General features: G+C 52.0%; 87 protein-coding genes and 1 pseudogene (2 of these 88 running past the window's edge). 44 read left to right on the top strand and 44 right to left on the bottom strand.

Annotated elements, in window-relative coordinates; all coding sequences use genetic code 11:
* Window positions 1-291: the 5' portion of a TetR/AcrR family transcriptional regulator gene (locus ACYVC2_RS06755; protein ID WP_461102302.1), read on the bottom strand. The gene continues 330 nt to the left of window position 1, outside the view; the window shows 291 of its 621 coding nt (coding positions 1-291); its start codon is at window positions 289-291; its stop codon lies off the left edge, out of view.
* A 393-nt stretch (window positions 292-684) separates the two neighbouring features.
* The gene (locus ACYVC2_RS06750) at window positions 685-1,125 is read right to left on the bottom strand and encodes a WapI family immunity protein (RefSeq protein ID WP_461101542.1); all 441 of its coding nucleotides are present in this window, start codon (window positions 1,123-1,125) and stop codon (window positions 685-687) included.
* A gap of 194 nt (window positions 1,126-1,319) precedes the next feature.
* Here ACYVC2_RS06750 and ACYVC2_RS06745 point away from each other — a divergent pair, with 194 nt between their 5' ends.
* The 4 genes from ACYVC2_RS06745 (at window position 1,320) to nspC (ending at window position 5,466) form a co-directional block, all read left to right on the top strand.
* Window positions 1,320-2,534, top strand: coding sequence for a saccharopine dehydrogenase family protein (locus tag ACYVC2_RS06745; RefSeq protein ID WP_461101541.1), 1,215 nt, complete (start codon window positions 1,320-1,322; stop codon window positions 2,532-2,534).
* A gap of 89 nt (window positions 2,535-2,623) precedes the next feature.
* The gene (locus ACYVC2_RS06740; RefSeq protein ID WP_461101540.1) at window positions 2,624-3,409 is read left to right on the top strand and encodes a hypothetical protein; all 786 of its coding nucleotides are present in this window, start codon (window positions 2,624-2,626) and stop codon (window positions 3,407-3,409) included.
* Window positions 3,410-3,460: 51 nt separating this feature from the next.
* The gene (locus ACYVC2_RS06735) at window positions 3,461-4,294 is read left to right on the top strand and encodes an energy transducer TonB (protein ID WP_461101539.1); all 834 of its coding nucleotides are present in this window, start codon (window positions 3,461-3,463) and stop codon (window positions 4,292-4,294) included.
* Window positions 4,295-4,308: 14 nt separating this feature from the next.
* A complete protein-coding gene (nspC, locus tag ACYVC2_RS06730; protein ID WP_461101538.1) occupies window positions 4,309-5,466 on the top strand; it encodes a carboxynorspermidine decarboxylase in 1,158 nt (385 codons plus the stop codon).
* 232 nt (window positions 5,467-5,698) lie between these two features.
* Here the strand turns inward: nspC and ACYVC2_RS06725 are convergent, their stop codons facing one another.
* Both ACYVC2_RS06725 and ACYVC2_RS06720 read right to left on the bottom strand, forming a co-directional pair.
* Entirely contained in the window at window positions 5,699-6,679 is a 981-nt protein-coding gene (locus ACYVC2_RS06725) for a UDP-glucuronic acid decarboxylase family protein (RefSeq protein WP_461101537.1), read from the bottom strand.
* A 115-nt stretch (window positions 6,680-6,794) separates the two neighbouring features.
* Window positions 6,795-8,129, bottom strand: coding sequence for a UDP-glucose dehydrogenase family protein (locus ACYVC2_RS06720; RefSeq protein ID WP_461101536.1), 1,335 nt, complete (start codon window positions 8,127-8,129; stop codon window positions 6,795-6,797).
* A 347-nt stretch (window positions 8,130-8,476) separates the two neighbouring features.
* On the opposite strand from ACYVC2_RS06720, the gene ACYVC2_RS06715 reads away from it, so the two are divergent.
* Window positions 8,477-9,646, top strand: a complete 1,170-nt coding sequence (locus ACYVC2_RS06715; protein WP_461101535.1) for an acyl-CoA dehydrogenase family protein — start codon at window positions 8,477-8,479, stop codon at window positions 9,644-9,646.
* A gap of 41 nt (window positions 9,647-9,687) precedes the next feature.
* Here the strand turns inward: ACYVC2_RS06715 and ACYVC2_RS06710 are convergent, their stop codons facing one another.
* Together ACYVC2_RS06710 and pgeF are read right to left on the bottom strand one after the other, a co-directional pair.
* Window positions 9,688-9,930 (bottom strand): GlsB/YeaQ/YmgE family stress response membrane protein, encoded by a 243-nt coding sequence (locus ACYVC2_RS06710; protein WP_461101534.1) that lies wholly within the window; start codon window positions 9,928-9,930, stop codon window positions 9,688-9,690.
* A 68-nt stretch (window positions 9,931-9,998) separates the two neighbouring features.
* The gene (pgeF, locus tag ACYVC2_RS06705; protein WP_461101533.1) at window positions 9,999-10,772 is read right to left on the bottom strand and encodes a peptidoglycan editing factor PgeF; all 774 of its coding nucleotides are present in this window, start codon (window positions 10,770-10,772) and stop codon (window positions 9,999-10,001) included.
* Window positions 10,773-11,055: 283 nt separating this feature from the next.
* On the opposite strand from pgeF, the gene ACYVC2_RS06700 reads away from it, so the two are divergent.
* The 6 genes from ACYVC2_RS06700 (at window position 11,056) to ACYVC2_RS06675 (ending at window position 18,439) form a co-directional block, all read left to right on the top strand.
* Complete coding sequence (locus ACYVC2_RS06700) at window positions 11,056-11,454, top strand: T9SS type A sorting domain-containing protein (protein WP_461101532.1); 399 nt, start codon at window positions 11,056-11,058, stop codon at window positions 11,452-11,454.
* Between the two features lie 204 nt (window positions 11,455-11,658).
* Window positions 11,659-13,152 carry a S8 family peptidase gene (locus ACYVC2_RS06695; RefSeq protein WP_461101531.1) on the top strand — a complete coding sequence of 498 codons (1,494 nt, stop codon included), beginning with the start codon at window positions 11,659-11,661 and terminating at the stop codon, window positions 13,150-13,152.
* Window positions 13,153-13,173: 21 nt separating this feature from the next.
* A complete protein-coding gene (locus ACYVC2_RS06690) occupies window positions 13,174-13,419 on the top strand; it encodes a hypothetical protein (RefSeq protein WP_461101530.1) in 246 nt (81 codons plus the stop codon).
* Between the two features lie 151 nt (window positions 13,420-13,570).
* Window positions 13,571-15,229 carry a putative maltokinase gene (locus tag ACYVC2_RS06685; RefSeq protein ID WP_461101529.1) on the top strand — a complete coding sequence of 553 codons (1,659 nt, stop codon included), beginning with the start codon at window positions 13,571-13,573 and terminating at the stop codon, window positions 15,227-15,229.
* Between the two features lie 340 nt (window positions 15,230-15,569).
* Window positions 15,570-17,522 (top strand): 1,4-alpha-glucan branching protein GlgB, encoded by a 1,953-nt coding sequence (glgB, locus tag ACYVC2_RS06680; protein WP_461101528.1) that lies wholly within the window; start codon window positions 15,570-15,572, stop codon window positions 17,520-17,522.
* Window positions 17,523-17,683: 161 nt separating this feature from the next.
* The gene (locus ACYVC2_RS06675) at window positions 17,684-18,439 is read left to right on the top strand and encodes a hypothetical protein (RefSeq protein ID WP_461101527.1); all 756 of its coding nucleotides are present in this window, start codon (window positions 17,684-17,686) and stop codon (window positions 18,437-18,439) included.
* A gap of 460 nt (window positions 18,440-18,899) precedes the next feature.
* Here the strand turns inward: ACYVC2_RS06675 and ACYVC2_RS06670 are convergent, their stop codons facing one another.
* Entirely contained in the window at window positions 18,900-19,250 is a 351-nt protein-coding gene (locus ACYVC2_RS06670; protein ID WP_461101526.1) for a winged helix-turn-helix transcriptional regulator, read from the bottom strand.
* A gap of 126 nt (window positions 19,251-19,376) precedes the next feature.
* Between ACYVC2_RS06670 and ACYVC2_RS06665 the strand changes: the two genes are divergently transcribed.
* Window positions 19,377-20,147 (top strand): type 1 glutamine amidotransferase domain-containing protein, encoded by a 771-nt coding sequence (locus ACYVC2_RS06665; RefSeq protein ID WP_461101525.1) that lies wholly within the window; start codon window positions 19,377-19,379, stop codon window positions 20,145-20,147.
* A 134-nt stretch (window positions 20,148-20,281) separates the two neighbouring features.
* On the top strand, window positions 20,282-20,644 hold the full coding sequence (locus ACYVC2_RS06660; protein WP_461101524.1) for a SnoaL-like domain-containing protein: 363 nt from the start codon (window positions 20,282-20,284) through the stop codon (window positions 20,642-20,644).
* A gap of 290 nt (window positions 20,645-20,934) precedes the next feature.
* Here the strand turns inward: ACYVC2_RS06660 and ACYVC2_RS06655 are convergent, their stop codons facing one another.
* A complete protein-coding gene (locus ACYVC2_RS06655) occupies window positions 20,935-21,897 on the bottom strand; it encodes an alpha-E domain-containing protein (RefSeq protein WP_461101523.1) in 963 nt (320 codons plus the stop codon).
* A 176-nt stretch (window positions 21,898-22,073) separates the two neighbouring features.
* Between ACYVC2_RS06655 and ACYVC2_RS06650 the strand changes: the two genes are divergently transcribed.
* Window positions 22,074-22,814 (top strand): NIPSNAP family protein, encoded by a 741-nt coding sequence (locus tag ACYVC2_RS06650; protein WP_461101522.1) that lies wholly within the window; start codon window positions 22,074-22,076, stop codon window positions 22,812-22,814.
* A gap of 62 nt (window positions 22,815-22,876) precedes the next feature.
* On the opposite strand, the gene ACYVC2_RS06645 is transcribed toward ACYVC2_RS06650, so the two are convergent.
* Together ACYVC2_RS06645 and ACYVC2_RS06640 are read right to left on the bottom strand one after the other, a co-directional pair.
* Window positions 22,877-23,377, bottom strand: a complete 501-nt coding sequence (locus ACYVC2_RS06645; protein ID WP_461101521.1) for a Rad52/Rad22 family DNA repair protein — start codon at window positions 23,375-23,377, stop codon at window positions 22,877-22,879.
* A 488-nt stretch (window positions 23,378-23,865) separates the two neighbouring features.
* Window positions 23,866-24,528 carry an ABC transporter ATP-binding protein gene (locus ACYVC2_RS06640; RefSeq protein ID WP_461101520.1) on the bottom strand — a complete coding sequence of 221 codons (663 nt, stop codon included), beginning with the start codon at window positions 24,526-24,528 and terminating at the stop codon, window positions 23,866-23,868.
* A 149-nt stretch (window positions 24,529-24,677) separates the two neighbouring features.
* Here ACYVC2_RS06640 and sucC point away from each other — a divergent pair, with 149 nt between their 5' ends.
* Entirely contained in the window at window positions 24,678-25,895 is a 1,218-nt protein-coding gene (gene sucC / locus ACYVC2_RS06635) for an ADP-forming succinate--CoA ligase subunit beta (protein ID WP_461101519.1), read from the top strand.
* Between the two features lie 73 nt (window positions 25,896-25,968).
* Here sucC and ACYVC2_RS06630 read toward each other — a convergent pair whose 3' ends face one another.
* Window positions 25,969-26,790 (bottom strand): M48 family metallopeptidase, encoded by an 822-nt coding sequence (locus ACYVC2_RS06630; RefSeq protein WP_461101518.1) that lies wholly within the window; start codon window positions 26,788-26,790, stop codon window positions 25,969-25,971.
* A gap of 210 nt (window positions 26,791-27,000) precedes the next feature.
* On the opposite strand from ACYVC2_RS06630, the gene ACYVC2_RS06625 reads away from it, so the two are divergent.
* The 9 genes from ACYVC2_RS06625 to ACYVC2_RS06585 all read left to right on the top strand — a co-directional run bounded on the left by ACYVC2_RS06625 (window position 27,001) and on the right by ACYVC2_RS06585 (window position 34,496).
* A complete protein-coding gene (locus tag ACYVC2_RS06625; RefSeq protein ID WP_461101517.1) occupies window positions 27,001-27,612 on the top strand; it encodes a fumarylacetoacetate hydrolase family protein in 612 nt (203 codons plus the stop codon).
* Between the two features lie 166 nt (window positions 27,613-27,778).
* Complete coding sequence (locus tag ACYVC2_RS06620) at window positions 27,779-29,743, top strand: M23 family metallopeptidase (RefSeq protein ID WP_461102300.1); 1,965 nt, start codon at window positions 27,779-27,781, stop codon at window positions 29,741-29,743.
* A gap of 21 nt (window positions 29,744-29,764) precedes the next feature.
* The gene (bcp, locus tag ACYVC2_RS06615; RefSeq protein WP_461101516.1) at window positions 29,765-30,223 is read left to right on the top strand and encodes a thioredoxin-dependent thiol peroxidase; all 459 of its coding nucleotides are present in this window, start codon (window positions 29,765-29,767) and stop codon (window positions 30,221-30,223) included.
* Between the two features lie 78 nt (window positions 30,224-30,301).
* Complete coding sequence (locus ACYVC2_RS06610) at window positions 30,302-31,165, top strand: transketolase (RefSeq protein ID WP_461101515.1); 864 nt, start codon at window positions 30,302-30,304, stop codon at window positions 31,163-31,165.
* Window positions 31,155-31,433, top strand: coding sequence for an AAA family ATPase (locus ACYVC2_RS06605; RefSeq protein WP_461101514.1), 279 nt, complete (start codon window positions 31,155-31,157; stop codon window positions 31,431-31,433). Before ACYVC2_RS06610 ends, ACYVC2_RS06605 begins: the two co-directional genes overlap by 11 nt.
* A 422-nt stretch (window positions 31,434-31,855) precedes the next feature.
* On the top strand, window positions 31,856-32,809 hold the full coding sequence (locus ACYVC2_RS06600) for a transketolase family protein (RefSeq protein ID WP_461101513.1): 954 nt from the start codon (window positions 31,856-31,858) through the stop codon (window positions 32,807-32,809).
* Window positions 32,810-32,918: 109 nt separating this feature from the next.
* Window positions 32,919-33,491, top strand: a complete 573-nt coding sequence (locus ACYVC2_RS06595; protein WP_461101512.1) for an RNA polymerase sigma factor — start codon at window positions 32,919-32,921, stop codon at window positions 33,489-33,491.
* An 81-nt stretch (window positions 33,492-33,572) separates the two neighbouring features.
* Window positions 33,573-34,037, top strand: a complete 465-nt coding sequence (locus tag ACYVC2_RS06590; protein ID WP_461101511.1) for a hypothetical protein — start codon at window positions 33,573-33,575, stop codon at window positions 34,035-34,037.
* 6 nt (window positions 34,038-34,043) lie between these two features.
* Entirely contained in the window at window positions 34,044-34,496 is a 453-nt protein-coding gene (locus tag ACYVC2_RS06585; protein ID WP_461101510.1) for a Spy/CpxP family protein refolding chaperone, read from the top strand.
* 326 nt (window positions 34,497-34,822) lie between these two features.
* On the opposite strand, the gene ACYVC2_RS06580 is transcribed toward ACYVC2_RS06585, so the two are convergent.
* The 13 genes from ACYVC2_RS06580 to ACYVC2_RS06520 form a co-directional block, all read right to left on the bottom strand.
* Complete coding sequence (locus ACYVC2_RS06580; protein WP_461101509.1) at window positions 34,823-35,986, bottom strand: Gfo/Idh/MocA family protein; 1,164 nt, start codon at window positions 35,984-35,986, stop codon at window positions 34,823-34,825.
* A 30-nt stretch (window positions 35,987-36,016) separates the two neighbouring features.
* The gene (locus ACYVC2_RS06575; protein WP_461101508.1) at window positions 36,017-37,051 is read right to left on the bottom strand and encodes a sugar phosphate isomerase/epimerase family protein; all 1,035 of its coding nucleotides are present in this window, start codon (window positions 37,049-37,051) and stop codon (window positions 36,017-36,019) included.
* A gap of 38 nt (window positions 37,052-37,089) precedes the next feature.
* The gene (locus ACYVC2_RS06570) at window positions 37,090-38,310 is read right to left on the bottom strand and encodes a hypothetical protein (protein ID WP_461101507.1); all 1,221 of its coding nucleotides are present in this window, start codon (window positions 38,308-38,310) and stop codon (window positions 37,090-37,092) included.
* Window positions 38,311-38,421: 111 nt separating this feature from the next.
* Complete coding sequence (locus ACYVC2_RS06565; RefSeq protein ID WP_461102298.1) at window positions 38,422-39,477, bottom strand: aldose 1-epimerase family protein; 1,056 nt, start codon at window positions 39,475-39,477, stop codon at window positions 38,422-38,424.
* A gap of 95 nt (window positions 39,478-39,572) precedes the next feature.
* The gene (locus ACYVC2_RS06560) at window positions 39,573-40,352 is read right to left on the bottom strand and encodes a 3-keto-disaccharide hydrolase (RefSeq protein WP_461101506.1); all 780 of its coding nucleotides are present in this window, start codon (window positions 40,350-40,352) and stop codon (window positions 39,573-39,575) included.
* Between the two features lie 123 nt (window positions 40,353-40,475).
* Window positions 40,476-43,151: a c-type cytochrome gene (locus ACYVC2_RS06555; protein WP_461101505.1), complete on the bottom strand. Its 2,676-nt coding sequence runs from the start codon at window positions 43,149-43,151 to the stop codon at window positions 40,476-40,478.
* 381 nt (window positions 43,152-43,532) lie between these two features.
* Window positions 43,533-45,050, bottom strand: a complete 1,518-nt coding sequence (locus ACYVC2_RS06550) for a RagB/SusD family nutrient uptake outer membrane protein (protein ID WP_461101504.1) — start codon at window positions 45,048-45,050, stop codon at window positions 43,533-43,535.
* Between the two features lie 99 nt (window positions 45,051-45,149).
* The gene (locus ACYVC2_RS06545; protein ID WP_461101503.1) at window positions 45,150-48,395 is read right to left on the bottom strand and encodes a SusC/RagA family TonB-linked outer membrane protein; all 3,246 of its coding nucleotides are present in this window, start codon (window positions 48,393-48,395) and stop codon (window positions 45,150-45,152) included.
* Between the two features lie 197 nt (window positions 48,396-48,592).
* Window positions 48,593-50,767, bottom strand: a complete 2,175-nt coding sequence (locus ACYVC2_RS06540) for a c-type cytochrome domain-containing protein (protein WP_461101502.1) — start codon at window positions 50,765-50,767, stop codon at window positions 48,593-48,595.
* Between the two features lie 92 nt (window positions 50,768-50,859).
* Complete coding sequence (locus ACYVC2_RS06535) at window positions 50,860-52,314, bottom strand: DUF1501 domain-containing protein (RefSeq protein ID WP_461101501.1); 1,455 nt, start codon at window positions 52,312-52,314, stop codon at window positions 50,860-50,862.
* A 42-nt stretch (window positions 52,315-52,356) separates the two neighbouring features.
* Complete coding sequence (locus ACYVC2_RS06530; protein WP_461101500.1) at window positions 52,357-54,711, bottom strand: PSD1 and planctomycete cytochrome C domain-containing protein; 2,355 nt, start codon at window positions 54,709-54,711, stop codon at window positions 52,357-52,359.
* Between the two features lie 111 nt (window positions 54,712-54,822).
* Window positions 54,823-56,265: a DUF1501 domain-containing protein gene (locus ACYVC2_RS06525; protein ID WP_461101499.1), complete on the bottom strand. Its 1,443-nt coding sequence runs from the start codon at window positions 56,263-56,265 to the stop codon at window positions 54,823-54,825.
* Window positions 56,266-56,350: 85 nt separating this feature from the next.
* Window positions 56,351-58,711 (bottom strand): DUF1549 domain-containing protein, encoded by a 2,361-nt coding sequence (locus ACYVC2_RS06520; RefSeq protein ID WP_461101498.1) that lies wholly within the window; start codon window positions 58,709-58,711, stop codon window positions 56,351-56,353.
* 348 nt (window positions 58,712-59,059) lie between these two features.
* Between ACYVC2_RS06520 and ACYVC2_RS06515 the strand changes: the two genes are divergently transcribed.
* Window positions 59,060-60,076 carry a GntR family transcriptional regulator gene (locus ACYVC2_RS06515; RefSeq protein WP_461101497.1) on the top strand — a complete coding sequence of 339 codons (1,017 nt, stop codon included), beginning with the start codon at window positions 59,060-59,062 and terminating at the stop codon, window positions 60,074-60,076.
* 81 nt (window positions 60,077-60,157) lie between these two features.
* On the opposite strand, the gene ACYVC2_RS06510 is transcribed toward ACYVC2_RS06515, so the two are convergent.
* From ACYVC2_RS06510 to trpF, 4 genes are all read right to left on the bottom strand, one after another.
* On the bottom strand, window positions 60,158-61,207 hold the full coding sequence (locus ACYVC2_RS06510; RefSeq protein WP_461101496.1) for a LiaI-LiaF-like domain-containing protein: 1,050 nt from the start codon (window positions 61,205-61,207) through the stop codon (window positions 60,158-60,160).
* A 107-nt stretch (window positions 61,208-61,314) separates the two neighbouring features.
* Window positions 61,315-61,794, bottom strand: coding sequence for a PspC domain-containing protein (locus tag ACYVC2_RS06505; RefSeq protein ID WP_461101495.1), 480 nt, complete (start codon window positions 61,792-61,794; stop codon window positions 61,315-61,317).
* Window positions 61,795-61,990: 196 nt separating this feature from the next.
* The gene (locus ACYVC2_RS06500) at window positions 61,991-63,508 is read right to left on the bottom strand and encodes a DUF4832 domain-containing protein (RefSeq protein WP_461101494.1); all 1,518 of its coding nucleotides are present in this window, start codon (window positions 63,506-63,508) and stop codon (window positions 61,991-61,993) included.
* 265 nt (window positions 63,509-63,773) lie between these two features.
* Complete coding sequence (gene trpF, locus ACYVC2_RS06495) at window positions 63,774-64,394, bottom strand: phosphoribosylanthranilate isomerase (RefSeq protein WP_461101493.1); 621 nt, start codon at window positions 64,392-64,394, stop codon at window positions 63,774-63,776.
* Window positions 64,395-64,610: 216 nt separating this feature from the next.
* Here trpF and ACYVC2_RS06490 point away from each other — a divergent pair, with 216 nt between their 5' ends.
* From ACYVC2_RS06490 to ACYVC2_RS06480, 3 genes are all read left to right on the top strand, one after another.
* Window positions 64,611-64,949 carry a PadR family transcriptional regulator gene (locus ACYVC2_RS06490; RefSeq protein WP_461101492.1) on the top strand — a complete coding sequence of 113 codons (339 nt, stop codon included), beginning with the start codon at window positions 64,611-64,613 and terminating at the stop codon, window positions 64,947-64,949.
* Between the two features lie 82 nt (window positions 64,950-65,031).
* Entirely contained in the window at window positions 65,032-67,668 is a 2,637-nt protein-coding gene (locus ACYVC2_RS06485; protein ID WP_461101491.1) for an ABC transporter permease, read from the top strand.
* A gap of 77 nt (window positions 67,669-67,745) precedes the next feature.
* On the top strand, window positions 67,746-70,424 hold the full coding sequence (locus ACYVC2_RS06480; protein ID WP_461101490.1) for a permease prefix domain 2-containing transporter: 2,679 nt from the start codon (window positions 67,746-67,748) through the stop codon (window positions 70,422-70,424).
* A gap of 85 nt (window positions 70,425-70,509) precedes the next feature.
* Here the strand turns inward: ACYVC2_RS06480 and ACYVC2_RS06475 are convergent, their stop codons facing one another.
* Entirely contained in the window at window positions 70,510-73,578 is a 3,069-nt protein-coding gene (locus tag ACYVC2_RS06475; protein WP_461101489.1) for a T9SS type A sorting domain-containing protein, read from the bottom strand.
* A gap of 235 nt (window positions 73,579-73,813) precedes the next feature.
* The gene (locus tag ACYVC2_RS06470) at window positions 73,814-74,575 is read right to left on the bottom strand and encodes a methyltransferase domain-containing protein (RefSeq protein WP_461101488.1); all 762 of its coding nucleotides are present in this window, start codon (window positions 74,573-74,575) and stop codon (window positions 73,814-73,816) included.
* A 388-nt stretch (window positions 74,576-74,963) separates the two neighbouring features.
* On the opposite strand from ACYVC2_RS06470, the gene ACYVC2_RS06465 reads away from it, so the two are divergent.
* The gene (locus ACYVC2_RS06465) at window positions 74,964-75,404 is read left to right on the top strand and encodes an RNA polymerase sigma factor (RefSeq protein WP_461101487.1); all 441 of its coding nucleotides are present in this window, start codon (window positions 74,964-74,966) and stop codon (window positions 75,402-75,404) included.
* Here ACYVC2_RS06465 and ACYVC2_RS06460 read toward each other — a convergent pair.
* From ACYVC2_RS06460 to ACYVC2_RS06445, 4 genes are all read right to left on the bottom strand, one after another.
* Window positions 75,401-79,480 (bottom strand): hybrid sensor histidine kinase/response regulator transcription factor, encoded by a 4,080-nt coding sequence (locus tag ACYVC2_RS06460; protein WP_461101486.1) that lies wholly within the window; start codon window positions 79,478-79,480, stop codon window positions 75,401-75,403. The two genes, ACYVC2_RS06465 and ACYVC2_RS06460, sit on opposite strands and share 4 nt — an antisense overlap.
* A gap of 313 nt (window positions 79,481-79,793) precedes the next feature.
* A complete protein-coding gene (locus ACYVC2_RS06455; RefSeq protein ID WP_461101485.1) occupies window positions 79,794-80,648 on the bottom strand; it encodes a sugar phosphate isomerase/epimerase family protein in 855 nt (284 codons plus the stop codon).
* A gap of 108 nt (window positions 80,649-80,756) precedes the next feature.
* Window positions 80,757-81,725 (bottom strand): pentapeptide repeat-containing protein, encoded by a 969-nt coding sequence (locus ACYVC2_RS06450; protein ID WP_461101484.1) that lies wholly within the window; start codon window positions 81,723-81,725, stop codon window positions 80,757-80,759.
* Complete coding sequence (locus tag ACYVC2_RS06445) at window positions 81,676-83,355, bottom strand: C1 family peptidase (protein ID WP_461101483.1); 1,680 nt, start codon at window positions 83,353-83,355, stop codon at window positions 81,676-81,678. Before ACYVC2_RS06445 ends, ACYVC2_RS06450 begins: the two co-directional genes overlap by 50 nt.
* 318 nt (window positions 83,356-83,673) lie before the next feature.
* Between ACYVC2_RS06445 and ACYVC2_RS06440 the strand changes: the two genes are divergently transcribed.
* The 6 genes from ACYVC2_RS06440 to ACYVC2_RS06415 all read left to right on the top strand — a co-directional run bounded on the left by ACYVC2_RS06440 (window position 83,674) and on the right by ACYVC2_RS06415 (window position 97,615).
* Complete coding sequence (locus ACYVC2_RS06440) at window positions 83,674-84,012, top strand: PadR family transcriptional regulator (protein ID WP_461101482.1); 339 nt, start codon at window positions 83,674-83,676, stop codon at window positions 84,010-84,012.
* Window positions 84,013-84,107: 95 nt separating this feature from the next.
* Window positions 84,108-86,765 (top strand): ABC transporter permease, encoded by a 2,658-nt coding sequence (locus tag ACYVC2_RS06435; RefSeq protein WP_461101481.1) that lies wholly within the window; start codon window positions 84,108-84,110, stop codon window positions 86,763-86,765.
* A gap of 89 nt (window positions 86,766-86,854) precedes the next feature.
* Window positions 86,855-89,485 carry an ABC transporter permease gene (locus tag ACYVC2_RS06430; RefSeq protein ID WP_461101480.1) on the top strand — a complete coding sequence of 877 codons (2,631 nt, stop codon included), beginning with the start codon at window positions 86,855-86,857 and terminating at the stop codon, window positions 89,483-89,485.
* An 86-nt stretch (window positions 89,486-89,571) separates the two neighbouring features.
* Window positions 89,572-92,190, top strand: a complete 2,619-nt coding sequence (locus ACYVC2_RS06425) for an ABC transporter permease (RefSeq protein ID WP_461101479.1) — start codon at window positions 89,572-89,574, stop codon at window positions 92,188-92,190.
* A gap of 84 nt (window positions 92,191-92,274) precedes the next feature.
* Entirely contained in the window at window positions 92,275-94,908 is a 2,634-nt protein-coding gene (locus tag ACYVC2_RS06420; protein ID WP_461101478.1) for an ABC transporter permease, read from the top strand.
* 94 nt (window positions 94,909-95,002) lie between these two features.
* Window positions 95,003-97,615 carry a permease prefix domain 2-containing transporter gene (locus ACYVC2_RS06415; protein ID WP_461101477.1) on the top strand — a complete coding sequence of 871 codons (2,613 nt, stop codon included), beginning with the start codon at window positions 95,003-95,005 and terminating at the stop codon, window positions 97,613-97,615.
* A gap of 75 nt (window positions 97,616-97,690) precedes the next feature.
* Here the strand turns inward: ACYVC2_RS06415 and ACYVC2_RS06410 are convergent, their stop codons facing one another.
* The gene (locus tag ACYVC2_RS06410) at window positions 97,691-98,047 is read right to left on the bottom strand and encodes a DoxX family protein (RefSeq protein ID WP_461101475.1); all 357 of its coding nucleotides are present in this window, start codon (window positions 98,045-98,047) and stop codon (window positions 97,691-97,693) included.
* Window positions 98,048-98,199: 152 nt separating this feature from the next.
* Between ACYVC2_RS06410 and ACYVC2_RS06405 the strand changes: the two genes are divergently transcribed.
* From ACYVC2_RS06405 to ACYVC2_RS06395, 3 genes are all read left to right on the top strand, one after another.
* Window positions 98,200-98,601 (top strand): winged helix-turn-helix transcriptional regulator, encoded by a 402-nt coding sequence (locus tag ACYVC2_RS06405; protein WP_461101474.1) that lies wholly within the window; start codon window positions 98,200-98,202, stop codon window positions 98,599-98,601.
* A gap of 370 nt (window positions 98,602-98,971) precedes the next feature.
* Complete coding sequence (locus tag ACYVC2_RS06400; protein WP_461101473.1) at window positions 98,972-99,574, top strand: TetR/AcrR family transcriptional regulator; 603 nt, start codon at window positions 98,972-98,974, stop codon at window positions 99,572-99,574.
* A 61-nt stretch (window positions 99,575-99,635) separates the two neighbouring features.
* Window positions 99,636-100,778, top strand: coding sequence for an FAD-dependent oxidoreductase (locus tag ACYVC2_RS06395; RefSeq protein WP_461101472.1), 1,143 nt, complete (start codon window positions 99,636-99,638; stop codon window positions 100,776-100,778).
* Window positions 100,779-101,046: 268 nt separating this feature from the next.
* On the opposite strand, the gene ACYVC2_RS06390 is transcribed toward ACYVC2_RS06395, so the two are convergent.
* A complete protein-coding gene (locus tag ACYVC2_RS06390; protein WP_461101471.1) occupies window positions 101,047-102,360 on the bottom strand; it encodes a sensor histidine kinase in 1,314 nt (437 codons plus the stop codon).
* A gap of 672 nt (window positions 102,361-103,032) precedes the next feature.
* Here ACYVC2_RS06390 and kaiC point away from each other — a divergent pair.
* The 4 genes from kaiC to ACYVC2_RS06370 are packed head-to-tail and all read left to right on the top strand — an operon-like array spanning window position 103,033 to window position 106,667.
* Window positions 103,033-104,745, top strand: coding sequence for a circadian clock protein KaiC (gene kaiC, locus ACYVC2_RS06385; protein WP_461101470.1), 1,713 nt, complete (start codon window positions 103,033-103,035; stop codon window positions 104,743-104,745).
* A gap of 29 nt (window positions 104,746-104,774) precedes the next feature.
* Complete coding sequence (locus ACYVC2_RS06380) at window positions 104,775-105,068, top strand: circadian clock KaiB family protein (RefSeq protein ID WP_461101469.1); 294 nt, start codon at window positions 104,775-104,777, stop codon at window positions 105,066-105,068.
* 1 nt (window position 105,069) lies between these two features.
* Window positions 105,070-105,387, top strand: a complete 318-nt coding sequence (locus tag ACYVC2_RS06375) for a circadian clock KaiB family protein (protein ID WP_461101468.1) — start codon at window positions 105,070-105,072, stop codon at window positions 105,385-105,387.
* Window positions 105,387-106,667, top strand: a complete 1,281-nt coding sequence (locus ACYVC2_RS06370; RefSeq protein WP_461101467.1) for a sensor histidine kinase — start codon at window positions 105,387-105,389, stop codon at window positions 106,665-106,667. The genes ACYVC2_RS06375 and ACYVC2_RS06370 overlap by 1 nt, the downstream gene beginning before the upstream one ends.
* A 181-nt stretch (window positions 106,668-106,848) precedes the next feature.
* Here ACYVC2_RS06370 and ACYVC2_RS06365 read toward each other — a convergent pair whose 3' ends face one another.
* Entirely contained in the window at window positions 106,849-107,214 is a 366-nt protein-coding gene (locus ACYVC2_RS06365; RefSeq protein ID WP_461101466.1) for a winged helix-turn-helix transcriptional regulator, read from the bottom strand.
* An 89-nt stretch (window positions 107,215-107,303) separates the two neighbouring features.
* Between ACYVC2_RS06365 and ACYVC2_RS06360 the strand changes: the two are divergent.
* Window positions 107,304-108,269, top strand: a pseudogene (locus tag ACYVC2_RS06360) (aldo/keto reductase).
* 91 nt (window positions 108,270-108,360) lie between these two features.
* Here ACYVC2_RS06360 and ACYVC2_RS06355 read toward each other — a convergent pair.
* Both ACYVC2_RS06355 and ACYVC2_RS06350 read right to left on the bottom strand, forming a co-directional pair.
* A complete protein-coding gene (locus tag ACYVC2_RS06355; RefSeq protein WP_461101465.1) occupies window positions 108,361-110,208 on the bottom strand; it encodes a MutS-related protein in 1,848 nt (615 codons plus the stop codon).
* A 104-nt stretch (window positions 110,209-110,312) separates the two neighbouring features.
* On the bottom strand, window positions 110,313-110,696 hold the full coding sequence (locus ACYVC2_RS06350) for a J domain-containing protein (protein WP_461101464.1): 384 nt from the start codon (window positions 110,694-110,696) through the stop codon (window positions 110,313-110,315).
* 437 nt (window positions 110,697-111,133) lie between these two features.
* Between ACYVC2_RS06350 and ACYVC2_RS06345 the strand changes: the two genes are divergently transcribed.
* Entirely contained in the window at window positions 111,134-111,625 is a 492-nt protein-coding gene (locus tag ACYVC2_RS06345) for a DUF983 domain-containing protein (protein WP_461101463.1), read from the top strand.
* 321 nt (window positions 111,626-111,946) lie between these two features.
* Here ACYVC2_RS06345 and ACYVC2_RS06340 read toward each other — a convergent pair whose 3' ends face one another.
* The 5 genes from ACYVC2_RS06340 to ACYVC2_RS06320 all read right to left on the bottom strand — a co-directional run.
* Window positions 111,947-112,219, bottom strand: a complete 273-nt coding sequence (locus tag ACYVC2_RS06340; RefSeq protein ID WP_461101462.1) for a hypothetical protein — start codon at window positions 112,217-112,219, stop codon at window positions 111,947-111,949.
* A gap of 380 nt (window positions 112,220-112,599) precedes the next feature.
* Window positions 112,600-112,782: a hypothetical protein gene (locus ACYVC2_RS06335; protein ID WP_461101461.1), complete on the bottom strand. Its 183-nt coding sequence runs from the start codon at window positions 112,780-112,782 to the stop codon at window positions 112,600-112,602.
* Window positions 112,783-112,865: 83 nt separating this feature from the next.
* Window positions 112,866-113,111: a hypothetical protein gene (locus ACYVC2_RS06330; protein ID WP_461101460.1), complete on the bottom strand. Its 246-nt coding sequence runs from the start codon at window positions 113,109-113,111 to the stop codon at window positions 112,866-112,868.
* A gap of 75 nt (window positions 113,112-113,186) precedes the next feature.
* A complete protein-coding gene (locus tag ACYVC2_RS06325) occupies window positions 113,187-115,049 on the bottom strand; it encodes a proton-conducting transporter transmembrane domain-containing protein (protein ID WP_461101459.1) in 1,863 nt (620 codons plus the stop codon).
* Window positions 115,050-115,053: 4 nt separating this feature from the next.
* Window positions 115,054-115,343, bottom strand: the 3' portion of a protein-coding gene (locus ACYVC2_RS06320; RefSeq protein WP_461101458.1) for a YbcC family protein. The gene runs 2,254 nt beyond the window's last position; the window shows 290 of its 2,544 coding nt (coding positions 2,255-2,544); its start codon lies beyond the right edge, outside the window; it ends in the stop codon at window positions 115,054-115,056.

Genomic DNA, 115,343 nt, shown 5'->3' with positions numbered 1-115,343 from the left:
GCGGGTGCGAAACTCACGCATAAACTGGATGGTATATTCCGACCAAACCTTACTCCGATTTTCGGCGGGTAGGGTATTGGGTACTGAATCCAGGAATTTTTCGCTGAACATCGACAGGAAGAAGCCGCGTTGTACGTACGCTTCCAGCAGGCCATTCCACCCACCGAAATAGCGATAAATCAGCACTTTATTGACGCCGGCGCGTTCGGCAACGGCGTTGATGCCCGCTTTTTCAGTACCGCGTTCGGCCATTACGTCGCCCATAGCCCGCAAAATGCGTTCCATGGTCATCTGGCGATTTCTACGCTTGACAACTTTCATGCTGTTGGTTGTTTTTGTTTAAGAGGAATCAGTAACTTTTTTTACCGCAGGCTAGCCATACAAGTCGCCTATCTGATTACTGTAGATACAAATATGGTAATAACAGATGATGATATCAAACAAGGCTGGGAATAATATATAAAAAAAAATGAAAAAATGAGCGAGCGATTCTTTGACTGTTAACAATCGCAATCGCCGGTCGAATCAATAAACACATCAAAGTATGTACAAAGGGTTTATAAGCCGCTATTCCTGAGTAAGTCGCTGACCTACAGATAAATGATTTGGCCTTTCATAGTCCAGAGAATTTGACCGGTCAAATTCTCTGGACTATGAAAGGCCAGCTTGTGTTTTTATATCAATCTACCGTTCAGGGTACGTTTCCACCTCGCCCGACAGGGTCTGAATGGCCTCCTGCAACTGAGTCCGGTTCAGCAGAATATCCATCTCCATCGGAAAGTCAGGGTAGGTATGCCAGGCGGGGGTCAGCGAATGATCCAGTTGAATCTGTAAGCGGTATTTGCCGTCGGGCAGGGCTTTAGCTTCCATGCTTAGGCCGGGTTCCGAAAATGTCAGCGCTACGTGGTTCGTTGCTTTGGCCCACAACGAACGCAGGCCACTCAGCAGACGCTTCACTTCCCAGGTTTGCAACGGTGCCGACTGCGTGTCTGCTTTTTGCCGCCAGAAGGTCGAAAACCGACATTGCAGCCGATTTCGGTCGCGCCAGGTCGAGGCCGACTTGCTGTATCCTACAATGGCCAGTTCGAATGAGTCAAGTGATTCAGAAGAAGAGATAAGTTTCATAACAGGGATTACGTATAGGCGAGTGTATAACCTACTTAACAAATATAATAATCGATTGTTAAAAAACCAGTGACAAAGTTCATCATTTCCTGATCTGACCACGCGGCTCCGGTTATTAACTTTGCCCGCCTGCTGATTGACTTTCCTTATCTTTGCGACCGAAAAAAATTAGTTAACCGATTAAATTCAGATAAATGGCAAACGTGCTCATTATCGGAGCCGGGGGTGTTGGCAGTGTTGTCGCCCACAAATGCGCGCTGAACAGCGATGTGTTTACGACCATCCTGCTCGCCAGTCGTACCAAAGCCAAGTGCGATCGCATTGCGGCCGAAATTCAGGAAATGCACGGCGTCACGATTCAGACGGCGCAGGTCGATGCCGATGTTGTTGCCGAAACGGTAGCCCTCATCCGGGCGTTTCAGCCGGCACTGGTGATCAACGTAGCCCTACCTTACCAGGACCTGCCCATCATGGATGCCTGCCTCGAAGCGGGTGTGCATTACATGGACACGGCCAACTACGAGCCGAAAGATGTGGCCAAATTCGAATACAGCTGGCAATGGGCCTACAAGGAGCGCTTTGAGCAGGCGGGACTGATGGCGCTGCTGGGCTGCGGCTTCGATCCGGGTGCCACGCAGGTCTTTACGGCCTACGCCAACAAGCACTATTTCGATCGGATGGATTACCTGGACATCGTCGACTGCAACGCCGGCAACCACGGTAAAGCGTTTGCTACGAATTTCAACCCGGAAATCAACATTCGGGAGATTACCCAGCCGGGCCGCTATTGGGAAAATGGCGAATGGGTCGAGATTCCGGCCATGAGTATCCACAAACCGATCGAATACCCTGGTATCGGACCGCGCGAATCGTACGTGCTATACCACGAAGAGCTTGAATCGCTGGTGAAGAACTTTCCGACATTGAAGCGGGCACGGTTCTGGATGACCTTTGGGCAGGCTTATTTAACCCATCTGGAAGTACTCCAGAACGTGGGCATGACCCGCATCGATCCCATTAAATTCCAGGGCATGGATATTATACCCCTTGAATTTCTGAAAGCCGTGTTGCCCGCTCCCGAGACACTCGGCGAAAACTATACGGGTCAGACAAGTATCGGTTGTCAGATCAAAGGCGTGAAAGACGGTGCGGAGCGTACGTATTTCATCTGGAATAACTGCGACCACGCCGAAACATACCGCGAAGTCCGGGGGCAGGCCGTCAGTTATACTACCGGGGTGCCCGCCATGATCGGGGCCATGTTGATGCTGAAAGGGATCTGGATGAAACCGGGCGTCTGGAACTGCGAAGAGCTGGACCCCGATCCTTTTATCGAGCAGATGAACAAACAGGGTCTACCTGTCAATGAGCGCATCGATATTCCGCTGCCACACGAGTATCCGGCCTGATCGGAATCGCAATAAAATCAAAATCCCGCTACTTGACATGGCGGGATTTTTTCGTTACTTCGCTGACTCCCCAGCCAGACCGTGTCCGCATGAAAATACTATTCGTAGCCGCCTTATTCTCCTTTCTGTTTGTGGGTGCGTATGCCCAAAAACCCGATTCGGCCACAACCCGCAAACCCGCCCGTGAGCAGACTTCCGATCCGAATGCCGGCCGTAGTGGCTACGAAACCTACCAGTCGACCAGCCAGATCGTAGGGGCAGGCCCCTACACCATGATCAATACCATCGATCAGCGGTACGAAGGTTTGCGCGGCAGTCCGTACTTTTTACCGGAGTGGAACAAAGGGCAGATTGAAATAACCACAGGTCAGCATTACAAAGATGTGCCAATCAAATTCGATGCGTACCGCCAGCAGTTGATTTTACTCCGGCCCCGGATGGGCAACGACTCGATTATCGTGAATGCCAGTCAGGTGAAATCATTTCAATTTCAGAATAAAGACGGGCAGTTCTTTGTATTCCGACGCTACCCGACGGTCAAAACCGACGATGCAGCGCTGAAGGAAGGCTATTTCCTGGTTTTGTACCAGGATAAGACGGCCCTGCTGAAGCGGATCACGAAGACGTTGATCAAGGCCGATTACAAAAATCCTTATGCAAACGGGGCCCGATACGACGAATACAAGCCCGTAACGTCGTATTACCTGCTCAAACCCGACCAGACGCTGGTGAAAGTCAAATTGTCGGACAAAGCGCTCGTCGAAGCCCTCGCTGATCACAAAGACGAACTAAAAGCGTTTGCCAAACAGGAAAACCTGAGTTTCAAGGACGAAGCCGACGCGATCAAACTGGTAAAAAAATACGATAGTTTCTGAGCGATTTGTGGAATTCGGTATGCATCCCCATCCAAGGGAAAACATACCTCTATGCCCAGCTCTTTACACTCCGAACCGGTCGTCCTGACCTACGACGACATTATTTTTCAGGACCGCAATCTCGCTTACGGCGCTTTTATGCTACGCCGACAGTATCGCCCCACGCTTACCCGCGCGCTGGTGTTAGGCACCGGTCTATTTGTGGGTGCGCTGGTTGCTCCTACGCTCTACGCCCGCTTCTGGCCCACCCATGCCCTTGATTCGAATTTATCGATGAAGGAGGTGAAACTCGAAAAGATCGTTGAGCCCCCAACGGAACAGCCGGTTCCCATACCGCCGGTCGAGCAGGCACCGGCTGTCAATACGGTCCGGAATCTGCCGCTGGAAGTTCTGCCCGAAGCTGAGGTTATTGAAGAAACCCTGCCCCCAACTACCGATGAACTGAAGGACGCCACGTCAGGGACTGAAACGGCCCAGGGAACTGGTGAAGAAGAGGTCATCCTGGCTCCCGAAGCCGCCACCGCTCCCACGATTCAGGAAAAAGCCGTCGAAGTGACCCAAAAACCCGACGAACCATTCGTCAGCGTCGAGCAGCAGCCTGAATACCCGGGGGGTGTAGAAGCCCTGCGGACTTTTCTGAGCAACAACCTGAAATACCCAAGAGCAGCCGCTTCGGCGGGTGTCTCGGGCCGGGTGTACGTTAGCTTTATCGTCAATGCCGATGGGAGCCTGACGGATATACAGGTGCTGAAAGGCATCGGGTTTGGTTGCGACGAAGAGGCCGTCCGGGTGATGCAGAAGATGCCCCGCTGGCGTCCGGGCAAGCAATCGGGTCGCGCCGTTCGGGTGAAGTTCAATATCCCAATCGCCTTTACGCTGGAGTGATGTACCTTTGCGGCATGAATACGACTCTGCTGCAACAACTGACCAAAGGTTCGTCCATTCCGTCGCCCTGCTTTATTCTGGAAGAAGCGAAACTGCGCCGAAACCTCGAATTAATCGATTCGGTACAGAAGGCCGCTGGTGTTACCATCATTTTGGCGCTCAAAGGCTTTTCAATGTATAGCGCTTTTCCGCTGGTGCGCGAGTACCTAAGCGGGGCCACAGCCAGTTCCCTCAACGAAATCAAACTGGTCAACGACTACATGGGCGTGCAGGCGCATACGTACATTCCGGCCTACCGCGACGATGAGTTCGACGAAATTGTCGAGTGCAGCAGCCACCTGACCTTCAACTCCTGGACACAGTGGGAACGTTTTAAAGACCGGGTTGCGGGCAACACTGTTTCCTGCGGCATTCGTGTGAATCCGCAATATTCCGAAGTGGCCACAGATATGTACAATCCCTGCGTACCGGGTTCGCGACTGGGTGCCACGCGCGATCAATTGCCCGACCAACTGCCGGAAGGGCTGGAAGGCATTCATTTTCATACGCTTTGTGAGAACGACTCCTTCACGCTCGAACGGACCCTGGAAGCGCTCGAAAGCCGCTTTGGCGACCTGCTCCACCAAGCCAAATGGGTTAATTTCGGGGGTGGTCATCTGATGACGCGCATCGGCTACGATACCGATCATATGGTTGGCTTGCTGACCGCTTTCCGGCAAAAATACAATGTCGATGTCATCCTGGAACCCGGCTCTGCCATCGCCTGGCAAACGGGGGTTCTGGCGTCGACCGTACTGGATGTGCTCGATAGTCAGGGAATTCAGGTAGCGATTCTCGATACGTCCTTTGCCGCTCACATGCCCGACACGCTCGAAATGCCCTACAAACCCCGCATCCTGGATTCGTACCACGAGCCGGTTGCCGACAAACCCACCTATCGATTGGGCGGCATGACCTGCCTCGCCGGTGATTTTATCGGCGATTATTCGTTCGACAAACCGCTCCAGATCGGCGATAAACTCGTTTTCGACGATATGATTCACTACACCATGGTGAAAACGACGACGTTTAACGGGGTGAACCTACCGGCTATCGGCATCTGGAAAGAAGACAATTCGTTTCAGTTGGTGAGAACCTACGGGTACGAAAGCTTCAAAGACCGCTTGAGCTGATTATTTCTGTAGAGACGCGATCCTTCGCGTCTCATATCCGGATGGTTTTATCGACTGAAGATTTTAGTGCTGACGAACAGGAGACCCCAGAGATGTCGTCACCACAAATACAAAAAAACCTGCATGCATCACGGCCCGCAGGTTTTTTATAGACAGCTAAAGGTTACTGCGCAAGGCAGTTACGAAAGTAAAATTATACAATTTTTCAGGAATCACAATACGGTCGAGCCGATTACTGCTTCACGAACTCGCGGTGATAAGCTGCCCGGTAAAGCTCTTCCTCGGGCAGGCTCTTGAAGTATTCGTACGTCACCCGCAATCCCTCGGCCCGCGACACTTTAGGCTCCCAGCCCAGAATTGCTTTTGCCTTGGTAATGTCGGGTTGGCGCTGCTTCGGATCGTCTTTAGGCAGGTCTTTGAAGATCAGCTTCTGGCTGGTACCGGTGAGCTTGATAATTTCTTCGCCGAATTCCTTGATGGTGATTTCCGAGGGGTTGCCGATGTTGACCGGGTAGGCGTAATCGCTCAATAGCAGCCGGTAAATACCGTCTACCAGATCATCGACATAACAGAACGAACGGGTTTGGCTGCCATCACCGAAAACGGTCAGGTCTTCGCCCCGAAGCGCCTGCCCGATGAAAGCGGGCAATACACGCCCGTCGTTCAGCCGCATTCGTGGCCCGTAGGTATTAAAAATCCGGACAATGCGCGTTTCCAGACCGTGGTAGGTATGGTAAGCCATCGTCATGGCTTCCTGAAAACGCTTGGCTTCGTCGTAGACACCACGCGGGCCGACCGGGTTTACGTTCCCCCAGTACTCTTCATTTTGGGGGTGAACCGTCGGGTCGCCATATACTTCAGAGGTCGAGGCAATGAGCACCCGAGCGCCTTTTACCCGCGCCAGGCCCAGGCAGTTATGGATACCCAGCGAGCCCACTTTTAGGGTCTGGATGGGTATCTTCAGATAATCGATGGGGCTGGCCGGCGAAGCAAAATGCAGGATGTAATCTAGTTCGCCTGGTACGTGGATGAACTTGGAAACGTCGTGGTGATAAAATTCGAAATTGGGCAGTTTGAACAGGTGCTCGATATTACGGATGTCGCCCGTAATCAGATTATCCATCGCTATCACATGATAGCCTTCCCTGATAAATCGATCGCAGAGGTGCGACCCCAGAAATCCGGCTCCGCCGGTAATAAGAACTCGCTTCATTTTCTTGAATGTAAAAGATAAATGGATAATGGTTAATAAATAATGAATAATGCGTTCTGAGGTTCATTATCCATTATTCATTAACCATTATCCATTCATCACCGTGCCTTGATCATTATTTAACGGTTTGTTCGACAGGGGCCAGAATCGCTTCGCGGCCAATGCTGTAGTACGTATAGTTCATTTCCCGCATCTGGTCCATCTCATATACGTTACGACCATCGAAAATCACTTTCCCTTTCAGCAACAGATTCATTTTGTCGAAATCGGGCGTCCGGAACAGTGGCCATTCGGTAATGATCACCAGCGCGTCGGCATCGTCCAGAGCGGCATACTGCGTGTGGGCGTACGTAACCATGTTACCAATCTGCTCCCGTACGTTATCCATCGCTTCGGGGTCATACACGGTAACCTTAGCGCCCGCTTCAACCAGCGCCCGGATGTTGTCGAGCGCGGGGGCCTCGCGGATATCATCGGTATACGGTTTGAAAGCCAAGCCCCAGACCGCGATGGTTCTTCCTTTCAGGCTGCCACCAAAGTGCTGCAGAATCATCGGCATCAACCGGGTTTTCTGCTTGTAGTTGACGTCCATCACCGATTTCAGCACTTTAAAGTCGTAGTCGAAATCCTGTGCGGTTTTGGCCAGCGCCTGCACATCTTTCGGGAAGCAGCTTCCGCCATAGCCGATACCGGCAAAGAGGAACCGCTTACCGATCCGGCTATCCGTACCGATGCCCCGACGGATATCGTCTACGTTCGCACCCGCCCGCTCGCACAGGTTAGCAATTTCGTTCATGAACGTAATTTTGGTAGCCAGAAATGCATTAGCGGCATATTTGGTCATCTCGGCCGAGCGCTCATCCATAAAGATGACGGGATTACCCTGCCGAACCAGGGGCGCATACAGTTTATTCATAACCGACTTGGCGCGCTCGGATTTGGTACCGATCACCACCCGATCAGGCTTCATAAAATCTTCAACGGCGACTCCTTCGCGCAAAAATTCGGGGTTCGACACCACGTCGAAATCGACCTTGGCATTGTCGGCAATGTGCGCGTGGACTTTCTCGGCGGTTCCAACCGGTACGGTACTTTTGTCAACGATAACGGCGTACTGGTTCAGAATCGGCCCGAGATCGCTGGCTACTTTCAGGATGTACTTCAGATCCGCCGACCCATCTTCACCCGGCGGGGTGGGCAACGCCAGAAAAATTACCTCGGCGCCTTTGATACCTTCTTCCAGGTCTGTCGTAAATGATAACCGGCCTTCTTCGACGTTCCGGTGAAACAGGGTTTCAAGCCCTGGTTCATAAATGGGAACGATGCCGTTATTTAATTTTTCTACTTTTCGTATGTCAATGTCTACGCACGTAACCTGGTTGCCGGTTTCAGCAAAGCACGTACCAGTGACAAGACCCACATATCCGGTTCCAACAACTGCTAATTTCATACGTTAACGGGTAAATAGATTGTGATGTATAGCTATTTAGGTCGAACCGGTGTGATAGCCGGTTCACGCAAAAATAGGAGTTTTTTAATAACCTCCTATGGTTGAGACGCGAATAGTGATTGATCGGTTTAAAAGTATAAAATGTTATATTAATATGAATAAATAAACAATATAATTACTTAAATAATTTAATAGTAACTTCCCTGAACCTTCGACCTAGGATTTTCAGTTTCAGGGCCTCAACTTTCACGACTTTATCAACCGTTTTACGTTTAATATAGGTAACTAAGTGACTGAAATAGCCACAGGCGTCAAGAGTTTGACGGTCCACTCAACAAACTGGATTTATGAATACTGAAATTGGAGAAAACCAAGTAAGCACATCCGGCCGATCAGCGCTCACGCAGCTGATCGTTCAGTCGGTGCACGACCTAAGCGAACGTTTTATTCGCCCAAACATTCGTCGTTGGGATGAGGAGCAGCATCTGCCGCTCGATCTTTTCGGTCAGCTGGGTGAACAAGGCCTGATGGGTATGCTGGTGCCTGTAGAATACGGCGGAGCGGGACTTGGCTACGAAGAATACGTGGCTGCTCTGGTTGAATTATCCCGTGTGGACGGTGCCATTGGTTTATCCGTAGCTGCGCACAACTCGCTTTGTACAAATCATATTCTCCTGTTCGGCACCGAAACGCAGAAGCAGTTGTATCTGCCCCGTCTGGCAACGGGAGAATGGCTGGGCGCGTGGGGGTTGACCGAGCCGAACACAGGCTCGGACGCGGGCAATATGCGGACCACCGCCGTACGCGATGGCGACGACTGGGTGCTGAATGGGGCGAAAAATTTCATTACCCACGGGCGAAGCGGCAATGTAGCGGTGGTAATTGCCCGAACGGGCGAAGCCAACACGCAACACAACGCAACAGCTTTTGTGGTCGAACGGGGTACCCCTGGCTTTTCCGGAGGCCGTAAAGAGGATAAGTTAGGTATGCGAGCCTCCGAAACCGCCGAAATGTTGTTTCAGGACTGTCGTATTCCCGACAGCCAGCGGTTGGGTACGGTCGGTGACGGATTTATCCAGTCGTTGCGAGTGCTCGACGGCGGTCGGATTTCGATTGCTGCGCTGAGCCTGGGAATTGCCTACGGTGCCTACGATGCCGCTTTAGCCTATGCGAAGGAACGGGAGCAGTTTGGCCAACCTATTGCTAATTTTCAGGGTATCAGCTTCAAACTGGCCGATATGGCTACCGACATCGAAGCGGCTAAGTTACTGACGTATCAGGCTGCCAGCCTGAAAGATGAAGGAAAGACAGTAACCAAAGAATCAGCGATGGCCAAGCTCTTTGCGTCCGAAACGGCCGTTCGGGTTGCCAATGAAGCCGTGCAGATATTTGGTGGCTATGGCTATATAAAAGATTTCCCGGTCGAAAAATTCTACCGGGATGCCAAACTGTGTACGATTGGAGAAGGAACCAGCGAAATTCAGAAGCTGGTGATTTCGCGACAGATACTTAAATAAATCAGAACCGATCCGGCGGCCCGCCGGATCGGTTCTGATAGTTATACTGTACGGCTACGTCCCTTGATCAGGGCGGCAATACCCAGAATAATGACGGCCCCAACAAACGAGGTCAGAATTTGATCGACCATACCACCGGCGCGGCCAAAAATCCAGCCGCCAACGAATCCACCGGCGATACCCAGCAGAATTTCGGCAAATAGCGAAAATGAAAACCGTTTAAAAACGAGATCGGCCAGCCAGCCGGCGACCGCACCTACTAGAATGGATACCAGGATTCCCATGATGATTAAGCGTTGAGTGAATTAAAGTTGTGAAAACTGCAATATAAACTGCTGTCAGGCAATTTTGTTTACGCTTTCACGCCAATAACGGCCAGCATACGGCCCGTGTTTCCGTCTTCAGCGCGGTACGAAAAATAATCGTCATTGTTCAACACAGTCGAAAAAGGAGATACACTGATCTGCTTATCCGGAATCCCAAAATCAGTCAGAAACTGCTTGTTGGCAGCCTGCAAGTCCACATAACACGTATCGGTATCCGAATCGGTTCGTTTGAAAGCCTGTGCAAACAATTCGGCCACTTCTGGTCCTACTTCAAAGGAACAGGCATCGATGCAGGTTCCCACATACGCGTAACAACTCTGGGGCGATGTACCAAATCGCTGCTGCATCTCCGCGAGGGTTTTCCCGACAATTCCGCCTACGGTTCCTCGCCAGCCCGCATGAATGGCCGCTACCGCCTGGTTGGCCGCGTCGTATACCAGCACAGGAACACAGTCGGCAACGGTTACACCAATGAGTAACCCAGGCTGATCGGTGATAAGAGCATCGTAGCCTTCAAAACGGCCCGAATTGGTGGTATACAGTACCTCCGTACCATGCACCTGATGCGATGATGCAAACGGGGCGGATGGATCAGCGCCAAGAGCGGTGAAAAATCGCCGGCGGTTTTCATCGACGTTGGTCTGCTCATCGTCGGTATTGATTCCCAGATTAAGCGATTCGAACGGAGCCGGACTAATCCCCCCATGCCGGGTGCTTTCGGCAGCAAGCAGGCTGTTTATATTGGCAAAAACGGCCGGAGTACGATAAGAGGCCCGTGCAGAGAGGGTTATGATAGACATGTGATGGCTTGATTACAGGGATTTACGGATCCTTCCGAAACCGGATCAGGGTTTGACAAACAAACGAACTGAATTGAACAGTGCATAGTTAGGCAAAGTTGCAATTTAGCGCCTATCAATCCTACAGGTGTGGCCTTAATTACGAGGCTTCTTGACCACTCATCCAGCCAGTCGACCGCTCCAGTAGTTTGCAATGCATAGTACTATCTAAGGCCTATATCTTTGTTTCACCAATCGGCAATCATCCGACAACATTCATAAACCGAACATAAACATACAGATCATGAAAGCGCTCATCAAATCACTCGCCATCGCCCTTTCGCTGGGCTTTATTACTACCGCTGCTTCGTTTGCCGAACCCAATCCGGGGGGACGTTCTACATCGGTAGCCACCTACAAAACCGGTATCTATTCGACAACTACCGGAAAATTGCAGATTGCTCTTGACAAAGAAAAAGGCGGGCCCGTCGATATTGTCCTGAAAGATGCCGGCGGAAAAGTGCTGTACAGCAAACACCTGGGCAAGAACGACCAGACATACCGAACCCGGCTGAATCTGAGCGAGTTGGAAGACGGGGTATATCATATTGAAATTTCAAATGGTGTCGAGACAACAACGCAGAACATTACCCTCGCCACACACCAGCCAGTCGCACCCAGCCGGCTGGTATCGCTGAAATAATTTTCATCTCCTCATTCTTGCCCAGAAGCGTACTTACCCGAACTTCACCGGATCGATCCGGTGAAGTTTTTTGTGTGGATCGGGCCAGCAAACTTTCTGCGCCAATCTTACTCTTTTAATGCGCTTTTCATGACTGAATTAGTCCGGAAATTGTTAGTAGCGTAAGTAATTCAATTGGTATTCATCTACTTACCCGGCTCCATCATGGCTAAACCGACTTATCAGAATTACATCCTGTTACCCAAATCGGGGATTCGGCTTTCGGACGAACAATACAGCGCCGAAACGCGGGAAGTCTTTTCGAATCTGACCGTCGACGCCCAACTAAACGCCGTCCTGAACAGCGACCTGACCAGCCAGGCGGTGGTACTCGATTCGACGGGGCAAACCGGCGCCAAGCTTATCCGCCTGCCCGACACCGCCCTGGCCGATTTGCGGGCGCAACTACCCGGCGTACGGATCGTACCCGAGGTTTTTTATTATCCGCAGCGCTGGCGTGAAAAAATCCGTGTGACGCTTAAGGCCGCAGCGAGTCAGGCGCAGGCGAGCATTAAAATACTCATGAAAGATGCCGCTACCAACAAACCGGTGGTGGGCGCTACGGTAGTCGCTTTTACCAACTTCAAACAACGGCAGGGCGAGCAGACCACTACGAACGCACAGGGCGCGGCTACTTTCAGGAATATCGGAAACCGAACAGTCGAGCAGTTGTACATCTACCCCAAAGCTGGATACTGGAGTTTCTGGAAGCAGAAGCTGACCCTTAAAAACAACGATGTGTTTTTGATTCAGCCTGTGAAGCTGGATTATCTGGATGCGAAAACCTTTTTTTATCCGCCCGATAGCACACCAGCGGGACAGGGGGTGAAAGTTGGCGTTATCGATACGGGTGCTGGCCCCCACCCTGACCTGACCATTGCGGGGGGTGCCTGCACTGTTACGGGTGAAGAGTCAACCGATTTTGCCGATGTCGATGAGCATGGCACGCATGTTTCGGGTATCATTGCTGCACATGGAACGCCACCCACCGGCGTTCGGGGGGTGGCGCCGATGTCCGAACTGCATGTATACCGCGTATTCGGGAAAAGTAGCGAGGGCGCTTCTAATTTTGCAATCATCAAAGCAATCGAACAAGCCGTGGCCGATGGCTGTGACCTGATCAACATGAGCCTGGGGGGCGGCCCCGCCGATGATGCGACGCAGGATGCCATCACCTTCGCCCACGATCACGGAACGGTTTGTTTTGTGGCCACCGGAAACGACGGGCGGCAACCGGTCAGCTTTCCCGCTTCGTTTTCCCTATCGCTGGCGGTGGGGGCCATGGGCCGAAAAGGCACCTTTCCGGCCAATACGACAGACGCGCCCAATACGGCGGCTCCCTATGGTACCGACAAGAAGAATTTCGTCGCGGCTTTTTCGAATATCGGCCCGGAGGTCGATTTCATTACGCCGGGGGTAGGCATTATTTCGTCGGTACCGGATGGCTATGCGCCGATGAGTGGTACGTCGATGGCCTGCCCGATGGCTACCGGTGAAGCCGCCCGGCTCCTATCGACACAACCCGCTATTCTGGCAATGCCCCGCGCAACGACCCGTTCCGAAGCGATCGTGCGATTTCTGGCGACGAAGGCCAAACCGATGGGGTTCGGACCAACTTTCGAAGGTATCGGGATGTTGTTGGACCAGCCGATAGCCTGAGCATTTTCGACCGAAAATAGTATGGCACAGAATCGCTATATCCTTACATTCAAAGGCAATTTGCCCATGCCAGACAACGATCTGCGGCTGATTCGGGCACAAACTCGTGTGGTCGACAGTAGCCGAAAAGCGTTGCTGATAGAAGCTGACGACGAAGACGCTGTCGCCGATCTGGGCAATAAACTTTCCGACTGGACCGTGGCCAAAGAAGGAAGCTACCCGATTCCATCGACCCGGCAAACGGTCCGAAAGCCGCCCGATTCCTAACAACAACTACTGCAACAGCCCATTTCAGCGTTCTGGTGGGCTGTTGCAGCAGGGCCTATAAAAAAATGGTCCAACATCGACACTTGCTTTTTGTTATATAGTCAATCAATTTTCGACTCTCGGTCCTAACCTTCCTCTCTACCTCTACCGTATGATCACAACCCAATCGTTCAGCGCGTCCACACCCTGGTCCCGTGCTGGTCAGGAACCGGCCCTGTGGCATTCCATGGCCCAAACGCTGTTGCCCGCTTATGTCAACACCTGCCGTTGGTTTGCCGGAAAGGCCCGTCACCAGACAGGCTTTTCCATACAGACGACACATACTATTCCGCTGGCCGATGGCGAGGTGGCTTATCTGCTGATTCTGCAGGCGACTTACGCCGAAGGGGCGCCTGAGAACTACCTGTTGCCGCTTTCTTTCATTATCGATTCCGTTGCCCAGGCTCATCCTCATCCGCTGGCCGACGTACCCGATAAAGGCCGCATTGGCGAGGCTATGCTGGCGAATCAGTCGGGCATGCTGATCGATGCGATCTACGACGAGCGCTTCCGTGATGCTTTGTTTACGCATATCTATGCGCATCAGGCTTTGCCACAGACCGACGGTCAGTTGGCCTTTTTTCGGGGAAAAGGGCTGGACGAAGGCGACGAACACATCAGCTCGCGGGTTCTGCCGGTCGATTCGAGCAATTCGGCCATGGCCTTCGGCGATAAGTACTTTCTGAAGCTTTATCGCAAGCTCTTCCAGCAGACCAATCCGGAAGTCGATATGGTGGCGTTTCTGACCGACCAGAGCGCTTTCGACCACATTCCGGCCTTTGGCGGTAGCATCGTCTGGCAACGGCCCGAAACGCCGGATGTCACTCTGGGAATGGTTCAGCGGATGGTGGCCAACGACAAAGATTCGTGGGTGCAAACCGGCGATTACCTGAATGATTTTCTGTATGCCGTCCCGCAACGCATGTTTGCCATTCGGGAAGATGTGTTCGAAAAAGTAGAGCTGCTCGGTCGCCGGACGGGTGAATTGCACTGCGCTCTTTACCGCCCCGACCGGCCGGGCTCTCCCACAAGCCCGGAATTCGTTCCTGAGTCGTTTACCAGCGAGTATCGGGAATTTCTGATCAAACGCTTCGAAGATTTGCTCGAACGCCGGTACGCCCTGCTGATCGATAACTACACCAAACTCGATCCGCACGCTCAGCGGTTGGCCTGGGTGTTTATGGAAGCTAAAGAAATGATCGATGCCTTCATCGACGACTTCCGCACCCGTCCGCTCGACTCGCTACGCATCCGCATTCACGGCGATTATCACCTCGGTCAGGTGCTGGCTACCGAACACGATTTTGTGATCATCGATTTTGAAGGTGAGCCGGAGAGTAGTATTGCCGACCGCAAAATCAAACACTCGCCGTTGAAAGACGTAGCTGGCATGATCCGGTCTTACCATTACGCTGTTTCGGCTAAGATTTTCAACTCAGCCGAAACCGAAGGTATTCAGCCGGAATATTTACAGCGGGTATCGGATCGCTGGTTTTATTTGATCCGCGACACGTTTCTGGATGCGTATCTGAACGTATTCGGAACGCCCCACCCTCTGTTTAAAAACAATACGGAAATCAATTTTTTACTCCTGATCTATTTGCTCGAAAAGGCCGTTTATGAACTAGGGTATGAAATCAGCTACCGGCCTTCCTGGGTCAAGATTCCCCTCAAAGGCATTATCGACGTCGTGCGCGAAATCGAGAAAATCCGCCTGAGCGACGGGGAAGTCGCGCCGGCGGTACCCATGTTGCATACGGGCATCGTTTAGCCGTATTTTCGCCGTTCTCAACAGTTTATGAACTGGCTTCATTGGTCTGCAATAAGCGATGAGTTCTTTTTTGCCGCAACCGCGACCCGGCCCAAACACCGCTAAGCGGGAATCCGGCAACTAGCTTCCGTGATTTCTGTGTCGGGTCGCGGTTGCGGTTCAGAAAAAAACTTAGTTTTCCCACAGCATCGGCTCATAAATAATGAAGCTGTGGGAAGGCTAAGTTTTTTTCTAACTTTCCGGCCCTGATCGCGTTCACTACGTATCTCTATCTGTTCCAAAACCTATGGCAAAACGCAAAGCCACTTCGGTTGACACCGAACCATCGACACAGAACTCTATGCCTGATCAAGTAACTCCAGAAGCAATCCAACCCGAAACCCAACTGCAGGATAGCGGGCCTTATTCCCGCTTTACCGATTTCGATGTCTACCTCTTCCGGGCCGGAAAGCACCAGCGGCTCTACGAGAAGTTTGGTTCACACGTGGTTACGGTTAACGGGGTCCGGGGCACTTATTTTGCCGTCTGGGCTCCATCGGCCCGTTATGTAGCCGTCATCGGTGCATTCAACGGCTGGAACAAAGGCAGCCATTCAATGAATGTGCGCTGGGATGCGTCGGGGATCTGGGAAATCTTTATCCCGGATGTCAGTTCGGGAGAAGCCTATAAATATTTCATTGTCCACGAGAGTGGCCGCGAGCTGGAAAAAGGAGATCCATACGCCCACTGGTGGGAAGTTCCACCCAAAACAGCCTCAATGGTTTGGGATACTTATTACGAATGGCAGGATCAGGAATGGATGGCAAACCGGCATACCAAAAATGCCCTCAACGCTCCGTTCTCGGTTTATGAGGTTCACCTGGCTTCCTGGCGACGCGACCCAAACAACCCGGACCGCGAACTAAGCTACGGCGAAATAGCCGATGCACTGGTGCCTTACGTGCAGGACATGGGCTTTACACACGTAGAGTTTATGCCGGTCATGCAGTATCCGTATGCGCCTTCGTGGGGGTATCAGATTACGGGTTATTACGCGCCCAGCAGCCAGTTCGGAAATCCGCAGGAGTTTATCAAACTCATCGAGCGACTGCACCAGGCCGGAGTGGGTGTACTACTGGACTGGGTACCCTCGCATTTTCCGGGAGACGCCCACGGGCTATATGAATTCGACGGTTCGCACCTCTACGAACACCCCGATCCACGCAAAGGCTACCATCCAGACTGGAAAAGCTATATTTTCAACTACAGCCGGCCGGAGGTGCGCTCGTTCCTGATCAGTAACGCGTTGTTCTGGCTCGACCGTTTTCATGCCGACGGGCTGCGGGTAGACGCCGTAGCATCTATGCTGTATCTCGATTATTCGCGCAATGCCGGCGAATGGGAGCCCAATATTTTTGGTGGACGCGAAAATCTGGAGTCTATTTCGCTGCTGAAAGAAATCAACGAAGCCGTTTACAAAGCGTTTCCCGATACGCAGACGATTGCCGAAGAGTCGACAGCCTTTCCCGGCGTATCCAGACCAGTGTATACGGGCGGACTGGGCTTTGGGATGAAGTGGATGATGGGCTGGATGCACGATTCGCTCCGTTATTTTGAGCGGGACCCTGCCTTCCGCAAGTTCCACCAGGACGAGCTGACCTTCAGCACGATCTACGCCTTCACCGAAAATTTCATGCTGCCGCTCTCACACGATGAGGTCGTCTACGGCAAACATTCCCTGATCGGTAAAATGGCGGGGGATGAGTGGCAACGGTTTGCTAACCTACGACTGTTGTTTTCTTACATGTTTACCCATTCGGGCACGAAATTGCTGTTCATGGGTTGCGAGTTCGCCCAGACGTCGGAGTGGAAATTCGACGCCAGCTTAGACTGGCACCTGCTGGAGTTCGAACCACACAAAGGCATGCTGGCCTGCGTAAAAGCCCTGAATAAGCTTTACCGCAGCGAACCCGCTTTGTACGAGCGCAACTTCACATCCGATGGCTTCGAATGGGTCGATACGACCGACCGGGAAAATACGATTCTGACGTACATCCGTAAAGGAGACAACCCAGCCGACACCCTCCTGATCGTACTGAACATGACGCCGATACCACGCCATAATTACCGTATTGGCGTACCGTCGGCCGGTACCTATCAGGAAGTTTTCAACAGCGATTCGACCGAATTTTATGGGAGTGGCATTACAAACCCCAACCCCATCGCGAGCACAGAGGAAACGTGGCATGGTCGTCCTAGCTCCCTTGAGCTGAATGTACCGCCCCTGGGTGCTGCTGTTCTAAAAATGAGCTAAACCAATTCACACTCCGGCCGTATGTAACGTATTGTCAGTAGGAAACCGATTTTTTCAATTGTCATTGATGAAGTCTTCCTATGTCAATTAGTTGGATATGGCCGGATTGTCGTATGCGTCGGGCGCTTATCTTTGTCCACGCGAACCGTTGAATATGTTACATGAAGCAAGTTTTTGGTGCCTTATTGAGTTTACTAACCGTTTCTAGTTTTGCCCAGTCACCGGTAGCGGCCCGTCTAAAGAGCGGCCTCGATATAGGCATGGCTTATACCACTGGCCACTACAATCCTTCTCTGGCTTACTATCAGTTGATCAATGTAGGAAAGCAAAAAATTTTCTCGCTTGGCTGGACAGCCCGTTTAGGGGCTTTTTATGGCGACAATCTGAATTATTATACCGCTCCGGCCCGGTTGACGCGTGGCAAAACCGGCTTTGGTGCGCTAGGGGCTCCCCTGATCAATGGCAATATAGATACCGTCCGGTATGACTATGTCACCATGACATCGCTGACGTTCGGCGTTCGCGCCCAGGTGCACCTGGGCAAGGTTGAGCTTGGTGCAAGCGCCGATCTTCTGGGGCTGACTCTGGGGCGGTCGCGCACGGGTCGTTATACCTCGTCGACGGGCATGTTTATGGCCGACTCCATACAGACGTATTTCCGGGGACCTAATACATTTCAGGCATCGCACCCGAGCTACCTAAGCGCGCGCCTGCTGGGCGACAACGATCTGGGCACGCTTTCGACGGAAGTTTACGCCCGTATTCTAATTGGTCAGCGCCTGGGCATCAAACTGGGTTATCAATGGCTCACCACCGAAACGACAGTCAAGAATCGGGATATCGTTGCCGACAACAACCGTTTTCGACATCGGGTCGGCCTGCCTTATCTGGCCCTGACTCTTCCGGTCTTTCAATAAGTGACCGATGCCTGAGAGCAGATTCCCGGACCAGTCTGTCTCTACAGGTCACTTACCAATGATGATTCTGTCAAATCCAGCAGATGATGAAAATCTACAAACAATACTGAAAATGTAGAGGAACCGTCTGCATCAGTTCATTACAAACTGCAGTAGCTAGCTCTTTTCTAGGCATTCCAGGTTTTACTGGACATGCGGCCTTTCCCTTTTCTATGAGCCTTTTTTAGGGCTACACTCGGCTTGCTTTCCTGAGCGTTTAATTACTTCAGATAACCATTCCTACCATCTTCTGTAGAATCCCAAACCTGTTTATCTTCTATTGTGAAAATATTTCCATTCCCTTTTGTGTAGAATTGTCTTAGATGGGGCTTCGTTTTGCAACTACTTCTGTATTTGACAGACTCAATCCACTTTTGTCAGTCGATGCGTGTACTTAAGACTGGGCAGCTTGTCGGAGCGACTATTCTCCTTCCCGGATTCCTCGTTCCTTCATCAGCTCGCGCCCGAACTGTCGGATGGTCTCAATAACCGGAATGACCCGGCGGCCTTTTTCAGTAATGCTGTACTCAACATGCGGAGGCACTACGGGATATACCTTCCGGGAAATAAATCCGTGCTGTTCCAGTTCTCTTAGCTGAGTCGTCAACATTTTATGGCTGATGTGAGGCAGGTATTTTTTCAGCTCACTGTAACGCATAATCTGCTTGTTCAGCCGCCAGAGAATGGGCATTTTCCAGGTGCCGCCGATGTGGGCCATGGCAAACTCAACAGGATTATAGTATAGCTTCCCTTCGTGCAAAAAATCAGGCATACATATAAGTGATTGATTTGCAATTACTCTCCTTTTCGATAGTATCACACTTCGGTGTACATATATTTACAAAGATACATACATCTTTTTAGCTTTGCTCAGGTCAAAAAAACCAAATCGGAGACTATGAGCTTAAAAAATTACAACCTCGTCAATACCCGACGTCCCAAGCGCGTCGCCATCGTTATTGCCAACCCCGCCATTTCGACCACAACCGGCTGGCCCGTTGGGTTCTGGTGGAGCGAACTAACCCATCCCTACTACGAATTTACCGAACGGGGCTATACGGTTGACCTATTTAGCCCGAACGGAGGCCAATGTGAGCCCGATGCGATGAGCGACCCCAATGACAGCAGTGGCTATTCCTCCACCGACCTCATTAGTCAGGGTTTTATCCACACCAAGTCCCTGCATTCGCTAATTGACAATACCAGGCCCGTTTCGGAACTGAATGTTGAAGATTTCGACGCGCTGGTAGTATCAGGCGGACAAGCCCCGATGTTCACTTTCGGGAACTCCACCGATCTGCAACAGAAGTTTGTGGAATTTTACGAGTCGGGTAAAGTAACCTCGGCTCTGTGCCACGGTACCGCCATACTCCGCTATGCCCGGCTCTCGAACGGTGAATATTTAGTGAAAGGCAAGACTGTAACTGGCTTCGCCAATTCCGAAGAAGATTTCGCCGATAACGCTGTCTGGGACTATGGAATGCTCTCCCGCGATAAGCACGTAATGCCCTGGCGCATCGAAGACGAACTGAAAAAGCTCGGTGCCAACTTTGTGCAGGCGGGGCTATGGCGCGGTTTCGCCATCCGGGACGGTAACCTGATTACGGGTCAACAGAACTTCAGCGGTGCCGAAACCGCCAGGGCGATCATTGAAGCGCTGGGCGAATAAACGAAGCTGTCCCAGAGAATGCCTCATCGCTTAAGACTTAGGCCATTTGCAAGACGTGCGTTACTACCGTACTGAGCGAACGTCGGATATAACGCTGCCGACTACATCGGGAGCTTATCAAACCATCTATAAACATGACGACCCAAGAAATCGCCGATCGTTTAGTAGTCCTTTGCCGGGAAAATAAGTTTGAACAGGCACAGCGCGAACTCTACGCTCCGGATGCCCGAAGCATTGAGCCCGAAGGTTCTCAGGGAATGCAGACCGTACAGGGACTGGATGCTATTATCCAGAAAGGCAATCAGTTTCAGAGCATGATTCAGGCCTGGCATGGTGGCAGTGTCAGCGACGTACTCGTAGCCGGAAATCACATCGCCCTGACCATCAGCATGGATGTTACCTTCAAAGACGGAAACCGTGCCGACATGAACGAGTTAATTGTTTACACAGTCCGGAACGGAAAGATAGCGCAGGAACAATTTTTCTACCAGGTATGACTATCATACCCTTATGACAGACGGGTTGCTGGCGAAGTCTCCGTACATCAGGGTAGCTTCTGTTTTAGAAGCTACCCTGGCGGCCGACCTGTTTGTGCTCAGCGGACCGGCCAGAGCGGTTGTAGACGTAGCCACACAAATTGGCTCGGCGAAACGTTCTGCTGCTGTTTCCAACGGCTCTGCTCGGCGACGATCTCCACAACCCGATATAGCTTAGGAAACCGCTATCACCGGCATGGCAATCTGCGCTTCAGGTAACCTATAGCCGCACCTATTTATCGACTATTCATTTATACCTCTACTGGTTTCAAATCGAAATATGTTTGAAAAACAGCCTGCCCGATGGCGTTAGTCCGGGTCTGAAAATTATCGAGGTATTGATGAAGCCCTATTTTGAAAATATCGGCGGTATCGGTAAACTCGATCTCGGAACGGAGTTTGGAAAGCGCCCGCTCGGCCGAATTGCTAAAGCCATTGGCCATTGTATTTCCGGAAATCTCGTAGAGTGACAACTCGGCCTGTCGGATGCAGTGAGCCGCTGCCCGGGGAAACATTTTGTCCAGAATCAGAAACTCAACGATACTCGCGGGCGTCAACGCCCGGTACTGTTGCCGGTGCATATTATACGCACTCACCGATTTCAGGACCGCCGACCAGATCATCAGGTCAATTGTAGACCCCACAGACTCGACTTCGGGTAGCAGCGTAAAATATTTGACGTCCAGAAACCGGGATGTTTTATCGGCACGCTCCAGAAACCGCCCCAATCGTCCAAAATGCCAGGCTTCGTTGCGGGTAATGGTGGCGTCGATGATGCCGTAGAATAACTGGATGTTGTTGCTGATATCGGTGAAAAATTCCTGCGTTTTTACCTCACCCCATTCCTGTTTGGGCGACGTGTCGCGGACCATCAGGTAGAACTTGTTGAGGTGTTCCCACATCTGTTTGGAGATAACCTCGCGAATCGTGCGGGCATTCTCGCGGGCTTCGCTAAGGCAGGCTACAATCGAGTTAGGATTGCGCTTGTCGAAGGTCATAAACTGAATGACATTCTCGCGCGTAGGTTCCTTGTAGTATTTGAAAAAGGCAGAATCGTCGGCGGTGGCCGTAAGTAATGGTTCCCACTGCTGATTTACATTGGGCGGCAGATCGAGCGCCAGGTTAAAATTTACGCTCATAAAGCGGGCATAATTCTCGGCCCGTTCGATGTATCGGTGCATCCAGTAAACAGAATTGGCAACGCGGCTTAGCATAGGGTAGTTATCAGGGTAAATCGGTGGCTAATCAACAAAAATAGACCTTTACGGCTGTATCGCAAGAAATCCGTCGTAATTGTGGTATTTCGGAAAAAGAATTCCCGTCTGAAGAAAGTAATTTCCCAATCCTGGTTTCTTTCTAGCGTATTATGAAAATGCTGTACGCCTTCGTTATGGCTGGCACGCTACTGAGTACAGTGGCCTTCGCCAAGCCCAACCCGACTAAACCGAGCACCAAGTTCTATGAGGTGCGGATTTATCACCCAACGCCCGGAAAATACGCCGAGATCGTCGATCGGTTCCGGCAGTATACGACCCGGATTTTCGAAAAACACGGTATGGAGAACATTGGTTACTGGACGCCGACCGACACGACGAATAAGGAGCTGATCTACATTCTGGCTTACCCAAGCCGCGAAGCCCGCGATGCATCCTGGAAAGCGTTCGGCAGCGATCCGGAGTGGAAAGCCGTGGTGGCGAAAACCGAAGCCAATGGCAAATTGGTCGATCACGTCGACCAGATTTTCATGACCGAATCAGAAATATCACCTGCCATCAAATTAAAACAGGCTTCCCCCGAGCGCACCTTCGAGCTACGCACCTACACGCCTGCGCCCGGCAAACTACCGAACCTAGTCGACCGCTTCCGAAACCATACCCTGAAACTGTTCGAGAAGCACGGCATGACAAACGTTGGCTACTGGATTACCCAGGAGAAAGATCCTTCAGCCCAGCCCAAACTCGTTTACATTCTGGCTCATCCCAGCGAAGCCCAGGGCAAAGCGCATTTTGACGAGTTCCGCAACGATCCGGTCTGGGTGAAAGCCAAAGCCGAATCGGAAAAAGACGGTGCACTGACGACGAAAGTCGAATCGGTTTACATGAAACCGACGGACTACTCACCCATCAAATAACTCAGTGTTTACCTATAAAGCGAATGGGCCGGTCTTAGACCGGCCCATTCGCTTTATACTATTTATACAGCTTTAGCTGACTTGGCGTGCTCAGGTTTCAGAACAACGACGTCGCGGATGATACCGCCCGCGTTTAGTTTATCTACCATCTTGTCTAGCAGTGGACTTGCCCAATCGGGAATGTATTTATCGGTCGTCTGAATCAACACTTTAGGAAAGTCGTACAGCGAACGCCCCAGCCCAAACTGCACGGCCGCCCGTTTCATGGCATCGCTGATTCCACCTTTTACAGGCTCGACGGCCGTCCGGCTGGCCCCGTCGGTTTTCCTGACGATTTCACCACCGGGCAACACGACGGTAATAGTGCATAAAAACCCGCTTTCGATTTCGTTGATTTCGTTTTGCCAGCCCGCCCAGCCGAACTGTTCATCGAATCGCTGCATCACGCAACGGTTAGTGATGTATGGTACGACAATAATTTTCTGACCGTCTTTTGTCTGGCTCTGTACCCGCCATTCAACCTCCTGCGCCGTCAGGGGGGCAGTCAACACGCTTAATTCCATGTATTTGTTGTTTACGTAATTAGGCAGTTTTCACTGCATGAAAAACCCATCCACAGGCTGCCGATACAGGCCCGGATATAGCTGCAATATACTGAATTCTGATGGATGAACCTGAGATTCCGGCGCGTAAATACGGCTTTGTCGAGAACTAACCTGGCCAACAACTTTGGGGAGAAAGTGCCTGTGCATAACCAGCGATGCGTTCGTAAAGAGGCTGGTTATGAATCATGTGTATACAACAAAAAAGCCAAGCGAGACACTCTCTTGGCTTTCTGATTTACTCAACGTTATGAAAAACTTTTCTTTTCGACACAATTATAGAACAAAAATACAGTAAATTGATTCTTTTACAAAAAATATTTTTCATGCATAGAATTATTTAACTGTAAATCAGACATTTACAGAAATACCAATAAGTGTTTTTATAAAAAAATTTAAGTAGATATACTTAAGGAGGCCGCGTACTCTCTACTTGCATCCAGCAATCGTTACTTAAATAGTAATCCGTCCCGGATCGTTACGGTACGATCGGCGAGAGCCGCCAGGGTTTCGTTGTGCGTAACGATAATGAAGGTCTGCCCCAGTTCGTCGCGAAGGCGAAAGAACAACTGATGCAGTTCTTCAGCATTGCGCGAGTCGAGGTTACCGCTGGGTTCATCGGCAAATACGATCGCGGGGTCATTGATCAGCGCCCGCGCGACAGCCGTCCGCTGCTGTTCACCTCCCGACATCTGCGAGGGCAGGTTAGCCAGTCGATGTTGAAGCCCCAGCGTGGTGAGTAAAGATTCGGCACGCTGCCGAACGGCCTGCTCATCTTTTCCTGAAATAAATCCGGGCAGACACACATTTTCGAGGGCTGTGAACTCCGGCAACAGGTTATTGAACTGAAAAACGAAACCGATCTGCTCATTCCGGAACTTCGCCAGTTGCCGATCGTTCAGCGTGAACACGTTCTGCCCATCGATAATCAATTCGCCCGCGTCGGGTCGGTCGAGCGTGCCGAGAATTTGAAGTAAGGTTGTTTTGCCGGCGCCAGACGCCCCCACAATAGATACCACTTCGCCCGGATTGATCGCCAGATTGATTCCTTTCAGAACGGGTAAATTGCCGTAGTTCCGGCGAATATCAGTCGTTTGCAGAAGCGGCTGCATCAGTAATGAGGAATAAAAAGTGAAAAGTAAAAAATGGAAAATGAAGCGAACGCGGATGAATTATTATTCACTCTTCATTCTTCATTCTTCATTTCCTGTTAACTTGCCACGCAAAAATACGATTTCCAATCCTCCTTGTTGCAGTTGTCATGAATATACACGAGTATCAGGGTAAAGAAATTCTCAAAAAATACGGTGTCCGGATTCAGGAAGGCATCGTAGCTGAGTCGCCCGAAAAAGCTGTAGAAGCCGCCAAACAGATTATGGCGCAGTCAGGCTCAAAATTTGTCGTTGTAAAATCGCAGATTCATGCGGGTGGACGAGGCAAGGGTAAAGTGGTCGGCAGCGAACAACGGGGGGTGGCCCTGGCCAAATCGGTCGATGACGTGCGCGACATCGCCAAGAACCTGATCGGCAACGTGCTGGTGACGCACCAGACGGGCCCGGAAGGCCGGAAAGTTAACAAGGTACTGGTGGCGCAGGATGTTTTTTACCCAGGCGCTTCGGAGCCGAAGGAGATGTATCTGAGCATCCTGCTCGACCGCAGCAAAGCCTGCAACGTTATTATGGCCAGCACCGAAGGTGGTATGGACATTGAAGAAGTCGCCGAAAAAACGCCCGAAAAAATCGTTAAGGAATGGATTGATCCCGCAGTAGGTCTACAGCCCTTCCAGGCGCGCAAGGTGGCCTTTGGCTTAGGGCTGGAAGGAGAAGCCTTCAAAGAGATGGTCAAGTTCGTGACTTCGCTCTACAAGGCCTATGTGGATACCGACGCATCGATGTTCGAAATCAACCCGGTGCTGAAAACTTCGGACAACAAGATTCTGGCCGTCGATGCCAAAGTGAATCTGGATGACAACGCGCTTTACCGCCACCCTGACCTGGCTAACCTGCGCGACATTGCCGAAGAAGATCCGCTCGAAGTCGAAGCTTCGGCCAATGACCTCAACTACGTTAAACTAGATGGGAACGTCGGCTGCATGGTAAACGGAGCCGGACTGGCCATGGCGACAATGGACATCATCAAACTGTCGGGGGGCGAACCGGCCAACTTCCTCGACGTGGGCGGTGGAGCTAATGCCAAAACCGTTGAAGCGGGTTTTCGGATCATTCTGAAAGACCCCAATGTAAAAGCCATCCTGATCAACATCTTCGGCGGTATCGTTCGCTGCGACCGCGTGGCTACGGGGGTTGTCGAAGCCTACAAAGCCATTGGCGACATTCCTGTACCGATTATCGTTCGCCTGCAGGGTACAAACGCAGCTGAAGGGGCCAGAATCATCGATGAATCGGGCCTGAAAGTGCAATCGGCCGTTGAGCTGAAAGAAGCCGCCGAGAAAGTGCGGCAGGTCATTCAGGCGCTGTAGCAATCAGTAACGTTTCTTTAAACACAAAAAGCCGGAGTCTTTGCTCCGGCTTTTTGTGTTTAAAGAAACCTGTCTATCGCTTATAATACTTCATTGCATCTGGCAACAGCTTTTGCAAATCGGAAATCCGACGCTGGTCCGATGGGTGATCCGACAGAAATTCGGCGGGTGCTTTACCACCACTGGCTTTAGCCATGCGCTGCCAGAACGTAATGGCTTCGTTGGGATCGTACCCCGCCATCGCCATAAAAATCAGTCCCAGATGGTCGGCTTCCGATTCTTGTTTGCGGCTATGAGGCAGGCCGACACCGTACTGATAGGCCAGTGGGCCGACGACTCCGAAAGCCTGCTGGAAGATAGCCTGTGTTTGGCTGCTGCGTGCCGACGACGCGATTCCAGTGGCAACCTGTCCGGCCTGAAGCAGACCATTGGCCACCAATCCTTCGCTCATCCGTTCGTTCCCGTGCTCGGCGATGGCGTGCGAGACCTCGTGTCCCAGCACCGTGGCTAATCCTGCTTCATTCTGCGTATAGGGCAGGATACCTGAATACACGACAATTTTACCGCCGGGCATACACCACGCGTTTACCTGACTGCTCTGCACCAGGTGATATTCCCATTTGAATCCTTCGAGCCGCTTGCTGAAGCCGTTACTATTCATGTAACTTTCAACAGCCTGACGAATCCGATTGCCTACACGGTTAACCATCTCAGCATCACCGCTGTTACTAACGACCTTGCTGGTATCCAGAAACTGTTTGTATTGGGTAAAGCTCATGGAGAGCATATCGTTGTTCGGCACTAAAATCAGTTGTTTGCGCCCGGTCAGGGGTACCTTCTCGCAGGCCGTAACAGCAAAGGCGAGCGACAACATGATCATGAAAGCTTTTTTCATCTGTGTATGTGTTATAATGGCTAATTAATCTGACGTTAATGACCTTGAATAGCCACGCTTTGTTCAAAATTTTACCGGCCGGTACGTTCAGGCTGTATTTAGTCGTTAGATTTGCGCTATTGCTTCAGGTTTAACGAGTCATTCCGGATTATGTGCATCCTTATTTTCAATAGGATGAAAACAAATGACTCTGCATACATACTACTTTTTATGAAAATTATTTGCGTTGGCCGAAACTACGTCGAACATATTCAGGAACTCAACAACGAAAAGCCCGAAGACCCGGTTATTTTTCTGAAGCCCGAAACAGCGGTACCCCTGAAAAATGAGCCTTTTTTTTACCCGGACTTTTCCAGCGATGTGCACTACGAAGTGGAAATTCTGGTAAAAATCAATCGGGTTGGCAAAAACATCGAGGAGAAGTTTGCGCACAAATACTACGACGAAATTGGCGTCGGGATCGATTTTACTGCCCGAGACCTACAAAGCAAATTGAAAGCAAAGGGTTTACCCTGGGAACTGGCTAAATCGTTCAACGGCTCAGCACCCATTTCGCCTTTCGTACCGAAAACCAGCTTCCCAGACCTGCAAAACCTGAATTTCAGGCTGGATATCAACGGCGAAACCCGGCAGTTGGGTAACACGAGCCTGATGCTGTTTAAAATCGATTACCTGATTTCGTTCGTATCGCGGTATTTTCTGCTCCAGCAGGGCGATATTCTGTTTACCGGAACGCCGAAAGGCGTAGGGCCTGTACAGGTTGGGGATAAACTGACGGCGTACATTGAAGACCAGAAGATGCTGGAGGTTGACGTAAAATAATGTTGACGTCAGGCGATTCGAAGGGCCTGCTAAACTAGCCGTTTTGCTTTTGAAACAATTCATTCTTTGCTTTTGTGCCGTTTTAGCCGGACTGGGTCATACGTTTGGCCAGGCGGGGGTTACCTTGCCGCAGTCTACGACGAGCCCGACAGCCCCAACAGGGACCATGCTGGCAGGTCTTATTCAACCCGGCTATTTTCTATTTCCCATTCAGCCAGGGCTCCCCAATTCGCTGGCGGGTGGGCTGGGCGATCTGCGCCCGAATCACTTTCACGCAGGTCTCGATATCCGCACGGGCGGACGAGAGGGGCTGGATGTTCACGCAGCCGCAGACGGATATGTATCGCGCATTGCGGTTTTCACCGGTGGGTACGGTAACGTTATTTTTATCAGACATCCCAATGGGCTGACCACCGTATATGGACACCTCCGAAACCTGAACGACACGCTCGGTACGTACCTCCGCACACAGCAATATCAGAAGAAAACCTTTGAAATCGACCTGCGTCCGGCACCCGATCAGTTTCCGGTTAAGAAAGGTGATGTCATTGCGGCCTCCGGCAACACCGGCGGCTCGGGCGGTCCGCACCTGCATTTCGAAGTGCGCGATGGCAAAGACAACCTGATCAATCCGCTACTCTACGGATTCTCCGAACTTCAGGACGATGTCCCCCCCTATTTTGAACGAGTGGCGCTCAAAACCATGACCGCCACTTCGCGCGTCAACGGCGAATACCAGCGGGTCAGCTACGCACCCGTTCGTCGACCCGATGGCACCTACACCATTACCCAGCCGATTACGGCCTCGGGACTGATCGGGATGGAAGTGCTGGGGTACGACAAAACCAGTGGATCGCCCTACCGCAATGGCATCAGTTGTCTGGAAGTCCGGCTCGACGGGCGGGAAGTATTTGCTTATAACATGAACAGCTTTCCGAACGAGCAGACGCGCTTTCTGAACATCCACGAAAATTATGAAGTCGAGCAAACGAGCGGTCAGCGGTATCATCGAGGCTATATTGCTGACGGCAACATTCTGAATCTGTACAAGTTACAAAGCAACGCAGCCTATCGGGGGCGTCTACCGCTGCTGGATGGGAAACCGCATGAAGTTACGCTGGTCCTTTACGATGCCTACGATCATTCGGCTCAGTTGACCTTTACGATCCTGCCCGAGCCCCCGCCTTCCAGCCCGCTCATGATCGATTCCCTGGAAGTTCAACCCGCCAGCTACGCGCCTAACCTGTCGGCGGTAGAGCCTACAGTGACTATTACGACGGACGAAAATGTGCTGAAGCTGACGGCCAAAAATATATCGGTCAGTAATCCGCCCGTCGCTAAACTGATAACGGGTCGCACGGTAACAGAGCAACCTGTTAGCTATGTGCGTAACAACCAAGCGGTTTATCTGATAGATTTGCGGCAGACATTACCCGATTCCGTTCAGTTTGGCCGTGGGGTGGTGCGCACGTTTTTCAAAAAACGAGTCATCCCCGGTCATAACGAGACTTATTCGGATAAAAATACCCGGCTGGAGTTTCGGCCGAATACCCTGTTCGATACGTTACATCTGACCATGCGATCGCTGCCCGCGGGAATTCTGGAAATCAATCAGCCTACTATTCCGCTGAACGATTACCTCCTGATTCAACATGTACCGAATTACCCGATTGCCATCGATACCATGCGAACGAAAGCGTACTGGATCGGTGGCGGACGCGAAACCTTCCTCGGCGGAAGCTGGAACAAAGGTCGGATTGAGTTTAAAACCCGCTCACTCGGACGGTTTCAGTTGCTGACCGATACCCGGCCCCCCAGTGTCGAGATTTTAGCCGCTACGCCCAACGGTATTTCGGCGAAAGTCCGGGATGACCTGTCGGGGATTGCCGAATTTCGGGCACTGGTCAACGGAGAATGGGTGCTGATGCAGTACGATTACAAACGGGCCCTGATCTGGTCTGACAAACTGAATCCAGAAGAGCCATTTGAGTCGGGTGCCGAAGTGCTAGTGCAGGTCAAAGATCGGGTCGGCAATATCGGTTCCGACAGCACGACCATTCGGGAACCGCGGGTTGTGGTTAAACGAAAAGCGGTGCAGAAAACGACGAAATCCCGGCGGAGAAAACGGTAAAGCATTAATTTAATTTATCTTATGAGCTTATCTATCGGCGATCCTGCTCCCGATTTTACCAGTACCGACCAGAACGGAAACCCAATCAGACTTTCGGATTTTCGGGGTAAGAAGGTGGTACTTTATTTTTACCCGAAAGATGATACGCCCGGCTGTACGGCACAAGCGTGTAGCCTGCGGGATAACTACGATGCACTCCGGACAGCTGGCTATGAAGTACTTGGAGTAAGCGTCGACGATGAGAAAACGCATCAGAAGTTTATCAAAAAATACACCCTGCCTTTCACGCTGGTAGCCGACACAAACAAGCAAATTGTGGTAGCGTACGACGTGTGGAAAGAAAAATCCATGTACGGCCGCAACTTCATGGGCACCGTCCGGACCACTTTTCTGATCGATGAACAGGGAATCATTACAGACATAATCAGTAAAATAGATACCCAGCACCACGCAGAACAAATTGTCAAACTAAATGAATAATGTAAAATGAATAAGGCATAATGGCAAATGCCCACTCATTCCACATTATTCATTTTACATTATTCATTACACAGTATTATGGAAATAGCAGAACTCGAACACATCGCTACCGCCGTTCGGCGCGACATCGTCCGCATGGTTGCGGCCGTTAATTCTGGGCACCCCGGCGGCTCACTTGGCTGCACCGACTTTATGGTTGCTCTGTATTTTGAAATCATGAACCGGAAAAAGAATGCCGATGGCACGCCTATTTTCGACATGGATGGCCGCAACGAAGACATCTTCTTCCTGTCCAACGGGCATATCTCGCCGGTTTTTTATTCGGTGCTCGCGCGGGCCGGTTACTTCCCGGTTAGTGAATTAGCCACGTTCCGTAAGCTTGACAGCCGCCTGCAGGGCCACCCCACTACGGCCGAACACCTGCCGGGCGTCCGGATTGCCTCGGGTTCGCTGGGACAGGGCCTGTCCGTAGCTTCAGGCGCGGCTTATGCCAAAAAACTGAACGGTGACGATAAACACGTGTTTGTGCTGATGGGCGATGGTGAGCAGCAGGAAGGTCAGATCTGGGAAGCAGCTCAGTTTGCGCCCAACAAAAAGTTGGGAAACCTAACGGCCGTCATCGATTTCAACCACGCACAGATCGACGGAAAAACCGATTTCGTGAACAGCAACCGCGACCTCGGGGCTAAATACCGGGCGTTCGGCTGGCACGTTGATGAGATGGAAGGCAACAACATGGCCGATGTGGTGAAAACTTTACGCAAAGCACAGGAAGACCCCGACGTACCGACGCTGATTCTGATGCATACAGAAATGGGTTTCGGCGTCGATTATATGGTGGGCAGCTACAAATGGCACGGTGTGGCGCCCAATGCCGAGCAGCTTCAGCAAGCGCTGAACCAGTTGCCGCTGACCGTCCGCGCTACACCTCGTGAAAATTAACCGCTTAGTCATCGAAAATTTCAAGTCCATTGAACGGATCGAGCTCATTGAGCCCAATCCGTTCACGGTCTTTGTCGGTCCCAACGGTTCCGGCAAGTCGAATATTTTCGAGGCTTTGGAGTTTTTTACCCTAGAAAAACGAGGTTATGAAGCACGTAGTCTTTTTGGAGGTCCGGATGAGTTTTCACGAAGGCAGCGCCAACGAGATCGCTCATATATCAATATAGAATTGCGGAACGGATCGAAAAGCACCGTAAAATTCTTTTAGCCAAAGGAGCAGAGTATATTTTAATATTGGTCGATTTAGACACAGACGCTTGTATAACATTGCCAAAAGAGAAAATTGCTCAGCATCCTAATCAGACTATACTTGTAGCAGTACAAGAATTTGAAAACTTGTACCTGGCTGATTCAGCTACCTTGAGTAACTTCAGTAGAAATTCAAAATCCCGAACAAGATCGTGATCCTGTAACAACTATGGCAAGTTTGGGAATAGCAGCACGACGCTTCCAGTGGTATCGAAAAAGTAAAGTTCTGTTAGCAAGAGATAGGCACCGCCATGGTTTCACCGTCGAGAAAGCGGCTCGACACCCGAATTGCCCGAGTGCCGCTTATTTTTTAACGAAATTGCAAACCCTCGCTTCGGCGAATTAATCAACTGGACGCACACAACTGCGTCGCTACACACGATGAAAAAATACGACTACACAGAAAAGAAAGACACCCGCTCGGGTTTCGGTGCGGGCATCGCTGAACTGGGTAAAACTCATCCCAACGTTGTTGCGCTGACCGCCGATTTAGCCGGTTCACTGAAATTGGAAACCTTTATTAAAGAGAACCCCGACCGCTTTATCCAGTGCGGAATTGCCGAAGCCAACATGATCGGCGTATCGGCGGGTCTGACTATTGGCGGTAAAATTCCGTTTGCTACGACCTTCGCCAATTTTGCTACCGGACGTGTGTACGATCAGATTCGGCAGTCGGTGGCGTATTCAAACAAGAACGTCAAAATCTGCGCATCGCACGCGGGCGTAACGCTCGGCGAAGACGGCGCGACCCACCAGATTCTGGAAGACCTGGGCATGATGAAAATGCTGCCCAATATGACCGTTATCAACCCCTGCGATTACAACCAGACGAAAGCGGCTACCATCGCGATTGCCAACCACGAAGGTCCGGTTTATCTGCGTTTTGGTCGGCCCGTCATTCCGGTTTTCACCCCCGCCGATCAAAAATTTGAAATCGGAAAAGCCTGGACGGTCAATGAGGGAAGCGACGTATCGATTTTCTGTACGGGGCACCTCGTTTGGGAAGCCATCAAAGCCGGTGAAATCCTGTCGGCCGAAGGTATCGAAGCCGATATTATCAACATTCACACCATAAAACCGTTAGATGAAGAGGCTATTCTCGCATCGGTGAAGAAAACGGGCTGCGCGGTTTCGGCCGAAGAGCACATGCTCAACGGCGGCTTAGGCGACAGTGTGGCGCAGGTGCTGGCCCGTAATTACCCGGCTCCGCTCGAATACGTGGGGGTGCACGACACCTTTGGCGAAAGCGGCACGCCCGATCAACTGATGCAGAAATATGGCCTGACCGCCGACAAGATTATAGAGCAGGTGAAAAAGGTGATAGCCAGAAAGTAAGAACTGGTCCGCCGATGCGGCAATCCTTTGCCTTTCTTAACCGGATGGTTGTTGACATGCCTGTTGCTGACGCCAATGAGACGCAAGGATGCGTCTCTACAGACGAAAAATGACTGACGCCGAACTCCTTGCCAAATACCGCGATCCGTCGAGCCGGAATTACGCCTTCAATCTGCTGGTGCGACAGTACCAGCAGAAAATTTATTGGCATATCCGGAAGATGGTCATCGACCACGATGATGCCGACGATCTGGTGCAGGAAACATTTATAAAAGTCTGGAATAGCCTGGAACAGTTTCGGGGTGATAGTCAGTTGTATACATGGATATACCGCATTGCCACGAACGAATGCCTGAACTTTCTGAATAAAAAACGTCGGCGCTTTTTTCTGCCCATCGGCGACGTGGAAGGCGAGTTGATGGAGAAGCTCGAAAGTAATTCCGACTATGTTACATCCGGCAACGAACTGAGCGGTGAAGACGTACAGATCAAGTTACAAAAAGCACTGCTCAAACTTCCGGACAAGCAACGGTTGGTTTTCAATATGAAATACTTCGACGATATGAAATACGAAGATATTTCAGAAATTACGGGGACGTCTGTCGGCGCGTTGAAGGCATCGTATCACCTGGCAGTGAAAAAAATTGAAGATTATCTGACAAAAACAGATACCAACGATTAAACCTCAGCAACTTAGGGCTGTCAAACACCTGATCATCGGCAAAAAGGGACTCGAATTGTGTAGGACATACACACCAGTATTATGAATCGTAATAATGAATTTCGGCTTGACGAATTACCACCCGAACATCCGATGCGGCAGTTGCCGTATACAGCGCCGGATGGGTATTTCGATACGTTGCCTTCCCGGGTGCAGGCCCGCGTTAGCCGCAGGGCCAAACCCGCTTTCAGCATCAGTTGGTCGTGGCAGCGCACAGTTGCTTCTCTGGCGGGTGCTAGTTTGCTGGCTGTTCTGGTCTGGCAAACGCTGCCGCAACGGCAGGAGTCACTGGGTAGCGAAGCGCTGGCTGGTGTGAGTGATGAAGTCATAACCGCTTATCTGGATGATCAGGGCGTCAATCCATACGAGTTGGTCGACAGTCAGCAGATTCATACATCGTTGGGTAACGACACTACGGCCATTCAGTATCTGAACGTGCAACCCAGCGACATCCAGCGGCAGATTGACGAGCAAAATGCGTTGGAAGGCCTAACCCTCGACTCCTGATTTTAAATGGTTAATTTTACCAAGATGAGACACGCATGGATTGGTTGGCTAATGAGTCTGGTAGTGATGACGCAGGCCGCCTACGCACAGAATGACCTCAACGGACGACAGAAAATAGAATCAGCCAAGATCGGTATGATCACGAACCGGCTGAATCTCACCCCTGAACAAGCGCCCCAGTTTTGGGCCATTTACAATGAGTATAATGCCAAACGGCAGGAGTTGAACCGCCGGATTCGTCAGTTGAACAACGAGCCCCAGCGGAATAACCTGACGAGCAATCAGTTGGTCGACGGGCTGCGGGAAGTCAATGCGACGAAGCAGAAACTTGCAGACCTCGATGATGAATACCTGCCCAGGTTTTTAAAAGTAATTAGTCCGGCCCAGATGGCGGAGCTGAATAAAACCGAACAGATGTTCAACAAAATGCTCCTCAATCGACTGAACAAACCCGAATAAACCTACCCTGTTTTAATGAAAAAGCCTGACTATAAGTCAGGCTTTTTCATTAAAACAGGGTATCATTGATGGTCATTATTTAGTCATGAGTTGTCATTCATAGCCATTTGCTGCTGGTTGTAATTCTGAACCTGTTTGGGATTTTAAATTTAACAGGTACTTAACTGCTGACCAGAGCGTGATTTTGTCATTCCGACGAAGGAGGAATCTTGAAGCAAAACAATCCTCAAGATTCCTCCTTCGTCGGAATGACAAAATCACTCACTTTTCAAAATCCTAAATAGCTTTTCTATAATGACAACAAATGACAATCTAATGACTAATTATCATTCAAACGTACCGCTTACACCCGTATCCTTCCAGCTTCTGGACCTGGCTGAATCCAGAACCGCTTCGCACACTTTTTGCGTTTCTAAAGCATCCTTAAAATCGGGAGCGCAGGGTTTGCCATTTTCTAAACTTTTCAGAAAATCGGCTACCTGGTGAATAAAACTGTGCTCGTAGCCAATGCCCAGGCCCGGTACCCACCATTTATCCATATACGGCTGATCGCCGTCCGTGACATGAATCGACCGCCAGCCGCGCACGATACTTTCATCGCGGTGATCGAAATATTCGAGCCGGTTCAGGTCGTGCAAATCCCAGCGAATCGACGCATTTTCGCCGTTAATTTCGAACGTGTACAACGCTTTATGACCACGAGCATACCGTGTCGATTCGAATAGCCCCAGCGAACCGTTTTCAAAATGGCAATGGAAAATACAGGCGTCGTCGATTCCTACGGGCTCCACTTTACCCGTTCCCTGGTGAAACCGCTCTTTTACAAACGTTTCGGTAACGGCCGATACATCCGTGATTGCGCCATTTAGCCACATAGCCGTATCGATGCAGTGCGCCAGCAGGTCGCCGGTTACGCCCGAACCAGCCGCTTCGACGTCCATCCGCCAGGTGCCGGTACCGCCCTGTGGTACGTCGGCGCTGATGGTCCAGTCCTGCAGGAAGTTGGCCCGGTAATGGAAAATCTTCCCGAGTTTACCGGAATCGATAAGCTCTTTGGCCAGTGTCACGGCTGGTAGCCGCCGGTAATTGTACCAAACGGTCGTTGCAACGCCCGCTTTTTCGACCGCATCGACCATCTTCTGGCCTTCCTCAACCGTACGGGCCAATGGCTTTTCGCAGAGAATCATCTTGCCGGCTTCGGCAGCGGCAATGGCGATTTCGGCGTGGGTATCGTTGGGCGTACAAATATCGACCGCATCGATGTCATCGCGGGCAATCAGCGCTTTCCAGTCCGTTTCAATTGATTCGTAACCCCATTGATCGGCAAACGCCTGCACTTTCTCAGCGTTCCGCGAGCAAACGGCTTTTAAAACGGGGGTGTATTCCAGTTCAGGGAAAAAATTAGGTACGCGATTATAGCCGTTGGAGTGCGTCCGGCCCATAAATCCTGTACCGATCAAGCCAATTCGTATTTCTTTCTTTGTAGCCATTGTTAATAGGGATAGGATTGCATCGCCAGGTTATTCTGCTTCGTACCAGCCATGTTGCTGCCGAACTTTAATCATCGTAGCCAGAATGTCGTTCCAGGTTTGCTGATTGGTCATAACGCTGTTAGGAAACATGCAGCCATCCCAGCAGATGTGTCTAAATGCTTTGGTCAGATGGCCGTTTTCGTCGCGCAGCCAGTAGCCTGCGTCATGCACCACGTCGAGTTTACCGTTGGGGTCCAGCGCCTGGCAGTGCCGTCCGGTTTTATCGTGCGAACCGGAGCCAAACACAGTACCGTCGTTCTGGGCCACGTGGAAGTCGATCGTCCAGGGGCGCAGGGCATTGGTCAGTGTACGCAGGGCTTCGCTCAGCGCTTTACGGTCGCTCCAGTCGAAATCTGGGGGCAGAATCCGGTCCTGCTCCCGGTTGTAGCCCATCGTATACAGCAACGTATGCGCCATATCGGCCTGAAAACCCATGTTCGGCCGATCGACGGCCTCCAGGGTTTCGAGCATGGTTTTCCAGCTGTGCATGCCACCCCAGCAGATTTCGCCTTCAGCGGCCAGTTTTTCGCCGAATTCAGCGGCCGCGTCACAGGCTTCGCGGAAGGTTTGGGCAATAAGCTTGGAATTACCCGTCGGGTCAGCGTCCCAATCGGTAGGCGAACTGGCAGAGTCGATCCGTACTACGCCACTCGGCCGAACGCCCAGCTCGCTGAGTCGCTGGCCAATATGACACGATTTACGAACCATTTCGACAAACTGCGTCCGCTGTTCTTTGGTCCCCATGGCCGGGCCACCCCAGATCGGTGCTACCAGCGAACCGATTTTCAGATCATACCCGCCTACTTTATCGGCCAGTCGTTTGATATCATCATCCGACATGTTAATGTCCAGGTGTTCGAAAAGGGCGAGATCGACACCATCGAATTTTACGCCATCAACCTCGGCCGCAGCCGTTAATTCCAGCATGGTATCGAATCCAATGACCGGCTCGGAGTCAGGGCCTTTCCCAACAACACCCGGCCACATGGCGTTGTGGAGCTTTGGATAATTATTCTCGTTCATGAACGTGTATAGTTTGAGGTTTATGGTACGATAGATCGCTACAACACAAGATCAGGGTTGGCCGGTCCGAAGTGCTTCAGCATGACGATCGGGTCCGTGGTCGATACATTAGTGATGACCACACCTTCCTTGGCGGCTTTTTCGCTCACGAAAAATTCATCGTTCGTCAGCTGACCGTAGCGGATCATGGTTGGGGTTTCAATGTCCCACACCCCCATCTTGCCATGTCCCTGCATCATGATCAGCCCGTAGGCAGCACTGTCTTTGATGGTTACGGTCTGGCCAGGGAATACCGTCAGTTCTTTAGCGCTGAAGGCTTCGTTTTTGTAACACACCCATACTTCGCTGTAGCCTTCCGTTTTTATATTTTCATGAACGGGTTTCGGACGCATGAACCGGTTAGCCATCATGTTTGGGTCCGTGTTCAGTTCCCAGTCGATGGCTTCCATCAGTTGGTCATAATCGCCGATACGGTCTTTGGGAGTACCGTTCCAGAGCAGTTCTTCCGGAATGATCGCTTCATTGACCAGCGACTGATACATGGCAAAAACGTCCGATGCTTTCTGGGGTTCATAAGTACACAGGCTACCAGGCGCGTGCAGCAAACCAGGAGGAACATCCCAGCCGGTACCCGGCTCAAGCCGATAGGCCGAGGAGTAATTCGTGATTTTATTATCGCCTTTGGTGAAGTTCATCAGGCACTCTTTGATCTGCTCTTTCGACGTGCCGGGTGCAATACCGATGAAGGTGTAAGGAAAATCGCCACCGTGGTTATTGACCTGGGGCGGAAAGTAATACGCTTCCGGTTTACCGAGCTGACCGATCAATGCTGCCTGCTCGTCATTGTGGTGCAGGTGGTGCGGCAGCGGCCCCATATTATCGAAAAATTTCGAATACATGGGCCAGCCTTTGTATTCGTCCCAGAGCCGGTCGCCGATGAGTTCGCCTTTTAGTTCGTCGACGGCATCTTTGAGCAGGAACTGGTGTTCCTTGCCGTCTTCGTCTGTAAAAACAATATGACTTAAGCCTTCATTTTCCCCCGTCAGCGGCCCGTTTTTAGCGGGTGTGGTCGATGAGAACCAGCGTTCATCGATACCGCCCCGTTCGCCCCCCAGCACATAATAGTCGTCGGGATGAAGTTTGATGCGTCGGCCAGGTACGCAGAATGACCGGGGAACCCAGGTTGGGGTTAATCGCAGAATACCCTGCCCCTGTTCCAGTGCCTTTTCGGCCAGACTGATTTTTTCGGTTGTTTCCATACAAATTAGTCATTAATGGATAAAGTAAAATGCACGATGATCGAGGAAATACTTGGTTAATCGGTAGAGTAACCAGCATACATTTTACATTATTTATTTACACTGCTAAACTTACGTGGTCAAAAATCTATCAATAGCCGCCTGTGTCGTCAGCACCTCCAGCTCCAGATCGTAGGTCCGTGTTTCGCCGGGCTCCAGAAACAGAAGCTCGTTCTGTTCGCGGGCTTTGGTTTGCCCGATAAGCGGATTGGTGGCGGGTTCCAGCCCCGTCACGTATTCACCTTTCCCCCAATGCTGCCAGTTGATAAACCAGGGTAGTTGCGCTTTCTGGAATCGCAGGGCCAGCGCTATACCGAGTTTGGCATTGTGCAGCCCGACCGTACAGAGGCCCGAACTGTCGGGGGTTACATCGACCGAGGCCACCGCTTCACCCGTACCACTGTGATCATCCAGCGGAGCCGGACATTTCTTAAAATCGTTGCCTTCGTGGAATATTCGATCATTGATGCCCCCTTCCCGCGCATGCCAGTCCCCTTTCCAGACAATATCGGTGCCTTCATCGACCAGCGGCCAGCCGCAGTTGAAATGATAGAGCAGCATATGCGGAGCGGATGTATTACCCCGATTAGTGACTTCGTCGTGAATCCGGATAACGGGCTGCCCCAGCGTGCCGGACAGGGTCCGTTTCAACTCCAGCCGTGGCCCAAAAATGGTCGTCTCTTTCATGCGCCCGGTAATGCTCATGTCCAGGTTACCCACCAGGGGATCGGGCTGAATAATTGATTCGATCTCGGCCGGAATGTTACTGATTTTTCCGTGCAGCCCCCGTGTTCCGTGATCGTCCTGTTCAGGACCGCCCACGTGCGATAGTCCGCAGGTTGTCAGCAATCCACCGCCGAAGGTACGGAGCCAGTCGGCCCCTTTATCCGAAAATGGTTCGGGCGGAGTCACGCCGGTATGGCTCAGCCAGGCCAGACTATGCTGGTTGTAGAAAGCGTCAGCAATGTCCATCGCCCGGTCGAGCACCAGTTTATAGCGAAGGCCGGTTCCGGTATTGATCCAGGCGACACGGCTACCACGCCCAGCGCCATTATCCAGAATAGCCGTTTCGATCCCGCCGATCTGAGCTACATTCGATACTTTATTATACCAGGGTTGTTGTGTCAACGTCATAATAATGAATAATGAATAATGTAAAATGGACAATGAGTTTCCAGAATAGCGGCATTATCCATTATTCATTTTACCTTATTCATTCTATATCACATTTCTTTCAGCATCAGGTTCCGGTACTGCACCTTCATGGGTGGCCCGACGTGTACCTGTACACCCAATAAGCCTTTCGCTTTCCCGTTGACGGTATCGTCGTCGGTCACGTCGCTCATCAGAACGTCGTTGATGTAATGCTGTAGATGGTTCCCTTTGACGACCAGATGAAAGGTGTTCCAGTCGCCGGACTTGATCAGGGTTTTGAGCGAATCCGAGCTACCCAGCGAGCCGACCACCTGCATGCCGGTCCAGGCGTTTTTGCTGACTTTCGACCGAATGGCTTCCGGTGTATTGTCACCCGTGTATGCCCCAATAACGGTTTTCTGTCCACGGTATGCCAGCGTAGTTCGCTTGCGCTCTTCGTAATTCTGACCCGTGTAGTTGTTTTTTCCGTCGATGTCAGCCTGATAGCCACGCAATGCAAACGGCACGTCGGTCAGCCGGTCGCTTCGGTAATTGATACCCGAGTTCCCTGCTTCGGTGATTTTAAATTCACCTTTCAGCTCGAAGTCGGCGGGCTCTCCTCCTTTCCAGATAATGAAATTATTCGTTTTCAGTAAGGTCGTTGGCGTAATCTCGCCGGTCAGCGTGCCCTCCTCAACCTTCCAGTAGGTCGGATCACCATCCCAGCCGTTAAGCGTCTTGCCGTCGAAAATCTGCACGTAGCCTTTTTCTTTTTTATTCTTCTTACCTTGTCCCAGACAGGATGTCTCGATACTACCGGTCAGCACAACCGCCAGCATAAGCCCCGCCGACAGGAATCGACTATTCATGTTTGTCAGCATCTTATTTTTAGTCATTGCTTATTATTCATGATCGTTTTCGTTGTGTCATCGATTAGCTCAACAAGCGATGACACAACGAAAATGACCATACATGACAAGCAAAATGATTAATTATTTCCCACCCGCTTTGTACACTTCGTTGTTCTGATTGCCACCAGATTTCAGGTAAGCCATCAAGTCACGGAGTTCCTGCGGATTCAGACTGTTGATCAGCCCCGGATACATAATGGACTCCGGTGAATTCCGCTTCGAGACCACATCTTTCTTGGCAACTTTCCGAAGTTCATTAGCGGCAAACGGATTCTGGGAAATCGAATAGTTTGTTTTATCCTCATTGACGAGACGGCCAACAACCGACTGCCCATTTTTGAGAATGAACACCGTCGATGCATATTGATCGGAAACGGCTTTGCTAGGGTTGATGATGGCATCCAGAATATCTTTGTTCGAAAAGCGGGTGCCTAGTTGCGTAAGATCAGGACCAATATCACCACCCGACCCCTGCATAGCATGGCAACTGCTGCACAACACCGCCCCGTATATTTTCTTGCCCGTTTCGAAATCGGGAGCCAATTTTCCCGTATCGACGGCAGCTACGGCATTGTCTAAAGTCCAGCGTCGACCTGGCCCTTTTGGGGTATAGTCGCTCTTGACGATGTCGTTACCTGAGCTGGTCAGCAGATCAGCTCCCGACAGTTTGTTATACTTATCGAACTGCTCTTTCGGCACGTGATTCAGAGCCAGTTTTCGAGCCCGGTCGATAAAGCCAACGTAGCTCCGGCCCCCTTCATATTTGAACGCGTTCCCGAACCAGGCGAAATATTTATCCCGAAGTTCCGGCGTCCAGCCATTCTCGGCCCGGCTCAACATTACGGCGTAATAGGTCTGCTGAAGCGGTGGCACTTTAGACAACATTTTGGCGATATCCATACCATACTGCGGATTCCGCAGAATCAGGTCACTGGAGGCCGTGGAAGGATCTAACCCGAGGTTTTTCATACCCGGCTCATCTTTCATATCCATTAGAGCCAGGGTTTTGCTGACGGCACCCGGCGCTTCCAGGTAAATGAGATCTTTACTCAGTCCTCGGTTGAGCAGCGCCGACTTTGCCGGATAATGCGGATTCAGATACGCGATAATCTTCTCTTTGTCAGCAGCCTCCGGTGCGCCCATACGGAGGAAAATCAGTTCAAACGCTCGTAGCACATCAAACTGTTGTGACTCGGGCAACTGGGCGTAGTTGATTTTTAGCAGCGTGGCAATGGCTTTGCTTTTCAAATCGGCACTGCCTTGCCGCGCCAGGGCAACAATCGCCTGCGTAGCCCGAATCGGATCGGTTTCGGCCAGCGCTTTCTCCTGCCATTGTGCTACCGGCTGATGCTCGACGGCAATCCGGGCGGCATACCGCACAAACCGGTCCGCATGATTCAGGTTGGGCCAGGCAGCCGCAACGGCCTGCGGGTTCGGTCCTTCGTGGAATTTCTCCAGGCTGGTTCGCAGCTTATGCTCAGCCGTGAGGTTTGGCGTCGGTAGTTGGCCGGCGTCATTGCCCGTGTAATAAACCCGGTACAAATCAGACTCCAGGCGACGACCGCCCGTCAGAAAATACATAGCGCCATCCGGGCCGATGGCACCATCGGTCAGTGGCAACGGTGTACCCGATATAAACTCTTCCCGTTCGCCTTCGTACGAAGCGCCTTTGGGTTTAAGATGGATCGAATAAATAATACCGAAACTCCAGTCGAAAGCAAAAACAGACTGCCGGTATTTCAGCGGAAATTTGGCTGTCAACCCAGACATAACGTTGGTTGGAGACCCCTGACCAATGTTTACGATCGGCGGCAGATTATCCGGATTTGCTGGTAGCCATTTACTGTTGCCCGTGCGCCAGCCGAACTCCGCTCCGCTGGGAACGTGGCAAATCCGGGTAGGTCGATACCAGGGCAGGCCAAAGTCCCACTCCATATCCGAATCGTAGGTAAACAAATCGCCTGCTTCATTGAAAGCAATATCGAATTCGTTCCGGAAACCGGCGCCCATCAGCTCCCAGCGTTTTCCTTCGGGATCGATTTTAGCAATCCAGCCACCGGGCGCATATCGGTCATTAGCATGCCCGCGCGGGTCTTTGATCAGCGGAAACAGGTTGTCTTCTTTCCAGTTCGACGGCAACCGATACGCATCCATCTGTGGCACATCGGTGTGGTTGCCGGCGCAGACATAAATCGACTGTTTGTCGGGTGAGAGCACAATACTGTGTGGACCGTGCTCACCTTCCCCTTTCAATTCTTTCAGCATCGTCACTTTATCGAACTGATCGTCGCCATCCGTATCCTGCAGCCGATACAGGCCACTTGGTTTCGGGAACTGCTTGCTGGGTCGGTTATTGACCATGACGTACAGGCTGTTGAACGCGTACAAAAGTCCCTGGGCATAGCCCATGCCGACGCTGGTATCTTTGGCAATGACCAGCTTCTCCACCGTAGGCTGAGTCGACCCTGCTCCAATAGTAGGTATTTTCAACCGAAACAGGCCACCGTATTGGTCGGAAGCGATCATACGGCCTTTATCGTCGAACGTCATGGATACCCACGACCCCTGATGGTTTTCGGAAATATCGTATAAATGCTCGGCCTTAAAGCCCGGCTGTAGTTTGAGCTTATCGACTTTAGGATTCTCCGCCCCCTGTCGATCAGTTTCCGGGTAGTGCAGACTGACCCAGGATGCGCCGACCAGAACGAGCGCCGAAGCGACCAGCCCGAGTTTAGCCTTGTTAAATTGAGAAAACATAGTCTTTTCAGAGATAAGGTTTATAATTTGTTTCGCTACCGGCTTGTAAGGTTTATCCGGTATCGGTTTTTCGGCTGTATTCAGGTAATAAGAGGCAAAACGCTGGCATATTCTACTGATTGATCGAGCGAATACGGCGCATTCGCACCCGTTCGGCCAACGTTGCCGGTGCCGTGTGTTCTCTGGTGCAGTGGGTTAGCTGCTATGCAGGCTCCCATCTACAACCTCGCCAAGGAAATGTCTGATTTTCGAACCCAGATGGTCGATGTCGAAGGAGGCTTTGTCATTTTTCATAGCGGAGTAAAGCAGATAAATTGTTCCTGAATATTCCTCAATCCCCGAAGCGAACCCAGTTCGCTTCGGGGATTGAGGATACGCGAATTAGAAGTAGGGTGTCAGAGCAGACTCAACGGCTGGCAGACCATAGTAATCGTCCAGCACCGTAAAGGCGTTCGGTGGTGGCACCGCTCCGGCGGGGAAATAGTAATCCGATGGGTTCGCTTTCACTTTAGCACCGTACGCACCGATGATTTCTTTCACCCGGCCCGTTCTGGTCAGGTCGAACCAGCGTTTGTTTTCAAAAGCCAGCTCCACTCGTCTTTCTTTAAAAATAGCTTCCCGCATATCGGCCTGCGACGATGCTTTTGTGGCTGCCAGACCAGCCCGTGTCCGCACCTGATTCAGGTAAGGAGCAGCCTCTCCTGTTTTCCCTTGTTCGTTCAGCGCTTCGGCCATGAACAGCAGCACTTCGGCGTAACGGTATACCGGCCAGTTCTGCCCCGTATTGTTGTTCAAGGAATGTGTCCGTGCATATTTTTTGATGTATGGATACTTCTTCTCGGCGCGCAAACTTGTGCTCAACGTAACGGTCCCAATCGAAATATCTTTCCGTTTGTCGCCAGCCTCATAAGCCTCGATAAGATCTTTCGTGGGTATGTTGTTACTCTCCTGCGAGGTAGGCTGGGGATTCGAGGTACCCACAATCGGCGCAATCTCAGCTGCCGTTATGGGCGAAGGCAAAAAGCGATAAATCTGATTGCCATTATACCCGGCAGACCCTTCCATGTACTGAATCTCAAACACCGACTCGGCATTGTTTTTGTTCGTGCTGGTATACGAAAAGGCGTCGTTGTAATCGGGCATCAGGCTGTATTTGCCCGATGCGATCACATCTTTGACCTGCGCTTCAGCCTGCGCCCATTTTTTCTGCGTGATATACAGGTTCGCTAACAACGTTTTAGCTGCTCCCGATGTAGCGCGCCCCAATTCCTGCGCACTTTTGTCAGGAAGGTTAGTGCTGGCGGCTAAAGCGTCTTTCTCAATCTGGGCATAAATCTCGTCGGTTGTCGACAACGGCAAAGCCGCATCTTCGCGCCCCGTAACTGGGGTCAAGTGCAGGGGAACTTTACCGAATAAACGTACCAGATCAAAATAGGCAAAGGCCCGAAGAAATTGAGCCTGCCCCTTGACGTTATTTTTGACAGCATCACTGGAAAACGTCAGGCCGGTACCATCGATGAGCGACAGAATCTGATTGGCGCGGGAAATAATAACATAGTTCAGCCGATACTGTACCAGCACGTTATCGTTGGCAGTAACACCATTCGCTGTCGGAACGGCAAAATCAGCTACGTTCTCGGTTGGGTCGACTGCGCCGTACAAGGTATTGCGGGCATAATACGTGTTGTCGGAGTGCATCTCCTCCAGCACCCAGGCCCGTTCGTTGTACATCTGCCGAAAGGGCACGTAGGCACCATTGATAGCCTGTAGAAAGTCGGCTTCGGTCTTAAAGAACGTTGCCGAACTCAGGGCCGTTTCTGGCACTACAGTTAGAAAATCCTTTGTGCAACCGGCCAGGGCAATCGCTAAGAAGCCGGCTGCTATATATTTCGTTTTCATTCTTTATAGTCAGTTAGTTAAGCAAATGAATAATGGTGTCCAGAGTCCTTTTCTTCATCACTGCCATTGTCTGGTGTACATTATCCATTATTCATTAGATTAAAAGTTCAGATTGACGCCCATGGTATACGTACGTGGAACCGGGTAGTTCGAGAAATCGACCCCCTGACTCAGGTTGTCGCCAGGCCCATCACCAGCTCCATTACCACTGGTTTCCGGATTAGGCCCACCCCAGTATTTCGTGAATATATACACCTGCTGGACTGAAGCATAGAGCCGAGCCGATCGGAAGAATTTGTTCAATGGTCCGAAATTATAGCCCACCGTTATGTTTTTGATGGTGAAAAACGACGCATCGGCCAGGAACTGCGAACTATGCCAGTCGCGCTCAATCCCTGTAAAGTTCCCCCCGTTGTTGGTTGCACCAAACTTACCGGCACCCTGAGTAATTACGTTGGTCGCAACCCCGGTCTTGACGCCATTGACATCGACGATAGCATTCTGAACACGGAAGCGGTCTTTTACCCCTTCCACCATGTTGAATACACCGTCCAGGTTAGCCGTGCTATATAAGTGACGGACCCACAACTGATTGCCATAGGAGCCAGAACCGGTAATCGAGAAATCGAAGTTACCGTATTTCAAGTCGTTGGTGATACCGTAGGTAAACTTCGGAAATGGGCTACCAAGAATGGTCCGATCGTCGGCATCGCCCCCGTTCGTAATCACGCCATCGCCGTTTATATCCTTAAACTTGATAGTGCCAATGGCCGAACGACCCGGAATGACCGGAGAGGTTCTCAGTTGTTCGGCACTCGTATAATAGCCCTCTTTGACCAGACCATAGAACTGACCGAAAGGCTTACCGACCTGTGTTATGTGGAAACCCGTACCGCCATATACCCGATCAATACCCGGTGCCAGCGATTCGACTATGTTCCGGTTGAAGGAGATATTGGCGTTGGTCGTCCATTTCAGTTTACCCGTCGTGTTCTTGGTAGTCAGCGAGAACTCATGGCCCCAGAACCTGATTTCACCGATGTTATCGTTGAAGTTCGTAAAACCCGACTCCTGAGGCACCTGCACGGCATAAAGCAGATTCGTCGTCCGTTTCGTGTAGAAGTCGTAAATGAACTGAATGCGATCATTGAATAAACCCAGATCGAGACCCATGTCGAACTGCCGGGTCGTCTCCCAGCCTAAATTGGGGTTGGCCAAAGAGGTTACGACTGCTCCAGTCGCTACATTACTGCCGAAAACGGCATTAGTGGTATTGTTTACCAGCGCATAAGACGTGTAGTTACCGATGTTATTGTTACCGATCACGCCGTAGCTAGCCCGGACTTTGGCAAACGAAACCTGAGGTACTGTTTTGAGGAAGCTTTCGTCCGATACAACCCAGCCCACAGATGCTGAGGGGAAGGTACCAAACTGATTGTTGGCCCCAAATCGGGAAGAACCATCGGCCCGGATGGCTGCAGTGAACAGATATTTGCCTTTGTAATTATAAGTCAATCGAGAAAGGTAGGAGGTCAGCGTCCACTGCTGAATATCATTTCTTGTATTGGAAGGGTTACCAGACCGGTCGATGTTGAGCGCTCCCTGAATGGTTGGCAGCCGGTCATCGGCGTAGGTATTGGCTGAGATTCGGGTAAACTCCTGCCGGAATTTCTGGTTGGTAAAGCCCGCTAACAGCTCAAAATTGTGATCGTTGAAGCTCCGCGAGTAAGTCGCCAGGTTTTCGTTCAACCAGGATACATTTTCCAGACTCTGCCGCGTCGACGAGGCCGTTGTTGGTATTGGCACGTTAATAGAGCTAGTAGCCGTCGACGGATTGAAGTAGAAAAATTTCGAGTTTAGGTACTCGATATTGATCGTCGATTTCAGCGTCAAGCCATTGATCGGCCGGTACTGAACGTATGCATTGGCCAGCAAATTCGTATTTCTGGTTTCATTGATCAGTTCGTTTGCCGCCCGTACCCAGTTCGGATAGTTAAAAATATTACCTGTGCTGCTCGGCAAGGTATTGTATTTGGTCAACTGCCCATTGGCATCATAAATGGGCATGATGGGCCAGGTGTGCAGAGCATTGAACAGAATGCCGGTACCACGGTCACCATCTGTTCGGGGCGTATTATCGAATACGTAGGACGGCGCTGCGTTAAAGCCAACGGTTACACTTTTGGACAAATTATAATTCGAGTTCATCCGCAGCGAATACCGCTTGTACTTATTATTCAGCACAACGCCATCCTGATTGAATACACCCGCTACCAGGGATGTATTCGAGCGCTCCGTATTGTTCGATACACTCAAATTATAACTCTGAATGGGGGCTACCCGAAGTAAGGCATCATACCAGTCGTTGTTTTTACCTTCGTACTGTGCCGGATTTTGAAATATATCCGGTACGGGCTGCAGTTGATCTTCGTAAAACTCTTTCTTAAACTGCGCAAATTCAACGGCATTCAGCATTTTTACCCGCCCTTTCATGGGCACTTTCTGCACGCCCGCGTAGGCGCTGAAGCTAACATTGGTCTGGCCAGGCTTGCCTTTCTTCGTTGTGATCAGCACGACCCCGTTAGCCGCCCGCGATCCATAGAGTGATGTAGAAGCCGCATCTTTCAATACGGTCAGATCATCAATTTCGTCGGGGTTCAACTGAGCAATGTTGCCCGTAATCGGAAAACCGTCGATAACGTACAAGGGATCGCTACCCGCCGAAACCGATACCTGGCCCCGAATCCGGATGGAAATTCCCTGACCGGGCTTACCGGTAGTCTGGTTAATCTGCACCCCTGCCAGACGGCCCTGTAGTTTCTGGCCGATCTGCGAAACGGGTAGATCTTTGATTTCTGCGGCACTTACCGTCTGAACAGCGCCCGTTATTTCTTTTTTCAGCTGACTACCATAACCCACAACGACAACTTCGTTGAGGGTCTGGTCGCCCCCAGTCAGGGCTACGTTGATGGTCGTTTTGTTACCGACAGGTACTTCTTTCGGCTCATAGCCGACAAAGCTGAAGACCAGTATAGCCTGCGGGTTTGGAACCTGAATTTTAAAATCTCCCTGCTCGTCGGTGTTGGTTCCTTTCGTACTTCCTTTTACAACGACACTTACCCCCGGTAAGCCGTTGTTTTTCTCATCTACCACTCGTCCCGAAACGGTAATGTCGGCCGTGGGGGCCTTAACGGCAATCCGGTTAGTACCGACGGCGCGCATCGCCAGTAGTTGTCCGGTATTCTGTAGGTCGCCTTTTTGTGGGATCTTCTGCGTCCCCTGGGCAAAACCGGAGACTGCGCCTGCCATCATACTTAGCGTTGCTAACTGATAGAGTCTTTTCATGGAATTTAAAGAATAAGAGATAGGATTGTAGACGGTCCTTGGCTGAAGTAAAAGCCAATTGGATAGCCAAATATTACCAGCTTTGATTCGGCAACTTTCCCATACCTACCCAACTTTGGCATTATTTGGATATTTTTCTTGGAATTTTTAATACCGAATCGCCCAATACCCCTAACTAATATCCAAAAATTCCATGTTTAGTTGATAAAAATCTCGTCTACCAGCAGCAGGGCGCGGTTCCCTTTACTACCATGCCATTCGGGTAGTTTAGCGACTGGCTTTGCAACGATTTTCAGGTAAGAAACCGTGTGGGGTTTAAACCTACAGCCAAGCGCTTTCATCACCGGATCGCTTTTTTGAGCGGGTAAAGCCGGTCGCGTCGTCGCCAGTAAAGTCATCTGCTCGCGGCTGTTGCCGCCCCATATTTCAATCAGTTCCGGCGGAAAAATGCCCGTTTCGGGCTCGATCATCGTCCGCAGGTCGACAGAAGTAACGGTTACTGGGCGCTTAAATTCGGATACCAGTACCAGATCGTTCTTCCGGACGCCTGCCCAATTGTTGGCCCAGGCGGGGCTATTGGCGTTGAATGTACCTAGTTTATGGTCGAAAAAGGTGTTGGCCCCCTCGGCCTGATGAACTGGATTGAGCGGCATCAGCAGGTTTGCGCTGTCGGGTTTGTAGGTATCTCTATAGTAGTTGAACGTAGCGACCGGACTACTCAACCACCCTGATTTATAGGCTTTCGCCCTGATCGTCGTACTACCTGTCAGCATCGCTTTTCCGTCGAAAATGGGAGAATGGAGGCTATCAGGCTCCGTTCCATCGGTGGTATAACGAATTTCGACGCCCCGAATCGGATGCTTCAGCTGTATCGGCGTCGACTGCGAAAAAATGGTCGAGTTACTCTGTACCGGAGGATTTAGCCGGATCGGTTCGCTTTTAGCCCCATCGAAGCCCATAATGAACTGAATCTGTGGATTTGCTTTCTGTAATTGACGTATCTCCGCATCGGTCAGGCCCGTTTCCCATAGCGCTATGGTTTTCAAGTGCTTAAATGCTTTGATCTGGCTTTGTAAGTCGGCATATTTTACTCCGGTGCCCGATAGTGCCAGGCTTTCCAGATGGCTTAATGACCTCAGTTCTTTTAGTCCTTTCCCGGTAATATCGGTGAAATTAACATCCAGCTTTTCGAGATTTCCGAACTGGCTAACATACTTAAGATCAGCATCTTTTACCGGCATTTTATTCAGATTCAGGTATACAACCTGATCTTTCAACGGACTCAGTTCCTGCAATTGTTCGGGCGAATAACTCGCTTTATTATACAAATTGACCGCCAGAGCGGGCGACTCCTTAGCCAGGGGAGCAATGGTTCGGTAATCGGTGTTTAGTTTTTTGACGGTTTCCTCATCGGCAGCCTCAAACGCAAATACAGGCTCCGTCGGCTCGGCTGTTCTGAACAGGGTTGCCGCCAGCATACGCAATGAATCTGACGCAGGCAGGTCGACGACTTTTCTGGTAAACTCCGCACGGTCTTTGATCCAGAGCGAAAGTAATCTGACTTCGGTAGTCGTAAGCTGCGCTTTCCCCGACGGTGGCATGTGCTTTTTTTCCTCTAACGGCAGGTGTATACGTTTAAGCAACAAACTCACCTCGGGGTTACCAGCCACGAACAGTTTTCCACTCTTACCCCCTTTCAGAATAGCCTCGGCATCGGTAAGAGCCAGCTCGCCTTTTAGCTTATCGGGGTTATGGCAACTGGTGCACTTCTGCTCGAATATGGGTTTAATCACGTCGTTGAAAACCAGTGCCTGCTGCAAATCGACGGAAGCAGTTTGGGTCTGGTGCGCAACAGGAGCCAGAATAAAATCCTCACCGTGGGTAATGACCGAACCATAATGGCCTGCTCCAATCAGCACGACACCCGTCAGTATGGCTCCCGTTCGGGCTACGGCTTGTGAATACCAGGGCTTTTTCTGGCTCCAGTAGAGCAGGCACGCCAGGAAAAATGTACCGACGCCCGCCCATTTATGCCATTGCACAACGGAACCGGTATAGCCATCTTCCCGAGCCAGAAATAAGCCCATGATGACAGTCAGGGCGGCCAGCAAAGCGCCAACCAGCAGCAGATTCCGCGAGAAAGTCCGGTAAAATTCATTGGAAGCATTGGCTCCGTTGAAGCGGAAAGCTTCCATCACGATGCCCAGCAGCAGAATAACAATCGGGAAATGCAGGAGTAGCGGATGCATCCGCCCGACCGGCTGCAGCCATACCGGTACGACGATTCGGCTTTCGAACGCCAGTAATACCAGAATGAACACCGCCGAAGCGAACAACCCCTGCTCAGCTAAACCGACTAATCTTTTCTGCATTTGCTTATCAGGAATTAACACAGAGAACACCAAGAAGAGTTAGTTACTATAGCCCTGTGCGCTCTGTGGCTCTGTGTTTAACCGTTTATCCGTTATGCGATGATGTCGCGCACCACCTTTCCCGACACATCCGTCAGCCGATAGCGTCGTCCCAGATGTTTGAAAATTAGTTTTTCGTGATTCAGCCCCAACTGGTTCAGCACCGTCGCCTGAAAATCGTGCACGTGTACCGGATTGCTGGCAATATTATATCCCATTTCGTCGGTTTCGCCGTACACGATGCCCGGTTTGATGCCTCCGCCCGCCATCCAGATGGTGAAGCAGCGCGGGTGATGGTCGCGTCCGTAATTGTCTTTGGTCAGTTTACCCTGCGTATAGCTCGTCCGCCCGAACTCACCGCCCCAGATCACCAGGGTTTCGTCTAATAAGCCACGCTGCTTCAGATCGGTAACCAGTGCTGCCGAGGCCTGATCGACGTCTTTAGCCTGCCGGGCAATTTCGAAGGGTAGATTTCCGTGCTGGTCCCACCCCTGATGATACAACTGAACGAAACGAACGCCGTTCTCAGACAACTTACGGGCTAGCAGACAGTTAGCCGCAAACGTACCGGGCACCAGGCAGTCGGGACCATACAGTTTAACGATATCGTCCGGCTCCTTCGACAGATCCATCACTTCCGGAACAGCAGTCTGCATCCGGTAGGCCATCTCGTACTGCTTTACTTTAGCCGTGATTTCCGGGTCACCGAATTCCTGGTAGGCCATCTCGTTCAGTTGAGCCAGGTTGTCGAGCATATCCCGGCGATCCTTGCGGTTCATCCCTTCAGGGTCACGCAGGTACAGCACCGGGTCTTCGCCCTTGCTGAACTGAACCCCCTGGTGAATGGAATCCAGAAAGCCGTTGGACCAGAGTTTCGAGTAAACGCCCTGTCCGTTGCCAATACCGCGCGAGAGCAACACCGTAAAGTTGGGCAGGTTTTTGTTTTCGTTACCCAGCCCGTAGCTCAGCCAGGAACCCATACTCGGTCGGTTGCCCTGCTGGGAGCCCGTCTGCAGAAACGTCAGGGCCGGATCGTGGTTAATCGCTTCGGTATACATCGATTTCACAATGCACAGATCGTCTACCACTTTCGCCGTGTAAGGCAGCAAATCGCTGATCCACGCCCGCGACTGACCGTATTGTTTGAAATCGACGAACGAACCCACCAGCGGCAGTTCTTTCTGGCCGGCCGTCATACCTGTCAACCGCTGGTTTCCCCGTACCGATGGCGGAATTTCCTTTCCAGTCAACTCGCGCAGTTTAGGCTTGTAATCAAAGAGTTCCTGCTGCGAAGGAGCGCCATTTTGAAACAAATAGATCACCCGCTTGGCTTTGGGAGCAAAGTGCGGCATACCGGGTGTAAACCCCTCATCGTCTGCATCGCCACCCCGAAACAGGTCAGGAATCAGTAACGAACCCAGTGCCGCGCTCCCCAGCCCCAGACTCAATCTGGACAGAAAGCGACGCCGGTTGAAATTCAATCCGTGTTCTAAGATTTCTTTTTCCATATCGGTAAGGGTCTTTCCTGACAGGATTAACAGGAAATTTTATCAGGTCTTCGTAATCGTTTCTTCCAGGTTGTATATCGTCGAGACAATCCGCATCAGGGCAGCCAGTTGCACCGTATCGAGTTTTTGAGGAATCGGGTATTCGCCCACAGCCAGCGCTTTTTCGGCGCTTGGTTTAGTAATGGTTTTCAGTTCCTTTTCGTAATACGCCTTCAGAACAGACACTTCCTTTTCATTCGGTTTCCGGCTCACAATCAGTCGGAACGCTTTACCGATTTTCGTGTTGATATCAGTCTTTTCGACTAGTAGATTGGCCGCCAGTACACGCGATGCTTCCAGCACGGTGGGGTCGTTCAGCATAATCAGCGCCTGCAGGGGTGTATTCGTTTTCAGGCGTCTTACTTCGCACAGATCGCGGTTGCTGGCGTCGAAAATAGCCATCGAAGGGGGCGGCACCGTGCGCTTGATAAGCGTGTACATGCCGCGCCGGTAGAGTTTGGGGCCGTGATCCTGCACGTACATAGACAACAGACCGCGCCCGGACGTAGCGCCTTCCCACAAACCTGGCGGCTGGTACGGCTTGACACTGGGCCCACCAATGGTTCGGTTGAGCAGACCGCTGCTACTGAGGACCAGATCCCGAACAAACTCGGCGTTGATGCGATAGCGCGGCCCGCGCGCCAGATACCGGTTGTCGGGGTCGGCCCGTAGTTTTTCGGGCGAAATCACCGCCGATTGCCGGTACGTTGCCGAGGTAACCATCTGCCTGACCAGCCGCTTGATGTCCCAGCCGTGGTCCATAAAATCGACGGCCAGCCAGTCGAGCAGTTCAGGATGCGACGGTAGTTCGCCCTGCATGCCAAAATCGCCGGGAGTTTTTACGATTCCCTTGCCGAAGAATTCCTGCCAAAGCTGATTGACATACACCCGCGCTGTCAGCGGATTCCGACGATCAAACATCCATTTAGCCAACCCTAGCCGGTTTTTCGGATAGTTTTCGTTGAACGGCAAAATCGCTTTGGGTGTACCCGGCTGCACTTCATCGCCGGGGGCATCGTACACCCCCCGTTTCAGCAAAAAGGTTTTTCGGGTCGTATCCAGGTCGGTCATCACCGAAACAATCAATTTATTGGTATCCAGCTTGTTGACGAACGACAGAATATCCTTCACATCCTCGTCGCAGATCTCCATCAGCGGCTTTTTGGCGTAGGTATCGGGGCCGCCAATGACCGACTCGATGCCCACTTCTTTAACATTGTTGAAAAACGCGAAAAGCCGGTAGTATTCATTCTGCGAGAATGGATCGTACTTATGGTCGTGGCAGTGCGCACATTCCATCGTTACGCCCAGCAGCCCTTTACCGAACAGGTCCGTCCGGTCAGTCACGTATGAGATGCGATACTCTTCGGGGATGACGCCCCCTTCTTCCGTTATTTTATGATTTCGATTGAAGCCCGTGGCCAGCAGTTGCTCTTTGTCCGGCGTTCCGGGACCACCCCAGCCTTTCGGACTCGACAGAAAATCGCCCGCCAGCTGCCAGGTCACGAAATCGTTGTAATGCATGTTTTTGTTGAACGCATGAATGACCCAGTCGCGCCAGGGCCATTGGGTCCGGTAGCCATCGTCCTGATAGCCGTGCGAGTCGGCGTAGCGGGCAATGTCCAGCCAGTGAACCGCCATTTTTTCGCCGTAAGCCGGATTTTTCAGCAACTGATCGATGGCCTTTTCGTACGCATCCGGACTTTTATCGGTCATAAACTGATCCATCAGCGCCAGACTTGGGGGCAAACCGGTCAGGTCGAGGCTGAGCCGTTTCAGGAGCCGTTCCTTATCCGCTTCCTCGTTGGGCGACAAGCCTTTTTGCTCCTGCTTCTGCAGAATAAAATAATCGATTTCGTTTCGGGGCCAGTCTGTCCGGCCGACTGTTGGTAAAGCTGGTTTCTTTGGTGCCACGAAGGCCCAGTGTTTTTCGTAAACAGCACCCTGTTTGATCCACTTTTCGATCAGTTTGATATCGCGGGCAGACAGTTTCAGCCCCGAGTTGACCGGTGGCATCAGCGTTGAGGTATCCTGCGATGAGATGCGCAGAAATACTTCCGATAATTCAGGTTTTCCGGCTACGATCGCATGGGCGCCCGGATGTTCTTTCAGGGCTTTAAAGGCACTTTCGGGCATGTCGAGTCGCAAACCTGCTTCCCGTTTGTTGGCATCCGGACCGTGGCAGGCCAGGCATTTGTCCGACAGAATAGGCCGAATGTCGAAATTGTAACTGACCATGTCCGGCAACTGCTCTTCATCCGCCTGCCCCGCCGACGAGCGCGTACAGGACTGCGTCGCCCAGACAGCGCCGACGAGCAGGACGAGCAACGAATACGATAGCGATCTTATCGAAAACATATCAGTCATTTGTGGTCATTACTTGTCATTCGAGAGTCATTAGTCGTCTTGGTGTTTGTGAATGACTGTTAACTGACACCCAATGACGATAATGACTAGTAATGACGTTTCTCACACCAGCAACTCCATGACGGGTTTTCCTTTCCCATCGGGTGTCGTATAAAAGGGGCGCTTTTCAACTTCATACTGTGTATCCGGCGCAATTCCCAGCGCATGGTAAATTGTCTGATGGATTCCGTCGATACGCACCGGTTTTTCGATGGTTTTGCAGGGCCGTTCGTCGGCGGTCTTGCCGTACACAAACCCTTTTTTGATCCCGCCCCCGAACATCAGAACGGAGCAGCCATCGGTAAAATGCCGGTGCATGCCGTAGAATTTCAGGTCCGACAGCACATCGGGCTGCGCCACCTGCTCCTGTACCTTCACATCGGGGCGACCTTCCACCATCATGTCGCGGCTGAATTCGCTGGCCAGAATGATCAACGTACGGTCCAGATGACCAGTTTTCTCCAGATCCAGAATCAACTGCGCCACGGGCCCGTCGATCTGGCATTTCATGTCTTCCAGCCGGGTATGGCCGTTTTCGTGGGTGTCCCAGCCTTTAAACGGTTCGTACTCGGTGGTTACGCTGATGAATCGTGCCCCCTGCTCGGTCAGTCGCCGGGCCAGCAGACAGCCTAAGCCGAACCGACCGGTATTGTAGCGTTCGTAAATGTGCTTCGGTTCGGTGCTCAGGTCGAACGCTTTCGCTTCGGGCGAATTCAGCAATCGGTACGCCTGTTCCATCGACCGGCGCAGGGATTCTTTCTGGTAGTCACTTCCAAATTCACCCACCGGTCCACTGTTGATGAGTTCGTTGTATAACTGATTCCGTCGTTCGAACCGGCGCGCATCCATCCCAATCGGCGGCCGGACGCTTTCCAGCCCCTGGCTCGGATCGGGAATAAAAAACGGACCAAATTCATTACCCAGAAACCCGGCGGTGTGGAATGCTTTCAGCTCTTCGGCCTCCCCTACCGTAAACCGCTGCCCAATATCGATGAACGCCGGAATCACCGGATTCTTCGGACCCAGTTCTTTCGCAATCCAGGAACCGAAGTGGGGAGCGGCCACGGTCTGGGGCGGTTCGTAACACGTATGCCAATGGTACTGATGACGCGAGTGCAGAATGTGGCCCATATCGGCCGCGACGTACGAGCGAATGAGCGTGCCCCGATCCATTACCTTACCGATCGACTGAAGGCCCTCGGAAAAATGAATGCCATCCAGTACCGTCGGCACGGATTTGAACGTACTCAGCACCCGGTTGCCTTCCATCCCCGTTTCAAACGGCGTGTAGCGTTTGGGATCGAAGGTTTCAGTATGAGCCATGCCCCCTGCCATCCAGAGCAGGATGACCGTATCGGCCGTACCACGCAGGTTTGCCGGTTTGGCTTTGTCAGCACTGGCGCAGCCCGTTAGTAAGCCCGGGATCGGTGCGCCAGCGGCCAGAGCCGCCAGGGTAGCCGCGCTCGTTTTCTGAAGAAATTCCCGCCGGTTCCATCTGTTTCTCATCGCGTTACGGTTTTATAATGGATAATGCACAATGAATAATGGATAATGAGTTAGCTGGTATGCCACTATGCATTATGCATTCCCATTAATAAATCAACTGAAATTCAGGGTGAAGCGCCATAGCCCAAACCAAATCTTCGATGCCTTCGACACTCGGCTCTTCACCGACAATCTTCTGCGCCACCGCCATTTCTTTGGGTTGTGGATCGCGCCCTAATGATTTTCGATACAGTTCTTTCACCAGCACGTCCGACGACGGGTATCTGGCTTTCCAGCGCTCGGCCCCCCGCTTCAGCGCTTCGTTAAACGTTGTGCCATTGGTTAATTCCAGCGCCTGCAATAAATTGGCCTGTGAGGTCCGGCTCGTGCTAACCGTTTCGCGGTTCGGTCGGCCCAGGGCGGTCAGAAACGGGTCGTTCTTGACGAGCGACGCCCGCGGAAAAGCGATTTCTTTCCGGATCGTTTTAGGCAGCATTTTCACCACCGACGTATCCTGGTAAATCGGGCTGAAGGCCAGGCTGATCGCATCAGCAAACTGCTCGGCCGTAAGCCGACGCCGAACCATTCCTTCGAACACATAGGTCGGAGCGGTGAGCAAGCCCGCGTCTTTTACCCCTACTGATGGCAACTGGTACGTTTTCGACGTTAGAACCGTGTAAATCAGTTTTTTGATGTCGTAGCCCTGCTGCACAAAATCGTAGGCCAGCCAGTCGAGCAGGTCCTGACTCCAGGGTTCGTTGTCCATCGCATCGACGGGCTCGACAATGCCGCGCCCCATTAATTGCGCCCATACCCGGTTGACCAGCGTGCGGTACAGCCGACCGTCTTTGGGCTGTACCAGAAAATCGGCCAGTTCGCGCAGACGCTGTTCGGTCGGCGCGTCGACACTGACGGTTCCGAGTTCTTTATACAGGACCTGACGACCCGCCATTTTGCCCGTGGGTTTATCGCAACGGTTAATCTCCAGGGTGGTATCCGCAAAAATATTGGCAAAAGCGTAAGCATCGGCCAGTTTCCAGTCGCTGATGAAGCTATCGTGGCAGGAAGCACATTTGAGATTAAGACCCAGCATGACCTGCGCCACGTTCTGAGCCGCCTGCATTTCTGTACGCTGGCTCGAATTGATGGTGCCGCGCCACTGGATGCCCTTGATAAAACCCGCCGATTCTTTGGTCGGGCTGATCAGTTCACGCACAAACCAATTGTACGGTTTATTCGTCTTCAGCGACGAATACAGCCATTTCGTGATGTCGTATCGACCGCCGGTAATGTAGCCCGTTCCGGTGTAGTCGTTGCGCAGGGCATCGTTCCAGAAGGTAAGCCAGTGTTGCGCGTAATCGGTGTTCCGGCTGAGGAGCTCCTTCACCAGTGCTTCGCGTTTGTCAGGTCGGGTGTCGGCCGCAAAGGCTTGAATTTTAGCGGGTGTTGGCAGCAACCCAATTACGTCCAGGTATACCCGGCGCATATACGTCCGGTCGTCGACGACGCTCTTCCACTCAATCTTGTTCTTGTGAAAATAAACGTTCACCAGCCGGTCGATGGGGTTGGTAATGTCGACCGTAGCCGCTGGCAAAACCGGTAATCGCGGTTCCAGAGCGGCTACCCGGTAAAGACTTTTTTCGGCACCGCTGGGCCAGGGGGCCCCCGCTTTAATCCAGAACGACAGCAGCGCTACCTCTTTGTCAGTGAGCCGTTTGCCTTTGGTCGGCATCGCTTCCTTGTCCTCGGCCGGTAACGTAATCCGGCGGATCAGCTCACTGTCTTCCGGGTGGCCTGCTTTCAGGATAGCCCCGTGTTTGCCGCCTTTCATCACCAGTTCTTTTTTATCGAGTCGTAACTCGCCTTTCGTTTTGGTATCGCTATGGCAACTGTAGCAGTTGTGGGCCAGAATCGACCGAACTTCCAGATTGATTTCCTGAATCTGTTTGGCCGTAAGCTGGTTCGCGTTCATACTGGCGAAGGCAAACGTAGCACCATCAGGGCCGGGTGCTTTGGGCTTATCGCCAAACGGCAGCACACTGCTGATGTAATCTTCGCCATGAGTGAGCAGCGCTCCATAGTGCCCGGCCAGCGTAACGCCCAGAACCGTTGCGATCAATAAACTCCGGAATAATGCTGTATGCCCCAACCGAACGGCTACAAGAGTCAGTATCGCCAGGAGCATCGTCGCCAGCCCCGCCCATTGGTGAATCGCCACGCCTTTCCCGGCGTAATCTTCCTGATTGACCAGTATGAAGCCGAAGATGGCGGCTAAAACAGCGCTGCCTGCACCTATCCAGAGCAAAGCGGTAACGCCCGCCCGAAACGTTGTAGACCGGCGATACCAGTCGATTCCCTCCAATACGAAAGCAACGCAAAGTAAACTGACCGGAAAGTGAACAACCAACGGGTGTAAGCGTCCTAAAAACGGCCAAAGCCAAAATGATTCTGCTGTTACTATCGTCACTATGCCCAGAGATTGTGTTGAAAGCAAATCGACCAGGAGTACCTGAAGATCTGGTCATTGCTATTATTTACAAGATAAGAAAAGATAGGTAGCCAGGCCTTAAAAAAGATAATTGACTACTCAAATATTACTAATCTTCGCAAAAACACTTTCCTACACCTACCTAATCTGGGATTATTTTAATAATATCCTTAGTATTTTTAATACAACCTTACCGTACTATTTGCCTTGTACATAACCTTTTGCAAGTCTTGCCTTCTACGAGCCAGTCGGCCTGGGTACGTATAGGTACGTATTGCTTCGGGTTACTGTTTATTTTGCATTCATTCCTGAATCAAATCGTAGATTATGCTTTACCACATAAAAATTAATGACTACTCGAACACGCCTAAGTACCAGCAGATCTATAATTCGATTGTGGAAGGCATCGAAAACCGGGATATCCTGCCAGGAGATAAACTTCCATCTATCCATGAATTATGCGCCGAATTCGATGTGTCTAAAGGCACGATCGAGCGGGCATACGAACTGCTGAAAGAAAAGGAAATTATCGGCGCAGTTAAAGGCAAAGGCTTTTACATCAACTATACACCGACGGGACACAACCTGAAGATCTTTCTGTTGTTCAATAAGTTAAGCGTCCATAAAAAAATTATCTACGACTCGTTCGTGGAGGTGCTGGGTCCGACCGTGGCCATCGATTTTTTTATTTACAACAACGATTTCCGGCTGTTTCGGGATCTCATCCAGCGGCAAGCCCGCAATCACACCCACTATGTCATTATCGGTCACTTTTTCGAAGGCGAAGCCAAAGCCGATGAACTGATCAACAGCCTGCCCAAACACAAACTGGTTATTCTGGATAAGTTGCTGGAAGGTATAACAGGCAACTATGCCGCTGTCTTTCAGAACTTCGAGAAAGATCTGTATCAGGCCCTGACGGAAGCATTGCCGCTGCTACGAAAATACAAGACCCTGAGTATCCTGTTTCCATCGTATACCTACCACCCGAAAGCCATTCTGAACGGGTACTACAAGTTCTGCTACGAACACGGCTTTCAGACGCGCGTCATTCATAATATCGAGCATGAGTCCATCGAGCCGCAGCAGGCTTATATCAACCTGATGGAGGAAGACCTGGTCGAACTGATCAAAAAGATCAAGAAAACGTCGTATGTGGTGGGGCAGGAAGTGGGCATTCTGTCGTATAACGACACACCCCTGAAAGAATTTCTGCTGGAGGGCATTACGGTCATGTCCACCGATTTTGCCCAGATGGGCCGAACAGCCGCGCAACTAGTTCTGAACGGCAGCGTCGAACACGTCGAAAATCCCTTCCGGCTAATCGTCCGCAAATCGTTGTAGGGTTTAAACACAGAGCCACGGAGAATACAGAGTTGACTAATTTTCCTCTGTGTTCTCCGTGGCTCTGTGTTTAAGCAACGTTTAGTACCGAACGACTTTGAACCGCGAGATACCGCCGTCGAAACGAATGGTCATTTTTTTGGTGGCTGCGTCATACCCCGGGCTGACAAACTCGCCCCCGCCCAGGCTGGTGAAGTCGTCCAGTTGTTCCAGGTTCAGGGCACCGTCTTTCTCGATTCGGCAACCCACCTCCTTCGGCACGCGTACGGTTACCGAAGCGGCTCCTACGTCGAGTTTCACGTCGGCCTGATCGGCTTTCGCACCCAGTTTCAGGTCGAGGTCGGCAGCACCGGCACCAATTTTCAGTTTCTTAACCGCGTACTGACTCAGGTCCAGATCACCCTGGCCAGCACCAAGCGCTACGTCCATGGTCCAGACAGGCTTGGTGTTCAGGTGAATATCGACCCGATTTTCGTAGTCGCCGTCTTTCAAATCGATGTGCTGATGTTCTTCCGTGGGCTTCAGTTCAATGGTTGGAACATGGGTTGTTTCATCGCGGTCGACGGACATCGAATATGAACCAACCGTCTGCTTCGTATCGGCTTTGATCAGTTCGGTCGTCGGATCGCTGATGAAGAAACGTCCGGCTCCGCCCGATAACTTCAGGACCGCTTCGCGGGTATCGGCATCTATGGCTTCGGTAAATGTATTGCTGTGTACTTCTCCATCGACTGCATTCCGACGCTCACGCTCTGCCCGGTACTCATCATCGCTGTCCGAATCATCATCGTTATTGTCCGAGTCGTTGTCGCTGTAATTTTCCTCATCGTCGTTGTCGTCATCATCATCATGGTTCCAGCGCATATGAAATCCGTCGCGGTCGCGGTCATGACTGAAAAAGCCGAATAGCGTAGCGGGGACAGCAACGGCCAGCATCACGGTCGTTACGAAAGCGATCGGGTTGCCGCGTCGTTCCAGAATCAGATTTACCCCCGCCAGGATCAGCAGAACGGGCCACAAATTCACGAGCGAATGCCAGTCGACATCCAGCCAACCCGCCCGACGTGCCAGCAGCAGCACCCCAAACGTCAGGAGAAAAATTCCCCAAAACAATCCATTTCTTCGTTGCATGATCAGTTATGTTGTTGATAATGGATAATGAATAATGTGTAATGAATGATGTATCGCTACGTGAGCATTGTCCATTACGCATTATTCATTACACATTATTCATTCAGTTATAGCGTTCCGTTCGGGTCGTTGTTCGTGGTGTCGTTGTAGGTATTATCATAGGGCGGTTTGATCCGGTCCTTGAAAATCAACCACAAGCCCCCAGCGATCAGCATAAACGGCCACAAATCACCAAAATCAATGTCGAAGTAGCGATCGAGCAGAAACAGAATACCAAGCAGGATCAGAATACCCCCGCCGATGATGCTCCGATCGGGCGATGCGGGTTTATTGGGATTGTACGGATTCATGGAAAAAACAGGGTTTGCGTAAACGGTTGATTGCGTGACGAATGCACCAAGCGGCTGCTTCGGCATAACGATCCACAAGATAATATAAATTAACAGAGCCGGGAAGTGCGGCAGTGGAATACCCACCAGGAAAATGATCCGTACCAACGTGCGGCTAATACCAAAATACTGAGCTAATCCGGCGGCAACGCCCGCAACCATGGCCTCGCCAGGGATGCGTTCTAATCGTTTGTTCATGGCTTCTGATGTCTAAAACCGATGTAAACCTAGCTGCTAAATCGGCCGGAAGGAAGCAGAATCGGAAGAGTGGACGCGCTTCGGGATGGAAGTATGTTTTCAATGATAGTAGGTAATGCATAGTAGTGGTTGAGCCAGCTTATTTTCCTGGTCAAAAAGCGGCCTTCACACTGGACAGCTGGTTCTGCCGATAGGCTCAGCGCACGGTGAGTACCTGATTTAGCTTGCTGAAGCCTGTCTGGGCTTCCCAAATCCCTTCGTTGGCCAGCCGGATGCTGTAAGCCGGATTTTTAGCCAGCGATGCATAGGCATCGGGCAGGTTCAGCAGCACTTCATACCGACCAGGTTTTACAGCCTCGGGTAGCCGGAGCGACGGCTGCAACGAATGTGAGCCGGGCAACCACCGACGAACATCGGCCCGGATCGGGACGACATGCACGGCTCCGGTGGCCAGATTTCGTAAAATGAGTTGCAGCGGTCGTGGATTATACGGCGAAGCATAGCCCACATTTGCGAGCGTCAGCGATAGTTTCAAAGGCTGGCCAGCCGCAACGGTAGCGGGCAGAGTCGATTCGCGAAGCACAAACCGGTAGCCAAGTCGCCGACGGATGTTATCCATACATCCGTTCGTTTGCCAGTCGTTGTTTACGTCGTTGTTGTAACTGCTGTTCAGGTAGCTGTAATGCATCCGTGCCATTTCCTGCTCGGCATGCCCCAGGGGTGCGCAGTCGTTCTGCGGGCTAAATGCGTCGTCGCAGGTTTCGCCCCCGACGGGCGTGTACCGGCTATCCTGCTCCAAGTACCGACGCAGTACCGCATTCGCCGGCCCGCGTTTGGTGGAGGAATTTCCGACGTCGTAAAAGGTGCCGTAATCGTCTTCGCTCGCCAGAAAGCAATCGTTATGAAAGCCGACCCGGGCGGCTGGCGCGTCGCTGAAGCCCTGGGTTGCCGGCATAGCTGCCGACGTAACGGGCGCTTTAGGTCCATACACAAACCGCTGCTTGATCTGTGGCGTCCGTACCTGAACCATGCGGTCGGCTGGCAACGCTTTCAACAGTGCTGCCAGCACCTCATTGCGATCCTGCCAGCTGCTGTCGGGAATCACGCCCAGGCCATTGTTGGTAGAAGCATCGCCAAAGTAATCGGTGTAATAGTTTTCGCCCCAGATACCGATGAATCCCATTTGCAGCACGGCAATCACGTCGGCGTTTTCGTGCAGGAGCGGACTTAGCTGGCTGATGTGATTCAGGACAATGGCTTTCGGTGCGTCGCCGTAGGGCGGGCAGATCTTGTACTGATCCGGACAGTCGCCCGCGTGAGTCTTTTCGATGTAGGCAAAGCGCAGAATGAGCTTGACACCAGCCGATCGGGCAATGGCGAAATCGGCCTGTACGTTTTTCAGGAACTCGTCGCTGAAGGGCTTGTCCACAAACGTCTCCAGCCGGTAGCTCCGATATACCAGCGAACAATTGACCGAATAGGTCGCTTTGGCAGCGCGCTGCGGCTGGCTTCGGTACGTGGCCAGCTTAGCAGCATCGAGCGGTACAAATTTGGCCGAAGAAGTCGATATCGGGATATAAAAGCCCCGTTCGGGATTGAGAAAATCTTCCTGACTTTCGCGATACGTGACGCGGTGATCCTGGGCAAAGACGGATAACTGCCCAAGCAGCATACAGCCTGCTAAAAGCGGACACAGTCGAAAAAAGCGGTTCATTGGCCCAAATTAGCAACTTACGCTTATATTGAAGCTATTCTGGATGATGAAAGCCCCATTTTTGTCATTCCGATCACAGCGAAGGATTTTGAGTAATCCTGACGTTTAAGATTCCTCCTGCCGCCGGAATGACAAAGATCTCTTTCCGAACAGGCTCCTATTTAACAGGACATGCAGCTACCAGACAGCTGCATGTCGCCAGCTCTTCGCGTCGACGGATAATAATTTCTGCACTGGAGAATACTGATACACCCGCATCTCCGGATTAGTCGATCTCAATCGTTTCCAGAATATCCATCAGTTCACCGAACTCTTTGTTACCGGGCCGCTCTTCGTCGCCCCCGCTCAGGGCGATGCCACGCACGGGCAACTCCGTCAGTAACTCATGGATATTATCGGCGGAGATGCCCGTTCCCAAGAGAATAGGAAACCGACTGGCCAGCCGCTGTAGTACGGTTTTCAGTTCCACATCGAGATGAATGGGGCCGCTGCTTTCGAGCAATACGTACTCGGCCCCGCTCACGCCCGTCAGGAACAAGGTATCGAGCTGATCCAGCGTTAGTTGAAGAAGATCGACGCGCAGAATGAGCGATTTGCCGAACGTACTCAGATACGGCAGCAACGCGGCTTCGTCGATCTGCAACCCATCCGGTTGGTAGGTTTCCAGCAGTTGCTCGATGAGTTCAGGGTCTGAAGTCGTCGTTTCTCCGACGATCTGTACCCCGGCGACCCAGCCCCTGATTTCGTCGAATTTTTTCGGGTCCACATAGTCCGGCGAGTCCGAATCCATGGAAAAGCCGAGCATGTCGACGCCCATACCGGCGCAGTAGCGAGCGTCACTGAGATTGGTAACGTTGGAAATTTTAACGAGTGTTTTGAGAGCCATGTTGTCGGGTAGCCGTTGGTCGATCGTGGGGGCGAAGTTACGGACCGCTGCGGTTTATAGGCGCCAACAGCCCAATTAGATTGTTCGGCTTCGGACAGCGACTGTACGATTGTGGACAACATTCGAGGAGAAAAACAGGCTTACCGGGGTGATAAAGGCGCTTTTCAGAAATTGGCAAAGTATTTGTTCTACAAAAGTTAATCTTATTCTTTCGCCATGAAACGAACGTACCTGGGTGAATTTGAAGAAATCGTGCTATTGACCGTGGCGGTGCTGAACGAAGGTGCATACGGCGTGGCCATCACCGATGAGCTGGACCGGCAAACGGGTCGTTCGGTCAGCATCAGTGCGGTTCATGCAGCTCTGCATCGGCTGGAAGAAAAAGGCATGCTCAAATCGCACATGGGCGAAGCGACGGCCGAGCGGGGTGGACGGCGTAAACGTTTGTTTGCCGTGACCGCTCTGGGCAGCCGCACCCTGCACGACATTCGGGCGGTGCGCAATCAGTTGTGGGATTCCATTGCGCCTAACGCGTTGCCTGCCATCAGCATTTGACCGACAGCGCTGACTGAAACGGTCGGCCATGAAACGTTACTCAAAGCATGTTTAGCCGACTGCAACGGTCGGCACTACACGGATGACACCCAATCGACTAACTCCCCCCCGCTGGGCCGACTGGCTGCTGGAATGGTTCTGCGCCCCTCACCTGCTGGAAGAAGTGCAGGGCGATCTGTACGAACGATACCAGCGCGATAGCCGGCAGATAGGTCGCGCTAGAGCCAATCGACGCTATGGGCTCAATGTAATCGGTTTCCTGCGCCCTTTTGCCCTAAAACGACTACCGAACGATTACTCCAACCCAACCAATACAGACATGCTGAAGAACTATCTTAAAATTGCCCTCCGCAACCTGGCCCGTAACAAGGCATATTCAGCCATCAACATCGTTGGCCTGAGCATCGGTCTGGCGGCCGCCATGCTGATTATCCTCTACACCAAAGATGAAGTCAGCTACGACCGCTTTCATGCAAAGAACCCGGCCATTTACCGAATTTACAGCAAAAATCTCACGGCCGCCGGTATCGTAGAAGGTCTCCAGCCATACACGGGTATTTTTCCGGGACCTAAATTCCAGGCGGGGGTTCCGGAAATCCTGTCGTTTGTTCGCTATTCGGAAAACCGGAAAGATCTGAAGCTGAATAACGAGGTCCGCAGCCAGGACATCTATTCAGCCGACTCCAGCTTCTTTTCAATCTTCTCTTTCCCATTACTCAGTGGTAATCCGAAAACGGCTCTGCAACGGCCCCGGTCGGTCGTACTTTCGGAAGCGATGGCCGAAAAGACCTTCGGAACTACCGACGCCCTGGGCAAGACCATGCTCTTCAAAGAAAAAGACCAGTTTGAACCCTATACCGTAACGGGCGTTGCCCGGAACTGCCCGCAGAACTCTTCGATCAAATTCGACGTCCTGATGCCGATAGACGTCAATCCGGAGCAATGGGCCAATAATGAAAACTGGTTCAGCGTGTTTCTGAATACCTTCGTAGTGCTCAGTCCGAATGCCAACCTCCGGAACGTGGAGCAGAAGATGAACCGGGTCTACGTGACCGACGCCCAGGAGAGCATCAAGTCGATGGCAAAGAAGTTCGGAGAAACGAGCAGAAAGCAATATGCGCTGCAGCCGTTTACCGAGATGCACCTGAGCAAAGAACTTCCCGCCAGCAACGGACTCGTCGACGAAAGTAATCCCACCTATTCCTACATCCTGTCGGGTATTGCCGTCTTCATCCTGTTGATTGCCTGCATTAATTTTGTCAACCTGACGGTGGCCCGGTCGCTGAAGCGCGCCAAAGAAATCGGGGTTCGAAAAGTCGTCGGAGGGGCCCGTAGTCAGCTTATCATTCAGTTTCTGGGCGAATCGTTTCTGCTTTGTTTTGCCGCCTTTATCCTGTCCATTGCGCTGGTCGAGTTAGCGCTACCTACGTTCAATCAGCTGGCCAACAAAGCCCTGGCGCTTTCGTACCTGTTCGACGTCCGGTTAGTAGGCGGCTTCATCATGCTGTTCATCGTGACCAGCCTGCTGTCGGGGTTTTATCCGGCGCTGGTGCTGTCGGGTTATGATCCGGTTCAGACGTTGTACAGCCGCTTCAACCTGTCGGGTAAAAACTACCTGCAGAAGTCGTTGGTTGTGCTGCAGTTCACGCTGGCTTCTTTCCTGATCATCGCCACGCTTACCATTTATTCGCAGTTCGACTACCTGACGAATAAAGACTTAGGCTACGACGACAGCAACCTGGTCATTGTCGATAAACGCACCCTGACACGCCCTGAGGTCCGACTGGTTCGGGAAGCCTTACTCAAAAGCCCAACTATCGTAGACATAGCTCCCAAAAATATGGGCAACTGGGGAACCGGCGCGAAGGTAAACGGCGAAACCCAGATCAGCTTCCGGTACGAAACGGTGAACGAGGCCTACCTGCCACTGTTCAAGATTCCGGTGGTGAAAGGGCGGAATTTCTCGCCCGCTTTCCCCGCCGATTCGTCGCATTCGGTGCTGGTCAACGAAACCTTCGTTAAAAAAGCGGGCTGGAAAAACCCCCTCGGGCAGACGGTCGATTTCTGGTTAAACGAAACCGACAAAAAGTACACCGTTATCGGCGTGGTCAAAGACAATCATTTCGAGTCGCTGACGCAGGAAATAAAACCGCAGTTGTTTACCATGCGGCCCGGCAACGACTATGGCCGGGTATTTATCAGAATCAAACCCAACACCGAAACGGCCAGCCTGCAGCACATCGAAACGGTCTTCAAAACACTTTTCCCACTCAATCCCTACGCTTACAAATTTCTGGATCAGGAAAACCTGAAGCGGTACGAGTCGGAAGCCAAATGGAAGCAAATGATGCTGTTCGGGGCCATACTGACCATTTTCATTTCGTGCATTGGTCTGTTCGGGCTGGCTACGCTGTCGGCCGAACGACGTACCAAAGAAATTGGTATTCGGAAAGTACTGGGAGCAACGGTGCCCGGCATCGTTCAGTTGCTCTCGACCGATTTTCTGAAGCTGGTTTCTTTCTCGTTTATTTTCGCCTTTCCGGCGGCCTGGTATGCCATGAACGAGTGGCTCAACAACTACCCGTATCGGATAAGCCTGAGCGCGTGGGTGTTTGTCGCGACCGCAGCCATTGCCATGTCGATTGCGTTTATAACCGTCGGCTGGCAATCGCTACAGGCCGCCCTGATCGATCCGGGGAAGAGTTTGAAAACCGAATAAAATCTGTTGTAGTACTGACCGAAACGGTCGGGGCTGTCTTCATTTCTCAACCGACCGGGATGGTCGGTACTACATCGATGAAATCCACTACAATCACTCCCCCTCGCTGGGCCGACCGGCTCCTCGAATGGTTTTGCGCCCCCCACCTGCTGGAGGAAGTGCAGGGCGACCTGCGCGAGCGATTCGAGCGCGAGGTACGCCAATTGGGGCTGGCAAAAGCCCGTCGGCGGTACGGGCGCAACGTCCTGAGTTTTCTGCGGCCTTTTGCACTCAAGCGGCAACCTGACTCCTATTCATCTCCTTTTTTACTGCATCCAGTCATGATCCGAAACTATGTTAAAACAGCCCTGCGCAACCTGACCAAGCATAAAGTCAGCACGCTCATCAACCTCTTCGGGCTTACCCTGGGCGTAACGGCCTGCCTGGTCATTTACCTTATTACCAATTACGAGCTAAGCTACGATACCTTCCATCCGGATGGGGAGCGTATCTACCGACTGGTGGGCGAAGCTCAATACGGGGCAGCGGGCGAAAAGCACCCGGTCGGGTTCGTGCCCAATGCCATGCCCGCTGGTATACGGCAGGAAATTGCGGGCCTCGAAACCGTAGCCGCTTTCCATACGATCGAATCCGACGTGCTGATTCCGAACGGGCAGGAAAAGCCCACGCGGTTCGAAAGCCGCCGACGTATGGGCGGCAACGCCGATCTGGTCGTGGTCGAGCCAACGTATTTCGATCTGTTTAAGTACCAGTGGCTGGCGGGCGATCCGAAAACGGCGCTCAATGAGCCATTCAAGGTTGTCTTGTCGGAAAAGAAAGCCCGCACGTATTTCGGCGATCTACCCGTCGATCAGGTCCTCGGCAAAGAAGTCATTTACGAAGATTCGGTTCGGACCCGCGTGGCCGGTATTGTCAAAGACTGGACGCAGCCGAGCGACTTTACATTCACGGATTTTATTTCTTTCGCCACCATCCGGGCCAGTCAGCTCAACCGCAGCATCGATCTGGATCAGTGGGACGATATCTGGTCAGCCTCGCAGGCGTTTGTCAAATTGCCTCCCGGTGCTACCCCTGCTCAGTTTACGGCACCGTTTCGGCGATTCGGCAAGGCCCATTTTCAGAAGGAGCTAAGGCTCATACCCGCGTTACAGCCTTTGTCAGATATTCATTTCAACAAAGACTATGCAGATAATTATTCCCGGAAAGCGCATCTACCCACGCTGTACGGCCTGATGGCCATTGCCGGGTTTATTCTGCTGATTGCGGCAATTAACTTCATCAACCTGGCTACGGCCCAATCGGTGCAACGGGCCAAAGAGACGGGGGTACGGAAAGTGCTGGGCAGTAGCCGTAGCCACCTGGTTTTTCAGTTTCTGAGCGAAACGACTTTCCTGACCCTGCTGGCTGTTCTGATTGCCCTGCTGCTGGCAAACCCGATTTTGTCGGTCTTTCAGTCGCTGACTCCTGTCGGACTGACCTTCAACCTGATCAGCTGGCAAACTCTGGCCTTTTCGCTCGTCATTACGATCATGACCTCGCTGCTGTCCGGCTTTTATCCATCATGGGTACTGTCGTCCTACCAACCGGCACTGACGTTAAAAGGCCAGACGGCGCTGCAGGGTGGCCAGAAAGGATATCTTCGAAAAGGCTTGATTATCTTCCAGTTTACGGTGTCGCTGGTCTTTATCATCGGGACCCTGATGGTCAGTCGGCAGTTGAATTTCATGCGTAACAAAGACCTGGGTTTCTCGACAAATGCCATCATTGAGATCAATACCCTGCGCGACGACCGGAGCCTGGTACTGGCGCAGAAAATTAAGCAACTGTCCGGGGTTGAGCGGGTTACGATGGAGTGGTTCCCGCCCATGGGCAATAGCTACATGATGACCAAGCTAAAATACAAGGGGAAGAAGGAACTGGAGATGGATGTATCGGCCAAGATTGGTGACGAGAATTTCATTCCGCTCTATCAATTGCGGCTGCTGGCGGGCCGCAACTATCACAAAAGCGATTCGCTCCGGGAAATGGTGATCAATGCGACTTATGCCAAAGCGCTGGGTTTCAAAAAACCGGTCGACGCGCTGAATCAGTTTGTCGAAATGCAGGGTAAACAGATTCCCATCGTGGGCGTGGTAGCCGACTTCCACCAGCAATCATTCCACGAAAAAATTAATGCTACATTTATTGGCTACCTGCCTCGGCAATCGAAAAACATCGGGGTAAAGCTGGCCACTCCAAACGGACAACTCAGCGAAATAAAGACCACCCTGGCCGGTATTGAACAAGCCTGGAAAACGGTCTATCCAGACAACAGGTTCGACTACACCTTCCTTGACGATTCCATCGCGAAGCTGTACGAAAAAGAACAGAAAACCGCGCAACTCGTCAACACGGCCACGATCATTGCAATTCTGATTTCCTGCATGGGGTTGTTCGGACTGGCAACGTTCACGGCTGAGCAACGGACGAAAGAGATCGGGATTCGGAAAGTGCTGGGAGCGTCGGTAGCGAGTATTATGGCGCTGCTCTCCGTCGATTTCCTGAAGCTGGTGGTCGTAGCACTGCTCATTGCTTCACCCATTGCCTGGTGGGCGATGGGCCAGTGGCTATCCGACTTCGCCTACAAAGTCGAACTGTCGTGGTGGATTTTTGCGCTGGCGGGCCTGTTAGCGGTTGGCATCGCGCTGCTGACGGTTAGTTTTCAGAGCCTGAAAGCCGCGCTGGTCAATCCGGTAAAAAGTCTGCGAACAGAGTAATGCTGGTAACCTGTAGTACCGACCGCCCCAGTTGGGTCTGTGTTCATTTCTCAGCCGACCGTTCCGGTCGGTACTACAGGTCTGCTTACGGTCTAACTAATTTAACCGTCTGACGTTCGCGGGCTGTCTGCACCTGCAGCAGATACAAACCACTCCCTTGCCCGACCGGTATCCGGATTTGCTCAGTCGATCCGGCCTGATCGATGGTTTGCTGATGAACCGGTCGACCCTGGCTGTCGACCAGGTTGAGCCAGAGCGTCTGTCCGGCGGCACCCGTAATGTCCAGCTGAGCGTCATGCCCCAGAATCGGATTTCCCAGCACCTGCACCAACAGCTTCGTACCAGGCTCCTCTACGCCGACCCGCGCCCGCCCACAGGCGGCCTTCAGATCCCAGATGTAAGTGACGACCTGTCCGCTCTGGCGCGCCATCAGCATAAAGGGTTTTACGTCGCTGGCAGTCCGGCTGTCTTTGTCTACGAACTGATTGGGGTTGGTCGTCCAGCCCGTTATTCCGGCGGCCTGAAATTCGATGGGTGTGCCATCTCCGCCACTCGTCCGGAACGTAAACGCCCCCGTCGCACAGTCATAAACCGGAGCCAGTAACGTCAACGCACCCGTCGGTGGGTTGGTAGGCGACACGGTAATTTTAAAGGTAGTAATGATGGGACTATTACGGAATGCAGCCGTACTGGCTTTCACTGTCACGGTATAGCTTCCAACGGTGGTGGGTGTACCCAGAATGGTTACCGCCGGGGTATACAACAGATCCTGCGGACGGGAGAAGACGTACAATCCATCGGGCAAGCCTGTGATGGTGAACGACCAGTCGGGCACGTAGTTCGGAATCACACCCAGATTCGGATCGGAGAAATAGTTCCCGACAATAAATCCATTGCCGGGCAGTGATTGTCCCACCGTCAGCGACTGATCCGGAATGGGACCGTTCAGCATAGGTGGCTTAGGACTGCCGGTGTTGCTACAGGCGGATTTCAGGTCGAAATTATAGCTGACGCTTACCCCGCTTTGCTGAGCGGTGATGGTAATCACTTTAGGATCATTACGCAGTCCCTGTTCGACCGTTCCAAAGTTATCCGTTGCCGACGCTCGCGTCACCCCTGGCGCAATGTAGGTGATGGGCGAGCCATCGCCCCCCGAGGTATTGAACACGATAGCGCCGGTCTGGCAATTGTAGGTTGGCGCACTCATAACCAATGGATTACCCGTCGGTGGGTTGGTAGGCGACACGGTGATCTTAAACGTTGTAACGATGGGACTGTTCCGGAAGGCTCCCGTGCTGGCTCTTACCGTCACGGTGTACACTCCGGCGGTGGTGGGCGTACCCAGAATGGTTACCGCCGGGGTATACAGCAGATCCTGCGGACGGGAGAAGACGTACAGCCCGTCGGGCAGGCCCGTGATGGTGAACGACCAGTCGGGCACGTAGTTCGGAATCATGCCCAGGTTAGGATCAGAAAAGTAATTACCGACTGGGAAACCCGACCAGGATTGTCCGACCATCAGTGACTGATCCGGAATCGGCTGGCTGACCGGCGGTTTTGGCGCGGGCGTACCACTGCAGGCGGCTTTCAGATCGAAATTATAGCTGACACTCACGCCACTCTGCTGAGCCGTGATGGTGATGACTTTAGGGTCGTTGCGCAGTCCTGGCTCGACCACCCCGAAGTTATCCGTTGCCGATGCCCGTGTCACCCCTGGCGCAATGTAGGTGATGGACGAGCCATTGCCTCCGCTGACGTTGAAGGTAATTGCACCCGTCTGGCAATTGTACGTTGGGGCGTTAAGCGTGAGCGGCTGTCCGGGAGGGGCCATTTCGACCTTAAGTTTTACGCTCTGATTACCCGCCCAGTACACTAGACTTCCATCACCAGCGCGATCGATACCCTGGAGGTACATATCCGTCGAGCTATCGAACGTCCGCTGGCTGACGACGCTGAATAAGGCCGGATCGCTCAGGGCCAGATTCGCCGTACTGACTTTTACGATCTGAGGATCGACTCCGCTATTGAGCGACGAATTTCCGACCGCGTAGTAGTTGGCTGCCCCCGCCCCGACGTAGGACGTAAGAAACGCTTCGGTGGGCGCGGTGAATAAAGATCGGGCGCGCTTGAAATTCCCGTTCCAGTCAAGCTCCAGAATAGCCGTGGTAGGCGGAGGGGAATTCGGTGAACTGGGACTGATGGCAGCCCCCACCAGCGCATAGCCTGTCCCATCGGCAGATAAGATAACATCTGAAGCCGTATACATTTTTATGATCGATCCCGGCACCGGCCCGCCATTAGTCGAGGTTACGGGTAAGCCGCTGAGCAGCTTTTGCCAGACCACGTCGCCCTGATCGGTAAGTTTGGCGACCCAGCCCGTATTGTCCGTCAGGCTACTGTTTGCCAGATCATTGATCGCGCCCGTGGTGTTGTAATACCCCACCACCAGATACCCGCCACCGGGCGCATTCAGAACCGCTTCGCCTTTGGTCAGACTTCGGTCGGGATTGCCCGGATTTGCCGTTGGGTAAGCGACCGATTTGGCCCAGGAGAAATTACCCGAAGCATCATACTTCCGCACGATGGTGCTGGTCGTTGACCCGTACTTAGCAGCGGCAATCAGGACCAGAAAGCCACCGTCCGGTGTACCGATGATATCGTCCTGATAGAGCTCGGCCTGTCCATCGAAAAACAGGTCGCTGTCTTCCCAGCGCCGTGGGCCGCCCTGGGCACTGACTTTAATGGCGACGCTGGCACTTCGGAGCGAGGTCTTGCCCACAATGGCCAGGCCCCCATCGGTTGTTGGCGCGGCACGAAACACTTTCCCAACGACTTCGTAACTGTAACCGGGTATTTTTCCACCGATGTAATAGCCACCCTGCATAAGCCCCGTTCGCCAGAGCTGGTTTCCATTCAGGGCGTATTTAACGAGTCCATCACCCGCCGGAGCAATCGAACCGGGTATAACAGGTTGATTGGAAATGAACTCCGTCGCTACAAGGTTGCCGTCAGACGTTATGGCCAGGGGCGTTCCGGTATGCGTCCATTGGATGTCCGGAATGGCCTGCGCCCAGGCTACCTGGCTGCTCATAACGCCCATTGCGAGCAAAGCCAGCCAGATCGATCGTACCAGTTGTACATAGATTTTTTTCATGGTAGTAAAGGGTTTTATTGTACACAGAAAACCAGGGCTTTATGGCTCCGTTCCCGAAGATAAATCATTCATCGGCGAATTATTCTACCATTGCCCTAAATGCCCCCAAACTGAAAGCAATAGTCCCAAATATGACAAAACAATCCCGCGGCTGTTGACGAATACAGCCCTTCTGTTGACAGGACACGTCAACCAGCCCGTTTACAGAGCCGGTTAAGAAAACGCCTTACGGAGCTTACCACAATGTAAGCGGCACCGGCCTATCGGGCTCAGCATTTTTCCTGAACACGATGTGAATACAATCCCGCAAGGTCGGCACGTAGCTTTTGAGCAGTCTGGCCATCGGTGAGGATGGATAAAAATCGGACAGTGTCGTGCGCTCCACCGAAAAGCCACTCATTTTAGCATACGTTTTCAGTTCCTGAACGGTATACTCCCGAAAATGCCCTGGGTTGTTGATCGTTACCCTGATTTTCTCGAACGGATTGTTTCCACCTACCATGTGCACCCGGTGGGTAAGCGAGACCGCATTGGGCGTTCCGATGAGCAGATACCCATCTGGTTTGAGGAGCGTTCGAATGAACCCTAAGAAATATTCGGGAGCTGTATGAAGATGCTCAAACACCTCGGCCATAACGATTATATCATGCTGAGGCATCGGAACCCACCGCTCTGGATAAGGACTGTCGTTCAGATCGAACGTGAAGTGCTGATCGACCACTCCTTTGGGTACAATCGACTCACCGATCTCCCAGCCTAAGGTGTTGATTGTAGCCGCAGCCCCCAGTAGCTCACGAAAAATGGGAGTTTGAAAGTGAGGACCGATATCTAACAGGGATACCGGCTGTGCAGGATGGTTCTTAGCGGTGGCTAACCGATGTACCTCCTCGCCCAGATACGTAAAGCGAGCCTGGTGAAATTGAAAATAAGCAGACTCTTCCGGACTCAGGAAATGACTATATGCTTCAATCGGGTTTAAGGAGGATGGGCTGGACATATTCTTAAATACGGGTAAATTATAAATCAGATATGTATGCTAGGTTTTGACACTAGTACAGAGCCACCTGGACGCAGGAGTATCGACTGTTCTTATGAACATTACTGGTGGAGTGTGGCCTGTGCTCCTGGCTTTTTCAGCTTCTACCACCATAATTTTAGTCGTTGGCTCCATCCGCTCATGGGCGGTTACGCTTCGTTCGACTGACTTCAGCTGTGTATAGAAGCTGACTAAAAAAGGTGAATGATACTTTCACGTTTTCTGACGCAATCTTTGGGAAAAGGTTTCTTTGCTGAATTACCTTTTCGGTCCATCTCCTATCAAGGGATACTGACAGATGAGTAAAAAGCCCGCCCCTCAGGTTTTATTTTCGTTCATCTGCTGACTCATGGCCATCCGACCACACCCTGTCTATCCAACCGATCTGGAATTTTATGAGGCCCTAAGCCGTCGGGATGACCGCGCCTATACATTTTTGTATGCCGATGTATTTCCTTCTTTTCGGCATTGGGTGCTGACTAACCGCGGTTCGGAAATGGACGCTGAAGACGCTTTTCAGAAAGGGCTGATGAGCTTACTGCTCAATATCGAGTCGGGAAAATATCAGCTTCAGCAGGGGACACGCATTACGACCGTAGCCTTCGAGTATTGTAAACGGGTTTGGTATACCGAGTTGAAGTCGGCCCGGTTTCGGTATACAGACGCGATGCCCGACTACCTCGATGCAGCCGATATCAGCCATGTCGCCGGCGATCTGGAGAGCTCAACAATTTGGCGGCTAAGTAGCTCAGTCAAGGGCTCTGTTTTATCCCAGATCAATGGGCATTAAACCTTATCAGCGCCCAAGGCCGCGAATTCAGTGGGTGTTTTCTGATAAAACTCCTTGAAGACGATGGTGAAATACGACGGCGTTTTAAAACCTACCAGATAAGCCGTTTGGGAGGCCGTGTGGCCTGCCCGCAGCAGATCGGCCGCTTTGCGCAGGCGGTACTGCCGAATCAGCTCGTTCGGAGCCAGTTGAACCAGGCTGTGAATTTTACGGTAGAGTGTCTTACGGCTCATGGCCACCTGACCCGCCAACCAGTCGACATCGAGTGAAGGATCGCTCAGGTGCTCCTCCAGCAGCGTATACACCCGGTGCAGAAAAGCGTCTTCTACCTGGTTGATTGGCCGGGCCGGATCGGGCTGCGCCAGCTGCAGCCGGTAGTAGTCGCGGAGTTTTTGCTTGTGCGAAAGCAGGTTGCGCAACCGCAGGTGAAGTTCATCCAGGTGAAACGGCTTTGCCATGTACTCATCTGCACCTTCCTGCAATCCTTCGATCCGGCTTTGATGAGACGCTTTAGCCGTGAGCAGAATGACCGAAATGTGGTCGGTGTCGGGTTGATTTTTGATGAGCCGGGTCAGCTCGTAGCCATCCATGCGGGGCATCATGATATCCGTAATAACGACATCCGGTAGTTCAGACCGGGTCAGTTGCCAGCCCGTTTCCCCATTCGTAGCCCGAATAATGCGGTAGCTCGCCGACAATTCGTTTGCCAGAAACTCCCGGAGTTCTTCGTTGTCTTCAACGACGAGAATCAGAGGCAACTGCGAATCACTCTCAACGGAAGCAGTCGGCACGACCGGCGCAACGGAGGGCAGACTATTTGGCGCAGGCTGCGCTTTAGCCGGTGCAATTACCGCGGGCGCATCGGCCTTTGTCGAGACGGCCGCCAGGGGCAGGACTAGCCGGAAGGTCGTTCCCTGGCGGAGCTGGCTGTCAACGGAAATACTTCCTCCCAGCAACTCGATCAGTTCCTTCACCAGCGCCAGTCCGATCCCGGTGCCTTCGTAAGCCCGCGTTCGGGACGTGTCGGCCTGGTAGAACCGATCGAAAATGTACGGGAGTTGGTCCGGCGAGATGCCAATGCCCGAGTCGGAGATTTGCAGTTGGGCCTGGGCCACCTCGCCCGTCCGGTCAGCTACTGGGGTTAGCGTAACAGTTACCGACCCGCCGGTTTCCGTAAATTTCAACGCGTTGGACAACAGATTCGTCAGAATTTTCTCCCATTTGTCGGCATCGAACAGGTATTCCTTCGGAAACGATTCGGTTGTGTAGCTTAGGCGAACTTCTTTATGATCGGCTCGCTGGCGGAATGACTCAACAACCTGCTGAACGAATTGAGGCACGTCGCCCCGCATGAGCGAAACGGCCATGCGGCTGGCTTCGAGTTTTGACAGATCCAGCAATTGATTGATCAGCCGCAGTAACTGGTCGGCATTCCGTTGTACCAGTGCCAGGGTCTGACGGGTAGCCGAGTCGAAGCGATTTTCCTGCAGCAGCTTTTCGATCGGTGAAATAATCAGCGACAGCGGAGTGCGAAATTCGTGGGTGATGTTGGAAAAAAAGCGGGTTTTCAGTTCATCGACCGCTTTCAACTGCTCCGCTTCCCGGCGGTTGAGTTCGAGCTCCTGCTGTTGGCGGATGCGGTTGGTATAAACCCGAATGTATCCCCAGATGCCCCCTCCGGCCAGCAACACATACAGGCCGTAAGCCCACCAGGTAGCCCACCAGGGTGGCCGGATAATGACCTGGAGCGATGCGCCCCGCTGATTCCATATCCCGTCGCTGTTGGCCGCTTTCACCCGGAATGTGTAGCTGCCGGGAGCCAGGTTCGTGTAGTTGGCCAGGTGCTGGTTTCCGTTCTGCACCCAGGCTTTATCGATCCCAACGAGCTGATAAGCGTACTGGTTCAGTTCGGGTTGCGCGTAGGTGAGCGCGGCAAAGCTAAACGACAGGAAATTTTCGTCGTGGTCGAGAGTAAGGCTACTGTCGCTAAGGCTTCGGGACTGATCATGTACTTTCAGCCCGGTGATATAAACCGGAAAAGGGCGGGTATCGTCGCGAATACTATCCGGATTGAAATACACCACGCCGTTCAGACTACCGAAATAGAGCCGGCTCTTTTGCCGAAAAACGGCATTCCTTAAAAAATCATTACTAGGCAACCCGCTGTTGGTCTGATAATTACGAACATCTTTCGTACGTGGGTCATACCGGCATAGCCCTTTGTCGGAACTGAACCACAGCCGCCCGGCTTTGTCGTTGATGATCCCGACAATATTGTTGCTGGGCAGACCATGGCGGGTGGTGATGGCCGAAAACCGCTCCGTTTTCGGATCGAACCGATTGACGCCCCCCTGCTGGGTACCTACCCAGATCACCCCGGCTTTATCTTCGTAGATGGTCTGGATATCATTGCTGTTCAGCTGAGTTTTTCCCCCGGCCGTGTAGTGCACGAAGCGCCCGGTGCGCGGATCGAGCCGACCAATGCCATTCTTTCGAAAGGGCACCCATACGTCGCCTGTTTGGCTGACCAGCAGCCCGTGTATGTACTGGTCGGGCAGCCCGCTGGCGTCGTTCGGGCGGTATTTGTGATAGGTATAGCGATGGGTTCGCGGATCGAACGAGGCAATCCCGGAGTTTGGCACGATATAGCCCCCTACCCAGATCTCACCCGTAGGTGCCCTACTGATGTATTCGATCGGAATTTCGGAAGGGTAATGCTGAAAATGGTCGGTTTTTGGGTCGTAGTGATACAGGCCTGTCCAGGTTCCCAGCCACAGCCCGCCGGCACTGTCGGGTAAGAAAGCCTGCGTAAAATTCCGAAACTGGCTGTTGGCACCCAGGATTTCCGGAGGCACCAGTTGCGATTCGTTGCCGCCTACCGCTGGTCTATACACGTCGAAGCCGCTACTGATCCAAAAACGCTCTTTCCGATCTGGTAGCACCGCTACCACTTTGTTTTCGGGCAGGTTAGCGGTGCCTTTGTTGGGCCGCACCTGATGGGTCATGAAAGGCTTGTTGTTTACAACCTGCCGGTCGATTCCGTTATCCGTTCCGACCCAGAGCGTACCAGACCGGTCGAAGTAAACCGTTTGGGCGGTGCTGCTGCTGATGCCTTTGGCCGAATTGGGGTCGGGCCGGAATGTATATGCCTGATTACGAACGGGATCGATGCGTTGTAAACCACGCGTAGTTGCTACCCATAACATACCCTTCCCGTCGCTACGGATCGAGTTGAGGTAGGTATAGGAGGTCAGTTGGCCGGCGGGTCGGTACGGTTCCGGTCGCCAGGGTTGTCGGCGCAGGTCCAGTCGGTACAGCCCGCAACCGACCGTCGAGGTGCCCAGCCAGAGCACCTCCTGTGGGTCCAGATAAAAGGCGATGAACGTCGGTTGCGCTTTTCCGGGCGCTACCGAAACGGGGATCAGCGTATACCGCCCTGTAGTCCGGTCAAATAAATACAGTCCTTCATAGGTGGCCACCCAGAACCGGTGCTGCGGATCTTCGAAAACGGTCTTGATCGTCGCTTCGTGCTGGGGCACCGGAAACAGCGTAAACCGACGCAGTTCAGGCTCGTACTTAGCCAGGCCACCCAGCGAACTAACCCACAGTACGCCCTGACTATCTTCGTAGACCGAATGCTGGTAGTTCCATTTGTCGGCGTTGCTGCCCCGAATCGGATGGGGCGTCACCCGGTTGGTGCGTTTATCCACTTCGTGCAGCCCACCGAGTGTAGCGACCCACAGTCGGTTTTTCCGATCCTCGCACAACCGATAAATCTGATTGCTGTGAAAACTATGGGCGCGATCGTTCAGATCAGGTTTTAAGGCCGTAAACGTGTAGCCATCGTATTTATTCAGGCCATCGTCGGTGCCGAACCACATAAACCCTTCGCGGTCCTGAAAAATGCAGATGACTGAATTATTGGATAAGCCATCTTCTACCGACAGATGGTCGAAATCGTTGCTGACGGGCTGTTCCTGAACCGGTGTGCCACCACTTCTGGCAGAACGGTCTGGTTGGGCAATCCCCTCGATTACCGAAACCAGCAGGAACGAAATAAGCCATGGACGGACCATACGATTCAGCAACAGATTTGTTCCACTGAAAACACCGAAAGCAAATAAAGCCTATTATTTCATACTTCTAGCATATTTTCATTTTTATATACGGACAGCGTGCATAGAGGACCGCAGCAGGCAGTAAAGAAACTTTTCTTGTCTGCCCAATCGGCATTGCCCGTCAAAAACCGGGCTCACCGGCTGTTGGTAAATAAATGACAGTGGGCAGAGGGGGAAGGGCAGAGGGAAAAAACAGTCTCACCTTCCCCCTCTGCCCCTCCCCCTCTGCCCCGTGCCTTTCCCCTCTGCCCTTTCCCCCACACCCTCCCCTCTACTGCACCTTCACCCGGTTGTAGAGATCGCGGAAGTTTTTCGCGCTCTCGGCTATTTCGGGACCGTTATTTTCCCAGTGGTATTCATACTCCGCCGAGATAGGGCCTTTGAAGTGCTGGCGTTTCAGTTCGGCAATGACTGCTTCGACTTTACAATCGCCCGTTCCCCAGACGACGTCGTGGTATTTGCCATCAGGAGAGTCTTTCTTTACGTCTTTGAAGTGCATCCCCAGCACGTGGCCGTTCAGTTTTTTGAGGCACTCGACCGGATCGAGCCCCGAGCGGACCCAGTGGCCAATGTCGGAACACGATCCGACGTATTTGCTGCCACCAATTGCGGCCAATACGGTGTCGGGGTGCCAGTAGCGCGACGGTTTAGGGTGGTTGTGCAGCGCGACGTTGATCTTGTATTGATCGGCCAGCTTCCGGACCAGCGGCATTTGTTGGGGAGTCGGTTCGGAATTGATATTCAGAATGCCCATGTCTTTGGCAAACTCGAACAGGGCTTTCCAGTCGTCGTCGGTTTTCGGATTGACCACTCCGTAAGCGACCACGGTAAGCCCCCGATCTTTGATGAGCTTCTTAACGGCCTGCCGGGTAGTGGCATCCATGGTAAAATCCATTTTTCCGTCGACACCCCCGCCGATCGTCTGGCCCGGAAAGGCTTCGACATATTTAAGTCCGCAACTGTCGATTTTGCGCAGGGCCTCGGCAAACGGAAACAGCCGGAAGGAGTACGACTGCGCCCCCAGCTTCCAGCCGGCTTTGTCTTCGGGGTTTTTCTGGGCCCATACCGGTCCGGCACTCAGCGCCAGGAGCAATCCGCCGAGTACGTATTTTGTCAGATGTTTCATGAGAAAAGGAATCATTTGTTCCCCACCAAAAGAACGAACCTGTCCTCAGTTTACCCACTTACCCAAGGTTAGATTAAACACGTCGGTCCGACGTGTTTAATCTCTCTCCTACTCAACTCGCTCCGATGCTGCTACCCTTGCTCCTGTCAGGTTAAGCGGCTTAGGCTGGGGGTTGCTGAACGCCAGCGTTGGTTTCTGGGTAAGAAAGAAAGCATTCGCAAACGAAATAGCCCCACTATTTACGGAGACAAACGACGCTTTGTCCTCGAAAAAAGCGTCGCTGAAACTGGCGTCTTTCAGGCTTGTATTGTTGAAGTCGACCGCATTCCTGAAACGGCAATTATCGAAAATACTCCGCCCCCTAAACTGTGCGTAGTTGAAATTCAGCAACCCATGCGCAGTACACAGGGAGAAATCCAGGTTGGCTCTGAAATCAGCCAGGTTGAATTGCGTATCGCCCTGGAAAACAGCCCCCTGAAAATAAGTAGCTCCGGCCCAGACCGATTTCCAGAAGTTGGCCATGCGCTTAAAATACGTACTCTGAAAGCGGCTCTCCTGGGTAAAAAAGGTATTGTCGAAATAAGCTTCTGCGCCAAAATGTGCCCCTTCGAAAGAAGCCAGCCGGTTGAACTGACTTTTGGAAAAACAACTAACCCCGGCAACACTGGCCGACTGGAAACTCAGTTCGCTGTTGAACTTACAATTCAGGAATGAAACATTCTCCCGAAAAGCGCAGAGCGTAGTCTGGCCGTTCTGCTGACTGAACGCCAGCACTTTACCCGTAAACACGCAGTTCCTGAAAAACATCGGCGACTCGATCACCACTTTTTGCCGGCTCTCGGTTTCCGGGAAAGCCGCTAACGACGTAAAATCCAGATCGCCTTCGATCGTCAGGTTTTCCAGCCGGACCGGTTCCTGTTTGCGGATGGTTTCGATGACGCTGGCCGCCGACACGGTTTTACTACCGGAGCTGGCGCTGGTCGTGCAGGCCAGGCAGCTTAGACCAACCAGCAACGCGGTCAGCAGCTTACTTAGTCGTAGCCGGACGAATGGACTGGGCAGTGTGCTGACGATCATGTTCGCGAAGTTTTTGAGCGAATCCTCCGCTCTTTTTTTCCTGACGGATGAAGCTGAAAATTTCCTGGGGCGAGTAAGCGTTCAGGTTGCCGGGCTTCACGACGGACGTAAACGACCGACGCGCCTTGACCGGACTTTTAACGGTAAACTGGTTTTTGAACGAGAAGGCGCCAGCTACCTGATCGTATCCTTCACGAGCGGCATAGCCGTTTCTGAATTTAATGGGTCGGTCGGTCGTGTAAAAGAAATTATCGTCTTCGTAGGCCTCGTCGAACGTCCCGTCGGCATCGACCACCAGCACCAGATAATACGAGCCATTCAGGTTAGAAGGCATATTGTAAGCCACCTGTACGCCTTCGTCATTACCGAACAGCACGTCCGACAGGCTGCTTCCGGCCGGGATAGGCAGGTTCAGATTGCAGTTGCCGCCATCGCAGCTGTATTTTCCCGATGCCAGGTTTTTGGTCGTGTAGGTATGGTGGAACAAAACGCCGTAGTCATTCGCATTGCGGGCATTGTAATAAATGTAATAGGCCGTCCAGGGGGTTTGAGGCCGGGCATCGGCGCTGCCGTCATTGTAAATATTCAGGTCGACGACCCGCGCTGTCGACGAGCCCGTGCTCTGGTAGTCGGAAACATCCTCATTGACCCAGGCTACTAAATCGACACCTTTTGTCGATGGATTCGGTTGTGGATCATCCTGCGGCTTGGTGGCGGTTTCGCTGATGACTACCAGCTCCTTATAGCCGTTTTCGTCTTTGAGTAGAAACGTGTTGAGCAGAAAATTATAATCGATCCAGATGAAGCCTTTGCTGCCCCAGGTGGTACCCCAGGAATTCACAATTTTGAAGGCTCCATTGGCGCCCTTACGGTCATCGTAGCCTACAATTGTCAGTTCATGATAAGCATCCTGGCCAACTTTCTCATAGGTGGTATTCGATGAAAGCACATTATCGCTATTCCAGGTCATGAAGTTATCGGCCAGTTTTGCCGCCATGATCACGGGCATTTTGTTCGCCAGTTGCTGCTTGATGCTAACGATGTTGGCGTCGATCAGGCGGTAGCTTTTAATCTTATGTTTTGCCGCTTCGGCATCCCAGCCTGGGGAGGCACTCGCTTTGCTACAGTCGCCCAGGTTGGTGTACGGCACCACACTCAAGGTAGCCACACCGCGCTCCTGCAATACGTCCAGCGTTGGCTGAAGGAAAGTGCCCTCACAATTCGGCCCTTTTTTGTCGGTAGCGATGGCCGTAAATAAATCCCGGGGACTGATCTGATAAGCCGCATTGCTGAGCTGTGCACTCGTATAGCCTTTGGCAATTCCTTCTACCGTGGTTTTGGTATAGTATCCCGTCGCCCACGCAACGCAGGTTCCGTAGTTACCCTGGCTGGCCACAGGCGGCAGGTAGGGTGTTAAATCGACCGAAGCCGGTAAGCTTCCCGCCGATGCATAACCGAAATTTACGGAGACAGGTACGTCGGTAAGACTTTCCTTGCCAAACTTACCAAGTCCATATTCCAGTTGGCTTGGGTTACCCTGGTCGGAGGTTGGGATTTTGTCTTGTTCTTTCTTACAACCAACCAAAACGGCGGCAAGGCAGGCGGTGAATAGTAGTTTTCTGGTAGTCATTTACTGGGTGAAAAGAGGAAAGTGTGGTTATTGTCGGGACGAAGTTGGCGGCCTTTAGACCCTGACGAAAGCAGAATGCTCGTCAATTGTAGAAAACAGCCAATGAAGTGTGTGATTTCGGGGCAGAACGGATACTGGCCAGCCCGGGCCTGGCTAAATCGAATCGTCCTGGCCTGTCCCAAACCGTACGTTTCCTGTCCGGTATCGGACAGCACAGAATCCGTTCTCCTTTACCTCAAAGCCCTTCTGATTCGCTCAGCGCCTTTTTTTCAGGTTGGCAAAGCATTTGCTCAGCAAAACTAGAAGTAATTAAGCACCATGAAACGAAGCTATCTGGGCGAGTTCGAAGAGATTGTGCTCCTGACCGTTGCGGTCATGGAAGGGCAGGCTTATGGAGTAGCCCTCACCCACGAAATCATCGAGCAGACGGGTCGTTCGGTACGCCTGAATCAGATTCATGCGGCCCTGCAGCGACTGGAGGATAAAGGCATGGTGAAGTCTGAAATGGGTGAACCGACGGCGGAACGCGGAGGTCGACGCAAACGACTTTTTACCGTAACAGCCTACGGTCGGCGAACCCTACAAGAGATTCAGGAGGTACGGGTGACGTTATGGAGCCGCCTGATCGATCCACTTAATCCGGCGATAAGCGTATGAATAGCCTAGGGCAGAGGGGCAGGGGCATGAAGTAACCGCGCTCCAGGTGCTCCGCTCCGCCCCAGCCCGATGCCCCATGCCCTTTCCCCTGCCCTATGAACAACCCTACTCCACCTCCCTTCGCTGACCGACTGCTTCGCGTCTTCTGTGCACCCGAGCGGCTGGAGGAGGTGCTGGGCGATCTGCACGAAGAGTTCAACTGGCAGCTCGAACACATTGGTCTGCGTCGGGCCCGCTGGCGATACTGGCGGGACACAATCGGATTTTTGAAACCCTTTGCCATCAGGCGCGAACCAAAATCATCTGCCAATCCAAGTCATACAACCATGTTACGTAACTACCTTAAAATTGCCTTTAGAAACCTGGCCAAGCATAAAGGCTACTCCGGTATCAACATCGGTGGCCTGGCGGTTGGTATGGCTGTGGCTATGCTGATCGGCCTGTGGATTTACGACGAGCTATCGTACAACACTTACCACCCGCATTACGACCGCATTGCCCAGGTTATGCAGCATCAAACCTCCAACGGACAAGTCGGCACCCAGAATTCCATGCCTGCTCCGCTGGAGGCTGAACTGCGCGCGAAATACGGTAGTCTCTTTAAGTACCTGGCAACGACTACCTGGCAGGATAGCCGCATTCTTTCGTATGGTGAGAAAAAGATTACGCGCCCGGGTAATTACATGGGTGCCGACATGCCGGAGATTCTGTCGCTGCACATGCTCAAAGGTAGCCGGAATGGCCTGAAAGAAACCAATTCTATTCTGCTGTCGGCCTCAACGGCGGAGTCGCTTTTTGGCGGAGCCGATCCGCTCGGGAAACTCATCAACATCGACGGCAAGGCGGATGTTCGGGTGACGGGCGTGTATGAAGACTTACCATTCAACACCGAGTTTCATGAGCTCCGGTACATCGCTCCCTGGGAGTTGTTCGTAGCCACGCAGCCCTGGGTAAAACGAGCCCGGGATAAGCAGGAGTGGGGAAATAACTCGTTTCAGCTATTTGTGCAGCTTGCTGATCATACAGACATGGAAACGGTGAGCGCCCGAATCAAAAACGCCAAGCTGGCCAACGTACCGCCCGAAGACAGAAAATATAAATCGACGATTTTTCTGCATCCGATGCGCGACTGGCGGCTGTATTCGAGTTGGGAAGAAGGGGTAAAAACAGGTGGTTACATTCAGTACGTCCGGTTGTTTGCCATTGTGGGCGTGTTCGTGCTGCTGCTGGCCTGCATCAACTTTATGAACCTCTCCACGGCTCGCTCCGAAAAACGCGCCAAAGAAGTGGGCATTCGGAAGGCGGTGGGCTCGGTACGGAGTCAGCTGATCAATCAGTTTTTCAGCGAATCGTTTTTGGTAGTTATCCTGGCGTTCGCTGGCGCTCTGCTCCTCATTAAGTTGATCCTGCCCTGGTTCAACGAGGTATCGGACAAGCAGATAGCCTTTCCCTGGACCGAAGCTCCCTTCTGGCTGGCTGGCCTTGGCTTTATCCTGATTACCGGCTTGCTGGCGGGTAGTTATCCGGCTTTTTACCTCTCATCGTTCCAGCCAATTGAGGTGCTGAAAGGCACTGGCTCGTCGTTACGATTCAGGATGGGTAGGTTAGCGGCTGCTCCGCGTCGGGTGCTGGTGGTGGTTCAGTTTACGGTTTCCATTACCCTGATCATTGGCACCGTTATCGTCTATCGACAAATTCAGCACACCAAAAATCGCCCCCTTGGCTACGACAACAATGGGCTCGTAATGATTCAGATGATATCGCCCGCTTTCTACGGCAAATACGACGTCCTGAAAAACGAGTTGAAGAACGCGGGCGTCATTCAGGAGATGGCCGAATCATCCAGTCCATTAACGGGCGTTTGGTCTAACAATGGTGGTTTTAGCTGGCAGGGCAAAGACCCGGCACTCGACTCCGATTTTTCGACTATTTGGGTGACGCACGACTTCGGCAAAACGGTCGGCTGGCGGTTTAAAGAAGGCCGGAATTTTTCCCGGAAATTCACGACAGACTCGTCGGCTATCGTCATCAACGAAGCGGCCGCCAAATTTATGGGCATCGAGCACCCCGTCGGTACGGTTGTCAAGTGGGGTGATGATAATGATGCCAACAAGCCTCAATATTTCAGGATTATCGGGGTAATTAAGGACGTGCTGGCTGAATCGCCTTACGAACCGGTGAAACAGGCCTTTTACTTCATGAATTATGAGAACGTCAACTGGATCACGCTCAAACTCAACCCCAATCGGAGCGTCAGCCAATCGATGACGGTCGTTGAAGCTATCTTTAAAAAACATGTTCCGTCAGCCCCGTTCGAATACAAGTTCGCGGATGAAGAATTTGGTAAGAAGTTTGCGTCGGAAGAGCGTATCGGGAAGCTGGCAGGGGGCTTTGCAATTCTGGCCATTTTCATTTCCTGCCTGGGGTTATTTGGCTTGGCCTCATTTACGGCCGAACAACGAACGAAAGAAATCGGTGTGCGCAAAGTGCTCGGCGCTTCGGTCATGAGCTTATGGAGCCTACTTTCTAAAGATTTTGTGGTACTTGTTATTATCTCCTGCCTCGTCGCGTCGCCCATTGCTTATTTTTATCTGAACGACTGGCTACAAGGCTACAAGTACCGCACGGAAATTTCCTGGTGGATTTTCGCGGCCTCCGGCGCAGGAGCTTTAACCATAACGTTACTGACGGTCAGTTTCCAGAGCATCAAAGCCGCGCTGGCGAATCCAGTCAAAAGCTTGCGATCTGAATAGCAGAGGGCATGGGGCAAAGGGGGTGGGGTAACCGCCCTCCAGATGCTCCAACCCAACTCCTTTGCCCCATGCCCTTTCCCCTCTGCCCTATGAACAACCCTACTCCACCTCCCTTCGCTGACCGACTGCTTCGGGTCTTCTGCTCGGCTGAGCGGCTGGAGGAGGTGCTGGGCGATCTGCACGAAGAGTTCAACTGGCAGCTCGACCGGGTGGGCGAACGGCGCGCCCGCTGGCGATACTGGCGGGATGTGCTGAGCTTTATCAGACCTCCGGTCGGATGGCCTTTTGCAGTAAAACGAAAAACGGAACCCTATTCAACAACCGCCTTACTCAGCTTCACTATGCTTCGAAATTATGGTAAGATCGCCTTCCGGAACCTGGCGAAGAACAAGACCTTTTCCGTGATCAACACCCTCGGTCTAGCTTTGGGCATGGCCTGCAGTCTGCTGATTGTGCTCTGGATACGGGACGAACGCGGTGTCGATGCCTTCCATGCTAATAAAGACCAGCTTTACCGGATCTATATGCGGGAATTTTTTAGCGGAAAAATGCAGGGGGTAATCTGGACACCCGGTCCGCTGGCGGCTGAGCTGAAAAAGGAGATTCCTGAAATTCAGTTCGCAACGGCTTACGAATGGCCCAACAGACAAACCTTTTCAGTTGGTGCAAAAGTGGCCAAACAAATCACGAATGCAGCCGCCCCTGACTTCTTCAGAATGTTTAGTGTTAAGCTGTTGCAGGGAACGCCCGAAACCGCAATAAAAGAGCCGACCAGTCTGGCCATTTCCCACAGCATGGCCGACGTGTTTTTTGGCAGTCCTGAAGCGGCTATTGGTAAATCCATACGGTACGACAACCGCACGGATATGACCGTGACGGCGGTTTTCGAAAACCTACCGAAAAACAGTACGTTACAATTCGACTGTCTGCGTAACTGGGATGCCTATGTTGCCGATGGAAACAACTGGGGCAAGAGTTGGGGCACCACCGATCCGCTTACATTTTTCATGCTTCGGCCCGACGCCGACCCCGCGAAAGTGGAAGCGAAAATGAAGCACATGCTCGACAAATTCAACCGGGATGAAGGCAAGCCTTTTCATACCGAACTGGCGATGCAACCCTTTCATGAGTACTACCTCAACAGCAATTTCAAAAATGCCCATATAGACGGCGGCCGCATCGAATATGTGCGTCTGTTCAGCATCGTCGCCGTGTTTATTCTGCTGATTGCCTGCGTTAATTTCATGAACCTGGCCACGGCCCGATCGGCTAAACGGGCCAAAGAAGTGGGCGTTCGGAAGGTTGTCGGGGCACTACGCTCCCTGCTGGTCGGCCAGTTTCTGGGCGAGGCCATGTTGCTCACGTTTTTTTCAATTATTCTGGCCGTTTTGGTGGTGAGTTTATTGCTACCGGCGTTCAATACGCTAACCAGCAAACAAATCGCCTTACCATTCGACGCGCTTCCATTCTGGGGCGGTTTAGTGGTTCTGACACTGGTAACGGGTTTACTGGCCGGTAGCTATCCCGCCTTTTTTCTCTCCTCGCTCAACCCGATCCGGGTTCTCAAGGGCACGCTGAAATTCGACACGAAATCTACCTGGCTTCGGCAGGGTCTAGTGGTGTTTCAGTTCGCGCTGTCCATTATCCTGATCGTCGGCACGATTATCATTTACCGGCAGGTAGATTACATCCAAACCAAAAATCTCGGCTACGACCGCGCTAACCTCATTTATTTTCCGATAGAAGGCGATCTGGCAAAAAACTACGATGTCCTGAAAACGGAGCTTGGTCAATTGCCGGGTGTTAGTCACGTCTCGTACATGACTGGCGATCCGGCTTCCAATGGGTCTGGAACCGAAGACATTCGATGGACAGGCAGTGATCCAAATGACAAGGTCCGGTTTACGCCCGTAGGAGTAGGCTACGATTTTGTCGAAACCATGCATCTTCAACTACAGGAAGGCCGCGACTTCTCGAAGGCGTTTCCGGCCGACACGAACCGTTTTCTGATCAACGAAGCCGCCCTGAAAATTATGGGTTATAAGCAACCGATTGGAAAACCTCTTACCTGGGGGAAACAGCAAGGCACGATCGTCGGCGTACTGAAAGATTTTCATTTTCAGTCACTCCACACGGCCATTCGTCCACTCATTGGCTATCTCCGAACTCAACGCCTGGCAGGTAATGTCAATGCCATTGTTCGGATCGAAGCGGGCAAAACGAAGCAAATCCTGGCACAAATCGAAGCCATCTGCAAACGACTAAACCCCACCTTTCCGTTTACGTACAGTTTCACGGATCAGGAATACGCCCGCCAGTATCAGAGCGAGCAGGTGATCAGTAAGCTTGCCAACTACTTTGCCTTCCTGGCCATTTTTATTTCCTGCCTGGGTCTGTTCGGGTTAGCGGCTTTCACGGCCGAACAGCGAACGAAAGAGATTGGCGTACGAAAAGTGCTGGGAGCCTCAGTGGGAAGCATTATCGGTCTGCTCTCCAAAGATTTCCTGAAGCCGGTGGCTATCGCCATCCTGCTGGCTTCTCCCCTGGCGTGGTGGGCCATGCACCAATGGTTGCAGGATTTCGCGTACAAAATCGATATCGAGTGGTGGATGTTCGTGCTGGCGGGCCTGCTGGCGATCGGCATTGCGTTGCTGACGGTTTCCTTTCAGTCGGCAAAAGCCGCGCTGGCGAATCCAGTCAAAAGTTTGCGATCTGAATAGCCTGGGGCATGGGGCAAAGGGGGTGGGGTAACCGCCCTCCAGGTCCTCCAACCCAACCCGATGCCCCATGCCCTTTCCCCTGCCCTATGAACAACCCTACTCCTCCTCCCTTCGCTGACCGACTGCTTCGCGTCTTCTGCTCGGCTGAGCGGCTGGAGGAGGTGCTGGGCGATCTGCATGAAGAATTTGCCTGGCAGGTCGAACGCATTGGTCTGCGTCGGGCCCGCTGGCGATACTGGCGGGACACGATCGGATTTTTGAAACCCTTACTGCTCGGCAGGAAGCGAAACAGAAAAACTTATTGTAAGCCAACCAACTCGATTATGCTTTGGAATTATCTTAAAATCGCCTGGCGAAACCTCCTGCGGGACAAAGGGTATTCGGCCATTAATATCGTCGGCTTATCGATGGGTATGGCCGTCGCCATACTCATTGGACTCTGGATGCATGATGAGCTGTCGTTCGACAAATACCATCAGCACTACGACCGACTGGCGCAGGTCATGGAAAACCAAACGCTGGAGCAGGGTATCCAAACGTACAGGGCGCTGCCTATACCGCTCAGTCAGGATTTACGTACCAAATACGCCAGCGACTTCAAAGCCGTTGCCGCCACGACTGAATTCGACCAGATCATTGCTTATCAGGACAAAAAGTTTACCCGGTTCGGAAGCTTTACGGAAGCCGACCTCCCCGACATGCTGACGCTCCGGATGATCAGCGGAAGCCGGGATGGGCTAAAAGATCCGGGTTCGGTTTTGCTTTCCCAATCGACAGCCAGCGCTCTCTTTGGCGAGGAAACGGCCCTGCGCAAGATCATTAAGATTGGCAATAAATATACCCTACGGGTAACGGGGGTTTATGCCGATTTACCCCACAACACCACGTTTGCAGATGTAGCCTTTTTCGCTCCGATCGCGGTGCTTTTCGACTCGGGCGAAAAAATGGATAATTGGCGAAGCAGCTCATTCGCCATTTTCACCCAACTCAATCCAGCCAGCCGTTTCGCCGACGTTTCCCGAAAAATCAAGGACGTTTTCCATCAGCACATCCAGGATAAAACCCAATCGACTCTATTTCTGTACCCAATGGCCGAGTGGCACTTGTATTCGGAATGGAAGAACGGCACTAATGCGGGTGGGCGGATTCAGTTTGTCTGGCTGTTCGGCTGCATCGGTCTGTTTGTGCTGCTGCTGGCCTGCATTAACTTCATGAATCTCTCCACGGCCCGCTCCGAAAAACGCGCCAAAGAAGTGGGTATCCGGAAGGCGGTGGGCTCAGTACGGAGTCAGTTGATCACTCAGTTTCTGAGTGAGTCCTTTCTGGTGGTTTCAATCGCGTTTATGCTGACCTTGCTGCTGGTACAGTTTAGTATGCCTTCGTTCAACGACCTGGCCGATAAGCATCTGGTCATTCCCTGGTCAACTCCGCTGTTCTGGATCACCTGCATTAGTTTCAGTATTTTTACTGGTCTCGTGGCCGGCAGTTATCCGGCTTTTTATTTGTCTTCCTTTCAGGCGGTGACGGTTCTGAAGGGACACGGTTCGACGCTTCGGGCGCGGTTGGGTCGGTTTGCATCGATACCCCGTCGGGTGCTGGTAATCGTTCAGTTTACGGTGTCGGTCACACTTATTATCGGTACTATCGTTGTGTTCCGCCAAATCGAGTTTGCCCGAAGCAGACCCGTGGGCTATAGTCGCGATGGGCTGATCAACATCACCATGAATACGCCCGAAATTCAGGGGCATTATGATGGCCTTCGCAACGAACTGCTGACTACCGGTGCGGTGGCCGACATGGCCGAATCGTCCAGTTCAATTACTAACATCTGGTCATCAGCCAATAACCTGGAATGGCGCGGTAAAGACCCGAACCGCCCGGCAGCCTTTGGTACGATTTCGGTTACCCCCGAATTTGGGAATGTGGTGGGATGGCGTGTAAAAGAAGGCCGGGCGTTTTCGCGGCAGTTTGCGAGCGATTCGCTAACGTTTATGTTCAACGAAGCTGCGGTAAAGCTGACAGGGCTCAAAAATCCGATAGGGGAAACCATCCGCTGGCATGGTAAAGACTGGAAGCTGATCGGGGTTGTGAACGACATGGTCATGACATCGCCTTTCGAACCTGTTATGCCCACCGTTTTTATGATGAACACTCAGGAACGCAGCCTGAATGTCATTCACATCAAATTAAATCCGGCGATGAGTGCTCATGCGGCTCTTGGTAAACTAGAAACGGTATTCAAAAAGGCGAATCCGGCTTCGCCCTTCGAGTACAAGTTTGCCGATGAGGAGTATGCTAAAAAATTCGCAGCCGAAGAACGGATTGGTCGATTGGCAAGCTTCTTCGCGGGGTTGGCCATCCTGATCAGTTGTCTGGGCATCTTCGGACTGGCCTCATTCGTAGCCGAACAGCGGACGAAAGAAATCGGCGTACGCAAAGTGCTGGGCGCATCGGTTTTCAATCTGTGGAGCTTGTTGTCCAGAGATTTTATCCTGCTGGTGATCATTTCGTGCGTGCTTTCGGCTCCGATTACGTGGTATATGCTGAGTAAGTGGCTGGCGAAATACGAATACCGAACGGAGTTATCCTGGTGGATATTCGTAGCCTCGGGCCTTGGCGCCTTAGCCATTACGCTGCTGACGGTTTCTTTCCAGAGCATTAAAGCTGCCCTGACGAACCCGGTAAAAAGTTTGCGATCTGAATAGCAGAGGGCATGGGGCAAAGGGGGTGGGGTAACCGCCCTCCAGATGCTCCAACCCCTTTGCCCCAGGCCCTTCCCCCTCTGCCCTATGAACAACCCTACTCCACCTCCCTTCGCTGACCGACTGCTTCGCGTCTTCTGCTCGGCTGAGCGGTTGGAAGAGGTGCTGGGCGATCTGCACGAAGAGTTCAACTGGCAGCTCGACCGGGTAGGCGAACGGCGCGCCCGCTGGCGATACTGGCGGGATGTCATTGGCTTTATCAAGCCATTTGCCATTAAACGAAAACAAACGGTCGGCACGTCGCACTACCGACGCTTCGACGAGTACTCATCATCCTTATTCAGTCCTGCTATGTTTCGCAATTATGTCAGAACCGCCTGGCGCAATCTGGTCAAGAACCGCTTTTATTCGCTGATCAACATGACCGGGCTGACCGCCGGTTTGGCCGTCGGCATCCTGATTCTTCTGTGGGTGCAGGATGAACTCAGCTTCGACCGCTTTCATCAGCAGACCAGCCAGATCTACCGGCTCGAAAACTGGGCGGGAACCGGCACTAGTCGACAAATCTGGCAGTCGACCGTAGCGCCCATTGCCGAGAAGGGAAAAAGTGAACTGCCCGAGATCAAAGACGCCGTTCGGCTGTCATACAACGGTATGTTCAACCTGTTTAAATACAGGAACAAAACCCTCAACGAAGTGCGGACGCAGTTTGCCGACCCGAGTTTGTTTTCGGTATTTACTTTCCCGCTGATTCAGGGGAACCCCGCCAAACCGTTTCCGGACAGCCACTCGATCGTGCTGACGGAAAGTACGGCGAAGCGGTATTTTGGCGATGACAACCCGATCGGGAAAATACTGGTCAGTGATGATAACACCTCCCTAAAGGTCAGTGGTGTCATCCGCGACTTTCCTAAGAATTCGAGTATACAGGGCGATATGATCCTGCCCATAGCGCTGATGTTCGAGACCATGTACCGGAACCAGCCCGACGGAAAAAATAAAGATAATGACTTTTCCAATTTCAGTTACGACACGTATTTGCTCCTGCAACCCGGTGCATCGACCAGCGCCCTGGCGACTAAGCTCCGAAACATCCATCTGCGCAACAAACCCGAAGACACGGACGTCGGCTACCTGCTCCAGCCACTGGCGGACATGCATCTGTATAGAGCCGACGGTTCGGAAGGAGGCATCGAAACGGTTCGCATGTTTTCGATTATCGCCCTGCTGATTCTGGTCATTGCCTGCATCAATTACGTCAACCTGTCTACGGCGCGTTCGCTGCTGCGCTCGAAAGAAGTAAGCATGCGCAAGATCGTCGGCGCGGCCAAAAGCCAGTTATTTCTTCAGTTCGTCATCGAGACGGCCTTACTGTTTTCAATCGCGGCTATCCTGGCCATTGGGCTGATGTATATCCTGCTGCCGACCTACAATCAGTTGTCGCGCAAGGAGCTGGTCATCGATTTCACGGACTACCATCTCTGGCAGGTTATGGGCCTGACCATTCTGGGTACGCTGGTTGCGTCGAGTATCTACCCGGCTATGCTATTGTCGTCGTTCGAGCCCCTGAAGGCGCTGAAAGGGAAAGTGTCGGCGCGATTTAGTGAGGCTGCGTTCCGGAAGGTGCTGGTCGTAACCCAGTTCGCGGTTTCGGTCATTCTGATCGCCAGCACGCTCATTATCGGCAACCAACTGGATTACATCCGCTCCAAAGAACTGGGCTACGATAAAGCTCACGTGTTCGGTTTCTTTATGCGGACTGATATGGCACACCATTACGATGCCGTCAAAGCGAATCTCCTAATTCAGCCCGGTGTAGCGGCTGTTACGCGTGCCAGCGCCAACATCGTGCAGGTTGGTGCGCAAACCGGCGACAACGAGTGGGACGGCAAAGAGAAAGGCGAAACCATGTTTGTACGTCCCGTCGCGACCGACAAGGATTTCATGCCGTTTTTTAAAATGCGACTTGTGCAAGGGGCCAACTTTACGGGTGCCGTCGCCGACTCGACCCATTTTATTCTAAACGAAACGGCCGTCAAACGGGCCCGGCTCACGAATCCGATCGGGAAACCGTTCCGACTCTGGAAACACAAAGGCACGATCATCGGTGTGGTCAAAGATTTTCACTTTGAGTCGATGCGGCAGAAGATCGAACCGGCGGTTTTCTACTACGATCCGAATCAGATGTTGGCGCTATACGTCAAAACAACGGGGCAGGACGCCACAAAGGCCGTTGCGGCTGCGGAAAGGGCCTACAAACAGTATACCACCGACTATCCGTTCGAGTATACGTTCCTGGATGATGCTTTCAATAACCTCTACAAGTCGGAGCAGCAGACGGGCCTGCTGTTCAACGTGTTTGCGGCCATCGCGATTCTGATTTCCTGCCTGGGCCTGTTCGGGCTGGCGACCTACACGGCGCAGGTCCGTACGCGCGAGATTGGCGTTCGAAAAGTGTTGGGAGCCAGCGTATCGGGTATTATCCAGCTGTTGGCCAAAGATTTTATCAGGTTGGTCATCATCGCCATTGCACTGGCCGTTCCCATCGCCTGGTATACGATGAACCGTTGGCTAGCCGATTTTGCCTACCGGATCGACGTTCAGTGGTGGGTGTTTGCCCTAGCGGGCCTGCTATCGCTGATGATCGCGCTGCTGACGGTCAGTTTCCAGAGCATCCGGGCCGCGCTCATGAACCCTGTGAAGAGCCTGCGTTCTGAATAGCGAAGGGCGCAGGGGTAAGGGCAGAGGGTAAACGCCCGCTAAGTGTTCCACCCCTCCCCCATACCCCAAACCTCTGCCCTTAGCCCCATGCCCTATGCCCAACCCGATCCCACCCCAACTCGCCGACCGACTGCTTCGCGTCTTCTGCGCCCCTGAGCGGCTGGAGGAAGTGCTGGGCGATCTGCATGAAGAATTTGCCTGGCAGGTCGAACGCATTGGTCTGCGTCGGGCCCGCTGGCGATACTGGTGGGATGCGCTGGGCTTCCTGAAACCCTTTGCCATGAAACGTACGCCAAAAACCTTTTCCTCAAACCCTTTACTAAGCCCGGATATGCTACGAAATTATTTTATCATGGCGACGCGCCAATTGTGGAAGAATCAGTTGTTCAGCGTTCTGAACATCGTTGGGCTGACGGTTGGGCTAGCGGTCAGTACATTTATCGCCCTTTATGTCTGGCACGAGTTTCACTACGATCGCTTCGAACCGTTTGCCGATCGAACCTACCGCATTCTGTCGGTTCTCAAATACGGCGGCAACGACGTGACCATACATGGGCTGCACGAAGCCTACGGTCGCCAGGCAAAGCGCCAGATCCCCGAAGTAGACGAAGTGGTTCGCTGGTCGGACGGTATGGGCGATGTAGTGCTGCAGTCCGATATGAACCACCGTTTTAAAGAAGCGAACATTGGCTTTGCCGATGCACCCATGCTATCCGTGATGGGGTTGCGGTTGCGCCAGGGAGATGCTCAAACGGCGCTTCGGGATCCCAGACGCATCGTGTTGACCCGCCAGTTGGCCGAGCGGTATTTTGGGGAACAGAATCCGATTGGAAAAACCCTGCTGTTCGATAAGCATTACCCACTTACGGTATCGGGGGTTCTGGAAGATTTGCCTACGAATTCGGTTGTTCAGTTCAGGGCGCTGGTCTCGCTGAGTTCGATGCCTTCGCTGGGACCTAAACATCAGAACGTGTATAAATCAGCAGGTTTTCTGCAAACCTACTTAGTGCTGCGGCCAGACGCGGTCGTCAAGGCCACCGAACAAAAGCTGAAGCAGCTAAAAGATGGTATCCAGTTTACTGCTTCTTCCAGCGATTACCTACTCGAACCGCTGCCCTCCCTACACCTGGGTAGCCAGAGCCAACCGAACGGTATTCAGCAATCACTGTACATTTTTATGAGCATCGCGCTGGTGATTCTGGTCCTGGCCATCATCAATTATGTGAGCCTGACCACCGCCCGCGCCACCAAGCGTGCCCGCGAAGTAGGTATCCGGAAGGCCATCGGTGGGCAGCGCAGCGAATTGATCGGGCAGTTTTTTATGGAATCGTTTCTGACCACGACTCTATCGTTCGGTTTGTCGCTGGGACTGCTTCAGGCACTTTTCCCCTGGGCCAATCATGCCCTTGACCTACACATGGACAACCGTGTGCTGATGCAGGCACCCTACTGGGGCCTAATGGGAGCCTTATGGCTGGGTTGCTCGTTCTTATCGGGCATTTACCCGGCCCTGTTGCTGTCGAACTTCCGGCCAGCGATCGTACTGAAAGGCACTACCGGCTGGCGGCACAAGGCCGTGGGTGTTCGGCGGGTATTTACCACCGTTCAGTTTGCGGCTAGTATTGGTCTGCTCATCTGTAGCCTGGTGCTGTATTCGCAGATGCGGTTTCTACGCACCAAAGAGCTGGGTATCAACCGGGCGCAGGTCGTAGCCCTGTACATCGATGGCGACATGTTACCGCAATTTCAGGGGTTGCGCAACGCCATACGGCAGTGGGCAGGCCCCGGCAACGTAGCGACAACGAACACCCGGCTGTTCTCCAATAGCATCATGACCTATTTTCTGGAATCGGTCCGCAATAAAAAACAACTCATGGTCAACGCCCTAACCGTCGACAAAGCCTTTTTCGATATGATGAAGGTTAGGTGGGTTCATCAGCCTCAGGGCTGGGAAGCGGGTCCTGTTACCAACGAGCTGACCGTATACAATCAGACTGTTCTGCGCGAAGCGGGTATCGAGAAAAATCCGCTCCAGCAACCGGCTCCGTTCAAAGACCAGCATACCGGCGGGGTCGTCGCCGATTTTCACGTACGGAGTCTGCATGAACCCGTTTCGCCGATGATGCTGACAGTGGTGAGCGATACCAGCCGGGCCATTATGGCCGATGGCGGCTACCTGCTGGTCCGGCTCCCTGCCCAAACCGACGTTCCGGAAGCCCTGGATCAGCTCAAAAACCTGTATAACCACGCACAGCCAGCCGCTCCATTCGATTATTACTTTCTGGACGAAGCGTATAACCAGCTGTATACCAGCGAAGAACGGCTCCTGCGCTTATTCAATGGTTTTACGGCGCTTACGCTGCTGGTAGCCTGCCTGGGGTTGCTCGGCCTGACCACTTTTTCGGTCGAGGTACGAACGAAAGAAATTGGCGTACGGAAGGTCCTGGGAGCGTCGGTAACCGGTATTGTGGTCCTGCTTTCGAAAGACTTCCTGAAGCTGATCCTGATCGCAATCCTGATTGCCTCCCCGCTGGCCTGGTGGGCCATGCGGAGCTGGCTTCAGGACTTTGCCTATAAAATAGAGCTGGCCTGGTGGATGTTTGCCCTGGCCGGCGGATTGACCCTCGGCCTGGCGATAGTAACAGTCAGTTTTCAAAGCATCCGGGCCGCCCTCACCAATCCCGTGAAAAGCCTGCGAAGCGAATAAAGGGCAGGGGCTGCAGGGTTGGCAGGGTTTGGATGGGGTGTACCGAGCCATCCGTGCAATCCCCGCCCTTTACCCCTACGCCCTTTGCCAAAAAATGGTTCGGTCGCGTAGGAAAGCGGCTATCCAGACGAGTGCCATCGGCATTAGCGCATTGAACGGGGTTCCGTGCGAGAGTTCGGTAGCGAGCGCCCCGGCGAAGTAGCAGGACAGTAGAATAAAACCAAGCTTCATGGTTTTAGGGTAGAGAAAAAGCGCAGCAAAGCCAATTTCCATCAGTCCCAGTTCCGTCAGGTGGTCACCCACCCCTACTTTGGTGAGTGTTTCAACAATCCGTGGTGACTTTATCAGCTTCATGATGCCACTCAGGATAACCATTCCGGCGGCTAGCACGGTTATTCCGATCGTTAGAATACGGGTGATTTTTGGATTCATCGTCGTACGGTTTAAGGTAGCCTTGTCGGCTACGGATTGATGCCACAAACCTACCGAAACCGACTATCCATCAGGAAGCAGTATCCCAAAGGATACCGCTATCCTTTAGGATACCACGCGGCTAAATGATCCTTAGCGCATACCTTTAATTTATGAACACGGTTATGGATGAAGGTGCGCCGGCTATGGGTACGCCAGTAGATCACTCGGCCAGTGCCTGTATCAGCAAGCTGCGAGCTGTTCAGGATGCCCTTTACGTGCTGAATGGCAAATGGAAATTACCTATTATCATTGCCCTGAGCGATGGTCCCAAACGCTTCCGGGAGTTGCAACGGCTGGTGACGGGCATCACGGCTAAAGTGCTGAGCAAAGAGCTGAAAGAGCTGGAAATGAACGAATTCGCCGTACGGCGCGTCTACGCAACCACGCCCGTTACGGTCGAGTATACGTTGACCGAATACAGCCATTCTCTCGACAGCATCATCCAGGCGCTGAGTGAATGGGGTATGCACCATCGAACACGAATTCTTGGTAAAGACAAAGACCGCGTCTGACCCACGCCCATCAGCACAAGGCTTTTCCTGTCACCCCTGAAAGCGGCCTGATACGAATGACGGCAGTTCGATAATACACAGACGCTGCTCACGAAATCCAGGAGTTACTGGTCGATGAACTCAAGCGCATCATTCCGAAGATGCAGTACGCCAGCAGGCTCCCTTTTACGTTTCAGTGAAGCCCGGAAACACCCGATTTGTGAACGCGCCATAATCCGTACGCTCCAGCCAGTTCGCTGCGCCATATTTCTGCGAAGCACAACAGATGCTTGTTTAGTAAATAAACATTTACTTACTTTGTATCAGGCTACAGTATACTCGCCCAAACGGGTAAGCCAATCGTTCGAGCGGGCATAAAAACAGCGGTTCTATGAGACCTAAGAATCTGGAAAAAGAGGAAGCCATCCGTACCATCGCTCTCCGAATCATTGCGGAGGAAGGGTTGGAAAACCTGAGCATGCAAAAGCTGGCAAAAGAGGCCAATGTATCGCCCCGTACGATTTATATCAAATACGCCGATAAGGATGATCTGCTGGTAAAGCTTTTCATCGATGAGGTGCTGGGAGCGTATGAGCAGGCTGTGCTCGAAAATTTCAGCCCGGATATGAGCTTTGCGGAAGGGGTCAGAAAAATCTGGCTGAATACGTACCGGTATTTGATCAGCAACCGGCAGTCTTTCGTGCTGATGCAGTACGGCAAATCGTCGCCCTTATTGAACAAAGCGTTTCAGGAGCGAAACATTCAGGAAGGCCAGTTCTTCGCGCCGATTCACCGCTTTTTTCACCGGCATGCCACGGCTGGTACCATCAGAAAATTCCCGCTGGAGGTACACCGGGCACTGCTTTTCGCACCCCTGCTCGATTTGGTAAATGAATACTTCGAACACGCCGAACGACCCCACCAGATCATCACTCAACACGTAGTTTGGGAATGCTGCGAGGCAGTTATCAGGGGAATGCTTCTGGAAACCTAAAGTTTGACCATGACGAATCACGCGCAAATACGATGAACATCGATCCAACTCATAAAATCCAATGAGAGCAATCAGCAACAGGAAAATAGCCATCGTGGGTGGAGGCCCCGGCGGATTGACCCTTGCCCGACTTTTGCAACTGGCAGGAGCCGACGTAACGGTGTATGAACGAGACCTTAACCGGGATGTCAGAGTACAGGGGGCGACCCTGGATCTGCACGACGACTCAGGGCTGGAAGCGCTCCGAAAAGCCGGGCTGACAGACGCCTTTCAGGCCAGCTACCGCCCCGGTGCCGACCGGGTACGCATTATCGACAAATACGCTACGATCATCCTGGATGAACATGCGGGCGAAAAAGACGACCTGTTTCGCCCGGAGATCGACCGCGGCCCCCTGCGCAACCTACTCCTGGATTCTCTACAACCCGGCACCGTTGTGTGGGACAGCCAGTTCAGCAGTCTTTCCGCAGAAAATGGTTCCTGGAAACTGAGGTTCAAAAACGGCACTTCAGCGCTGGCCGATCTGGTCGTTGCGGCCGATGGAGCCAGCTCGAAGATTCGCCCGTATATCACACCCATCCAGCCGTTTTACGCGGGTATTACAGTCGTCGAAGGCACGGTCTACGATTCGGCCACCAACAGCCCGCACGTGGACCAGTTGCTGAAAGGTGGAAAAATATTTGCCATGGGCGACGAAAAAACCCTCATCGTTAGTGCCAAAGGCGATGGAAGCCTGGTGTTTTATACCGGCTGCAAAACCGATGAAAACTGGGCTCAGACGAGCGGTATCGACTTTTCGAACAAAGATCAGGTGCTTACCTGGTTCAGGGAGACCTACTCGGGGTGGGATCCTGTTTGGCAGGAGTTGTTCGAAAAAGCCAGCCCGCCGTTCATGCCCCGTCCGCAGTACTGCATGCCGCTGGATCAGACCTGGGACGCTTTACCCAACCTGACCCTGCTGGGCGATGCCGCGCACCTGATGCCCCCTTACGCTGGCGAAGGAGTAAACATGGCCATGCTGGACGCCCTGGAACTAAGTGAATGCCTTATCCATGATGACTTTCCGGATTCACGGTCGGCCATTGCGGCCTACGAAACCCAGATGCGCAACCGAGCCGCCGAAACGGCCCGGCTAACGCTGGAATCGACAGCCGCTCTCCATGCTCCCGACGCGATTGCTTACCTGAGTGAGCTTATTGGTTAATCGCCCACTGACTAACAAACAACCGGTGAGTGTGAAATGAGCACCCGGTGTTTGTCATTGTCGTCAAACACAGGGTTTTTGAGTTTATCTGTTCCTCTTTTGCGAATATGGCCGGTTGGTCGGTACCTGCTGCCAGTCAGAAAGTAATAAATCACGTTCATTGTGTCGGCTACATCCCGATGCACTGGCTTCGGCTGTTGATACCCGGTCAGCCCTGTTCATGACTGGGCTGTCAGCTGGCCGAATAGACTGGTTTCTGGATTGGGGGTTAAGCCGATGGATGCTGCAACAGGCGAACGCGTACGAGTGTGCCCCGACCAGCAATACTTTCCACCTCCAAACTCGCTCCAACCAGTTCACAAAGCCGTTTGACGATCTGCAGCCCGACTCCTTCGCCACTGGGGCCCGGCGAGAAACTGGCTAAGGCGGGACCCTCCGGAATTTCATGTTGTGAGTTGGGCCGGGCCGCTATCGGCTGGCCTTCGTCGGGCGACAGTACGCTGGTTTCTTCGACGACAGGTTTGAGTTGCTGATGAAACAGTTCCAGCAGGCCAGCCGGTAGGCCGGGGCCTGAATCCTGCACACTGAACCCCCACCGCCAATCGTTTTCCGACGACCAGGATACCGATACGATACCCGGCTTGTCGGTGGTGGAGGTCGTATATTTCAGCGCATTGACCAGTAGGTTCTGCGCAATTCGGTGAATTTTCACCCGGTCAGTTTTTACCCGTAAAGTGGGCGGTCCGTCGGCCCGCAGAAACAACCCCCGCTCTTTGGCCATCGGCTGGGTGCTGGCTACTAATTCGATTAAGAGCTGAGCCGCATCGACTTCTTCCATTTGCACCGACTCCAGCGAGGCTTCCAGCCGGGACAGATCGATCAAGCCCGTCAGAAGGCCACGAACGTTGGTTATGTTCCGGTTTAACATCTCGGCGAATTGCTGGCGCTCTTCCTGACCCAGTTCGTCGGTATTAAGCACCTGGGCCGCCCCGCTGATGATACCTAACCCGGAGCGCAGATCGTGCGAAGAGGTCCGGAGCAATTCGGCGCGCTGGCGAGACAGTTCTTCCATTTCCTGCAAGGCCTGCTGCAGGCTTTCTACCCGGTTGGCTGCTTCAAGCCGTTGTAACTCATCGTGTTTGGTAATACTCCCCCGGATGGTCTCATTGATAAGCACCAGGATCTGTTGCTGTGCTTTCAGAATCTCATCGGCGTTTGAGTCTGGCTGTAGTGACCGAAACAGCTTCACCTCCTCGAACAAGACCACGCCCAGGTGGCTGATTTCTTTGACCAAATCGGGCAGATTCATAGACTTCTGCCAGCGGTGTAAGCCATGCGATTCGGCGGCTACGGCCGGGTCGGTTTCTTCTTTTTTGCCCTGCAGTCGCTGTTCCAGAATATCGAGGATGATTGGAAGCAGGTTATTAAACTCTTCCCGGCTTAACACTCCGACTTTACTTAGCGCCGGGTCGGCTTCGCAGACTGTCCGCCAGGTATTCAACAGTGTCTCCCGGCGGCTGAACAGAAAAGAAACTAATTTGTCGATAGTTAGGGAAAAACCATGAGTAGGCTCAGTTTCCATACACTAAGTGAGTGATGATCAATGTACTGAATGAATAATAACGTTTTCTCAAAGCCGTACGGGCGCCTTTCAGAACGTGCTCACGGCTTTTATAAGAATCAACGGTCATCAGGAAATAAGGTTTGATAAATCTGAGATTGGCGTAAGTAGTTTCCTGAAGTAACGAAGCGTGTTGTCGGCTTCTGAGAGGCCGTCAGGAATGATAAGTAAGCACCAATGGTGTTCCGGCAGCGGCACTAATTTGTAAAACAAAAAGATCGATATACGTTAGAAAACGGTCCCTTTTTCCTGAATGCATGCCAGCGAGCATCGGGCGGCTAAACAAATCAAGCTATTGGCCAGTCATATATAGATCAGAAAGGGGGCTTACCCGCAGGAGCTATATTCCTCGCTTTTAGGCCATACTCAGGCACAAGTGGCTTTCGTCTTCCGTACTGATAGATAGATCTGGCTGTTTTTGAGAAGTTGGGGGATACTTGCTTACGGAAAAACGATTGTACGATTTTGAAGAGTTTATGCTGACAGGTAAAAAATATGACATAATTCAATCATATTCTTCCTTATTTAAGTTACTAAACTTAATTTTAATCAACATTTTGAGGATGCCAATTTTTGGTATGTTTACAATGAAATAGATAGATTATAGTTCGCGGTTTCCTCCTTGATTCATTGATGAATTCATTAAGTAACCAGAGTGCGATCCAGCCTCTCCCCTCCCTTCCCAAAGCTCCCACTGGCATCGAAGGTCTAGATGAAATAACGAATGGGGGCTTACCCAAAGGGCGGCCCACGCTCATCTGCGGAGGGGCGGGCTGTGGCAAAACCTTATTCTCGATTGAATTTATCGTTCGGGGTGCCACTGAGTTCAAAGAACCGGGCGTGTTTATGGCTTTCGAAGAGAAAGCAAACGAGTTGGCGGCAAACGTAGCGTCGCTGGGTTTCGATCTGGAAAAACTGCAGAACGAACAGCTTCTAAAAATCGACCATGTCCATATTGACCGCAGCGAGATCGAAGAAACCGGTGAGTATGATCTGGACGGGTTATTTATTCGTTTAGGCTACGCTATCGATAGCATTGGCGCCAAACGGGTCGTGCTGGATACAATCGAAAACCTGTTCTCCAACTTAACCAATGAAAGTATTCTGCGGAGTGAGCTCCGGCGGCTTTTTACCTGGCTGAAAGAAAAGGGGGTAACTACCATCATCACGGGTGAACGCGGCAATGGCAGCCTGACCCGACACGGGCTGGAAGAATATGTATCCGATTGTGTTATTCTGCTCGAACACCGGGTCGATCATCAGATTTCAACCCGGTTGTTGCGCATTGTGAAATACCGGGGGTCGATGCATGGCACCAACGAGTATCCGTTCCTGATCGACGAAGACGGAATCTCGGTATTGCCCATTACCTCATTGACGCTGGATCACCCCGTTTCCGACGATCGAATTTCATCGGGCATTCCGTCTTTGGATAAGATGCTGGGTGGCAAAGGCTTTTTTAAAGGAAGTAGTATTCTGGTATCGGGAACGGCCGGTACGGGCAAAACCAGTATGGCGGCCAGCTTCGTTCAGGCAGCCTGTCAGCGGGGCGAACGCGCACTTTATTTAGCCTTCGAAGAATCGCCCCAGCAGATTTGCCGAAACATGCAGTCCATTGGGATCGATTTACAGACGTATGTGAATAAAGGACTGCTCAAGTTCAAAGCTTCCCGGCCAACGCTCAATGGGCTGGAAATGCATCTAGTAGCCATTCATAAGTTTGTCGATGAATTCAAGCCGGATATTGTCGTGCTCGACCCCATCACGAATCTGGTTACGATTGGCACGCTGAGTGAGGTTCGGTCGATGCTGATTCGACTGATTGACTTCTTACAGGCCGAGCAGATCACCGTGTATTTTACGGCACTATCGTTGAATTCCATAGTCACCGAACAAACCGACGAAGGGGTTTCGTCGCTGGTCGATGCCTGGATTTTAGTGCGGGATATCGAATCGAACGGGGAGCGAAACCGGGGGCTGTATGTTATGAAATCGAGGGGCATGAAGCACTCCAACCAGGTGCGGGAGTTCGTCATTACCGATAGCGGGATGGATCTGATCGATGTATATCTGGGGTCCGACGGCGTATTGACCGGCTCGGCGCGTGAAGCGCAGCAACTGCAGGAGGTAACGGGAGTGGCCCTCCGGGATCATGCGATCACACAGAAAGACAAAGAAATCGAGCGCAAGCGGACGGTGCTCGAATCCCGGATTGCCAGTTTGCAAGAAGAATTCGAATCTGTGCAGGATGAATTGAACAAGACCTTCGTTGAGGAAGAACTTCGCAAAGAAATAATAGAGCGCAATCGGGAACAGCTGATTCGCAACCGACACACTGGTCAATAACCGCGGATTATTTACCCTCTATTCCATTGATGAACGAACAAGAAGACCTCTGGGAATTACGCCTATATGTGGCCGGCAAGACGACAAAATCGGTAACGGCTCTGAGTAACCTAAAAAAATATTGTGAAGAACATTTGCCAGGAAAGTACGTTATTGAGGTAATTGATTTATTAGTGCAACCTCAACTGGCGGCTGGCGATCAGATTTTAGCCGTGCCAACCCTGGTTAAGAAGGTACCCGAACCTATTCGCAAAATAATTGGCGATCTATCGAATGAAGAAAAGGTTCTGGTAGGTTTAGACATTCGCTCGGCGAAGAAATAAGATGAGTCAGCCAGTAGCGCGTGTGGATGAAAATCAGACTGGTGAAAGTCAGTTTTATGAACTCTGTTTATTTACAACAGGGGCGTCGATTCATTCGGTCCGGGCTATTACCAACATCAAACGCATTTGCGAAACTTATCTTCCGGGCCAGTATTCCCTGGAAATAATTGACGTTTATCAGCAGAAGTCCCTGGCCGAGTCGGCGCAACTGATCGCCCTGCCCTTACTCATCAAAAAAGCCCCCTGGCCGGAGCGCCGGTTCATTGGCGATCTCTCCGATACGGACAAGGTAGTAAAAGGATTAGGTATACCCGGTTGATGAATCCACCTAAAACATATGACCAGTTAGTTGCCGAAAATGAGCAATTACGCTTGCGTTTAGAGGAGACGACGGAAACGATTCTGGCAATCCGAACCGGGCAGGTGGATGCGCTGGTGGTTGAAGGTGAGCATGGGCATGAACTGTATACCTTAAAAACCGCCGATCAAACTTACCGTGTTTTTATCGAGACGATGCACGAGGGAGCCGTGACGCTCGATGAACAGGGGCTTATTCTTTACAGTAATTCTACCTTTGCTTCCATGGTCGGCCAGCCCCTGCCGAGCGTTGTCGGGTCTGGATTCGACCACTACATCATTCCTGGCTATGAGTCGGCTTATGCCGAGTTTTTTGCGCAAAGCTGGCAGGCTTCGGGCAAGGCAGAAATAGCTATCGGTCAGCCCGATCAGGCGCTGATTTGTTTGTTATCGGCTACTCCTTTAGTACTCGACGAGGGCAACTGTTTAAGTCTGATCATCACCGATCTGACCGTCCAGAAACAAACGCAGGCTCAACTAAAGAGTAGTAATGAGGCTTTAGCGTTAGCCAATGAAGCGCTCAACCGTTCGAATGATAACCTTCAGCGGTTTGCTTATGTGGCCAGCCATGATTTGCAGGAACCCCTGCGCAAGATCCAGCAATTTGGCAGTCTGCTGAAAAACCGCTTCGCAGCGATGCCCGACGAGGAATTAGCGTACCTGGATCGCATGCAGTCGGCAGCCAGCCGTATGTCGACCCTGATTAAAGATCTCCTCGACTATTCACGTATCTCGAGCCATCGCAGCACGACTCAACCTGTAGCGCTTAATGAGGTAGTAGACCGGGCATTGACTACCCTGGAACTCATTATCGCCGAAACAGAAGCGGTCATTCACGTTGAGCCGTTACCCACTATTTCGGGGGATGCGGCTCAGCTAGACCAGCTGTTTCAGAATCTGCTCAGTAATGCCCTTAAATTCCGGCAAAAAAGCCTGCCCCCCGTTATTCGGGTCGGCTATCAGGAAATTCCGGGGGTGCAGCTACCGCTTGTGGTTAAACCAACGCGACTGACTGAAAGCTACCATCGAATCAACGTAACCGATAACGGCGTAGGGTTCGATGAGAAGTACCTGCATCGAATTTTTCAGGTGTTTCAACGGCTCTATGGCAAGAGCGAATACGCAGGTACGGGCATCGGCCTGGCCATTTGTGAAAAGGTAGCCGCTGACCACGGCGGAGCGATTACGGCCACCAGCCAGCCAGGGCAGGGCGCTACTTTCAGCGTGTACTTTCCTGTGTGACTTACTCTTTCCGGCCAGGCTCTGCCGGGTAAAGCGGATTACAAATAAATCAACCCCGGTATAATCGACTATTCGTTCCTTCAGCTTTTTCGCAGCAGGCTCTGAGAGGTGCAGCGTAAACTGGCATTTGCCAGCACCATAGCGCCAGAAACAGTGAGCAGGGCGTAAAAGAAAGGCTCAATTAGGCCGATGCTGACCGCTCCTTGGTGAAGAGCGGTTCCAGTATATCCCGATGGGCCTCACCCCACTGCGCGGTCAGTTCAATTACAGGTATCAAGGTTTCACCTAAGGCGGTGAGTCGATATTCCACCTTCAGTGGCTTTTGATCAAAGCTAATTTTGGAGAGAATCCCCTGCTCGACCAACTGGCTCAATTGGGTATCTAACAATCGGCGCGACGCTCGGGATAATTTACGATGCAAGGCACCAGGGCGCCGGATGCCCGAATGGATGCTCCAAATGAGGCTAAGCTTCCACTTCCCATTCATCACTTCCATAAACAGGTGCAGACCACAGTCCAGCTCGAGGGGTAATTTTCGCTCGTACATCCCACAAAGATACACCCTCACAGACGCTATTGGCTACGGCTAAATTCAGCCCTACTTGACTCGATTTGACTTAAGGCTTCTTTTGCAGGATGAACTACAAACTATTTGGAACCCAAACTGGATTACCAGCCAGTGCGCTTATTCTGGGTGGCTCGCAGTTAGGAGACCGCCGAGGGTATGGCACGGCGGCCCAGGAAGCCCTTCATATTTTGTCGGCTTATGCCGATGCAGGTGGCAATTTTATCGATGTCGCTGACCAGTATCAGTTTGGCGAATCGGAAGAAACGATTGGTCGCTTTACCGAGCACAACCGACACGATTTTATTATCTGTACTAAGTATACCCGAAGCAGTCAGGCGAATCCCTCGCTGGCCAATGCGGGTAATCACCGTAAAGCGATGCGTCAGGCCATTGGGGGCAGCTTGAGACGTCTGAAGACGGAGTATATCAATCTGTATATGCCCCATTTTAATGATGGGGTCACCCCGTTAGAGGAAATGGTTCGAGGGCTGGAAGATCTGGTATCCGCTGGTAAAATTTTGTACGTGGGTTTGGCCAACTTTCCGGCCTGGAAAGCAGCGATGATCGCTGCTTCTATACCGCTGACGGCTATCCAATACGAATACAGCCTGATGCAACGGTCAGCTGAACGGGAGCTGATCCCAATGGCGGAGCACTTCGGTTTGGGTAAGATGGGCTATTCTCCGTTGGCTGGCGGCTTACTAACGGGAAAATATCGGCAAGGAGCATTGGGTTGACTGACACTGTCTTCGGCGGACACTTACCAGGAAGATGAGCGCGCAAAGGCAATATTGGATCAACTGGAACTGATGGCCAGTGAGCTCAACGCTACGCCGGAGCAGCTGGCGCTGGCTTGGGGTTTGCACAAGGGCGTTTTTCCGATCATTGGGGCGCGCACACTGGCGCATCTGGAGAGCAGCTTGCGGGCGGCCGCTATTGGCTTATCAGCGGACCAGTTACAGGTTTTGGATGAGTTGAGTGCTATTCAACTGGGCTATCCTCACGACCTGCTGGCTAGCGTGCAAAAGAACTAGTAAGGGCTTGGCGGCTGAACGTATATAATCTCCTGAAACGCTGAAATATAATCTGGCACCTGTCTATTCATCCATAGGTGAATAGACAGGCCTATAGGGGCAAGTCTTCCAGATCCGATAAAATGTTGATGCCACTCGTCTTCATTAATTCGCTTGCATTGAAATCTCGACATAAACCCGGGGTGAGTTTATAATCGAAAAGCATTCTCCCCCCGCCCAGTTCACTATTGAAGCTGTAATTGACGACTGCCAGGTAACTACTGGCCACTTTGGCTAACGACAGATCATGGGTAGAAATTAGCCCAAAAGCATTCAGATCCGCCAACTGCCTGATTAAAGACACGCCCCCTTTGTAACGGTCCTGCGAATTGGTACCCTTGAACATTTCATCCAATAGAAACAAGACCACCTGACCGCTTACAAGCAAGGTCAGCAGTTGCCCGATCCGCTTCAACTCCGCATAAAACGAAGAAACCCCTTCAGCTAAATTATCCTGGGTACGCATACTGGTAAACAACTGCAGAGCAGACACCTGCCCACTACTGCTACAACAGGGAGCTCCCATCAAGGCTAAAACCAGATTGATACCCAGGGTTCGCAGGAAGGTGCTTTTGCCCGCCATGTTGGATCCGGTTATCATGACGATGGCTCCGCGTCCCGTTAAGGCAAAGTCATTGTAAACGCGCTTGTCGGAATGGATCAAGGGGTGACCCAGACCAGTAAAATCGATCCAATAGGGCTCTTCCCTAATTTGAGGGAACACAAAACCTGGATTGGAATAAGCAAAACCAGCCACACTACTCAACACCTCGAATTCACTGACGGACCAGACCCAGTTTTCCAGCTTGAATCGATTCTTATCTTTCCAGTTTTCCGTTAGCAGTATCCAATAGATATCAACTAAAAAGAAATTGTTGAAAAGGCGGTAAAAATCATTGCCGCCAATGGAGGCTTTTTGCGTGCCTCGCTGCTGAAACACCTCCAGTATGGTCTTCAACTGATTAATTTCTTTCCCGGCAGAATAGTGGTCCTGGCGAAAACTTGCTTGTAGCCGTTGGAGAACGGGAGAAGTAAATACCTCTGATTCAATTCGATCGATGAGGGCGTGGTAGCCTCCCAAGGTTTTGACATGGTGACGCAGGCTCTCCGTAATGTCTTCCGCCAGGGGCCTGACTCGTCTTAAGATCAATCGGTTAATCAGCAGGGCGAGTATCAATGGAAGCAAATAGCCAATGGAAAAAGAACCTCCCAGATAAGCAAATTGAATCAAATGGCGAATAAAAAGGGTGGCAGCGCTAATGGCTAAACAAGCCAGGCCGATACCCAGCAGCACATACGCACGTTGACGGGGTAACAACTGCACGGGCTTTTCGACCCAACTCAGCAGTTGGTCATACTTATTTCGGACATTGGTAAAGGGCATGCCCGACGCCTGAAACTCCTGTCGCCAGTCTAGTTTCGGGATCAATTCCTGAATGGCTTGCTGACGCTCCAGAATTGTTTCTTTGGCAGCAGGCTGAGCCAGCCATTGGGCTAGTTGCCTCGTTGCGGATTCAGTAGTTGTTCGATTCAGTAATTGGAAAAGCGAATGAGGGCCAAAAATGTCCAAATCGGCCAGATAGGCATGTTGCTGATCCATAAAGGCTTGTCCAGTAGGCAAATCCGTTAGTTTGTTATCGAGCCGATCAAGTTCCTGCTGATTGATATGCTGTAAGTAGGTAAGGTGCTGGCGTTGCTGGACCGTACGCTTATACCGGTTGTAAATCAGACCAAAAGTTAGCATACTTAAGGGGACTACTAACAGCAGCAGGCGAAGGAAATGCTCATTGGCCAGCAGCAAGATAAGGCCGGCAGCACCAAGAAAAATCGTTAATCGAAGAATAGAAAGCCGCTGCAAGCTTTTATCGAGTTGAGCAATCGTGAGCTCATAGTGCTGCATTCTCTGTTGATAGCTAAGCATTCCGACCCGAAATTTAGTTAAGGGATAAGGGGCATTTCAGTAAGAGTCTCTTTCCATCAAGCCGTCAAGATAGTTGTTTCGTTTTAGTTTACAGGAAAGTGCGCATTCGTAAGCAGCTCACAAAACACTACCCAAAGCACAACTACCAGGCGCTTAGCTTGTACCGGATGATAAGCAGCCTGAAGCTTTTCTAACTCCTGACTACTACCTCTTTTATCCGGATGATAGACTGGCCGCTTCTTTCGATAAGCAGAGTCAATCGTTTCTAAAACGGTGTCCGGACTGACACTGGCCAGCGGGTCGCCGTTACGCCGATAGTGAGTGTATTGGCTTCGGGCATATGGGCGCAGACAAACCCGACGCCCAACTCTCTTAATGTACAGAGTCACCTGGCGCGTCAGCCGGTCGAGCATAGCAATGAGCAAGACTCCCCTCTTCTCCTTGCCATGCGCAATCGGTTCGAGCAATTCAGACAGGTTGTTTTCTTACTCGAGTCTATGCCCTTATTATATGCAGGAACTACCGCTGGTGCGCTGAACTGAAAGACTCCTACCACTGGCGCCCATTCGGGCGGAAGAAGGAAAAGAATAAACAGTAAGAAATATGGGTGAGCCGAAAATCAATCACTCAACCGATCCAGGCACAATAATTACAGGTTGTGCCGACTTGGTTTTGAACTGAAGCGTCTATGTCAACCCTGATTAGCGGAGATAGCTTATATATGACTGTTTTTGAGGCAGTTAATTCGCGAGCAATTTGTTTCAGGGCCTCTCTGTCGATCACCCAATGCGTAGCGTTTGCTACGGTCCAGGCTGACAATTCGCTTCCGCAAGGGCAAAATAGCCGGCATACCTACGCCAACATGAAGAAGTAGCCTAACTCATCCAAACAAAGTACCCTTCTTATGGGTAATCAGGGCAGATTCGTCTGCCTCCTGGTCTCACTGGCGTGGTTGGCTCGAGGCATCTGGACTGGCGAAGAAAATGCACTCCGCAATCCAATCAATACAATGGGAAAAGGTACCAAACTATATAGCATCCTGTTCAATAAATGCCCCCGTTGCCAGAGGGGTAACTTCTTTGCCGTCAACAACCCCTATAACCTCAAGCGGTTTGCTCAGATGAATCCCCACTGTAACTGTTGTGACGAACGCTTTGAGCGTGAGCCAGGCTATTACACGGGCGCGCTGTACGTAAGTTACGCTTATTATACGGCTCTGATTGTGAGCTGCTTTGTGATCTTAGAACTAGTCCTGGAATGGGATTTGACTTATTTTTTAACGCTATTGATCAGCTTGATCATCGGCTTGACACCGGTCGTTTTCCGGCTGGCCAGGTTAACCTGGATAAACTTCTTTATTCGCTATGATGCCCATAAGCCGACTCATTGTTCCTGACAGGGGCTATACCGGTACACGGTTGAGTCAACTTACGGCCTCCACTTGACTACGGTAGCATCATCAACCACAGGGTACGTAATCTGGTCCCTACGCAGATAACTCTTTTTCTTCCGGCCTCTCGCCAGGAGCCTTACCCCGTGACGTAGTCCGGGTTTTTCGTGCAAGCGACTCCTGGGCTCGCTTTTATGAGCGCTCGAATACCCAATATGAAAGCGACAGCAACCGCCACTTTGCCCAGAGATTTAAGCCGACTGAACCTAGCGTTACTGGTAAGCATCGGTTAATAGGCCATGTCGAGTGAATGATCCCTCTAAAACGTTATCTGGCCTTCGGTTCCATTTCATTAAAATCAAACTTAGTCCGCAGTCCTTTTCCGGGACCATAGACCAGGATATACTGGCCGGTTTGCGTATCGAGGATGATCGAACCCTGCGCGCCCGTAACGGCTTGGTAGCGTCGACTCTCGTTTATGGCTTGTGCGGCTGGGTGCTCCCGGGCAGGCGCAAAATTGGTAAGCAGCCCAACGCCGAGTAGCGTCAGAGCACCTAATAAAAAGGAACGTAGGTCAAGGAAAAAGGAAGTCGTTTTCATCGTTGATCAGTGCTTGTATACATGACTACTTAAGCTAAAACGCCTTTGAGTTTACCCACCACCAAAAACGCAACCGCTCACCATACTACCCAACTTTACAAATTGGCCTGTCCTATTGGGATAAAGCTAAAAAACGGACCGCAGTGGCGCAGAGCGGCTTGTGCCGACCATCAAATTCGGCACCGCGATCCGTTTTGCCGAAACATAAATAATTCACGATGCGCCCTGCGATCGTTTGCATTCGCCATGTAAAAGGGCCGCCTGGAAGGCGCATGTTGTGCGGTAAAGTCCAAGGCTGTATCCTCATAAACAGGGTATTGGATAAGTTCCGGTGAGGTTGGAAGTACCAAAGAGCAACCTTAACCTACCTCCTCCACAACTTAGTGTTTCCGATTCCGGGCGTGGGCCGTCTTAGCCACCCATGCTTTTCGCTTTAGCTGTTGATGTAACTCCTTATCGCGGGGCACAAACGTGATGCAACGCAGCTGACTGTCTTGTAATTTGATCTCCCAATAGGTTAAGTCGGACGTATCGGGAATTTCAGTGTAGATGGGGTGACTCATACGATCAAAAAAATTAGTCTGGAAAAAATAGTGAGTACTAACAGAATGAATGCCGATCAGGGCAATAGCAAACGGATGGTCTGTTAGCAAGTTGTTTGGAGCCGTTCCTTCAGGTATCTGCATGATTCATAGAGCGTCGTAAATCGAGCGTAGTCCTCGGCAGGGATAGACACATTCAATTCACGCTCCATTAAACTGGCCAGTTCACTAATGTCGGCGGGGCCATAGGCCAGATCCTGCCGAAGATCAGCCGTGGGCTGGAGGGCTGTCGAACGAACAATCCCTTGGGCTAGAACCTGATTGGTAAGTCGCAGATAAATGGTTTTCATAGGTAATGTTGCCGTTAATGAAATAGATGGGCATCAGTAATAAAGTTGGATGGCGGCCAGTTGACTAAAAGCCCATCATGAGGAACGGTTGGCCGTACCATAGGGAGTATCAGGCCAGGGGCCTAAAAAAATCCTGGCATACAGGCGAATCGTCGAAAGGCCGTTCAGAATAAAGCTGAGGGTAACCAAAATAGCCAGCGTCGCCTGATGAGGATGGATGTGGCTAAACAGTAAATCTTCTCCCACAAAGGTTGGGGTAATGGGGAAGCCAGCTACCCCCAGACAGCACAGTAAAAAGCCGAAAGCCAGCCTGGGATAGGGATACGCATAACCGGAATACTGACTCAGTTGGAGGCTACCCCTCCGGGAATCGAGCCAATGGAGACAACCATATCCCGCCAGGCCAGCCACCACAACCCCACTCAGATATAGATGAACCTGGCTAAAGGCAAATGACTCATTATAGGCTACGGCCAGGGCAATCCAGAGAGGATTCATCACCACCAACAACCAGCTCAACCATACGTTTTTCCGCTTGGTGAAGGAACGTACGACGAACAGGAACCCAATCAGTGCGAAAAAGATAGCTAAGTAATGTTTTAGAGAATATGGGAGACTCTCCTGGTGGTAAGCGCCCAGTAAACCGATGCTATAGAGCGGTAGACCCAGAGCCATGACCCGGTTTGGGGACAAGAATGAAAGGTGCTGACCCAGCCAGTTGATTAGTCGATGCGGCAGTTGGTACGTTAGGGCACTCAGGTTCCATTCCTGCAAGCTCAGTACATACCAGGTATCCCTCAGGCGCCTGGGCCACACGCTGGAGGAAGCCAACGGAACAGGATTATAGACTTGCTCCCGGATCAAATAACTGACAATAGACGGCGATACCAGCAACTGATACGTCCTCAGAAACGCATGCCCCGCAAAATGAATCAGGGCCAGGGTAGGAAAACCCAGGGCTATTTCCAGAAACATAATCCCAATCTGAGCAATAGAGGCATACGCAATTTGACTCTTAATGGAGGCCTGAACCTGGGCTATTCCAGTCCCCATCAGGCTGGTCGCTACGCCGATTCCCCCCATTAAAAGTCGAATAGGTTGTTGTTGCTCCCACAACGGTGCCATTCGCAGGAGCAGAAAAACGCCGATATGCACCGACAGCGATCCATAAAAGATAGCGCTCGACGGGGTTGGGCCCTCCATGGCTCTGGGAAGCCAGGCCGAAAATGGAAACTGAGCCGATTTGGTCATAGCGGCCAACAGAATCATGCCGGCAACAAACAAACCAAGCCAGCTATGAGCCTGAAGCTGGTCATGCACCCGCTCATAATCAGTCAGCCCGGCAAACGTAATCGTCTCCTGCCACAGATGGTGGCTCATCCACATTGCCAGCAATAGCCCTACATCGGCCAGCCGATACACCGAAAATACTTTTAGCGCATTTTGGACGGGTAAGTGGCGGCCCCGGTAAAAAGCAATCAGCAGAAACGACGAGAGCCCAATCAATTCCCAGCCTATAAACATCGTTTCCAGATTTCCGGCCACCACAATCAGGACGTAGCCCAGATAAAAGAAAAGCGTCGTAAAAAAGAAGCGTTTATACCCTCGCTCACGGTGTAAATAATACCGACTATAGATCACCACCAATAGGATCAGTAAGGCACCCACCAACAGGTAGACTGCCGTAAGCCGGTCAAAGTAAAAATCCAGAACGAAGCGATAATCGTTCGTGGCAACCAGTTCGAGGCTGGTTAGGGTGAGCGTCGGATGGCCTCGAAACATCCAGTAAGCTACAAAGGCTATCACAACGGCCAAATGAAGACCAAGGGTGGTTATGGCCGTCCAGGCAATGGTGGATTCATTCGAATGGGCTATCCAGACCCCTACGAAGAGGCCGAGGAAGGGAATGATGACAAAAAGAGGCAGTAGCTGTTCCATTGATTCAAAAGTTTTCAGCGAGCCGATACACGGGGAAATTGGTCGGATCGGAAGCTACCGACGCGGGAAGGTCGGCAATCGTCTCCACCTGTTTCTGGCAGGGATGATAGGCCCGGAACGTACCCGATTTAAACCGGCTAAGCGCCCTCGTGTGCGGATGAACGACAACCAGATGAACCCACTCGTTCAGAAACCACTCATAGGTCTGGGGCGACTGTCGAATCGCCTTCAGGACGACATCGGGCGTCTGTTCAATGACCATCAGCAGCCGAATCGGGTCATGGACTTCCGTCA

This window comes from Spirosoma koreense, from assembly GCF_054777875.1.
The sequence above is the reverse complement of the archived record's forward strand: the minus strand, read 5'-3'. Positions and strand labels throughout refer to the sequence as shown.

What these genes read in the sequence shown, in the direction of transcription:
- ACYVC2_RS06685 (WP_461101529.1), top strand. Translation starts at nt 13,571, where the DNA reads ATGATCACAACCCAATCGTTCAGCGCGTCCACACCCTGGTCCCGTGCT.
- ACYVC2_RS06690 (WP_461101530.1), top strand. Translation starts at nt 13,174, where the DNA reads ATGGCACAGAATCGCTATATCCTTACATTCAAAGGCAATTTGCCCATG.
- ACYVC2_RS06485 (WP_461101491.1), top strand. Translation starts at nt 65,032, where the DNA reads ATGACACCCAATCGACTAACTCCCCCCCGCTGGGCCGACTGGCTGCTG.
- ACYVC2_RS06325 (WP_461101459.1), bottom strand. Translation starts at nt 115,049, where the DNA reads ATGGAACAGCTACTGCCTCTTTTTGTCATCATTCCCTTCCTCGGCCTC.
- trpF (WP_461101493.1), bottom strand. Translation starts at nt 64,394, where the DNA reads ATGGCTCTCAAAACACTCGTTAAAATTTCCAACGTTACCAATCTCAGT.
- nspC (WP_461101538.1), top strand. Translation starts at nt 4,309, where the DNA reads ATGAATACGACTCTGCTGCAACAACTGACCAAAGGTTCGTCCATTCCG.
- ACYVC2_RS06425 (WP_461101479.1), top strand. Translation starts at nt 89,572, where the DNA reads ATGAACAACCCTACTCCTCCTCCCTTCGCTGACCGACTGCTTCGCGTC.
- ACYVC2_RS06530 (WP_461101500.1), bottom strand. Translation starts at nt 54,711, where the DNA reads ATGTTTTCGATAAGATCGCTATCGTATTCGTTGCTCGTCCTGCTCGTC.
- ACYVC2_RS06345 (WP_461101463.1), top strand. Translation starts at nt 111,134, where the DNA reads ATGGGTAATCAGGGCAGATTCGTCTGCCTCCTGGTCTCACTGGCGTGG.
- ACYVC2_RS06660 (WP_461101524.1), top strand. Translation starts at nt 20,282, where the DNA reads ATGACGACCCAAGAAATCGCCGATCGTTTAGTAGTCCTTTGCCGGGAA.
- ACYVC2_RS06610 (WP_461101515.1), top strand. Translation starts at nt 30,302, where the DNA reads ATGGAAATAGCAGAACTCGAACACATCGCTACCGCCGTTCGGCGCGAC.
- ACYVC2_RS06440 (WP_461101482.1), top strand. Translation starts at nt 83,674, where the DNA reads ATGAAACGAAGCTATCTGGGCGAGTTCGAAGAGATTGTGCTCCTGACC.
- ACYVC2_RS06505 (WP_461101495.1), bottom strand. Translation starts at nt 61,794, where the DNA reads ATGAACAAACGATTAGAACGCATCCCTGGCGAGGCCATGGTTGCGGGC.
- ACYVC2_RS06715 (WP_461101535.1), top strand. Translation starts at nt 8,477, where the DNA reads ATGAATACTGAAATTGGAGAAAACCAAGTAAGCACATCCGGCCGATCA.
- ACYVC2_RS06740 (WP_461101540.1), top strand. Translation starts at nt 2,624, where the DNA reads ATGAAAATACTATTCGTAGCCGCCTTATTCTCCTTTCTGTTTGTGGGT.
- ACYVC2_RS06470 (WP_461101488.1), bottom strand. Translation starts at nt 74,575, where the DNA reads ATGTCCAGCCCATCCTCCTTAAACCCGATTGAAGCATATAGTCATTTC.
- ACYVC2_RS06600 (WP_461101513.1), top strand. Translation starts at nt 31,856, where the DNA reads ATGAAAAAATACGACTACACAGAAAAGAAAGACACCCGCTCGGGTTTC.
- sucC (WP_461101519.1), top strand. Translation starts at nt 24,678, where the DNA reads ATGAATATACACGAGTATCAGGGTAAAGAAATTCTCAAAAAATACGGT.
- ACYVC2_RS06655 (WP_461101523.1), bottom strand. Translation starts at nt 21,897, where the DNA reads ATGCTAAGCCGCGTTGCCAATTCTGTTTACTGGATGCACCGATACATC.
- bcp (WP_461101516.1), top strand. Translation starts at nt 29,765, where the DNA reads ATGAGCTTATCTATCGGCGATCCTGCTCCCGATTTTACCAGTACCGAC.
- ACYVC2_RS06540 (WP_461101502.1), bottom strand. Translation starts at nt 50,767, where the DNA reads ATGCAGAAAAGATTAGTCGGTTTAGCTGAGCAGGGGTTGTTCGCTTCG.
- ACYVC2_RS06750 (WP_461101542.1), bottom strand. Translation starts at nt 1,125, where the DNA reads ATGAAACTTATCTCTTCTTCTGAATCACTTGACTCATTCGAACTGGCC.
- ACYVC2_RS06735 (WP_461101539.1), top strand. Translation starts at nt 3,461, where the DNA reads ATGCCCAGCTCTTTACACTCCGAACCGGTCGTCCTGACCTACGACGAC.
- kaiC (WP_461101470.1), top strand. Translation starts at nt 103,033, where the DNA reads ATGAATTCATTAAGTAACCAGAGTGCGATCCAGCCTCTCCCCTCCCTT.
- ACYVC2_RS06435 (WP_461101481.1), top strand. Translation starts at nt 84,108, where the DNA reads ATGAACAACCCTACTCCACCTCCCTTCGCTGACCGACTGCTTCGCGTC.
- ACYVC2_RS06720 (WP_461101536.1), bottom strand. Translation starts at nt 8,129, where the DNA reads ATGAAATTAGCAGTTGTTGGAACCGGATATGTGGGTCTTGTCACTGGT.
- ACYVC2_RS06550 (WP_461101504.1), bottom strand. Translation starts at nt 45,050, where the DNA reads ATGAAAACGAAATATATAGCAGCCGGCTTCTTAGCGATTGCCCTGGCC.
- ACYVC2_RS06510 (WP_461101496.1), bottom strand. Translation starts at nt 61,207, where the DNA reads ATGCAACGAAGAAATGGATTGTTTTGGGGAATTTTTCTCCTGACGTTT.
- ACYVC2_RS06480 (WP_461101490.1), top strand. Translation starts at nt 67,746, where the DNA reads ATGAAATCCACTACAATCACTCCCCCTCGCTGGGCCGACCGGCTCCTC.
- ACYVC2_RS06455 (WP_461101485.1), bottom strand. Translation starts at nt 80,648, where the DNA reads ATGAAACATCTGACAAAATACGTACTCGGCGGATTGCTCCTGGCGCTG.
- ACYVC2_RS06625 (WP_461101517.1), top strand. Translation starts at nt 27,001, where the DNA reads ATGAAAATTATTTGCGTTGGCCGAAACTACGTCGAACATATTCAGGAA.
- ACYVC2_RS06575 (WP_461101508.1), bottom strand. Translation starts at nt 37,051, where the DNA reads ATGAACGAGAATAATTATCCAAAGCTCCACAACGCCATGTGGCCGGGT.
- ACYVC2_RS06330 (WP_461101460.1), bottom strand. Translation starts at nt 113,111, where the DNA reads ATGAAAACCATTTATCTGCGACTTACCAATCAGGTTCTAGCCCAAGGG.
- ACYVC2_RS06365 (WP_461101466.1), bottom strand. Translation starts at nt 107,214, where the DNA reads ATGTACGAGCGAAAATTACCCCTCGAGCTGGACTGTGGTCTGCACCTG.
- ACYVC2_RS06695 (WP_461101531.1), top strand. Translation starts at nt 11,659, where the DNA reads ATGGCTAAACCGACTTATCAGAATTACATCCTGTTACCCAAATCGGGG.
- ACYVC2_RS06515 (WP_461101497.1), top strand. Translation starts at nt 59,060, where the DNA reads ATGCTTTACCACATAAAAATTAATGACTACTCGAACACGCCTAAGTAC.
- ACYVC2_RS06475 (WP_461101489.1), bottom strand. Translation starts at nt 73,578, where the DNA reads ATGAAAAAAATCTATGTACAACTGGTACGATCGATCTGGCTGGCTTTG.
- ACYVC2_RS06355 (WP_461101465.1), bottom strand. Translation starts at nt 110,208, where the DNA reads ATGCAGCACTATGAGCTCACGATTGCTCAACTCGATAAAAGCTTGCAG.
- ACYVC2_RS06745 (WP_461101541.1), top strand. Translation starts at nt 1,320, where the DNA reads ATGGCAAACGTGCTCATTATCGGAGCCGGGGGTGTTGGCAGTGTTGTC.
- ACYVC2_RS06395 (WP_461101472.1), top strand. Translation starts at nt 99,636, where the DNA reads ATGAGAGCAATCAGCAACAGGAAAATAGCCATCGTGGGTGGAGGCCCC.
- ACYVC2_RS06700 (WP_461101532.1), top strand. Translation starts at nt 11,056, where the DNA reads ATGAAAGCGCTCATCAAATCACTCGCCATCGCCCTTTCGCTGGGCTTT.
- ACYVC2_RS06580 (WP_461101509.1), bottom strand. Translation starts at nt 35,986, where the DNA reads ATGGCTACAAAGAAAGAAATACGAATTGGCTTGATCGGTACAGGATTT.
- ACYVC2_RS06460 (WP_461101486.1), bottom strand. Translation starts at nt 79,480, where the DNA reads ATGGTCCGTCCATGGCTTATTTCGTTCCTGCTGGTTTCGGTAATCGAG.
- ACYVC2_RS06670 (WP_461101526.1), bottom strand. Translation starts at nt 19,250, where the DNA reads ATGCCTGATTTTTTGCACGAAGGGAAGCTATACTATAATCCTGTTGAG.
- ACYVC2_RS06590 (WP_461101511.1), top strand. Translation starts at nt 33,573, where the DNA reads ATGAATCGTAATAATGAATTTCGGCTTGACGAATTACCACCCGAACAT.
- ACYVC2_RS06645 (WP_461101521.1), bottom strand. Translation starts at nt 23,377, where the DNA reads ATGGAATTAAGCGTGTTGACTGCCCCCCTGACGGCGCAGGAGGTTGAA.
- ACYVC2_RS06450 (WP_461101484.1), bottom strand. Translation starts at nt 81,725, where the DNA reads ATGATCGTCAGCACACTGCCCAGTCCATTCGTCCGGCTACGACTAAGT.
- ACYVC2_RS06490 (WP_461101492.1), top strand. Translation starts at nt 64,611, where the DNA reads ATGAAACGAACGTACCTGGGTGAATTTGAAGAAATCGTGCTATTGACC.
- ACYVC2_RS06375 (WP_461101468.1), top strand. Translation starts at nt 105,070, where the DNA reads ATGAGTCAGCCAGTAGCGCGTGTGGATGAAAATCAGACTGGTGAAAGT.
- ACYVC2_RS06415 (WP_461101477.1), top strand. Translation starts at nt 95,003, where the DNA reads ATGCCCAACCCGATCCCACCCCAACTCGCCGACCGACTGCTTCGCGTC.
- pgeF (WP_461101533.1), bottom strand. Translation starts at nt 10,772, where the DNA reads ATGTCTATCATAACCCTCTCTGCACGGGCCTCTTATCGTACTCCGGCC.
- ACYVC2_RS06710 (WP_461101534.1), bottom strand. Translation starts at nt 9,930, where the DNA reads ATGGGAATCCTGGTATCCATTCTAGTAGGTGCGGTCGCCGGCTGGCTG.
- ACYVC2_RS06390 (WP_461101471.1), bottom strand. Translation starts at nt 102,360, where the DNA reads ATGGAAACTGAGCCTACTCATGGTTTTTCCCTAACTATCGACAAATTA.
- ACYVC2_RS06445 (WP_461101483.1), bottom strand. Translation starts at nt 83,355, where the DNA reads ATGACTACCAGAAAACTACTATTCACCGCCTGCCTTGCCGCCGTTTTG.
- ACYVC2_RS06405 (WP_461101474.1), top strand. Translation starts at nt 98,200, where the DNA reads ATGAACACGGTTATGGATGAAGGTGCGCCGGCTATGGGTACGCCAGTA.
- ACYVC2_RS06500 (WP_461101494.1), bottom strand. Translation starts at nt 63,508, where the DNA reads ATGAACCGCTTTTTTCGACTGTGTCCGCTTTTAGCAGGCTGTATGCTG.
- ACYVC2_RS06400 (WP_461101473.1), top strand. Translation starts at nt 98,972, where the DNA reads ATGAGACCTAAGAATCTGGAAAAAGAGGAAGCCATCCGTACCATCGCT.
- glgB (WP_461101528.1), top strand. Translation starts at nt 15,570, where the DNA reads ATGCCTGATCAAGTAACTCCAGAAGCAATCCAACCCGAAACCCAACTG.
- ACYVC2_RS06545 (WP_461101503.1), bottom strand. Translation starts at nt 48,395, where the DNA reads ATGAAAAGACTCTATCAGTTAGCAACGCTAAGTATGATGGCAGGCGCA.
- ACYVC2_RS06430 (WP_461101480.1), top strand. Translation starts at nt 86,855, where the DNA reads ATGAACAACCCTACTCCACCTCCCTTCGCTGACCGACTGCTTCGGGTC.
- ACYVC2_RS06535 (WP_461101501.1), bottom strand. Translation starts at nt 52,314, where the DNA reads ATGGAAAAAGAAATCTTAGAACACGGATTGAATTTCAACCGGCGTCGC.
- ACYVC2_RS06335 (WP_461101461.1), bottom strand. Translation starts at nt 112,782, where the DNA reads ATGAGTCACCCCATCTACACTGAAATTCCCGATACGTCCGACTTAACC.
- ACYVC2_RS06620 (WP_461102300.1), top strand. Translation starts at nt 27,779, where the DNA reads ATGCTGGCAGGTCTTATTCAACCCGGCTATTTTCTATTTCCCATTCAG.
- ACYVC2_RS06525 (WP_461101499.1), bottom strand. Translation starts at nt 56,265, where the DNA reads ATGAGAAACAGATGGAACCGGCGGGAATTTCTTCAGAAAACGAGCGCG.
- ACYVC2_RS06650 (WP_461101522.1), top strand. Translation starts at nt 22,074, where the DNA reads ATGGCTGGCACGCTACTGAGTACAGTGGCCTTCGCCAAGCCCAACCCG.
- ACYVC2_RS06555 (WP_461101505.1), bottom strand. Translation starts at nt 43,151, where the DNA reads ATGTTTTCTCAATTTAACAAGGCTAAACTCGGGCTGGTCGCTTCGGCG.
- ACYVC2_RS06420 (WP_461101478.1), top strand. Translation starts at nt 92,275, where the DNA reads ATGAACAACCCTACTCCACCTCCCTTCGCTGACCGACTGCTTCGCGTC.
- ACYVC2_RS06570 (WP_461101507.1), bottom strand. Translation starts at nt 38,310, where the DNA reads ATGGAAACAACCGAAAAAATCAGTCTGGCCGAAAAGGCACTGGAACAG.
- ACYVC2_RS06665 (WP_461101525.1), top strand. Translation starts at nt 19,377, where the DNA reads ATGAGCTTAAAAAATTACAACCTCGTCAATACCCGACGTCCCAAGCGC.
- ACYVC2_RS06675 (WP_461101527.1), top strand. Translation starts at nt 17,684, where the DNA reads ATGAAGCAAGTTTTTGGTGCCTTATTGAGTTTACTAACCGTTTCTAGT.
- ACYVC2_RS06560 (WP_461101506.1), bottom strand. Translation starts at nt 40,352, where the DNA reads ATGAATAGTCGATTCCTGTCGGCGGGGCTTATGCTGGCGGTTGTGCTG.
- ACYVC2_RS06725 (WP_461101537.1), bottom strand. Translation starts at nt 6,679, where the DNA reads ATGAAGCGAGTTCTTATTACCGGCGGAGCCGGATTTCTGGGGTCGCAC.
- ACYVC2_RS06340 (WP_461101462.1), bottom strand. Translation starts at nt 112,219, where the DNA reads ATGAAAACGACTTCCTTTTTCCTTGACCTACGTTCCTTTTTATTAGGT.
- ACYVC2_RS06630 (WP_461101518.1), bottom strand. Translation starts at nt 26,790, where the DNA reads ATGAAAAAAGCTTTCATGATCATGTTGTCGCTCGCCTTTGCTGTTACG.
- ACYVC2_RS06465 (WP_461101487.1), top strand. Translation starts at nt 74,964, where the DNA reads ATGGCCATCCGACCACACCCTGTCTATCCAACCGATCTGGAATTTTAT.
- ACYVC2_RS06410 (WP_461101475.1), bottom strand. Translation starts at nt 98,047, where the DNA reads ATGAATCCAAAAATCACCCGTATTCTAACGATCGGAATAACCGTGCTA.
- ACYVC2_RS06640 (WP_461101520.1), bottom strand. Translation starts at nt 24,528, where the DNA reads ATGCAGCCGCTTCTGCAAACGACTGATATTCGCCGGAACTACGGCAAT.
- ACYVC2_RS06370 (WP_461101467.1), top strand. Translation starts at nt 105,387, where the DNA reads ATGAATCCACCTAAAACATATGACCAGTTAGTTGCCGAAAATGAGCAA.
- ACYVC2_RS06585 (WP_461101510.1), top strand. Translation starts at nt 34,044, where the DNA reads ATGGTTAATTTTACCAAGATGAGACACGCATGGATTGGTTGGCTAATG.
- ACYVC2_RS06595 (WP_461101512.1), top strand. Translation starts at nt 32,919, where the DNA reads ATGACTGACGCCGAACTCCTTGCCAAATACCGCGATCCGTCGAGCCGG.
- ACYVC2_RS06380 (WP_461101469.1), top strand. Translation starts at nt 104,775, where the DNA reads ATGAACGAACAAGAAGACCTCTGGGAATTACGCCTATATGTGGCCGGC.